Below are 93,042 nucleotides of genomic sequence, written 5' to 3' on the forward strand. Positions count from 1 at the left end.
ACCTCCGCAAGCAGCTGGCCACGACCCGCCGTCAGCTGGCCCGGCTCACCCGGGTCGAGGAGCTGGCCGCCGCGCTCCCCGAGGGCACCACCTTCGACCTGCGGCTCGCGGACGACGGGAAGACCGCCACCCGGCCGGCCGCGGAGCTGACCGAGGCCGTGGGGTCGGTCGGCGCTGCGTACGCACCGGAGTGCCTGGCCGCGTGCGAGCTGGCCTTCCACTGCCGCGCGCGGGCCAGGGAAGCGGGGCTCGTCGAGTCGCTGGGCCGCGGCGTCCGGGGCGAGCTGGGCGGCCTGCGCACGGTCGGCGACGTCCTGGCGGCCGCCTCGGGACCGGCGGCGGACGACGGGGCGACGGACGACCGGGCGGCGGACGGCGCGGAGGACCCCGCGGCCGTGGCACTGCGCCGCGCCGCCGCCCTGCGCGCCGAGGCGCTGGCTGCGGCCCCGCAGGTGCCCGCGGTGCCCGGTCCGGCCGCGCCCCCGGGTGCCGAACTCACCGGGCGGCAACAGGAGGAGGCGGAGTGTCGCTGATCGACGTGCTGGCCCGGCTGGAGGCCGTGGCGGCCGGCCGGGCCACGCCGCTGGCGACCGTGCGGCACCGCCATCTCGCCGCCCGGCCCCTGGTGTTCGTGCCCCTGACGACCGCCGGTGAGACCGGTGCGCCGCTGGGCGCGCTGGTCGGGACGGACCGCGAGCGGCCGCGGCTGCTGACGGTTCCTCAGCCGCGCGACCGCGACCTGCGGTTCGCCTTCTTCGCCGAACTGGCCGACGCGGTCCTGCCGTACGTGGACTCCTTCGCCGACGACGTCGAGCCCGCCGAGCGCAAGGAGACCGATCCGCAGACCGGCAAGCGCGTCACGGTCGAGGCCGAGCTGTGCGCGGACGCGCCGCAGCTGCTCGTGCCGAGCGCGGCGGGCGTGGAGTTCGTCCGGCTGCTGGGCCGGTCCATGCGCTTCCGGCGGACCGCCGAGCAGGACCCGGACACCCCGCATCCCGCGCCGCCCCGCGTGCCGCTGCTCGGCCGCTGGCTCACCCACTTCGGCGAGCGCGCCCGGGTGCCCGGCGCCAGTCTGCTGCTGCCGATGACGGGCCTGCTCGCCCGGCACTGGGCGACCGGCCAGAGCGCGGCCGAGGACCAGCACCTGGGTGCGCTGCTCGCCTGGATCGATCCGCCGGAGGGCGAGTCGGGCGCCGCCGCGGCGCTCCGTGCCGAGACGGCCAGGGACGCGGACGGGCAGCTGCTGTGCCCGCCGGCGGGCCCCGCGACCGATCCGGCGTTCGACAACGGCCCGCTGGCCCCGGCCATCGCGCGGTACGACGCCGGACTGCCCGGCGCGCGCGAGGAGTTCGACGCACTCCTGGCGGGGGTGCTGCGGCCGACGTGGGACGCGGTGTGGCGCGGCGTCGACCTGCTGCGCACGCTGCCCGAGGGGACCAGGGTGGCCGACCGCTGGCGGCGGGACCGCTGGTCCTACACCGCGCACCGGGACCGGGTGCGGGCCGGTGAGCCGCCGCAGCCCCGGCTGGACGACGCGGTCACGGCCGCGCAGAAGCTCGCCTCGCGGGAGACCGCGCAGGCCCAGCTGGACGCGCACGAGGCGCTGGACGACCCGCTGGTGATGGCGGGCCGGCGGCTGACCGGCGAGGCCTTCGCCGGCGAGGTGACCGAGGTCGAGATGGCGATGTCCGAGGGGAAGCGGCCGATGCCGCGGCCCCTGGTCACGCTGCGCACGGGCGACCGCCCCCAGCTGGAGGAGCGGGCGAAGCTCTACCGCCCGCTGGACGGCGGGAAGACGCAGACGGCGGAGTTCGTGGCGTACGTACCGGACCAGCCGGGCACGCTGGTGGTGCGGCTGACCGGCGGCATGGGGCGCGGCAAGACGCCGGAGCCCGGCTCCGTGCCGGAGAAGGGCGACCGGGTGTGCTGGACGCTCTTCGAGCACGCGCCGCGCGGCGGCCCTGAGCTGCCGGAGCCGGAGGACACGCCGTGGACGCACGGCGGGCCGCCGCCCGGCAGCGGTGCCGGCGTCCCGGCCCAGGGCGCCCCGCCCGTACCGCTCCCCGACCCCGACCCCGTGACCGCGGAGGACTTCCTGTGAGCCGCGGAATTCCCGCGCCGGACCGTACGGACTTCGACCCCGGCGCCGCGGCAGCCGCCGCGACCGAGGCGATCCTGCACGACACGCTGCACGGCGACCGGCGCGGCGTCGTCGTGGACTCGCCGCCGGGCGCGGGCAAGTCGACGCTGGTGGTGCGCGCGGCGCGCGAACTGGCCGCGGCCGGCCGTCCGCTGATGATCGTCGCGCAGACCAACGCGCAGGTCGACGACCTCGTGCTGCGGCTGGCCGAGAAGGACCCAGAGCTGCCCGTCGGCCGGCTGCACAGCAGCGAGCCCGGTGCGTACGACCCGGTGCTGGACGAGGTCGACTCGGTCCGTACGGCCGCGAAGGCCGCCGACCTCAAGGGCCTGCCGATCGTCGTGGCGACGGCCGCCAAGTGGGCCTACACGAAGGTGGACGAGCCCTGGCCGCACGCGATCGTGGACGAGGCGTACCAGATGCGGTCCGACGCGCTGCTGACCGTGGCGGGCCTGTTCGAGCGGGCGCTGTTCGTCGGCGACCCCGGGCAGCTGGACCCGTTCAGCGTGGTGGGCGCCGACCAGTGGGCCGGCCTGTCGTACGACCCGTCGGCCAGCGCCGTCTCCACGCTGCTGGCGCACAACCCCGACCTGCCGCAGCACCGCCTCCCGGTGTCCTGGCGGCTGCCCGCCTCGGCCGCGCCGCTGGTGTCGCACGCCTTCTATCCGTACACGCCGTTCCGCAGCGGGACCGGCCACGGCGACCGGCGGCTGACGCTGGGCGTGCCGTCGGACGGCTCGGCGGTGGACCGGGTGGTGGACGAGGCGGCGGAGACGGGCTGGGGCCTGCTCGAACTGCCCGCGCGCCACACGCCCCGCACGGACCCCGAGGCGGTGCGCGGCGTGGCCCTGGTGGTGCGGCGGCTGCTGGACCGCGGCGGCGCGACGGTCAGCGAGCGGGGGCCCGACCCGGCGCCGCTGACGGCCGACCGGATCGCGGTCGGCACGGCCCACCGCGACCAGGCCGCGGCGGTGCGGGCCGCGCTCGCCGACCTGGGCGTCACGGGCGTCACGGTGGACACGGCCAACCGGCTGCAGGGACGGGAGTACGACGTCACGGTCGTGCTGCACCCGCTGTCCGGCCGCCCGGACGCGACCGCCTTCCACCTGGAGACCGGCCGGCTGTGCGTGCTGGCCTCGCGCCACCGCCATGCGTGCATCGTGGTGTGCCGGGAGGGCGTGGCGCAGCTGCTGGACGAGCATCCGTCCACGGAGCCGGTGCAGCTGGGGGTGACGGTGAAGTTCCCGGACGGCTGGGAGGCGAACCACGCGGTGCTGGCCCATCTGGCGGAGCACCGGGTGCCCTGGCGGCCGTAGCCGGGGCCTCGCGGGCGTACGCACGCTGCCGGGGCGTACTTGCGGAGCGCGGGACAATGGGACGCGGCACACGATCCTGGAGGTAGGTACATGTCCGAGCCGCAGCCGGCTCCCGACGGGCGCGGCGCAGCGCCCCGGCGTCTGAAACCGGCGCCGCTGCTCTTCGAGCCGCCCGAGGCGACGGCCGACCCGGAGCACTTCTTCGACCTGGAGTCGATCGAGGACCCGCGCGAGCTGCTGACCCGTTCCACGGAGCTGGCGCTCGCCTTCCGCGCGGCGGCGGACCGGGCGACGGAGTACCAGGCGATGGCGGCGGCGCAGCTCGCCGACCCGCGGCGGTTCGACCGGCTGGCGCTGGCGGTGCTCGCCGAGCGGGCCGACTGGACCGAGGACTACGCCCGCAAGATGGTGGAGTTCGGCCGGTCCCTGCTGCGGGAGGGCGGCAACCGCCCGGACGAGGCCGGCTAGGCCGCCCACCGCGGCCGCCGCGCGGCCCGGCTCGCACACCGGCACCGGCGCACCCGCACCCACGGCGTGCACCGCGGCTCATGGTCGCCCTCGCGTTGATCATGAGCCGTTGGCATATGCGGTCAGAAGATACTCCGGGTCACTCCCCCGTGTCCCGAATTCCGCCGAACCGCAGAAACGGAACCACGTGTACCGGTAAACCTGTCGGCATGAGTGACTGGCCCCAGCCCCCGGCCCCCGATCTGCACCCCGCCTCGTACGTCACGCTCGCCGGCGCCGACTGGCTCGCGTCCGCGAGCCCGCACCCGCGCCGGGTCCACCACCTCTGGGCCACCCATCCCACGGAGCCCAGCGTGCTGCCCTGCGGCACCGTCTTCGACGTGATCAACGCGCCCGCCCTCTTCGGCCGCCGGGTGGCGGACTGTTTATGGGCGGCGGGGCCCGGCTCCGGGCCCGTGGCGATGCACCGCGGCCGGCTGCTGCTGTTCGCCGCGCGCGGCACCGCCCAGCGGCTGCCCTCGCTCCTCTCGTGGGAGGAGTGGGGGCGCGCGGTACCGCCGCTGCTGTGCCACGGCGCCGGCGACGCGGTGAGCATCCCGCCGCTGCACCCCGGCCCGGCCACGCCGGACGCGCCGCTGCCGCCGTCCCGCTGGCTGGTCGCGCCCGACGTGCGGAACCCCTGGCTGCCCGGCCCCGACGTGCTGCTGTGGGCGTGCGTACGGGCCGCGCGCACGGCACCCGCCGAGAGCCCGGCGGCCCCGGACGCCGTACGCGCGGCCCCGTCCGGCGCGGCCGCCCGCCCGTGAGCCGGGCCACGGCGGGGAATCGATTTTTGCCCACCCCGATCAGGGTGCTAAGGTTTTCCACGTCAGCAGGCGCCGCTAGCTCAGTTGGTTAGAGCAGCTGACTCTTAATCAGCGGGTCCGGGGTTCGAGTCCCTGGCGGCGCACAGACAGCGAAGGCCCTCACTCCGGTGAGGGCCTTCGTCGTTGTCCACGGGCCGGCCGGGCCCGCCGGTCACTGCCGGGTGATCCGGACCGTCCAGTCGCCCGCCGCCGTCCGGCCGGTCACCGCGACCCGTACGCCGTCCCCCGCGTCCATGCTCTCGCCGACGCCCAGCGGCGCGTCCGCGAGCGGCGGGTGGACCGAGGCGCCCCAGCAGGCCGAGGTGCCCGGGTGCCCGTCGAGCACCCGCACCGGTCCAGCGCCGGACGCCGTGGCGCCGTCGATCCGGTAGACGAGCACGCCCTCGCGGCACAGGCCCCGGTCGTTGCCCGCCGCGGTCCGCACCTCCACCGCGACCGCGCTGTTCTCCCCGGTACGGGCCACCAGCAGCCGGGGCCGCTGGGCGCTGCCGGGGCGCATCGGAGCGGCCAGCGGGCGCAGGCTGCGTACCGTGCTGCCGGTCGCCGGGGCGCAGTCGACCTGGCGGTCGGTGAGCCAGCCGAGCTTCCACTTGTGCCAGCCGAAGGGCTCGGGGGCCATCCCGAACTGGCTGCCCATGAGGTCCCAGTCCCCCACATAGGTGTCCCAGTCCCCCATGACGTCGGCCGGCCGGTGGTAGAGGTCCGGCAGGTCGAAGACGTGGCCCGTCTCGTGGGCGAGGACGTTGCGGTCCGGCGGGTTGCTCTCGAAGACGGTGACGAAGCGGTGCAGCGGGGCCCCGTCCGCCATCAGCGGCCGGTCGAGGTTGACGACCTTGGTCGCGTCGGAGTCGACGCCGGGCGCCTCCGGGTCGGCGACCAGGTAGACGACGTCGTACCGGCCGAAGTCCACCTGCGCGTCGGCCGCCGCCACCGCGTCGTCGAGATAGGCGCTGCGCCCCGCGGCGTCCCAGTCGCGCTGTATCCCGTACGCGGCGGACGAGCGCGGCATCTTCACCCACTCCCGGTGCACGTGGGCGCGCAGCCGGAACTTGCCGTACGAGGCGGTGCGGAAGAAACGGCTGGTCGCGGGGAAGTAATCGGTGGAGAGCCGGCGCGGGGCCGCGCGCGGCCGGGCGTCCGGGAAGGACAGGAAGATCATGACCGCGTCGAGGGTGTGGGCGGGGCGTGCGTAGGTGCCGTTCCAGGAGTTCAGGCCCTCGGAGTGGTGGACGTCCGTGCGCGGCAGGGCACAGGAGAGGGTCGCCTCGGACGCGGTGGCGGGCGCGGCGACGATGGAGGTGGCGATGAGTGCGATCAGCGACGTGGCGATGGCGGCGAACCGCCGGAACGGTCCGTGGTCCACCCCGTCGGGTGTCGGGGAGTGCTCCACATCGACCTCCCGGAACGCAGTCGGAACATCCCATCCACCCTGTGGGGGTTCGTGGTGCTTCGTCCTGTTCCATGGGGCCAGTTGAGTGACAACAACGCCCCGCTGCGTCATCACACACCGTCACGATCGATCGACCAGCGACAGCTGCCGAACAGAGGTGCACAGAAACCGTCAAACTTCTGCCAACGATGCCGATCGTCACGGTTGTGTTGCTGGCTAGGCCGTCCGGGAAACCTCTATGATCGCCACACTTACACCGCGAATTCCCCTACCCCGAGATCGACCGACCGGACCAGCGCCATGCGGGAGCGAGCAGTGAGCGGACACTCCGACGGCACGAGCCGCGCCTCCGGAGCCACACTGCCCGCGGTCACCCACAGTGACGATCCGGCCAACGAAATCGAAGGGGAGGGCTGCGTGGGCAGCGAGCGCACCGCCACGGACGGCGCCTCCGGCGGCGTCCCCGCGCCCGGTTCCGGTTCCCCCGCCTCCGCCGGCGGCTACCGCGCCGCCTTCGAGGCCGCCCGGCTGCCGATGGCGGTCCTCGGCCGGGACGGACTGGTGACCGCCGCCAACCCCGCCTTCGGCGAGCTGCTGGGCCGGGACCCGCGCACGCTGGCGGCGGCCTCCGCCGCCGACCTCACCGACCTCGGCGGCGACCCGCACATCTGGACCGCGTACCGCGACGTCCTGGCCGGCCGCAGCGACCGGCTGCGCTGCACCCGCCGGCTGAAGCACTCCGGGGGCCACTCGCTCTGGGCCGAGGTGAGCGTCGAGCCACTGCCCGGCGGGGACCGGGTCCTGCTCTCCGTCGCGGACGTCAGCGACCGGCACGACCTCCAGGCCCGGCTGCGCCACCTCCAGATGCACGACCCGGTGACCCGGCTGCCCAACCGGGCCCTCTTCTTCGAGCGGCTGGCCGCCGCGCTGGAGTCGGCGACGTACGACCGGAACGGCACGGGCCGGATCGGCCTCTGCTACCTCGACCTGGACGGCTTCAAGGCGGTCAACGACACCCTCGGGCACCGCGTCGGCGACCGGCTGCTGGGCGCGGTTGCGGAGCGGCTGGCCCGCTGCGGCGAGCGCCCAGCGGGCCGGGCCGGGCGCGGCGGGCAGCTGGTGGCCCGGCTGGGCGGTGACGAGTTCGCGCTGCTGGTCGAGGACTCCACCGGCACCGAGCAGCTGGCCGAGCTCGCGCAGTCCGTGCTGGACGCGCTGCAGCGGCCCTTCGACCTGGCGGGCCAGCGGCTGTCGGTCTCGGCGAGCATCGGTGTGGTGGAGCGGGCCGCGGCCGGTACGACGGCGACGGGCCTGATGCAGGCCGCCGACACCACGCTGTACTGGGCCAAGGCGGACGGCAAGGCCCGCTGGACGCTCTTCGACCCCGAGCGCAACGCGCACCGCATGACCCGGCAGGCGCTCTCCAGCACGCTGCGCCCTGCCGTGGACCGCGGCGAGTTCACGCTGGAGTACCAGCCGCTGGTCGGGCTCGGCGACGGCCGGGCCGAGGGCGTGGAGGCGCTGGTCCGCTGGCGGCACCCGCAGTTCGGCATGCTGCCGCCGAATCGGTTCATCGGATTGGCGGAGGAGAACGGCGCGATCGTCGAGCTGGGCCGCTGGGTCCTGGAGCGCGCCTGCCACCAGGCGCGGGCCTGGCAGCTGGCCCGCCCCGACGAGCCCCCGCTCTTCGTCAGCGTCAACGTGGCGGTCCGTCAGGTCTGGGACTCCGACCTGGTCGCCGACGTGGCCGGCATCCTGGACGAGACCGGCCTCGCACCCGAACTGCTCCAGCTGGAGCTGACCGAGTCGGCCGTGATGGGCTCGGCGGGCCGGCCGCTCCAGGCCCTCCAGGCGCTCAGCGACATGGGCGTCCGCATCGCCATCGACGACTTCGGCACCGGCTACTCCAACCTGGCCTATCTCAGCCGGCTGCCGGTCTCCGTGCTGAAGCTGGACGGCTCCTTCGTCCGCGGCTTCCGCTCGGCGGAGCATCCGAACCCGGCCGACGAGACGATCGTCGAGGCGCTCGTGGCGCTGGCCCACCGGCTGGGGCTGACCGTCACGGCGGAGTGCGTGGAGAACGCCGAGCAGGCCGAACGGCTGCGCCGCATCGGCTGCGACACCGGCCAGGGCTGGCTGTACTCCCGGCCGCTGCCGGCCGACCGGGTGCCCGCACTGCTCACCGGAGCACCGGAGGAACAAGGGGAGCGGGGCTGACGGGGCCCGTCACCGCCCCGGCAGCCCCGTCCCCCGTCAGGCGCCCCCGCCCGGCAGCCCGTACGCGTCCGCGATCAGCTCGTAGGAGCGGAGGCGGGCCGCGCCGCCGTGGGCGTTGGCGGTGATCATCAGCTCGTTCGCGCCGGTGCGCTTGGCGAGGTCGTCCAGTCCCTGGCGGACCGCGTCGGGCGTGCCGTAGATGACGTTGCCGAGCCAGCTCTCGACGAAGTCCTCCTCGACCATGCTGTACGGGTGGCTCTCCGCCTCCTCCGGCGTGGGCACCAGCCCCGGCCGGCCGGTGCGCAGCCGGATCATGGAGAGCGCCCCGGCGAGCACCTGGCGGCGGGCCTCGGCCTCGGTCTCGCTCGCCAGCGCGCCGACGCCGATCAGCGCGTACGGCTCGTCCAGTACGGCCGAGGGGCGGAAGGTCTCGCGGTACAGGTCCAGCGCCGGGATGGTGTTCTGCGCGGAGAAGTGGTGCGCGAAGGCGAACGGCAGGCCGAGCTGGGCCGCCAGCCGGGCGCTGAAGCCGGACGAGCCGAGCAGCCAGACCGGCGGGCGGTGCGCGGACTGGACGCCGCCGGGCGAGGTGGCCTGCACCGGGCCCGGCACGGCGTGGATGCGCGCGTAGGGGTGCCCGTCGGGGAAGTCGTCGTCCAGGAAGCGGATCAGCTCGGCGAGCTGCTGCGGGAACTCGTCCGTGCCCTCGTGCAGCCGGTCGGTGCGGCGCAGCGCGGCGGCGGTGGCGCCGTCGGTGCCGGGCGCACGGCCGAGGCCGAGGTCGACGCGGCCCGGGGCCATCGCTTCCAGGGTGCCGAACTGCTCGGCGATCACCAGCGGCGCGTGGTTGGGCAGCATCACACCGCCGGAGCCGAGCCGGATGGACTCGGTCTGCGCGGCCAGATGGGCGAGGATCACGGCCGGCGAGGACGAGGCGACGCCGGGCATGGAGTGGTGCTCGGCCACCCAGTAGCGGTGGTAGCCGCGCCGCTCGGCGGTCTTGGCGATGTCGGCGGCGGTGCGGACCGCGTCGGTGGAGGTCGCCCCGGCGCCGACGGTCAGCAGGTCCAGGACGGACAGCGGTACGGGCGCTGTGCCGTGCGCCGTGCCCCGGATCTCGTCGTCGGCGCCGGGCGTGCCGGCGGCCCGGTCGGTGGCCGGGGCCGGGCCCCGGCTTGCGTCGTGGTGGCCGCTCACGGTGCGGGTCCTCCTAGGTAGCGGGTCTTCCCCGCGACCAACCGGAGCAGTACTCCGTTTATTCCCGGCGGCCCGTTCCCGGGCCCCCGGTCACTCCTCCCGCCGCGGTCCCGCGAAGAGGGTGCCCAGCTCGGGCCGGAGGATCTCCCGGTCCAGCAGCCGCAGCCCCTCCCACACGGTGACCTGGTTGGCGGTGAGCACCGGCTTGCGCAGCGCCTCCTCCACGGCGGGGAGGTACGCCGCGGTGTGCAGCGCGGTGTCGGGCAGCAGGACCACCTCGGCGTCGGGGTGGTCCCCCGTCCGGGCGAGGTGCAGCACCTCGTCCAGGCCCCATGTGCCCACCTCGGCGGCGGTGATGATGCCGCTGCCGCGGGTCTGGACGACCTCCGTGCCCGCCGACTTCAGGAAGGCGTGGAAGTGCTCGGCGACGTCCTCCGGGTAGGTCGCCGCGATGGCGACCCGCTCGGCCCCCAGCGCCCGCACGGCCCGTGCGAAGGCGAAGGAGGTACTGGACGCCGGCAGCCCCGCGGTGGCCGACAGCTCCCGCACCTGCTCCTGCGCGCCCTCCCAGCCGAAGACGAAGCTGGCGCTGGTGCAGGCCCACACGACGGCCTCCGCACCCTGGTCCTTGAGGTCGGCGACCCCGGCGGCCAGCCGTGCGGCCGACCCCATTTCGAGCAGGGCGTCCACCCGGTGCGCGTCCTCACCGATGTCGGTGTGGACCAGCGGCAGCCGGACGCCGCCGCCCAGGAGGGACTCGATACGGGGATAGTCGTCCTCGGCGGAGTAGCCGGGGTAGAGGAAGCCGACCGTGGCCATGCAGAACTCCCATGCGTGCGTGCGGATGCGGGTGTACGGACCGACGTGCGCTGCTGTTCAGGTGGCGTACGGGCCTCAGGGCTCGTACGGGTCGTCCGGGTAGGGCGGTGCTTCGAGCCCCTCGGACTGCTCGGCCTCCGGTGCCGCGGGCGGACCGGCGAAGGCCGCCTCCGGCTCCTGGCGGTGCCGCGGCACTTCCGGGGAACCGGACAGCGCCGCGGGGCCGCGTCTCGCGACGGGGTCGAGCAGCGCCTGATAGGGGCCTACCGCGTGGCTGCCGATGGCTCGCAGCGCGCCCCACATGGTGACCTGGTTGGCGGACAGGACGGGCATCCGCAACTCGGCTTCCAGCTGCGGGATCACGTCGTACGTGGGGAGGTTCGTACAGCTGATGAAGAGCGCGTCGGCCGCGCCCACCACCGCCTGCCGCGCCATGTCCACCACGTCCCGGTACGGCACCTTCCAGATGTGCCGGGTCAGGCCGAGGTAGGCGCGGCCCGTGACCGTGATGCCGCCTTCCGCCAGATAGTCCTCCAGGGAGTCGGTGACGGACTTGGTGTACGGCGTGACCACGGCGATCCGCCGCGCGCCGATCTCGCACAGCGCTTCCAGCAGCGCCCCCGAGGTGGTCATCGCCGGCACCTCACCGGCCTGCCGCATGGCGGCGCACATGGCGCGCTCGCCCGCCACGCCGCCGACGAAACTGCCCGAGGTGCAGGCGTAGGACACCACCCGCGGCGAGACCGCGGAGAGCGCCTGTACCGCCTCCCGGAGCGTTTCGTGCTCACTGACCAGCCGGGCGAGGTCGAGGGAGACCTCGACCGGCACGAAGGGAGTGCGGGTGAGGTGCAGGGACACGTCGTCGGGGACCCAGCGCCACAGCTCGCGGTCGAGTGCGAAGTCGAACGGTGCAACGACGCCCACGCCGCACTGCGGCTGCGGGCCCCCCAGGAAAGAGACGTCCATGAATGGCCCCTAGAAGAAGAAAAGGGCTAGGCCATTGGCCAGGGATTTCGATACAACCGGCACAAGCCGGGACGTCGGGACAGAGCCGTTGTTGACACGGTAGTTACGGCTTCCTAGCGTGGTCAATCCTCGCATCTCAGGCATCTGTCGGCGCCCCTTTTCATTTAACGGGGCACACGTTTCAGAACGGTTTCTGGCCCATGACCGAAAACACCGTCCTCGTCCTCGGTTCCGAGCCGCCCCCGAAGCTCGACAGATTGTCCGGGCGGGCCCAGGTGATCTTCGCGGACGAGAAGACACTCGCCGACCGCCTTCCCACCGCCGATGTGCTCTTGGCCTGGGATTTCACCTCCGACGCCATCCGTGACGCCTGGGCCGCCGGCGGCCCGCGGCCCGGCTGGGTGCACACCGCGAGCGCCGGCGTCGACCGGCTGCTGTGCCCCGGGCTGATCGAGGACGAGACCGTTGTGACCAATGCCCGCGGAGTTTTCGAGCAGCCCATCGCGGAGTACGTCGCCGGTCTCGTGATCGCCATGGCCAAGGATTTTTATGGCAGTTGGGAGCTCCAACGGCAGCGGCGGTGGCAGCACAGGGAAACTCTCCGGGTGGCCGGTTCCCGTGCGGTTGTAGTCGGTTCGGGGCCGATCGGACGGGCCATCGGGCAGACCCTGAAAGGCCTCGGCGTCAAAGTCGAACTGGTCGGACGGCGGGAGCGGCCGGGTGATCCGCAGTTCGGAACGGTGCACGCGAGCACTGCGCTGGACGGGTTGCTGCCCACCGCCGACTGGGTGGTGTGCGCCGCCCCGCTGACCGAGGAGACCCGCGGGCTCTTCGGCCGGGAAGCATTCGGCCGGATGAAGGAATCGGCCCGCTTCATCAACGTCGGGCGCGGCCCGATGGTGAGCGAGCGGGACCTCGTCGAGGCGCTGCGCGGCCGGCGGCTCGCGGCCGCGGCACTGGACGTCTTCGAGGAGGAGCCGCTGCCGGCGGAGAGCCCGCTGTGGGACGTGCCGGGCCTGATCGTCTCCCCGCACATGAGCGGGGACACCCTCGGCTGGCGGGACGCGCTCGCCGAGCAGTTCGCGGACAACTACGACCGCTGGGAGGCCGGCGAGCCGCTGCTGAACGTCGTCGACAAGCGGCTGGGGTACGTGCCGGTGCAGTAGCCCCCGCCGTACGCAGCCCGCCGCGCCGCCGCGCCCGGCCACCGGCCGGAGCCGGAAATTCCGCACACTCCACTCCCCCGATGGAGGGCTTGATGACCCAACTGGCGGACCTCACAGCACTGCGGCTCACGGCCGGCTACGCGGCCGGCGAGTTCTCCCCGGTCGACGCGGCGCGGGCCGCGCTGGAACGGGCGGAGCGGGTGCAGCCGCACGTCAACGCCTTCACCCGGCTGGAGGCCGACGAGGCGCTGTCCGCCGCGAAGGAGTCGGCGGAACGCTGGCGCGCCGGCACACCGGCCGGGCCGCTGGACGGCGTGCCGGTCACCGTGAAGGACATCTTCCTGATGCGCGGCGGGCCGACGCTGCGCGGCTCGCGGACCGTCCGGGCGCAGCAGGCGTGGGACGAGGACGCGCCCGCCGTGGCCCGGCTGCGCGAGCAGGGCGTGGTCTTCATCGGGAAGACGACGACGCCGGAGTTCGCCTGGAAAGGGGTCACCGACAGCCCGCTCCAAGGGGTGACCGGCAATCCGTACGACCCGTCGCGCACGTGCGGCGGCTCCAGCGGGGGCAGCGCGGTGGCCGTGGCGCTGGGTGCCGGGCCGCTGAGCCTGGGCACGGACGGCGGCGGCTCGGTCCGCATCCCCGCCTCCTTCTGCGGGATCTTCGCGCTCAAGCCGACGTACGGGCGGGTCCCGATGTACCCGTCGAGCCCGTTCGGGACGCTGGCGCACGCGGGTCCGATGACGAAGGACGCGGCGGACGCCGCGCTGATGATGGACGCGATCTCCCGGCCGGACGCGCGGGACTGGTCGCAGCTGGCCCCGGTGTCCGGCTCCTTCGTGGAGCAGCTGTCGGGTCCGGTGGCCGGGCTGCGGGTGGCGTACAGCCCCACGCTGGGCTGGGACGTACCGGTACGGCCGGAGGTCGCGGCGGCGGTCCGCCGGGCCGTGGAGAAACTGGCGGAGCTGGGCGCGCACGTGGAGGAGGCCGACCCGGGGGTCGAGGACCCGGTGGAGGCGTTCCACACGCTGTGGTTCAGCGGTGCGGCACGCGTGGTGCAGCCGCTGGGCGAGGAGGCGCGCGAGCTGCTGGAGCCGGCGCTGCGCGAGGTGTGCGAGCAGGGCGCGCGCTACAGCGCGCTGGACTACCTCGCCGCTGTGGACGTGCGGATGGCGCTCGGCCGGCGGCTGGCCCTGTTCCACGAGCGGTACGACCTGCTGGTCACGCCGACCATGCCGATCACGGCGTTCGAGGCCGGCGTGGAGGTGCCCAAGGGGTCGGGGCAGGAACGCTGGACGAGCTGGACGCCGTTCACCTACCCGTTCAACATGACGCAGCAGCCCGCCGCGTCCCTGCCCTGCGGGGTGGACGGCGACGGGCTGCCGATCGGGGTGCAGCTCGTCGGAGCACGGCACGCGGACGCACTCGTGCTGCGCGCCGCGCACGCCCTGTACGGGGCCGGGGTCGCGGACGTCCCGGCCCCGGCCCTCCTCGCTACGCCCGGCGGAAGCTGAGGGTCTCGCCGAGCGCGCCGGCCCGCCAGAGGTCCTGGCAGGCGTCGGCCATCCGGTCCAGGCCGTCCACGACCGAGCCCCAGACGATGCCGGGGACCCAGCCCGCGTCGCCGTTGATCAGCAGGTTGTTGCGCTCGTAGAAGAGCGCGAGGTCGACGACGGTGGCGCGGCCGGCGTGCGCCGCCTTGCCGCCCTGCCGCTCGGCCGCCGCCTCGTACCCGTACGAGGAGGTGGCCAGCTGGGTGTCGGTGAAGGTGAAGTAGCACAGGTCACCGGGGATGGGGGTGATCGTGGGGTTCTCCAGCGGCGGCTCCTCGGGGGCGAAGGGCGGCACCAGGGCGTAGATCTCGTTGCGGGCGTACTTGGCGTGGTAGACGTCGCCGCCGAGCGGCAGCGCGTCCCAGACCGCGGCGCATGTGACGGGCGCGCGGTCGTCGAGCAGCTTGGCCGTGCAGCGCACGCCGCGCTTGTCCAGGGAGACCTCGATGAAACGGTCGGCCATGATGACCCCTCTTGGTTGATTACCATGCTTACCGGTCACTGCCGGTCATTGGTGATGTATCACCCGGCATTCCGAGCGTAGGGCGTCCACGGACACTTCCCACGGGACTCGGGGGAAGTCATTCCCCTTCCGCCCCAAACGCCCCGCGCACAGCGGTGGTTACTCGGACTTTCCCCCGCAACACGGTGTAGGACCCCTTCGATACCGGAAGCATCAAGGGCCGGAAACGATCGGCATAGGTTCACCCGCTTCGGGTAGTCGCGCGCCCATGGCTCCATCAATGGGGAACACCAAACAAAACGGACGAAGTTCGGGAAGCGGCCTCCGTCGCCGCACGCTGCTCGCGGGGGTGGCGGCGCTCGGCGCGGCGGGTGCGATGGGCGCGACGAGCGCCTGCAGCCGGGTGTCGACGGCCGACACCGGCGACGGCGGACATCTGCTGGAACAGCTGCGTGCCAAGGGCACCGTACGGCTGGGACTGGCGGGCGAGCAGCCCTACGGCTACATCGGGAAGGACGGGAAGATGACCGGCTCGGCGCCGGCCATCGCCGAGCGCATCTTCAAGCGGCTGGGCGTGCCGAACGTCCAGCCGTTCGCCACGGAATTCAGCTCGCTCATCACCGGCCTGAATTCGCTGCAGTTCGACGTCGTGGCGGCCGGAATGTACATCAATCCGGAGCGTTGCGAGCAGGTAATTTTCGCCGATCCCGAATACCAGATGCTCGATGCCTTCATCGTGCCGAAGGGGAATCCGAAGAACCTGCACACCTACAAGGACATAGCCAGGGCCGGCGCCCACATGGCCACGGGCGTCGGTTACGCCGAGATCGGCTACGCCAAGGAGGCCGGGGTCAAGCACATCACGACCCTGCCCGACCAGCTGGCCGGGCTGCTCGCGGTGGAGCAGGGCCGGGTCGACGTGTTCGTGGGCACCGCGGTGACCGTGCGCAACGTCGTCCGGGAGACCGATACGAAGAAGGCCGAGGCCACCCAGGAAGTCACGCCGTACGTGGGCGGGAAGCCGGTCATCGACGTCGGCGGCTTCGCCTTCCGCTCCCCGGAGACCAACCTCCGGGACGCCTTCAACCGCGAGCTGCACAAGATGAAGAAGAGCGGCGAACTCCTGGACGTCATGCGGCCCTTCGGCTTCACCAAGGACCAGATGACGACCATCACCGCTAAGGAGAAGTGCAAGCCATGAGCGAAATCAGCTGGGGTTTGTGGAAACTCCTCCTCCAAGGCGTCTGGCTCACCGTCCAGCTGACGGTCTTCAGCGCCGCACTCGCCGCCGTGGTCGCCTTCGTCATCGGTCTGGCGCGTACCCACCGGCTGTGGATCGTACGCTTCCTCTCCGGCGCGTACTTCGAGATCTTCCGCGGCACCTCCGCGCTGATCCTGATGTTCTGGATCTTCTTCGTGCTGCCCATCGCCTTCGGCTGGCAGCTGGTCCCCCTGTGGGCCGCCGTACTGGCCCTGGGCCTCAGCTACGGCGCGTACGGGTCGGAAGTCGTACGCGGCGCGGTCAACGCCGTCGCCCCCGCCCAGCGCGAGGCCGGTATCGCACTCAGCTTCAGCCCCGCCCAGCAGCTGCGGAAGATCATCCTCCCGCAGGCCTGGCCGGAAATGGTCCCGCCGTTCAACAACCTGCTGATCGAGCTGCTGAAGGGCACCGCGCTGGTCTCGATCATGGGGGTGGCGGACATCGCCTTCGGCGCCTCGCTGGTGCGCAACGCCACCGGCCAGAGCGCGCCCGTCTACACGATCATCCTCGTCATGTACTTCGTCCTCGCCTTCCTGCTCACCCGCGGGATGCGGGTCGTGGAACGGCACGCCAAGGCGGGGATCGGCAAGGCTCCGGAGAAGCGCGTGGGCCTGCGCAGCAGGCTCAGCCCCGACCAGGTCGGTGACGTGGCCCGCTCCGGCGCGGCCCCGGCAGGAGGTGCGGGCCAGTGAAGTGGGACTGGAGTTCCGTCGGCGACTTCATGCCGATGTTCTGGCACGGCCTGCTGGTCACCCTGGAGGCCCTGGCGCTCGGCTCGCTGATCGCCTTCGTCCTCGGACTGGTCTGGGCGATGGCCCAGCGCTCCGAGCACGCCGTGGTGCGCTGGCCGGTGGTGGGAGTCACCGAGTTCATCCGCAACACGCCCCTCCTCGTCCAGCTGTTCTTCCTCTACTACGTACTGCCCGAGTGGGGAATCACGCTCTCGGCGCTGACCACCGGCGTGATCGGCCTCGGCCTGCACTACTCGACGTACACCGCCGAGGTCTACCGCGCCGGCATCGACGGCGTCCCGGTGGGCCAGTGGGAGGCGGCGACCGCGCTCAGCCTGCCGCGCACCCGGACCTGGGGCGCGGTGATCCTGCCGCAGGCGATCCGGCGCGTCGTGCCGGCGCTGGGCAACTACGTCGTCGCGATGCTGAAGGACACCCCGATGATCTTCGTGATCGGGGTGCTGGAGATGCTCGGCGAGGCCCGCCAGTTCTCCTCGCAGACCTTCCACACCCTCGAGCCCTACACGATCGTCGGCGTCGCCTTCATCGTCATCGCCTACCCGGCTTCCCTTCTCCTGCGAGCCCTGGAGCGTCGTCTTGTCCGCTGACAGCAACCTCTCGAAAGCAACGGTCAACCCGGCGGTGGACGGCAGCGAGCTGATCCGCTTCGACCGCGTCACCAAGCGGTTCGGCACCAACACGGTCCTGGACTCGCTGGACTTCACGGTCTCCTCCGGCAAGCACGTCACCCTGATCGGCCCGTCCGGGTCCGGCAAGACCACGATCCTGCGGCTGCTGATGACGCTGCTCAAGCCGGACGAGGGCACGATCAAGGTGGGCGGGGAGTACCTCACCCACGAGAAGAAGGGCGACAGGCTCGTCCCGGCCGGCGAGAAGCACACCCGCGAGGTGCGCAAGCACATCGGCATGGTCTTCCAGCAGTTCAACCTCTTCCCCAACATGAAGGTGCTGCGCAACGTCACCGAGGCGCCGGTGCACGTCCTGGGGATGTCCAAGGAGGCGGCCGAGGAGCGCGCCCACGAACTGCTGGACCTGGTGGGCCTGACCGAGCACATCGACAAGTACCCCACCCAGCTCTCCGGCGGCCAGCAGCAGCGGGTCGCCATCGCGCGCGCCCTGGCCATGCGGCCGCAGGTGCTGCTCCTGGACGAGGTCACCTCGGCGCTCGACCCGGAGCTGGTGGCCGGTGTGCTGGACGTGCTGCGGGACATCGCGCACACCACGGACATCACGATGCTCTGCGTCACGCACGAGATGAACTTCGCCCGGGACATCTCGGACGACGTGCTGATGTTCGACGCGGGCCGGGTGATCGAGTCCGGACCGCCGGAGAAGATCTTCACGGAGCCCGAGCACGAGCGGACCCGGGAGTTCCTCAGCGCGGTGCTCTGACTCCGCGCGCACGGCCCGCCGCCCCGGGAGCGGGGCGGCGGGCCGTTCTCCGGCCCAAGGCTATGACCTCGGCATATGCCGCAGTGGTGAAGCGCTGAACAGACAGGGTACCGAACGCCGATTTTCACTCAAGACCCCCTTCTGTCCGCCAGGTTGGCCGCTATCGTGGTACGAGCCCCGCCACCCGGGAAGGCCGCAGCGACGCGTGCCGTCCGTGACGGGCGGCGACGGTGACGATGCAAACGGTCACAACCTGCTAGGGGGACACCGTGGCGCCGACGCACGAGCCCACCGCGCCTTACCACTCGGTGCGCTACGCACTCCGTGTGCTCGAAACGGTTTCCCGGCACGCCACCGGCACGACCGACACCCAGATCGCCCGCGAGACCGGACTGCCCACGGCCCACCTCACCCACATGCTGGCGATGCTGCGCCGCGAGGGCTATCTGGAGCAGCTGTCCGACGGCGCGTACGTGGTCGGGGAGTCGCTGTCCGTACTGGGCGGCGGCGCCGGAAAGGCCCAGGCACTCAACGACAAGCTGCAGAGTTCACTGGACGAGCTGCGCGACTCCGTCGGCGCGGCGGTCTACATCAGCCGCTACATCGACGGCGAGGTGCGCATCCTGCACTACGCCGACGGCCCGCAGGCCCCCAAGGTCAACGAATGGGCGGAGTTCCACCGCACGGCGCACGCGAGCGCGATGGGCAAGTGCCTGCTCGCCCAGCTCGACCACGACGGCCGGCGGGACCACCTCTCCCGGCACAAGACGGCCCGGCTCACCTCCCGGACGATCACCAACGAGAAGGTCCTCTTCCACAAGCTCGACAGCCAGCCGGCCTCCGTCCCCGTCCTGGACCTCCAGGAGTACGCCGTGGGCACGGTCTGCGCCGCCGTCCCGATCACGGCCGGCGCGACGGTGGGCTGCCTCGCCCTGTCCATGCCGCTGGAGAACGCCCACCGGCTGCGCAAGGCGGCCGACACCCTCAACCGCAGGGCGGCGCCGGTCCTGCTCTCGCTGGCGCTCTGACCCGCGCGGCCGGGGCGTGCGGCCCGCCGGGCGGGGTGCCCTGTGTGGCCGGGGCCACATGGTCAGGAGCACCCCTGAGGACCAGGTAGTATTTACGTCGTCAGCAGGCGCCGCTAGCTCAGTTGGTTAGAGCAGCTGACTCTTAATCAGCGGGTCCGGGGTTCGAGTCCCTGGCGGCGCACAGACAAGGCGAAGGCCCTCACTCCGGTGAGGGCCTTCGTCGTATGTCCGCGGGAGCCGCACCTCACGCGCGCCGGACGGTCCGCTACGACAGGTTGACGTCGGCGCAGGAGTAGAAGGCGTTCCCGGTGTCGGCGATGTTCCAGACGCCGAGGATCATGTGCCGGCCCGTGTGGCCGGTCGGTACGGTGCCCTGCTGGCTCCAGACCTCCGGCGGCTGCTTGCCGCCCATCGGCACGGTCATGAAGGGCTGCGACTCCAGGGCGGCCCGGGTGAGCGGCTTGCTCGGGTCCCAGCCCTGCTTGGTGATGTAGTACCGGAAGTCCGTGGTGGCGTGCCGGGCGGTCATCTTCCAGGTGAAGGTGAAGCCCTGGCCCGCCTTGAGGTTCGTGGCGGGCCACTTCCCGCCGCGCGGGTCGTCGAGCTCGGCGAACCCGGAGTTGCCGCCGGCACAGATCTTGCCGTCGGCGGGGCCCGCTGCCGGGAAGCCCTTGGGGCCCTCGACGCTCTGCGGTTCGTACTGGATGGCGCCGCAGTCCTTGACGGTGCCGGCGGCGCACAGCGACTGCCGGCTCGGGGGCTGGGTGCCGTACCCATGACTGGCGGCGCTGCCGGTGGCGAGCAGGGAGGCGCCGGCTATGCCGAGGGCGACGACGGTGACGCTGACCTTCTTGCGCATGCTTCGCTCCTGAACGTGGGGGAGGGTTCGACGAGCCGTGCAATGGTGGTCTAGACCAAGCCGCAGCGTAATGACGGCAGTTGCACTTGTCCAGACCAATTGCCGATCCGCTCGTCACCCCTCCCCGCCCCCCGTTCAGCCGGACGTCTCAGTTCCGTTCCGCGAACAGCCGCGCCAGATGGGCGTCCAGGTCCAGGTGGCGGCCCTCCTGCCCGGGCGGCACCACCTCCGACGTCGCCCGCACCCACGCCGCCAGGTCCGTGGCCTCGGCCGTCAGCGCGCACTCGCTGCCCGGGGCCCGCAGCTCGATGTGGACCCGGCGCAGCCCGACCGAGTCCCGGAAGGGCCGCATCCGTACGTTCCCCTCGCCCGCCGGGCCGCGCAGCCCGGCGAGCAGCAGCTCCCGCGCAAACACCCAGGTCGCGACCGTCCGGCCCTGGCTGACGAAGGCGACCCTGACCTCGAACGGACGGTCACTGCGGTAGCTGAACCGGCCCGCCACCGGGACGACGGTGTCCGGTCCGAGCAGCAGCTGCAGTTCGAGGGTGCGGGTCGTGGCGGCCACCACGGCGCCTCACTCCTGCGCCGCCGCGCTGCCGCGGGCGGTGTAGAACGCCACGGTCAGGTCCTTGACCAGCGCCTTGCGCTCGTAGTCGTCCAGCTCCACCAGGCCCCGGCTGGTCAGCCGCCGTACGGTGTCGTCCACCGCGTCCACCACCGAGGTGAGCACGGCGTCGCGGTGCCGGGCGTCCAGCGCGGCGACCTGCCGGCGGTGCATCGCGGCCGCCACCTCCGGCGCGTACTCGATCCGGGTGGGCTGCGCGGAGAACACCTCGATGCCCACCGGGCGGCAGTCGGCGGCCAGCTGCGCGGTCAGCGCGTCGCCCACCGCCTCCGCGTCCCAGATGCTCGGCCCGTCGTCCTTCTGGAGCACAGGTCCGCCGGCCCGGGCCGGCGGGGCGTCGGCAGGCAGCCGGCCGAGCACCCGCGCGGTCGCGGCCTCCACCTGTTCCCGCAGGTAGGTGAGGTGGTCGTCGACTTCGTAGCGGGCCCGTGCGGCGTCCACGACCCGCCACACCACCAGCACGACGGCCCGCAGCCGCACCCCGGACGCGTCCACCGCCGGGATCGGCTCGCTCCGCCAGTGGCGCAGCCGTACGTCGATCCGGCGGCGGCGCAGCACCGGGCTGATCCACACCAGCCCGGTCCGCCGGACGGTGCCGCGGTAGCGCCCGAAGCGGCTGAGCACCCAGGCGCTGCCGACCCGGCCGCGGGCCAGCCCGCCGAGGGCGAAGAGCGTGGCCGCGCACCCCAATGCCAGCAGCGCGGCGTCACGGAGCGGCAGCGCCGTACGGTCCCGCGCGGGCAGGTGCAGCAGGCGCCCGGCCTGCGCGGGCAGCATCCCGTGCCACCACAGCAGCGCCCCGCAGCAGGCGGCAGCGGCCAGTCCGGCCACCAGCGCCAGGCCGCCGGGGAGCGAGGGGCCGCGCCGTTCGGCCAGGTACGGGTCCTCGGCGGGCGCGCGGCGGGCGCCGGACGCCACGGGAGCGGCGGGGCGCGCCGCCGGGTCCCCGGTGCTCAGTTCCGGCCAGGTCGGCGTCCCGGCGGGGGCGGCCGGCGAGGCCACCCGGCTGCCGGCGTCGACCACACCGAGGGCATCGCTGAGGACGGCGCGTTCGGCGGTGTCGAGCAGCTCGTCGGCGGCCTCGATGCCGGCCGTGGGCGGCAGGTCGTCGGGCCCGGGGTCCGGCGCCGGCTCCGGGGTGGGATCGGGCTCGGGCCGCGGGACGGGCGCCGGGTCGGGCATCGGCTCCGCCGCACCCGCCGCCCAGCCCGGGACCGGCGGCCGGGCGTCCTCGGGCGCCGGGTGCCGCACCTCCGCGCCGGCCGCGTCCGCCGCCCGCACCCCGTCCGGGCCCGGTGCCGGGGGCGCGCCGCCCGACGGCACCCCGAATTCGTCCACGAAGGGCAGCCCGGTGTCCGGGTCCATCAGGGGGACCATCCGCGGCGCAGCCCCGAACCCCCGTGCCGCGCCGCCCGCCGGCTCCGCCGGGAAGGCGGCCTCCGGCTGTCCGCTGTCCGTCGTTCTGCCTGCCATGAAGTGCTCCGTCATTGGAAGAGTCGCCGCCAGGTCTCGGGGCCCGGGTAGCCGTCGGCCTCCCGGCCGCGCCAGCCCTGCGCGCGCTGGAACGCCTCGACGTTCCGCCGGTCCGCCTCCGTCCAGCGCGGTCCGGGGCCCGAGTGGTAGTGCTTGCCGTAGCCCTTCTTCACGAGCTGCCGGCCGAGCTGGGTGACGTACGTGCTGGAGTGGCCGGGCCGGAAGTGCCGGACGCCGGGGAACCCGCCGCCCCGCGCGCCCCGGTCGCCGACGTCCCGGCCCTTGCCGCCGGTCAGGTACGCCCAGGTGTCGGGCCCGGGGATGCCGTCGGCCTCGCTTCCGCGCCAGCCCTGCGCGAGCTGGAAGGCCCGGGTGGCGTCCCGGTCCGCCGAGGTCCAGCGCGGGCCGGGGCCCGCGTGGTAGAACGCGCCGGCACCCCGGGCGACCAGCAGCTTCCCGAGCCGGGTGACCCAGGAGTTGTCGGCCCCCGGCCCGAAGTGCCCCAGCCCCGGGAAGGAGTCCGGCATACCGTCCGGGAGGTCGATGTCCGGCATCCCGGTGTCGGGCACCCCGCCGTCGGCCAGGTTCCGGTAGCGGTAGGGCACGTATTTGTCGGCGTTGCTCCAGTAGGCGTACGGCGTGACCCGCTTGCGTGCCTGCTTCGGCGCCAGCTCGTACGCCACGTACTTCTTGTGCGCGCCGTCCGCCCAGCCGCCGAAGATCGTCACGTGCGAGCCGGCCGAGGGGTTCGCCCGGTTGTGGTACAGCAGGATGTCGCCGGGCTTCAGGTCGTCCTTCGTTATGCGTACCGCGTACCGGCTGAGCGATCCGGTCCACTGGTTGCTGCCCAGGCCCCAGGCCATCGAGACGAAGCCCGAGCAGTCCTCGCGGTAGCCGTCGGACCAGAAACCGTTCATGTTGTACGGCACCCGCGCCGCGATCCAGCTCTTGGCCCGCGCGATGATCTGCGCGCGAGTGGTGCTGCGCGGCTCGCCCGCGGGCCGGGCCCGGCCACCGCCCGCCCCGCCGTACAACCCGCTGACCTGGCCCTGCGGCACCTGCGCCGGCTCCGCGTCGGCGGCCGGGCGGGGCGCAGGACCGGTGGGGTGCAGCCCCTCGGCGGCCGGGGAGGCGAGGACCGTGCCGGCGGCCGCGGCCAGCACCAGCGCGCGGCGGGCGCCGTGCGCGGCGGGGTGGCCGCCGTCCCTGAGCCCCGCGCGTGCGAGGGTGCGCCGCCGCTCGGCGCAGCCCGCGCACGGGCAGTCGTCAGCGGGCTCGAATTCGACGAACACCGGCACCGTCATTCCCGTTCCCCTTCCGGCCGTTTCTTCCTCATAGGCCCCACACCGGCACAGCTTCTCAACTACCGGCACATAACGCATGCTGACGGTGCAACTGATGACCACGCATACGGAAACACCCTTCCCCGGCGCAAAACCGGCGAACCGCCGGTCCGAAATGCGGCGGGACCCCGGGGCAGGGGAAGCGACACGCGGAAGAAAAGCCGGGCCGCCCGGATACCGGCAGGAGTGTCACACCTCACACGTTCGGCGGGGTGCGGGGCGGTCGTCCGTGGTCCGGAGCACCCCTGGAGTTCGTGTAGAGTTTTCCAGGTCAGCGCGCGCCGCTAGCTCAGTTGGTTAGAGCAGCTGACTCTTAATCAGCGGGTCCGGGGTTCGAGTCCCTGGCGGCGCACGTAAGGGCAAGGCCCCCTCGTCACGGCGAGGGGGCCTTGGTCGTTTCTTGACGGCTTCTCCTGGCGGGACCGCTGGTCAAAAGGGTGTGCCGGGGTGCAGAGTCACGGAATGGCGAGGGACATCCAGGAGCGGATCAAGAGGCTGATCATCGACCGGCGGCTGCCCTCCGGCGCGCCTCTGCCCACCGAGCCGGAGCTGATGGAGCTGCTCGGGGTCAGCCGGAACTCCGTGCGCGAGGCGCTGAAGGCGCTCCAGGCGATGGGCATCGTGGAGATCCGCCACGGCTTCGGCACCTACGTGGGGCCGATGTCGATGGCGCCGATGATCGAGGGCCTGACCTTCCGTACGGTGGCCGGCCACTACCGGGGCGAGGACAGCCTGCTGCAGCTGCTGGAGCTGCGCGAGGCGGTGGAGACCGGACTGATCGCACGGCTGGCGGGCCGGGTGCCGGCGGCGGACCTGGCCGAGCTGGACGCGATCGTGGCGCGGATGCGGACGGAGGCGGCGGCCGGGGGCGTCCGTGCCGAGACCGACCGCGCGTTTCACGCCACTCTTCATCGCGGTCTGGACAACCTTCTGCTGAGCGAGGTGCTGGAGGCGTTCTGGGACGCCTTCCACCGGGTGCGCACCGATCTCGTCCCGGCCCATGCCGATCCGGACACCACGGTGCGTCAGCACGAGGAGATCGTGGCGGCGGTGCGGGAGGGCGACGGGCCCCGTGCGGAGCGGGCCGTCCGCGATCACTTCGACAACATCCGTCACCGGCTGCGCAGTTCGGGCGACCGGTAACACCCGCATCCGGCCGAGGGGACGCCCCGCCCCAAGGAGAGGGCGCACGGACCACCGCACACTACTTCGAGTCCGCCCATACGCCCGAACCTTCCGCAAGTACCTCATTCCGCCCTTGCGATCATGAAGGCCGGTTAGGGACCCTGACGTGGCGGATGGGTCGAAGATGGCCTTGACGCGCATGTGGGGGAAGCATCAGCGGCTGCGCCGGACGAGGGGTCGGGGAACCCCGCGCGCCGCCATGACGACGGGGGCGACCGGACGGCGGGCGGCGCACATCTGTGTGCGTGGGCGGCCGAGACCACAGCGCCCGGGCCGGTCAGGGGGACCGGAGGCCCGGGACGAGAACAGACGGACACGCAGCCAGTTCTGCGTGCGGGGGGATGGAGTCATGACGTCGACGCCTACCGGCGCCCGGCAGGAACACCAGTACGACCCGTCCGCGACGACGCGGTTACGCCTGCCGCGCCAGTACCGCAGGCGACCGCAGCAGCCCGCGCCGCTGCCGCGCTACGACTACGAGCACTACAGCCGGCTGGCCGGCCCGCTGACCCGGCCCGAGCCGGGCAAGCCGTACAAGGTCAGGTACCGCAGCCTCCTCGCCGACGAGCCGCACCGATTGCGCGCGGCCCTGCTGCTCGGCGCCGCGCCCCTGGTCTCCTTCGGGCTCCTGGTCTGGCTGCTGCAGCCGGCCCACTGGACCGAGCGGGACTACCCGCAGTTCGCCTTCCTCCCCGCCCTCGACGTGGTCATGCTCGTCTCGATCGGCCTGATCGAGTTCTTCCGCTGCATGAACGTCCTCTCCAACGCCCACGCCACCCTCGTCGCGCGCGATCCGATACCGGTCGAGCCCGAGAGCGGCACCCGCGTCGCCTTCCTCACCTCCTTCGTGCCCGGCAAGGAGCCGCTGGAGATGGTCACGAAGACGCTGGAGGCCGCGGTCCGGGTGCGGCACCGCGGCGTCGTGCACGTCTGGCTGCTGGACGAGGGCGACGACCCCGCGGTCAGAGAGGTCTGCGCGAGACTCGGGGTGCACCACTTCACCCGGCACGGCATACCGGAGTGGAACCGCGCGAAGGGCCCGCACCGTGCGAGAACGAAGCACGGCAACTACAACGCCTGGCTCCAGGCACACGGCGACGACTACGACTTCTTCGCCTCCGTCGACACCGACCACGTCCCCCTGCCGAACTACCTCGAGCGGATGCTCGGCTACTTCCGCGACCCCGACGTCGGCTTCGTCATCGGCCCGCAGGTGTACGGCAATTACGACACCTTCGTCACCAAGGCCGCCGAGTCGCAGCAGTTCCTCTTCCACGCGCTGATCCAGCGGGCCGGCAACCGCTACGGCGCCCCCATGTTCGTCGGCACCTCCAACGCGGTGCGCATCAAGGCCCTGAAGCAGATCGGCGGGCTGTACGACTCGATCACCGAGGACATGGCCACCGGCTTCGAGATGCACCGCCACCGCAACCCCGCCACGGGCAAGAAGTGGGCTTCCGTCTACACCCCCGACGTGCTCGCCGTCGGCGAGGGCCCGACCGCCTGGACGGACTTCTTCACCCAGCAGCTGCGCTGGTCGCGCGGGACGTACGAGACGCTGCTCAAGCAGTTCTGGAAGGCGCCCTTCACGCTGTCACCGGGCCGCCTCTTCAACTACACCATGATGGTCATCTTCTACCCGATGTCCGCGCTGAACTGGATACTCGCCGCCCTCAGCTGCACGCTCTTCCTCGGGCTCGGCGCCTCCGGCGTCCAGATCGACCCGGCCGTGTGGATGATGCTCTACGGCAACGCCTCGGCGCTCCAGATCGGCCTCTACGTGTGGAACCGCCGGCACAACGTCTCCCCGCACGAGCCGGAGGGCTCCGGCGGCGTGGCCGGCATGCTGATGTCCGCGCTCTCCGCGCCGATCTACGCCCGCTCCCTCTTCGACGCCGCGCTGCGCCGCAAGAGCCGGTTCGTGGTGACCCCCAAGGGCGACTCCTCCAGTCCCGACACCCTCTTCGGGACCTTCCGGGTGCACCTCTTCTTCCTCCTGGTCTTCGGCGGCTCGCTGACCGCCTCCTTCTTCTTCGGCCATGCCCACCCGGCGATGATCACCTGGGCCGTGCTGGCGCTGCTGGTCTGCTGCACGCCGATCGCCGTGTGGCGCTGGTCCCTGCGCCGGGACGCGGGCCGGCACCGGGCCGGACCGCCCGCACCGCCGCAGCCCGCCGGGACCGCCGGGGTCACCGGGACCGCCGAGGCGGCGGGGGCCGCCCGGAGCGCCGGGGGCGGGGCCGCCGAGGACCGCACAGCGCAGACCATGCAGATTCCCGTGGGGGGAACCAACCGATGAGATACCGACCGAGCCGCCGCACACGCCGTCTGGGGATCGGCGCGGTGGCGGTGACCGCCCTGGCCGCGATGAACGGCCCGGCGGTGTACGGCTTCGCCTCGGAGCAGTACCACTCGTACAAGATCAACCGGCCGGAGTACAAACAGCGGAACGGGCACTGGGACGTGCTGGACGTCCCGTCCGAGTACAAGATCAACACCATTCACGCGGCCCTGCTGCACACCGGCAAGGTGCTGCTGGTCGCCGGCTCCGGCAACAACGCGGCGCACTTCCGGGCGAAGTCCTTCCGCACGGTCCTGTGGGACCCGGCGAAGAACACCTTCAAGAACATCCCCACGCCCACCGACCTCTTCTGCTCCGGCCACACCCAGCTCCCGGACGGCAAGCTCCTGGTCGCGGGCGGCACCCAGCGCTACGAGACGCTCAAGGGCGATGTGAAGAAGGCCGGCGGCCTGATGATCATCTACAACGAGGACCCGGACGGCCCGAAGACCTTCCCCGCCGGCACCCTCTTCACCGGCAAGGAGAACGGCAAGACCTTCGTCTCCAAGGACCCGGTCGTGGTGCCGCGGGCCAAGAAGATCAAGGACAGGGCCACCGGGAAGGTCCGGGTCGAGCACAGCGAGGCCCGGGTCTACGTCGAGGCGCGCAAGGACGGCCGCGCGTACGCCACCGGCGCCCAGGACAACTACCGCATCCACGGCCTGACCGGCGCGGACGCGCGGAACTTCTACGGCATCGCGCAGAAGCTCTCCTTCGACAAGAAGGACTTCCAGGGGATCAAGGACTCCTTCGAGTTCGACCCGGTCGCCGAGCGGTACCTCCGCGTCGACCCGATGAACGAGGCCCGCTGGTACCCGACGCTGACCTCACTGGACGACGGCAAGGTCCTCGCGGTCTCCGGGCTGGACGAGATCGGCCAGGTCGTCCCCGGCAAGAACGAGCTGTACGACCCGAAGACCAAGAAGTGGACCTACCTGCCGAAGCAGCGGTTCTTCCCGACCTACCCGGCGCTCTTCCTCTCCGGCAAGGGCCAGGTCTTCTACACCGGCTCCAACGCCGGCTACGGCCCGGACAACAAGGGCCGCACGCCCGGCATCTGGGACCTGAAGAGCAATAAGTTCCGGGTGGTGCCCGGCATGAGCGATCCGGACATCCTGGAGACCTCCATGTCCGTGCTGCTGCCGCCCGCACAGGACCAGCGGTACATGGTCCTCGGCGGCGGCGGGGTCGGCGAGGACCCGCGTGCGACGGCCAAGACCCGGATCGTGGACCTCACCGACCCGAAGCCGCGCTTCCACGACGGTCCGGACCTGTACGCGAAGGCCCGCTATCCGAGCAGCGTGATCATGCCGGACGACACCGTGCTGACCACCAACGGCTCCGGCGACTACCGCGGCCGCAGCGACTCCAACATCCTCAGGGCCGAGCTGTACGACCCGGCGGCGAACGCCACGCGCCGCGTCGCCGACCCGCTGGTCGGCCGGAACTACCATTCCGGCGCGCTGCTGCTGCCCGACGGCCGGGTGATGACCTTCGGCTCCGACTCGCTCTTCGCGGACAAGGACAACACCCGACCGGGCGTCTTCCAGCAGCAGATCGACCTCTACACCCCGCCCTACCTCTTCCACGGCGCCCGCCCCGACCTCAAGGCCGCGGGTTCCACGACCGTACGGCTCGGCGGGCAGGTCTCCTTCCGGTCGGCGCACAGCGCATCGCTGAAGAAGCTGCGGCTGATCAGGCCCGGCTCGTTCACCCATGTCACCAACGTCGAACAGCGCTCGGTGGCGCTGGACTTCACGACCGAGGGCGACACGGTGACCACGACGCTGCCCAAGGACCCGTCGCTGGTACCGCCCGGCTGGTACATGGTCATCGCCGTCGACGCCGAGGGCACCCCGTCGAAGGCGGTGTGGGTGCACGTGCCCACCACCCGGCTGACCGGCTGACAGGCTGACCGGCTGACCGGGACGTGAGAGAGGGGGCGCCCGGGGCGCCCCCTCTCTCGTGTCCGGTGCCGGAACTACTTCGCGTTGCGGGCCAGGCCCAGCGCGTACGACGGCCACCACTTGCCGGCCTGCGGGCCGCCCTTGCAGGTGCCGTCCGACTCCCCCGGACGCTTGATCCAGAGGTACGCGTCCACCAGGCCGTCACCGGTCTTGACGGTGGGCGGCTCGCCCAGCGCCCGGCCGCGCGGGTTGCACCAGTTCTCCGGGTCGTCGCCGCCCGGCGCCGGGCCGTTGCCGTTCCGGCTGGTGTCGATGACGAAGTGCTTGCCGCCCACCATCGCGGAGAGCTTGCGGCCGTACTTCACGTTCTCCGCTGTGGTCTGGTAGTTGGAGATGTTGAGCGCGAAGCCGTCGGCGCGGTCGATGCCGGCCCGCTTCAGGGGCTCCACCATCCGCCCCGGGTCCTTGATCCAGTGCGGGTTCCCCGCGTCCAGGTAGACCTTGGTGTGCGGCAGCGCCTTGAGCTTGCCGACGGCCTCGGTCAGCAGTGCGTACCGCTCCTCGTGGAACTGCTCAGGGGTGCACTGGTCCTCGATGTGCGGCAGCGCGTCCGGCTCCAGGATCACCGTCGTCGCGCGGTCGCCGATCCCCTTGATGACCCCGTCCAGCCAGGCCCGGTAGGCGTTGCCGTCGGCGGCGCCGCCCTTGGAGTAGCTGCCGCAGTCGCGGTGCGGGATGTTGTAGAGCACCAGCAGCGCGTCGCGCTTCGCCTTCGCCGCTGCCTCGGTGAAGCCGCGGGCCTCGCCCTGCGGGTCGTCGACGCCGATCCACTCGGCGACGGGCTGGGTCGCGATGCGGTCGATCAGCTTCGCGTCGTCCTGCTTGCCGTCCTTGCGGTACGCGGCGGCCTGCTGCGCGGCCTTGCCGTCCGGGTTCACCCAGTACGGCACGGTGGCCCTGGGCCGCTGGCCCGGCGGTCCCGTACTCTCGCCGGACCCGCCGGACGAGGAGCATCCGGCCAGCGCGCCGGCCGTCAGCAGCAGGGCCGCCACCACCGGTACGGACAAGCCTCGTCTGCCGCGGTCACCGCACCGTCCGCTCGGAGTCCCCCCGGGTCCGGGTACAACGCCGTACATCCACCACTCCCCCCTCGGAGCACGGAACTTGGCCGGTCGCAGCAATCCTGGCACACCCGTGTGCACCGGCGACGGCGAGTGGGCAACCTGTTACGGCCCGCTTCCGACGCCCCCTGTACGGGGGCCGCGCGGGCGTTCTAGAGTGTGGTTCTGGCCCCGGCCCCCGGCCTGGAACGCGCGCTTGATGGCGCCTCCCGCCGGCGGCAGGGCAACTCCCGCAGTCCTGAATCGCGGCGGTCGAGGACCGGTCGGCCGGTGGTTCAGGGGGGAGCGAACCGCCGGCCGGGCCGGGCGCTCCTCTCCCGCGTTCCGTCTCCCGCACGCGTGCTGCCTCCTCAGGGTCCGCTGACGCCGGTCAGATAGGCGGAGACCACGGTGCGCGGCCCGTCCCCGGTGACGAGGCGGAGTTCGGCACGGCCGCGCGCGTGCGCCTCCCGGACCTGCCGCTCGCCCAGCCGTCCGGCCGGGCGCACCCGCACGTCCTCCACGGTGAACTCCGCGATGCTGCCGTCCGACCGGGCCACCCGTACGGTCTCTCCCGCGCGGACGTCGGCCAGTCCGGCGAAGGCGGCGCGGCGCGGTCCGTCGCCGCGGCCGGTCAGCACCGCCACGCCCGGCCGGCCGGGCTGCGGTCCCGACGCGTCCCAGACCACGTCGCCCGACTCGCGGGCGGGCGGCGGCAGCGCACCGGCCCTGGGGCCAGGGCGGCTCGGGACCACGTCGGCGTGTGCCATGCCCAGCGCGCCGACGGCGACCGCGGTGGGCCGGGCGGCGGGCAGCGGGCCGATCGCCCCGGGCAGTTCCTGGAACGCCGGCCGGCCCACCGCGGCGACGTCCCCGGTGGTGGCCGCCGGCAGCTGTCCGTCGGCGGGGCCGCGCCCCCACACCCACAGCCCGAGCAGCAGTACCGCCCAGGCGACGCCGGTCAGCAGCCGGCCGTACCCGCCGGTGGTGGCGAGGCGCTCATTCGGCATCACCGCCACCCCGCTTCCGCAGCACGTGCACGATGCGGCCGATCACGACGAGGGCCACCCCGCCGGCCACCACCAGGCCGGCCGAGCGGCCCGAGTTCATGCCGCCCTGGGACCGGTGCTCAGCGGCCGTCGGGACGTGTGCCGCTGCCACCGGTGCGGCGGGCAGCACAGGGCGCGCCGCCACCCCCGCGGTGGCGGCGGCCGGCCCGGGCCGCGCTTCCTGGCGGCCCGCCGGCTGCGCGCTGCCGGCCAGCACCACGCATGCGGTGAAGACCGTGCACGTGCAGACGGTGAATCGTGGTGGACTCATAAGAACCTCCGGATACCTCCGAAGGTTCCCCCCTCCCGCCCGCCCCGCATCCGGAGCGGCCCCACCCTGCGCCGACGGGGTGAGAGGGGTCTTCCGTACGGGTCACGCGGGGCGGTCCGCTAGACGAGCTGGACCAGGTCGGCGATGGAGTCCACGACGTGCGACGGCTTGAAGGGGTGCTTGTCGATGTCGCCGGGCCCGGTGAGGCCGGTGAGCACGAGGAAGGTCTCCATCCCGGCCTCCAGGCCGGCCAGCACGTCGGTGTCCATCCGGTCGCCGATCATGGCGGAGGTCTCGGAGTGCGCACCGATGGCGTTCAGGCCGTGCCGCATCATCAGCGGGTTGGGCTTGCCGACGAAGTACGGCGCGCGGCCGGTCGCCTTGGTGATCAGCGCGGCCACCGAGCCGGTCGCGGGCAGCGGGCCCTCGTTGGACGGGCCGGTCTCGTCGGGGTTGGTGGCGATGAAGGCCGCGCCGTTGTTGATCAGCCGGATGGCCTTGGTGATGGCCTCGAAGCTGTAGGTACGGGTCTCGCCGAGGACGACGTAGTCCGGGGAGTGGTCGGTGAGGATGTACCCGATGTCGTGCAGCGCGGTGGTGAGCCCGGCCTCGCCGATCACGTAGGCGGTGCCGTTCGGCCGCTGGCTGTCCATGAACTTCGCGGTGGCCAGCGCCGAGGTCCAGATCGACTCGTAGGGCACTTCGAGGCCGATGCGGGCGAGCCTGGCCTGGAGGTCGCGCGGGGTGTAGATGGAGTTGTTGGTGAGCACCAGGAACGGCTTGCCCGATTCCCGCAGCCGCTTGATGAAGGCGTCGGCGCCGGGAACCGGCACACCCTCGTGCATCAGCACACCGTCCATGTCGGTGAGCCATGACTCGATCGGCTTGCGCTCTGCCACTGCCGGACTCCTGCCGTACGGGGACTGCTGCCTGACTGCCAAGGGCACCGGCCGTTGCCGCGCGTCTCCTGCGAAACGCACGTACGGCCGACGCCCACAGCCTAAGTCAGCCGGGGGCGGGCACCACCCCCGGCGCCGACGGGTTCAGTTGCCGGGCCAGGCCAGCATCGCCAGGTCGGCGATCTTCTCCAGGTCCTGGCGACTGGCGCCGTCCCTGGCCTGTTGCGACATCCCCTGGAAGACGGCGGCCGTGAAGCGCGCCAGCGCCTGGTGGTCGGTGTCCCGGGGAACGTCGCCGTCCTCGATTCCGCGGGCGATCCTCGCTTCGAAGGCCCGCTGGAAGGACTGACGGTGCCGCAGCAGCTCGCTCTCCACCCCTGAAGAGTGCGCCGTGACGTTGTTCGCTCCGAAGACGACCAGACAGCCGCGCGGGCGGTCGTCCGACGTCAGTTCCCCGGCCGCCTCCCGCAGTGCGCGCTGCACACCGCGGTACGCGGTCGGCTCCTTGTCCAGGGCCTCCCCCAGGTATGCCCCGTAGGTCCGGACGTAGAAGTCCACGGCCTCCTTGAAAAGGGCTTCCTTGTCCCCGAAGGCCGCGTACAGGCTCGGCGGCCCGATGCCCAGCGCCCGCGTCAGATCGGCGATGGACGTCGCTTCGTAACCACGCTCCCAGAAGGCCCGCATCGCCTTGTCCAGCGCGGCGGTCCGGTCGAAGGAGCGCGGGCGGCCCCGCTGTTTCGTAGCCACACCTGAATTCTATAGCCAACGCTTCAGAAAATGCGCTAGCTTCCTTTCTGTAGCGACCAATACGGAACTAAGGGGGCGGAGCCATGGGCTCGCTCAAGGGCAGGACGGCACTGGTCACGGGTGGCAGCAGAGGCATCGGCCGGGCCATCTCCGAGCGGCTGGGCCGGGAGGGCGCGCTCGTCGCGGTGCACTACAACACCAACGAGCAGGCGGCCAAGGAGACGGTCGCGGCCATCGAGGCGGCCGGCGGGCGGGCGTTCGCGGTCCAGGCCGAGCTGGGCAGGCCGGGCGACGCCGAGGCGCTGTGGGCGGCCTTCGACGCGGCCGTCACCGCGCACGACTCCCGCGGCGGTCTCGACATCCTGGCCAACAACGCCGGCACCGCGGTGATGGCGGGCATCAAGGACACCGACGAGGCCGCCTTCGACCAGGTCTTCGACGTGAACATCAAGGCCCCGTTCTTCATCATCAAGCTCGGCCTCGACCGGCTGCGCGACGGCGGCCGCATCATCAACACCACCTCCGGCTTCACCCGGGTGGCGTTCCCGACCATCGCCGCGACGGCCGCGTCCAAGGGTGCGCTGGTGACCCTCACCCGCACCCTCGCGCTGGAGCTGGCGCCCCGCGGCATCACCGTGAACTCGGTCGCCCCGGGCATCACGGAGACCGACGCGAACGCCTGGCTCGCCGACCCGGCGGCCCGCGCCCACGGCGAGTCCTACTCCGCCTTCAAGCGCATCGGCAGCGCCTCGGACGTCGGTGACGTCGTCGCGCTCCTCGCCTCGGACGACGCGCGCTGGATCACCGGCCAGGACATCGACGCCACGGGCGGCTCGCTGCTCGGTCTGTGACCTGCGCCGGGAGGAGTCCCGCGTACGTCATGCAGAAGAGGCCCTCCCGTGGCGACGGGAGGGCCTCTTCGCCGGTCCGGCCGGAAGAGGCGTCAGCTGCCGGTGGCCGTCTTCCAGGCGTCGATGTAGGTGTCGAGGTTCTTGTCGATGTCCTGCCAGTCCGGCTCGAAGACCTCGACGCCCTTCATGAGGGCGGCGAGCTTCCTGGCGTTCTCGTCGGTGGCGTGCACGTCCTTGCGGGCCGCGAAGCCGCCGCCGACCGCGGAGACCTCCCGCTGCACCTCCGGGCTGAGCAGGTAGTCCAGGAACTTCTTGGCGTTCTCGGTGTGCGGCGCGTTCTTGACCAGCCCCGCCGCGTACGGCAGCGCGAAGGTGGAGGGCCTGCCGCCCTTCTCGGCCGCCGGGAAGAAGATGCCCTGGTCCGGCATGGACTTCATGGTGGCGTAGTTCATCTGGACGTCGCCGTTGGCGACCAGCAGCTCGCCCTTGGCGGTCTTCGGGGCGAGCTGGCCGGTGGAGGAGGACGGGCCGACGTTGTTGGCCTGGAGCTTCTTGAAGTACGCCATGGCCGGGTCGGTGCCGCCCAGGTCGTGCATGGCCTTGATGACGACGGCGGTGCCGTCCCCGGCGACGCCCGGCGTGGAGTACTGGAGCTTGTTCCGGTACGTGGGGTCCAGCAGGTCCTGCCAGTTCTGCGGGGGCCGCTTCAGCTGCTTCTTGTTGTAGATGAAGCAGAAGTAGTTGTTGACGACGGAGGTCCACTTGCCGTTCGGGTCCCGGTCGGCGGCGGCGACCCGGTCGTACCCCTCGGGCTCGTACTTCTGCAGCAGGCCCTTGCCGTCGGCCTGCTGGATGAACGGGGGCAGCGTGACGACCACGTCGGCCTGGGTGTTCATCCGCTCGCGGGCGAGCCGCTGCACGGTCGCGCCGGAGCCGGCCTCCACGTAGTTGACCTTGATGCCGGTCTTCTTCTCGAAGTCCTTGAAGACCTTGTCGTAGAAACCGTCGCCCTTCTCGCCCTTCAGGCCGTCGGCGCTGTAGACGGTGACTTCCCTGGCGTCCGGGTCGGCGGCGGCTCCGCCGCAGGCGGCGAGGGCGGACCCGAGGACGAGTGCGGTGCAGAGGGCGGTGATCGGCTTGAGGTGGCTGCGCATGAGTGTCCGGCTCCTTCGGAGGGCGCGTCAGCGGTAGGAGGCTCTGGTGCGGATGCGGGAGACGCCGAGGAGGACGATCAGCGTCGCGGCCATCAGGGCCACCGCGAGGGCGGCGCCGGTGAAGAGGGCGCCCCGGTCGGTGGTGGCGAAGATCTGGACCGGCAGCGGCAGCCAGTCGGGCGGATAGATCATCATCGTGGCGCTCAGCTCGCCCATGGAGAGCGCGAAGCACAGGCCGGCGGCCGCCGTCAGCGAGGGCAGCAGGAGGGGCAGCTTCACCCGCCACAGGACGTACGCCGGACGGGCCCCGAGAGCCGCCGCGCTCTGCTCGTACGCGGGGTCCAGCCGGTCCAGCGCCGCGCTCACCGACTGGTGGGCGAACGCGGTGACCAGCACCGTATGGCCGATGATCACGATCTGCCGGGTGCCGTTGAGCAGCAGCGGCGGCTGCGAGAAGGCGACCAGCAGGGAGAGGCCGACGGCGACGGAGGGCACCGCGACCGGCAGCATGAAGAGGGTGTCGATGACCTTCTTGCCGCGGCCGCCCAGCCGCTGCGCGGCCAGCGCCGCCCAGGTCCCGGCGGCCAGCGCCAGCAGGCTCGCGGCCAGCGCGGTCAGCAGGCTGGTGACCAGCGCGTCCAGCGAGTCGCCCCGGGTGATGTCCTGATAGTGCGTCAGCGTCGGGCCCGAGGGCAGCGCGCCGCTCCAGGTGGTGGCGAAGGACGCGGCCAGGACGACGGCGAACGGCAGCGCGAAGAGCGGGAGGAAGAGGAGCAGGAAGCCCGCCCACACGGCTGCCTTCGCCTTATTGCTGTGCACGAGCACGGCGGGCACCTCCCTCGCGGCCGGTGCGCGCCACGAGCGCGCGGTAGCCGGCGTACAGCGCAACGGACAGCGCGATGTTGACGACCGCGACGACGCACGCGCCGGTGTAGTCGCCGTCGAGGATGGCCTTCGTGTAGACGAGGACCGGCAGCGTGACCACGTCCTTGGCGCCGGTGAAGAGCACGATCCCGAACTCGTTCAGGCACATGACCAGGACGAGCGCGCCGCCCGCCGCGAGCGAGGGCAGCGCCTCGGGCAGGATCACCGTGCGGACGATCCGCGCCGGGCGGGCGCCGAGCGACGCGGCGGCCTCCAGCTGCCCGGTCTCCACCTGCGAGAACGCGGCCAGCAGCGGGCGCATCACGAACGGCGTGAAGTACGTGATCTCCGCCAGCAGCACGCCCCAGGGCGTGTGCAGGAAGTCGAACGGGCCGCTCGCCGCGCCGGTCGCCGCGGTCCACACCCCGTTGGCCACGCCCGTCGTGCCGTAGACGAACAGCAGCGCCAGGGTGATCAGGAAGGACGGGAACGCCAGGAAGATATCGACGAACCGGCCGAGCGCCCGCGCGCCGGGGAACGGCACGAAGGCGATGACCAGCGCGAGGACGAAGCCGAGCAGCAGGCAGCCGAGCGTCGAACCGGCGGCGATCAGCACGGTGTTGACCAGCGCTTCCTGGAAGGCGGCCGTGCCCAGCACCTCGCCGTACGCGGCCGTCGCCGCCCCGCCCTCGTCCGGGGTGAACGACTGCCGCACCAGCAGGACAAGCGGGTAGAGGAAGACCAGTGCGAGCCCGGCGACGGGCGGCAGCGCCCACAGGACGCGCGGGAGGGCGCGGGCACGCGGCCGGCGCGTGGCGCCGAGGCGCGCCCGCTGGGTGACGCTAACCATCGGCACCCGCCCCCGCGGGGAGCAGGACCGCGTCCTCGGCCGCGAAGTGCAGCGTCACCTCGTCGCCCACCGCGGGCGCGGTGCGCAGCTCGCGCACGTCGGCCATCACCCGGTGCCCGGCGACCTCGGCGTACAGCCGGTGGGTGGCGCCGCGCCACTGGAGCTCGGTGAGCCGGCCGCGCAGGGCGTTCGGCCCCTCCCCCAGCCCGACCAGGTGCGGCCGCACGCACAGGGTGGCCGCCGCGCCGCGCGCCACGCCCGCCGTGCCGCGCACCGTCAGCTCCGTGCCGGCGAAGGTCACGGTGGAGCCGCCCGGACCGGCCGTCACCGGCAGCAGGTTGGCGTTGCCCACGAAGGACGCGGTGAACTCGGTGCGCGGCGCCCGGTACAGCTCGCGGGGCGTGCCGCAGTCCCGCAGCCGCGCCCGGTCCATGACCGCGATCCGGTCCGCGAGCGTGAGCGCTTCGACCTGGTCGTGGGTGACGTACAGGATCGACACGTCGGGCAGTTCGCGGTGGAGCCGGGCCAGTTCGGCGAGCATGCCGGAGCGCAGCTGCGCGTCCAGCGCGGACAGCGGCTCGTCCAGGAGGAGCACGCCGGGGCGGATGGCCAGCGCGCGGGCGATGGCGACGCGCTGTTGCTGGCCGCCGGAGAGTTCGCGCGGGTAGCGGCGCGCGTACCCGGCCATGCCGGTCAGCTCCAGCGCCTCGGCGACCCGCGCGGCGATCTCCGCGCGCGGCGCCTTCCGCGCCTTCAGCCCGAACGCCACGTTGTCGGCGACGCGCATGTGCGGGAAGAGCGCGTAGCTCTGTACGACCATGCCGATGCCGCGCTTGTACGGCGGGAGTCCGGTGACGTCCCGGCCGCCGATCAGCACCCGCCCGGAGACGGGCGTCACGAATCCGGCGACGGCCCGCAGCGCGGTGGTCTTGCCGGACCCGGAGGGTCCGAGCAGGGCCATCACCTCGCCCGGCTCGACGGTCAGGTCCAGGCCGTCCAGCACGGTGTGCGTGCCGTACGCGACGGAGACGCCCTCGAAGCGGATGCCGGAGGCGGCGGTCGCGGTACCCGGGGCCGCGTCAAGCAGGGCGGTCATCGCGTACCCCTCCGAGCAGGGCGGGCAGTTCGGCGACCGAGCCGAGGACGTGGGTGGCGCCCGCGGCCAGCAGCTGGTCCTTGTCGTGGGCCCCGGTGAGCACCCCGGCGACGACGGAGGCACCGGCGCGGCGGCCGGAGAGCATGTCGTACGAGGTGTCGCCGGCCACCGCGATCCGCTGCACGGCGTCGGTGGCGCCGGTGCGCAGCAGCGCCGCGAGCACCATGTCGGGGTACGGGCGGCCGCGTCCGCCGGCGTCGGCCGGGCAGAGGGTGAGCGGCACCAGGTCCTGCCAGCCGAGCGCGGCGAGGATCGCGTCCTGGGTGACCCGCGCGAAGCCGGTGCTCAGGACCACGGTGAGGCCCGCGTCCCGCATCGCCTCGATGGCCTCGCGGGCACCGGGCACGGGTGCGATCAGCCCGCCGTCGACCAGCTCGCCGTACGCCTGCTCGAAGGCGGCGTTGGCGCGCCGGGCCGCTGCCTCGTCGCCGAAGAGGTGCCGGAAGACGGAGATCTTCGATTCGCCCATGGTGGCGCGTACGTACGCCAGCTTCTCGGCGTGCCCGTGGGTGCCCGGCTCGACGCCCATGTGCCGCGCGGCCGCGTCGAAGGCCCGCTCGACCAGGCCGCCGTCGGCGACGGTGGTGCCGGCCATGTCGAGGACGACCAGCTGAATGTCTGCTCCGGTGGTCAACTCGCTCACCATCCCAGTGCGTTCGCGGTCTTCTCGGCGATCGCCGGGGAGCAGGTCATGCCGCGCCCCCCGGTCCCGGTGACCAGCCACACGCCGTCGCGCGCCTGCTGCCGGTGCACGACCCGGCGCGGGTCGGTGCACTGCGCGTACACCCCGGCCCAGCGGTGCCGGACGCGCGGCAGCGGGCGGCCGAGGAGCGCTTCGACGACGCCGGCCAGGTGCTCGTACGGCTCCTCGACGGTGTCGAAGGCGAACGGCGTCTCGTACTCGTGCGTGTCACCGATGGTCAGCCCGCCGTCCGCGCGCTGGACCATCAGGAGCTGCATCTTGTGCGCGGCGGCGGTGGGCGTCTGCGCCTGCGTGGCGTTGAGCGCGTCCAGCGCCTCGCCGCCGTACGCCGGGTAGTAGCGGAAGCTGTCCGCGTCGGCGACGGAGGTGGTCAGCGGCTCGCCGAGCGGGTCGGTCTGCATCATCTGCAGCCGTACGCGGCGGACGGGGAGGCCCGGCACCAGCTCGCGGACCAGGCCGCTGAGCCAGGCGCCGGTGCACAGCACGACGGCGTCGCCGCGGTGCGTCCCGCCGTGGTCGTCGCGTACGCCGATGCCGTCGTCGAGGACGTCGCGGACCTCGTGTCCGCCGAGGTAGGTGTACCGGCCGGAGGCCAGCAGCGCCTGCTTCAGCTCGCGCTGCGCGACGCGGGGTTCGACGGCGGCGTCCCGCTCGCACCACAGGGCGCCGAGGAAGTCGCCGCGCAGCGCGGGGTTGAGCTGCCGCGCCTCCTCGGCGTCCAGCAGCTTGTAGCCGCGGGCCGCGGCGTCGGGCCGCTGCGTGGCCGCGTACGCGACCGCCCGCTCGGCCTCGTTCCTGACGACGGTCAACGAGCCGATGGCGCGGAAGCCGAGGCCCGGCACCCGGGCGCCGATCTCCTCCCACATCTCGCGGGCCCGCAGCGCGGTGTCCAGCTCCTCGCCGCCCGCGCGGCCGCTGACCCAGATCTGCCCGAAGTTCCGTACGGAGGCGCCGCGGGCCTCGGCCTCCCGCTCGATGTGGACGACCTCGTGGCCGCGTTCGACCGCCTGCCAGGCGTGCATGGTCCCCAGCACGCCGGCTCCGACAACTATGACTCGCATGGCGAGGACGCTCGTCGCGCCGAGTGGCCGACCGCGGGCCGGGCGGCAACGGGACGGTGAACAGGCCATCACGCTTGGCCTAGACCCGTTATCTTTTAGTTATGCAAGGGGCTGGCGAAACAGCGCCCCGTCAGGGGCGCGGGGAACTGCGCGACCAGCCACGACGTGGCGGCACTCGGCGGCCGGGCCGCAGCCCTACGGCGCGTCGCCGAGCTTCGCCGTGAACGAGAACCGGTCCCCCCGGAACAACGTCCGCACCCGCTCCAACGGCACCCCCGCCGTATCGCGGCTGATCCGGTGGATCAACAGCATCGGCAGCGCCCCCGGCGTGCCGATCAGCAGCGCCTCGCGCGGCGTGGCCAGCACCGTCTCCAGCCGTTCGTCGGCGTCGCCGAAGCCGATGCCGAGCCGGTCGTGCAGGTAGGCGTAGAAGGAGGAGTCGGGCGTGAAGTCCGTGTCCAGCCGGGGTGCCCGCTCGACCGCGACGTACGTGCTCTCCAGTCCGACCCGCTCGTCGTCGGCGAGCAGCACCCGCTCCATGTGCCACACCGGCTCGCCGGCCGGCAGGCCGAGTTCCGCGGCGAGCGCCGCGTTGCACGGGAAGCGGTCGAGGCCGATCAGATGGCGCCCGGGCCGGCGCCCCTGCTTGCGCACCCCCTCCGTGTAACTCGCCAGCGCCAGCGGCTGTTCGAGCTTGGGCCCCGCCACCACCGTGCCGCGGCCCAGGCGGCGGATGCGGCCTTCGAGGAGCAGGTCGCGCAGCGCCTGGCGCAGGGTCTCCCGGGACACCTCGAACCGCACGGCGAGTTCGCGCTCGGTCGGCAGCGTCTCGCCCTCCCCCAGTTCGGCGAGGAGTTCGCCGATCCGCACCTTGGCCGCGTAGTACTTGGGGATGCGCCCGTGCTCGGGGATGCCGGCTCTGATCGGCGCGCCGGGCGCCTGGTCCTTCGGGTAGTCCACCGGCCGATCCTCGCACGCCCGTCCGGCGTGCTGCTCAGACCGCCGGACGCGCCGCGGTGAACGGCCCGTGCGGCGCCGCGAAGAGGGTGCCGAGGACCAGGTGGGCGGCGCCGAGCGCCACCGTGTGCGGGCCGCCGGGCGCGGCCTCGACCGGGACGGTGCGCGCGCCGCCCGCGCCGTGCGCGCGCAGCTGGCCGTCGAGCGAGGCGGCGACCCCGCGTACGTACGTGTCCGGGTCGGCCAGCACCGTGCGCCCGCCCAGCAGGACGCGGTCGACGTCCAGCAGCTCGACGAGGTTGGCGGCGCCGACGCCGAGCACGCGGGCCGCCTCCGCCGGGTCGCCCGCCGCGGCCGCTGCGAGGCACAGTGCCTCGATGCAGCCGCGCTTGCCGCAGCCGCACGGCGGCCCGTCGAGCTGCACCACCTGGTGCCCGAACTCGCCCGCTCCGGTTCGTGTCCCGCGGTGCACGGCGCCGCCGAGCACCAGCCCGGCGCCCAGCCCCGTGCCCAGGTGCAGATAGCCGAACGAGCCCGCGCCGCGTGCCCGCTGCGCCAGGCCGTGCGCCGCCGCGTTGGTGTCCTTGTCCAGCACGACCGGCAGCCCGAGCCGTTCGGCGAGCGCGGCGCGCAGCGGGTAACCGTCCCACTGCGGGAGCCCGGTCACCCGGTGCAGTACGCCCGTACGGTGGTCCAGCGGACCGGGGCAGGCCACGCCCGCGCCGATCACCCGGGCCTCCGGCGCGGCGGCGCGCACCTCGGCGACCCGGTCCGCGGCCGCCGCCAGTACCTCCTCGGCGCCCGCACCCAGGTCCAGCGGCGCGCGGCGGACCGCGACCGGCTCGCCCGCCAGGTCGGCGAGGACCGCGACGCTCTCGTCCCGGTCCAGGTGCAGGCCGATCGCGTGCCGGGCGCCGGGCACCAGCCGCAGGACCGTACGGGGCTTGCCGCCCGTGGAGGCGCGCCGGCCCGCCTCGGCGGCGAGGCCCTCCTCGCGCAGCCGTGCGGTGATCTTGCTGACCGCCTGCGGGGTGAGCCCGCTGCGCTCCGCCAGCTCCAGCCGGCTGACGCCGCCCTCGCCCGCGGCACGCAGCAGCCCGAGCAGCACGGCCGCGTTGTGCCCGCGCAACAGGGGGAGATTGGCGCCGGAAGCGCGTCGGGCCGGGTCCGAAACGGGGAGTCCGGAAGGGGGCGGGTGCGCGCTGCTCAGCGCATGTTCGCTGCTCAGCGGGGGTGCACTGGTCGGCGGGTGTTCGCTGCTCACCTCTCCATTGTGGGGACCGCTTGCACTTTGGCAACAGCGTTGCTTAAGTGGGAGCCATGAGCAGCCCGAGCGACTCCACCGGTACCGCACTCCCCGGCAGCCCCCTGCGCGTCGGCCTGATCGGTTACGGCCTGGCCGGCTCCGTCTTCCACGCCCCGATGATCGCCGCGACCGAGGGCCTGGTCCTCGACACGGTCTCCACCTCCAGCCCCGACCGGCAGGCGCAGGCACGTGCCGAGCACCCGCAGGTGCGCACGGTGGCCACGCCCGACGAGGTGCTGGCCCGCGCGGACGAGCTGGACCTGATCGTCCTCGCCTCCCCGAACAAGACGCACGTCCCGCTGGCCACGGCCGCACTGGAGGCCGGCCTCCCGGTCGTCGTGGACAAGCCGCTCGCCGCCACCGCCGCCGAGGCCGAGCGGCTGGCCACCCTGGCGAAGGACCGCGGGCTGCTCCTCTCCGTCTTCCAGAACCGCCGCTGGGACAACGACTTCCTCACTCTGCGCAAGCTGGTCGAGGAGGGCGCGCTCGGCGAGGTGTGGCGCTTCGAGTCGCGGTTCGAGCGGTGGCGGCCCAAGCCCAAGGGCGGCTGGCGCGAGTCCGGCGACCCGGCCGAGATCGGCGGGCTGCTGTACGACCTGGGCAGCCACGTCGCCGACCAGGCGCTCACCCTCTTCGGCCCGGCCGTCTCGGTGTACGCGGAGTCCGACGTGCGCCGCCCCGGCGCCGAGGCCGACGACGACACCTTCATTGCGCTCACGCACGCGAGCGGCGTCCGCTCCCACCTGTGGGTCAGCGCCACCACCGCCCAGCTCGGACCGCGCTTCCGGGTGCTCGGCAGCGAGGCCGGGTACGTGAAGTACGGCCTGGATCCGCAGGAGGCGGCGCTGCGCGAGGGCCTGCGGCCCGGCGGCGACGGCGAGTGGGGCGTGGAGCCCGAGTCCGCCTGGGGCCGGATCGGCGCCGGTGAGTCCCCGCAGACCGGCGGCGGCGAGCCCGTCCCCACCCTGCCGGGCGACTACCCCGCGTACTACGCCGCCGTCGCCGAGGCGCTGCGCACGGGCGGCGAGCCGCCGGTCACCGCGCTGGAGGCGGCAGCGGCGCTGCGCGTCCTGGAGGCCGCCAAGGTCTCGGCCGCCGAGGGCCGCACGGTACGGATCGAGGAGGCCGCCCGATGACCGCCGCCGACGACATCGCCACCCTCGAAGAGCACGAACGCCGCCTGGTCTTCGACCGCTTCGGCAACGAGGACGCCTGGGAGCTGGGCACCCTCCTCGTCGAGCTGGCACGCGAGCGGAACGCCGCGGTGACGATCAGCATCCGGCGCGGCGCCCAGCGCCTCTTCCACTGCGCGCTGCCCGGCACCAGCGCCGACAACGACGCCTGGCTGGACCGCAAGTGCCGGGTCGTGGAGCGATACGGCGAGGCGTCCTTCCTGGTCGGCGCCCGCTTCCGGGCCAAGGGCCGGACCTTCGAGGAGTCCTCCCGGCTGGACCCCGACCGGTACGCGGCACACGGCGGAGCCTTCCCCGTCCGCCTCCGCGGCACCGGCGTCGTCGGTGCCGTGGCCGTCTCGGGGCTCGCCCAGGCCGACGACCACGCCCTCGTCGTCGAGGCGTTGGAGCGATTCCTGCGCCCCGCCTGACGCGAATCGTGCGCCCCGCCCGTCATTGCGGGAAAGCTGTGGGGGAACCGGCGACGAAGGGCGGTACCCCCATGGCGTGGACGAGTGGCACGGGCTGGACCGGATCGCGGCGGGCCGTGCTGGCGGCGGGGCTCGCCGCGGGGCTGTCGCCGCTGGTGGCGGGGTGTCAGGCGGGCGACGGGGACGGGCGGTCGCCGTTCACCGGCGAGCGGGGCGCGGGCGACAAGGTGCTCGCCGTCAAGATCGACAACGTCTCCGCAGCGCGCCCGCAGACCGGTCTGGAGGACGCCGACATCCTCTACACCGAGCAGGTCGAGGCGGGCCTGTCCCGCATACTGGCCGTCTTCGCAGCCCATCTCCCCGACCGGGTGGGTCCGGTGCGCAGCGCCCGCGAGTCCGACCTCGAACTCCTCCGCCAGTTCGGCCACCCGGCGCTCGCCTACTCCGGCGCCCAGGCCAAGCTCCGCCCCACGCTGGAGTCGGCGCCGATCGACGCGCTGCCGCCCGGCAAGGCGCCCGGCGCGTACGTCCGCAGCACCGACCGGGCCGCGCCGCACAACCTCTACCTGCGCCCGGCCCGCGCCCTGGACGCCGCCTCCGGCGCCGCGGCCCCCGCAGACATCGGCTTCCGCTTCGGCTCGGCGCCTTCCGGCGGCACCCCGGCCACCCAGCAGGAGGTCCGCTATCCCGCCGCCCGCTTCTCCTTCAGCTGGTCAGGGGAGCGCAAGCGCTGGCTGGTCTCGATGGACGGCACGCCGTTCCGCACGACCGGTGCCGGACAGCTGGGCGTGGCGACCGTCGTGATCCAGTACGTGACCGTCCGCTCCTCCCGCCTGCACGACAAGTGGGGCAGCGTCACCCCGTACACCGAGACCGTCGGCTCGGGCGACGCGCTGGTCCTCCGCGACGGCAAGAAGTACCAGGCCCAGTGGTCCCGTCCGGCAGCGGACGGCGGCACCACCTTCACCACACCCGAGGGCCACCGCATGCCCTTCGCACGGGGCCCGCTCTGGGTGGCCCTGACCCCGAAGGGCTGAGGGCGGGCCACCCGCCGCGGCGTCAGGCGTCCTTGAGCTCCTGGCGCTGGCGGCCCAGGCCGTCGATCTCCAGCTCGACGACGTCGCCGGCGCGCAGGTACGGCTTGGGCTCGGGGTGGCCCATGGCGACGCCGGCCGGGGTGCCGGTGTTGATGACGTCGCCCGGGTAGAGGGTCATGAAGCGGCTGAGGTAGCGGACGACCTCGGCGACCGGGAAGATCTGCTCGGCCGTCGTGCCGTCCTGCTTCAGCTCGCCGTTGACCCACAGCCGGACGCCGAGCGCCTGCGGGTCGGGGACCTCGTCGGCGGTGACCAGCCAGGGGCCCAGCGGGTTGAACGTCTCGCAGTTCTTGCCCTTGTCCCACTGGCCGCCGCGCTCGATCTGGAACTCCCGTTCCGACACGTCGTGCGCGATGGTGTAGCCGGCCACGGCGGCGAGCGCCTGCTCGTCGGTCTCCAGGTAGCGGGCCGTGCGGCCGATGACGACGGCCAGCTCGACCTCCCAGTCGGTCTTCCGGCTGCCGCGCGGGACGAGCACGGTGTCGTCCGGGCCGACCACGGTGTCGGCGGCCTTCATGAAGACGATCGGCTCCTCCGGGATCGGCGCGCCGGTCTCGCGGGCGTGGTCGTGGTAGTTCAGCCCGATGCACACGACCTTGCCGATGCCCGCGAGCGGTGCGCCCCTGCGCAGCCCGGCCCGGTCCAGCGCGGGCAGCGTGCCGGCCGCGGCCGCCTCCCGTACCCGGGTGAGCGCCGCCTCGTCGGAGAGCAGCGCCCCGTCGATGTCCGGCACCAGTTCCGACAGGTCACGCAGGGTTCCCGACTCGTCGAGCAGCGCCGGGCGTTCCGCCCCCACCGGTCCGACACGCAGCAGCTTCATCGATACAACTCCCGTGGTCGTGTGCGAAGGGTCGGTCCGGAAGGGCCTCCCGGACCGGCCGATGGGTGCGGCCATCGAGCGATTCGGACGATCGTCCAAGAACGGGGTCCCGCCCGCAAGACCCCGTTCACGTACTGGACCTTTACTTGGCAGTAGCAGCGGCTGCCTTGCCGCCGCTGTCCGGCCGCTCCGTCCCGGCCGCGGGACCGCGGTCGCGCAGCAGCAGCGCCCGCTCGCAGGCCGTCCACGCCGTCGACGTCACGACGTACAGCCCGGCCGCCAGCGGCACGACGGCCACGGTGAGCAGCGTGCCGAAGGAGAGCAGCGGCGCCAGCCGGCCGACGGCGGCCATGCCCGGCACCTCGGCCCCCGTGGCGGGCGCCGCCACCGCGGTCCTGCGCGCCCGCCGGTAGGTGCTCGTCGCCACCACCGCGACCAGCGCGAAGAGCCCCGCGTACACCAGGCCGTGCGGGCCGAACGGGCCGCCGTCGGCAAGCGCGTCGAACCACCGGCCGCCGAGCGGCGCGCCCAGCAGCCGCTCCCCCAGCAGCCCGGAGCGGGGCGAGGTGAAGAGGTGGTACATCAGGAAGAAGACCGGCAGCTGCAGCAGCATCGGCAGGCAGCCGGCCAGCGGCGAGGCACCCGCCTCCCGGTAGAGGCCGGCCAGCTCGCGCTGCATCCGCTCGGGGTCCTTCGCGTGCTTGCGGCGTATTTCGGCCAGTTGCGGGGCGAGCGCGGCACGGGACTTCTCACCGCGGACGGCGGCCCGCGCGAGGGGGTGCAGGGCGGCGCGCACGGCAAGCGTGCAGACGACGATGGCGGCGGCGGTCGCCGAGGCGCCGAAGACCGGGGCGAGGACGTCGGCGAGGCGGCCGAGCGCGGCGCCGAGCGTGGCGAAGACGGACATGGGTGAGCCCTCCGTGGGTCTCGTCAGTACCAAAAGGAGCGAAGGAACTTCGGCGTGACGGACCACGCGGGCATGCCCGGTGCGCGCAGGGGAGCGCGGACGGGCCCCGTGCGGGGCGGAGCGGAGCAGCGGCGCCGTACGAGGAGCGCCTACGCGGCCGTCGGGAGACGACGGCCCGGCGCCCTCGGCCGCGGCCGGCCGGCCGCGTCGGGATCGCGCTGCGGCAGGAAGGCCGTACGGCGTTCCCGGTCGCGGATGGCGGTGCGCACCCGGCCCGGCGGATCGGGGCGTGCCAGCGTCGCGACGAGCACGGCGCGGCAGAGGAGGAGGACGGCGGCGGTGGTCGCGGCCGCGGTCAGCGCCGTGGCCAGCCCGCTCTGCGCGAGGGCCACGCCGGCCAGCAGGAACAGGAGCGCGCCGGCGTACAGCCGCCAGGCATCGGCGATGCGGTACACGAGTGCTCCCCTCTTCTGCTCGGTTTCCGCTCGGTTTTGTCCTCTTCTGCTCAAGACTAACCAGAGAGCTGTGCAGTCGGGGTCACCAGCGGGTAACTTGCCCGCTGCACCGGCCATTCGGCCGGGGTGGAACAGGGAGGTGTGGTGCAGGAGACCAGCACGCCCGCCCTGGTGACGGCCGCCCCCACGGGCGGCCTCGCCGATTCCGTCCACGAACTCGCCGACCGGGTGCCCGCGCTCCCCCAGCTCGCCCGCCGCGACCCCGCAGAGCCGGGCCGCTGGCAGCACGTGACCGCCGCCGCCTTCCGCGCCGAGGTGCTGGCCCTGGCCAAGGGGCTGCTGGCGGACGGCGTACGGGCCGGCGACCGGGTCGCGGTGATGTCCCGCACCCGCTACGAGTGGACGCTCTTCAGCTACGCGGTCTGGTCGGTCGGCGCGCACCTCGTCCCCGTCTACCCCACCTCCTCCGTCGAGCAGGTGCACGCGGCGCTGGCCACGAGCCGGGTCGATGCCATCGTCATCGAGCACGAGCAGCACGCCATGACGGTGGCGGCGGCCTGTGACGCCGAGGTCCGGCTGCGCCGCGTCTGGCAGCTGGACCAGGACTGCGTCGGACGGCTCAGCGGGCTCGGCGGGCGGCTGGCCGACGAGGAGGTGCACCGGCTCCGGCGCGCCGTCACGCCCCAGGACACCGCGGCCGTCGTGCAGACCTCCGGCACCACCGGCCGGCCACGCGGCTGCGTGCTCACCCACGCCAACCTCGCCGCCGAGGCCGACACCCTGCTCGCGGGCTGGGGCCGGCTCACCGCGCCGCCCGGCGTGCAGCCCGCGATCCTGGCGTTCCTGCCGCTGGCCCACAGTTACGGGCTGATGGTGCAGGTCGCCTGCCTGCGCGGCGGCATCCTGCTCGGCCACGAGCCGGAGCTGACCCCGCAGGCGCTGCTGCCCGCGCTCGCCTCCTTCCGGCCCACCTTCCTCTTCGGGGTGCCGTACGTCTTCGAGAAGATCTACGACACCGCGCGCCGGGCCGCCGAGGACGCGGGCCGGTTGCGGATGTTCGAGGCCGCGACGGCCACCGCGCTGGCGTACTCGCGCGCCGTCGAACGCCACCAGCGGGGCCGCGGACACGGCCCGGGTCCCGCCCTCCGCGCCCGGCACGCGCTGTACGAACGCCTGGTGTACGGGCGGATCCGCGGGGTGCTGGGCGGCCGGGTGCGCACCGCCGTCTCGGGCGGCTCACCGCTCCGCGCGGACCTGGGGCGGATCTTCGCCGGCGCCGGGCTGACCGTCTACGACGGGTACGGGCTCACCGAGACCAGCGGCGCGGTGACGGCGCACCCGCCGGGCCGGGTGCGGTTCGGCACGGTCGGGCGGCCACTGCCCGGGTGTGCGGTGCGGATCGCCGAGGACGGCGAGGTCTGGGTGCGCGGGGACGTGGTGTTCGCCGGGTACGTGGACGAGCGGGGCAGCGCGCCGCACGACGGCTGGTTCGCCACCGGCGACCTCGGGCTGCTGGACTCGGACGGCTACCTGGTGATCACCGGCCGCAAGAAGGACATCATCATCACCAGCGGCGGCAAGAGCGTGGCGCCGCTGGCCCTGGAGGAGCGCATCCGCTCCCACCCGCTGATCTCGCAGTGCCTGGTCGTCGGCGACAACCGGCCCTACGTCGCGGCGCTGATCACCCTCGACCCCGACGCGCTGGAGCACTGGCGGCGCTACCGCGGCGGATACCGGCACGCCGGGCCCGGCGAACCGCCCGAGGAGGGCGTGCGGGCCACGGTGCAGCGGGCGGTGGCAGTCGCCAACGCCTCGGTCTCGCGCGCCGAGTCGATCCGTGCCTTCCGCATCCTGCCCGGCGAGTTCAGCGTCGCCGACGGACTGCTGACGCCGTCCCTGAAGCTGCGCCGCAAGGCGATCGAGACGGCGTACGCCAAGGAGATCGACGCGCTGTACGCGCGCTGAGCCCCGCGCACAAGGGCAACGCCCGCGCAGGACCGGCGTTTTCCTGCCCCGGCATGAGCCCCGTGCCCCGGAGCATGCGGCCTCGGCGCGCTCGTCCGGGCACAGGGCCGCAACACGGTGGTGCGGCGACCGGCCACCCGTACGAATGCGGTCGCGCTGGACCACTTCACGGTCCTGGAAGGTACCGGCCTGGTCGACTTCGGCAACCTGGCGGCGGCCCGGACCCGGCCGCCGTACGTTTCCCCGAACACGCGGCCGTACCCCCACCCCACTTTCCCCACCACTTCCCACCCCTCCCCACGAAGCGAAGTGATCGCATGACTCCACAGGCCCACAAACGCTCGCGTCTGACCAAGCGGCTGGTGGCCGCGGCCGCCGCGCTGCTGCTCGGCGGCGGCGGGACCGCGCTGATCGCGGCCGGCGCCTCGGCCGACGGGTCGGGCACGGACGGCCCGGGGCAGCGCGCCGCCCGGTCGGTCGCGGCCGCCACCGTGTCCTGCCCGGACGTCGGCGACCGGCTGCGCCAGGTGCCGCGCGGCGCGCAACTCCCGGTGTCCCGCGGGCTCGCGGCGCTGGACCGCCAGGTGGCGGCGGCGTACGAGCAGATGACGGCGGGCGGGCAGAGCCCCGCGCAGGCGGGCGCCGCCTCGACGGACGCGGCCCTGGAAACGCTGCGGCAGCAGCGGGCGAAGACGATCGGGGCGATGGCCGACGCCATCGGCCGGTCGGCGCCCCGGCCGGACGGCCTGCTGAGGATGAGCGCCTGCCGGATGAAGCCCACGGGGCAGGAGATATCCGTCGGCGACCCGGCGGCCGGCGGGAACCAGGCGGTCGGCGGGGACCAGGCCGGGGGAAACCAGGACGCCACCGGCCAGGGCAGCGGCGGCCAGGACGCCAACGGCGGGAACGGCAACGGCCAGGACGCCAACGGCGGGAACGCCAACGGCCAGGACGGCAACGGCAACGGCGCGGACAACGGCGGTCAGCAAGCCGTCGGCGGCCAGCAGGCCAACGGCGGCCAGAACGGCGGACAGCAGGCGCCCGTCGGCGGCCCGTCCCCCGACGACTTCGCCGACATCCGGTCCCAGCAGCCCAACGCGCAGCAGCCGCCGCGCGGCAACGGCGCCTCCACCGGCACCTTCCAGTCGAAGTGCGGCACCAACAAGGAGGGCCACTTCAACTCCGACAACGTCATCGTCACGCCCGGCGTCAGTAATGGCGCGCACCACACCCACGACTACGTCGGCAACAAGACCACCGACGCCTTCTCCACCGACCAGAGCCTGGCCGCCTCCGGCACGACGTGCAGCAACGGCGACCAGTCCACGTACTACTGGCCGGTGCTGCGGGTGCTGGACGGCACCTCGGAGCACAAGCCGGGCGCGGGCCACGACGGCAACGTCGGCTCGGTCCTCACCCCCGCCTCGGCGAAGCTCACCTTCAGCGGCAGCCAGGCCGGTGACGTGACCGCCATGCCGCGCTTCCTGCGGATCATCACCGGTGACGCCAAGGCGTTCACCAACGGCCCGGCCAACGCCAACGCCTCCTGGAGCTGCACCGGCTTCGAGGACCGCCAGCTGAAGGACAAGTACCCGATCTGCCCGAAGGGCTCCGACGTGGTGCGCACCTTCAACTTCCAGAGCTGCTGGGACGGGCAGAACACCGACAGCGCCAACCACCGCACGCACGTGGCGTTCGCGCAGCAGGACGGCTCCTGCCCGGCCGGCTTCCGCGCCATCCCGCAGCTGCAGGAGAAGATCACGTACAAGGTGCCGGCCGGCAAGCAGTTCGCCGTCGACAGCTTCCCCGAACAGCTGCACAAGCCGGTCACCGACCACGGCGACTTCATCAACGTGATGTCCGACCGGCTGATGGCCAAGGCCGTCGCCTGCATCAACAGCGGCCGCACCTGCCGCTGAACCGCCGCCGTGGTCCCGGGCCCCCACGGGTCCGGGACCACGGGCCCTGCGCCGGTCCCGCGCCCGGTACGGACCGCGCACGGACCGCGCACGGACGTACCCCGGTCCCGCACCGTCCTCCTACTGCTCGGCCTGCAACAGCTTTTGACGTGTTGTGACAACTTCCGCGGGCGTTGAACGGCGGCCGTGCCGCCCCCCGTATCCCAGCCCGTATCCCCGTCCCGACGGCACCTCCGCCGCCCCCACCGAAGGAGATCCCCATGAGCAACCGAGCCACCCAGGTCAACCGACGGCAGGCAGGTATCGCGGCCGCCGCGCTCGCCGTGCTGGCCCTGACCGCCGGCTGCGGCGGCAAGGACTACGCCGCCTCCACCGACCGGGTCCAACCCGCCGGCCAGGGCGCCTCGAGCAACGGCTACGGTGCGGGCGGAGCGGCCGGCAAGGACGGCGGGTACGGCGGCGGCGCCGCGGCCGGCGCGATGGGCTCGGCCGCCAAGACGCTCGCCCTGAAGGACGCGCCAGGGCTGGGCAAGGTCGTCACCGACAGCGGCGGCATGACCCTCTACCGCTTCGACAAGGACACCGCGAAGCCGCCGAAGTCCGCCTGCGACGGCGACTGCGCCTCGACCTGGCCGCCGGTCCCCGCCGACGACGCCAAGGCCGCCACCGGCATCAACGCCGCCGACCTGGGCTCGGTGACCCGCTCCGACGGCAGCAAGCAGCTCACCCTCGGCGGCTGGCCGGTGTACCGGTACGCCAAGGACGCCGCGCCCGGCGACACCAAGGGCCAGGGCGTCGGCGGCGTCTGGCACGCGCTGGCCGCGGACGGCGGCAAGGCGGGCGAGGCGGCGAAGAAGCCGCCGCAGGCCGCGCCGAAGGCGGACGTCTCGGTCACCGACACCGCGCAGCTCGGCAAGGTCATCGTGGACGGCAAGGGCCGCACGCTCTACCGCTTCACCAAGGACAACCCCTGGCCGATGAAGTTCGCCTGCACCGGCGCCTGCCTGGACACCTGGAAACCGGCGAAACCCGCCGACAAGAGCAAGCTCGAAGGGGTCCCGGCCAAGCTGATCAGCACCGTCAAGCGCCCCGACGGCACGAAACAGCTGGCCGTGAAGTGCTGGCCGATGTACTGGTACACCGGTGACAAGAAGCCGGGCGACGTCAACGGCCAGGGCGTCAAGGGCACCTGGTTCGCGGTCGGCCCGGACGGCAAGAAGATCACCAAGTCCGGCGCTGCCGCGGGCGGCTCGTCCTCGTACTCGTCCTCATCGTCATCCTCGTACGCGTACTAGCGCGGTTCCGCCGCCGTCAGCCGCGCCCAGACCACCAGCCGGTACGTCGAGGTGTACTCCGGCGTGCAGGTCGTGAGCGTCAGGTAGTACCCGGGCGCGGCATAGCGGTGACCGGGGTGGACGGAGCTGTACGGCACCTCCGCCAGCACCGTCCCGTCCCCGGGCGTGGTCTGCGGCAGGGTGCGGTCCACGACGTAGGTGTAGCGGGCGCCGGCGGTGTCGATGCGTACGGTGTCGCCGGCCCGCAGCAGGTCGAGCCGGCGGAACGGCTCCCCGTGGGTGTTCCGGTGGCCGGCCAGCCCGACGTTCCCGGCCCGGCCGGGCTGCGCGGTCCCCGGGTAGTGGCCCACGTACCCCTTGTCGAGCACGCCCGCCTTGCTGACCCCCTCCGCCACGGGCGCGGTGACGCCGAGGCGGGGAATGCGCAGCACGGCGTACGCCAGGTCCCGGCGCGGGCCGCGCGGCGGTGCCGGGGACGGCGACTCCTCGATCTCCGACCGGTACTCGGTGCCCATCCGCGGCGTGGGCAGCGGGTCGTAGGACGGCCGCTGGGCCGTGCCGCGCCACTGCCGCTCCAGCTCCGTCACCTGCTGCCGGGCGCTCGCCCGCGCCTCCCGGTTGGTCCACCACAGCTGGTGGACGACGAGCAGCAGGACGACGAGACCGCAGGTCACCGCCAGCTCGGCGGCGGTCCACACCAGCCGTGCGGCGGGCCCCCGCCGGTCCCGCCGTGCCCGCACCACCACCGGTATCCGCTCCGTCACGCGGGGCACCGTACGGCGTGCGTCCCGCAATCACCAGGGCGACGGACCGGCGATCAGCGGCGGCGGGGCGGGGTCAGCCGCCGAGCGCGCGGGACACCGCGTAGATGCACAGGCCCGCCAGGGCGCCGACGACCGTGCCGTTGATCCGGATGAACTGCAGGTCGCGGCCGATGTGCGCCTCGATCTTCTTCGAGGTGTGCTCGGCGTCCCAGCTCGCGACGGTGTCCGTGATGAGCAGGGTGATCTCGTCGCGGTACGTCGTGACGACGTACACCGCAGCGCCCTCCAGCCAGCCGTCGACCTTGCCCTGGAGCCGGTCGTCGGCGGCCAGCCGCTTGCCCAGCGACAGCAGCGCGCTACGCACCCGCTGCCGCAGCTCGCTCTGCTCGTCCTCGGCGGCGGCGACCATCATGGCGCGCACCGAGCCCCACGCCGAGGCGATCAGGTCCTGCACCTCGCCCCGGCCCAGCACCTCCGACTTCAGCCGCTCCACCCGCGCCCGGGTGTCCGTGTCGGACCGCAGGTCGTCGGCGAAGTCGGTGAGGAAGCGGTCCAGCGCGCCGCGGGCCGGGTGCTCGGGCATGTCCCGCATCTCGGTCACGAAGCGCAGCAGCTCCTTGTAGACCCGGTCGCCGACCTTGCGGTCCACGAAGCGCGGGGTCCAGCCGGGCGCGCCGCCGGCCACCGCCGCCATGACCGAGTCGGAGTGCGTGACCAGCCAGTCGTGCGCCCGGGCGCAGACCAGGTCGACCAGCCGGGTGTGGCCGCCGTCCGCGACGACCTTCTCCAGCATCGCGCCGAGCCCGGGGGCGATCTCCTGGGCGTCGGCGCGGCGGGTGATCGCCTCGCCGACCACGGCCTGCACGTCGGAGTCGCGGAGCACGGTGAGCGCGCCGCGCAGCGCCGTGGACAGCTCGGCGGTGACCCGGTCGGCGTGCTCGGGCTCGGCCAGCCAGCGGCCGACCCGGCTGCCGATGCCGACCTTGCGCAGCCGCTGTCTGACCACCTCGCCGGAGAGGAAGTTCTCCCCCACGAAGTCGCCGAGGCTCTGGCCGAGCTGGTCCTTCTTCGTCGGGATGATCGCGGTGTGCGGGATGGGCAGCCCGAGCGGCCGCCGGAACAGCGCGGTGACCGCGAACCAGTCGGCGAGCGCGCCGACCATGCCGGCCTCGGCGGCGGCCGCCACGTAGCCGGTCCAGCCGCCGGCCCCGGCCGCGCCCCCCCACTTCGCCAGCGCGTAGACCAGGGCGACGGCCAGCAGCAGGCTGGTGGCGAAGGTCTTCATGCGGCGCACCCCGCGCCGCTTCTCCTCATCGGCCTCGTTGAATGTGAAACCGGCCACAGGGTCCGCCGCGGTACGGGCCGCCGGCCCGTCCGCCGGACCGGCGACCAGGCCCGTCTTCGTGCGTTCCATCCGCTCCATCCGTTCGACCGCCCCGCTGTATGTCCAACTGTGACCTAGTCCTGGTTCCCTTACTGGAACGAACAACGAGTTCCCGTCGTCCCACAGGTCGAGCGCACCGCCTTTCCGCCCTCCCGGCGGGGAGGGAGCCGCCGGGCAGCCGTACCGTCCGCCATGGGATCATGGAGGATCGATCGGACTGCGACGGCGCTGCTGATCAGACGCTGCCCTTGCCCATCCGGAGCCAGCGGCTCCGCCTGCCCCAGGAGAACGCCCCCGCATGAACAAAAGTGTGGGTTACGCCCTGCTCGCCGGCCTGGCGGCAGTGGTGGTCCTCGTATCGACCGCGATCTTCGTCGGGGTCGGCGGCAACGGTGGCGGCACCGGAAGCGACCCGCACAACCCCCGTAACTCCGCGGCACCCGCCGTCTCCGGCCAGTGGGTGGGCACCTGGTCGGCATCGGCGGCGGCGGCCGAGCCGGGCACCCTCGACGGGTACGCGGGCATGTCGATACGGAACGTGATCCACACCAGCGTCGGCGGCAGCAGCGCCCGCATCCAGCTCTCCAACCTCTACGGCACCCGCCCGCTGGCCCTCACCCACGCCACCATCGCGGTGGCCGCGGCCCCGAACAACCCCACGGCGGCGGCCGGCACGATGCGCCGCCTCACCTTCGGCGACCGCACCTCCGTCGTCATCCCGGCCGGCGGGGCCGTCTCCAGCGACCCGGTGCGGCTGGACGTGCCGCACGACACGGACCTGCTGATCACCACGTACTCCCCGGCGCCCTCGGGCCCGGTCACCTACCACCCGTACGCGCGGCAGACCTCCTACCTGGCGCGCGGCGACCGGGCCGCGGACGACGCGGGCACCGCCTACACCGAGCAGAGCCCGTACTGGCGCTACCTCACCGGCGTCGACGTCTTCAGCCGCGAGGCCGAGGGCTCGGTCGTGGTCATCGGCGACTCCATCACCGACGGCATCACCTCCACGATGGGCGCCAACCACCGCTGGACCGACTTCCTGGCCGAGCGGCTGCGCGAGGAGCCCGGCGCGCCCCGCCTGGGCGTCCTCAACCAGGGCATCAGCGGCAACCGCCTGCTGATCGACGGCAGCCGCTACTCCCCCAACAACGGGCCCAGCGTGCTCACCCGGCTGGACCGCGACGCGCTGTCCCGCACCGGTGTGCAGGCCGTCATCGTCGAGATCGGCCTGAACGACATGTTCAAGACCCCGCGCCAGTGGGACGCCAGGAAGCTGGTCGCCGGCATGCGGAAGGTCGTCAAGCAGGCGCACGCGCGCGGCCTGCGGGTCACCGGCTCCACCCTGACGCCGTTCTACGGCCACCGCGGCTACAACGTCCGCATGGACCAGGTGCGCCAGCAGGTCAACGCGCAGATCCGGGCCGGGAACGTGTACGACAACGTGGTCGACTTCGACAAGGCCCTGCGCGACCCGGCCCAGCCCAACCGGCTGCTGCCGCGCTACGACTCGGGCGACCACCTGCACCCCAGCGACGACGGTTACAAGGCGATGGCCCGCGCGGTGGACCTCAAGCACCTCAAGGGCGCGACGCCGGCCTCGCTCTGACCGGCCGGGCGGCGGGCGGGGTCACCGCTCCTTGCGCCGCCGCTCCTCGTCCTTCTCCAGGGCCCTGCGCTCCCGCCGCTCGGCCTTCAGCCGCTGCTTCTCGGCCCTGGTGACCTTCCGCTCGACGCCCACGCCGCCCCAGAACGCCAGGCCCGTCACGATCACGCGGGGCGCGCCGGGGTCGCCCGGTACACCCGCCTCCCGGTGGTCGAAGCCGCCCATGATCTCCACCCCGCGCACGTCGACCTCGACGCCCGGCGGCACGACGATATTGATCCCGCCCATGACCGCGAAGCAGTTGATCACCACCTCGTGGTCCGTGAACCGGGCCTCGCGCAGGTCGATCTCGCCGCCGCCCCAGAACGCGACCGCGGTGAAGCGCCGCCCGACGGTCCACCGCCCGGTCCGCCGGAAGCCGCCCAGGACCGCGATCCCGGCCGACGAGCCGCCCTCGCCGCCGACGAACCGCTCCGCCCAACCGCCGGCGGCCCCCGCGGCCGGCGCGGCACCGGGCAGCGCCGCCCCGGCCGGCCCCGCGCCCGCCGGCAGGTCCGCCGTCAGCGGCGCCAACTCGCCGTACGTGCGCGCCCGGTACGCCGCCTCCAGCCGCTCGTCGAATTCCGCCATCCGCAGCCGCCCCTCGGCCAGCGCGTCCCGCAGCACCTCCGCCACCCGGTCCCGGTCGGCGTCCGAGGCGCGCATGTCGGGGAGTTCGTCAGTCATGGTCAAAGGGTAGGCAGCGAACCGGCCGTCCGGCCCGGCTTCGCGGCGCTTCAGGAGCACCGCGCTTCAAGGGCGCCGCGCATCAGGCGCACCCCGCTCCGGGGCCCGCGTCGTGGGCACCTCGCTCCCGGGCTCGCTTCGGGCGCGCCTCACTTCGGGGCGCCCCGGGTGTACATCCGCGCGATCACGTCCTCGATGTCGGGCTCGCGCACCGACAGGTCCACCAGCGGCCACCGCTCGGCGACCGCCGCCACCACCGGCGCCGCGCTGTGCGACGCGGGGAACGCCAGCCACTGCCGCGGCCCCTCCACCCGGACCGTCCGCGCCCCCGGCACGCCCTCGATCGGCGGCAGCTCCCGCGCCAGGTCCACCACCAGCGTCCGCTCGCCGTCCCCGGCCTCGTGCAGCCCGTCCAGGCCGCCGTCGTACACCAGCCGCCCGTGGTCGATGACCATCACCCGGCGGCACAGCTGCTCGATGTCGGTCAGGTCGTGCGTGGTCAGCAGGACCGTCGTGCCGAGCGTGGCGTTCACCTCGCGCAGGAACTCCCGCACCCGCGCCTTGCTGATCACGTCGAGCCCGATCGTCGGCTCGTCCAGGTACAGCACCTCCGGGTCGTGCAGCAGGGCCGCCGCGATGTCCCCGCGCATCCGCTGCCCGAGCGAGAGCTGCCGCACCGGCGACGCCAGCAGCGGGCCGAGGTCGAGCAGCTCCACGCACCGGTCGAGGTTCTTGCGGTAGGTGTCGTACGGCACCCGGTACAGCCGCCGTACCAGCTCGTAGGAGTCCCGCAGCGGCAGGTCCCACCACAGCGTCGTGCGCTGCCCGAAGACCACGCCCATCCGGCGGGCCAGCCGCGCGCGCTCCCGGCTGGGCTCGATGCCCGCGACCCGGATGCGGCCCGCGCTGGGCACGAGGATGCCCGTCAGCATCTTGACCGTGGTCGACTTGCCCGCGCCGTTCGGCCCGATGTACCCCACCATCTCGCCGCGTCCGACCCGGAAGCCGATGCCGTCCACGGCCCGCACCTCCCGCGTCACCCGGCGCAGCCGCCCGGCCTTCCGGCGCACCCGGAAGACCTTCTCCACCCCCTCCAGCACGATGAAGTCCGCACCTTCCGCGTCGGCCTGGCCCGTCGTCATGTCTCAGCTCCCCGTGCTCCGGTATCCGCGCAGCCCCGCCCGCCACGCCAGCGCCGCGCCCCCGCACATCACCGCAGCCACCACGGGCCCCAGGAAGTCCACCCAGCCCGGCAGTCCCAGCGGGTCGTCCCGGCCGAGGAGGCGGAGCGCGGGCAGCCAGTTCACGAAGGCGAGCGGAATGATGTACGTGACGCCGCGCACCAGGTCCTTGGCGAAGACGGTGGGCGGGTACTGCAGCAGTGCGTTTCCGCCATATGTGAAGGAGTTCTGCACCTCGGCCGCGTCCTGGGCCCAGAACTGGAAGGCGGCGCCGAACGTGAAGACAGCGCCGTAGATCGCGGCCCCGCTCACCAGCATCGCCGCGGCCAGCGCCACCCGGCCCGGCGTCCACTCCCCCGGCACCCGGGCCAGCGCCCAGCCCAGGACCACCAGGGCCTGCGTCAGCCGCCCGATCCTGCGCAGCGCGAACCGGTCGGCGGCCACCTGGACGTAGACCGGCGCGGGGCGTACCAGCAGGACGTCCAGCGTGCCGTCGCGGACTCGCGAGCCCAGCCGCTCGACGTTGCCCAGCAGCAGGTCCGCGAGGCCCAGCGCGGTGGCCGACGAGCCGTAGAGCAGTGCCACTTCGGGCAGCCCGAAGCCGCCGAGCGTGTCGATGTGCGAGAACATCAGAAGGATCGTCACGAACTCCAGGCCGCTGCCAGCGGCATTGCCGACGGCCATGATCACGAACGACGCCCGGTAGGTGAGTGTGGACCGCACCCACATCGCTACGATCAGCAGGTATGCCCGCACGCCGTGCCGTACCGGCGCGGCCCGCCCGAAGGACTCAGCCACCCTGCACCACCACCTTCCGGGTGGCCGCCGACTGCACCAGCCGGCCCACCGCCAGCAGCACGGCCGCCCAGCCGGCCTGGAAGCCCAGCGCACCCAGTACGGCGGCCCCTTCGTACCGGCCCAGCAGGACGTCGGCCGGCACCTGGAGCAGCGAGGCCCAGGGCAGCAGCCGTACGGCCTCGCCGAAGCCCTCCGGGAAGGCCCGCAGCGGCAGCAGCAGCCCGGAGAAGAACGTCGCGGCCAGGCCGCCGAGCACCGCCATCCCGGCGCTGTCCAGCAGCCAGAACGCGGTGAGCGCGACCAGGTAGCGCAGCGCGAAGCCGACCGTCACCGCGAGCACGACGGAGACCAGGAACGCGGCCCACGGGCCGGGCGCTGCGGGCAGCGCGAGGTCGAAGGCGAACGCCCCGGCCACCATGGGCAGCACCCCGCGGCCGAGCAGCTGGCAGCCGGCCCGGCCCAGGTCGGTGGCGAGCCACCACAGTTGGAGGTCGGCCGGGCGGTACAGGTCGACCGCGACGTCCCCGGTGCGGATGCGCTCCTGCAGTTCGTCCAGGCCGCCGTTGACGCCCAGCGAGACCGTCGCCAGCAGCGCCTGGCCGATCCACACGAAGGTCAGCGCCTGGGCCTCGCCGTACCCGCCCAGGTGGGGCCGCTCGTCCCACAGGGCCTGGTAGGTGTAGGCGAGGATGAAGCCGAAGACGGTGTTGGTGAACACCCCGGCGGCGGTGGCCGTGCGGTAGGTCGCGTAGCGCCGGAAGCCCTTGCGGGCCACGGCCGCGTACAGCCCGGGGCCGCCGCCGCGCTGGAGAAGTGCTCCGCCGCTCACGCTGTCGCCCCCCGTGGTGTGGCCAAAGCAACGGAGCCTAGCCCTGCCGGGCGGGCGGGCACCACGCGTTTATCACCCGAACCGGTGAGGCAGAGAACCCATTCGGCCGGTCACAGACCGGTCACATGTGCGTGCCACCCTCTTGGGCCGGCCCGCAGGATGCGAGAGTTTCGTATCGGGCGACACTTGCTTTTCGGAAGTTACGACCTTTTTCCGGCTTAGGGCGCGAATCGCCCGTTACGACACCGATCCGCCGCGGCACAACCATCGGCGGCGGCCGAGGAGTCACTACAGACATGAACGACGATCCGCAGCAGGACGGTCAGGGAAGTAACGGTTCCCCGCAGGGCGAACCGGGTGCCGGCGCATCCCCCGGCAAGAAGGGCCGTCCCCGCCGCACCGGCTGGCGCCGCTTCCTGCCGACCTGGCGCATGACCCTCGGCGGCATCCTGGTGATCCTGCTGGTCGTCGTCGGCGGCTTCATCGCCGGATACCTCCTCGTCGGCATCCCGCCGGCCAACCAGGCCGCCAAGGCCCAGAGCAACGTCTTCCTCTTCTCCGACGGCACCCAGCTCGCCCGCGACGGCGAAGTGAACCGCGAGAACGTCAAGCTCAGCCAGGTGCCCAAGAGCGTCCAGCACGCCGTGCTCGCCGCCGAGGACCGCAACTTCTACAACGAGTCGGCGGTCAACCCCATCGCCATGGTCCGCGCCGCCTGGAACACCGTCATCGGCCGGGGCAAGCAGTCCGGCTCCACCATCACCCAGCAGTACGTCAAGAACTACTACCTCGGCCAGGAACAGACCATCACCCGCAAGGCCAAGGAGTTCTTCATCGCCATCAAGCTGGACCGCGAGGTGAGCAAGGACGAGATCCTGGAGGGCTACCTCAACACCAGCTACTACGGCCGCAACGCCTACGGCATCCAGGCCGCGGCCCAGGCGTACTACAACAAGGACGTCGAGGACCTCAACGCCGCCCAGGGCGCCTACCTCGCCACCCTCCTCAACGCCCCCAGCCAGTACGACATCGTCGTCCACCCCGAGAACCGGCAGCGCGCCGAGGCCCGCTGGAACTACGTCATGGACGGCATGGTCAAGAAGGGCTGGCTCAGCGGCTCGAAGCGCGCCGCCACCAAGTTCGACCCGCCCGGCGAGGCCAAGACCCCCAGCGGCCTCTCCGGCCGCCGCGGCTACTTCGTCAACGCCATCAAGGACTACCTCCGCAACAACGACATCCTCGACGAGGACGATCTGAAGGGCGGCGGCTACCGCATCACCACCACCATCGACAAGAAGAAGCAGCTGGCCCTCGAAAAGGCCGTCGACGACCAGGTGATGAAGCAGCTCGACAAGAAGAACCGCGACGCCGACAAGAACGTCCGGGCCGGCGGCGCCTCCATCGACCCCGCCACCGGCAAGGTCGTCGCCATGTACGGCGGCATCGACTACGCCAAGCAGTTCGTCAACGGCGCCACCCGCGCCGACTACCAGGTCGGCTCCACCTTCAAGCCCTTCGTCTTCGCCTCCGCCGTCGCCAACCACGCCACCACCCAGGACGGCCGCACCATCACCCCGCAGACCGTCTACGACGGCACCAACAAGCGGATGACCATCAGCGACGGACAGCCCACCGGCTTCGCGCCCGCCAACGAGGACGACCGCTCCTACGGCCAGATCACCGTCAGCGAGGCCACCGACAAGTCCGTCAACGCCGTGTACGCCCAGATGGGCATCGACGTCGGCCCCGACAAGGTCCGCGAGACCGCCGTCGACCTCGGCATCCCGCGCAAGACCCCCGGCCTCACCGAGTCCCAGGGCGCCATCTCGCTCGGCACCGCCACCCCCAGCGTCCTGGAGATGACCGGCGCCTACGCCACCATCGCCAACCACGGCAAGCGCGTCCCGTACACCTTCCTGGCGAAGATCACCAAGAACGGCGAGACGGTCAGCCTCCCCGACCGCCCCGAACAGACCGCGATGCCCCGCGAGGCCGCCGACACCACCACCTCCATCCTCCGCAGCGTCGTCGAGAGCCCCGGCGGCACCGGCGCCGCGGCACAGGCCGCAGGGCGTCCCGCCGCCGGCAAGACCGGCACCGCCGAGGAGGACAAGGCCGCCTGGTTCGCCGGGTACACCCCCGATCTGGCCACCGTCATCGCCGTACTCGGCCAGGACCCCAAGACCGCCGCCCAGGAACCGCTCTACGGCGCCGGCGGCCTCGCCCGCATCAACGGCGGCGGCTGGCCCGCCCAGATCTGGGCCGACTACACCGCCGCCGCGCTGGACGGCAAGCCCGTCAAGGACTTCGACCTGGAGCTGGAGAGCGGCGCCGGCGACACCCAGCCCCCGGCCAGCGCCACCCCGACGGCTCCGGGCGGCGACACCGGAGCGCCCAGCGCCCCGTCGCAGACCACGCCCCCCGGCACGCCCCCGACGGCCACGACACCGCCGACCACCGTCGAACCGCCCGAGCCCACCTTCCCGAGCGAGCCGCCGCCCACCACGGCCCCCACCGAGGACTTCCCCACGGTGGAGCCGGGCGACGGCGGACCGGGCGGCGGCCCCGGCGGCGCACCGGAGACCCCGCCCGGCAGGCAGTGACCGACAGGGCAGGCGGCGGCCTCCGGAGCACGGCACTCAGTGCCCGGAGGTCGCCTTCAGGCCCACCACGGCCACCAGCAGCAGACAGATGAAGAAGATCCGGGCCGCGGTCGCCGGCTCACCCAGCACCACCATGCCCACGACGGCCGCGCCCGCGGCGCCTATGCCCACCCACACGCCGTACGCCGTACCGATCGGCAGCGTCTTCGCCGCGTAGGACAGCAGCGCCATGCTCGCGACGATGCCCGCGCCCGTGAACAGGCTGGGCCACAGCCGGGTGAACCCCTCGGTGAACTTCATCCCGATCGACCAGCCGACCTCCAGCAGACCGGCGACCAGCAGCAGAATCCATGCCATGACGGCACCTCCGTGACAAGCGCGCACATGCGCGCATCTACAGGGGTGCGTCGTCTTGTCGTGACCCGGTACGGCGCGTCTCGTCGGGATGCCACCGACCATAGCAAGGCATGGCGAAACGGGCGGTGACACCGGTCACCGCCCGCGGAACAAGCTGGTCAGGGCCTTACTGGACGGACAGGGGAACGCACCGGTACGGCGCGCGAGGAGACGAACCGGGACCGGCTCAGAGGTACAGCCCCGTGGCGTCCTCGGCGCCCTCCAGGCGCTCCGCCGCCACCGCGTGCAGATCGCGCTCCCGCATCAGCACGTACGCGACGCCGCGCACCTCCACCTCGGCACGGTCCTCCGGGTCGTACAGCACCCGGTCCCCCGGCTCGACGGTACGGACGTTCTGCCCCACCGCCACGACCTCGGCCCACGCGAGGCGACGGCCGACGGCGGCCGTCGCCGGAATGACGATGCCACCGGTCGAGCGCCGCTCGCCCTCGGTCGTATCGGTACGGACGAGCACCCGGTCGTGCAGCATCCGGATCGGCAGCTTGTCGTGGGTGTCCTGAGTGTTGTTCGGGCTCACGCCAAGACCGTACCTGCACCGGGCCGACCGGCGGACCCCGGCCCGGTGCTGCACGCGCGCGGAGCGCCTACGAACGGCGCTTGCGTGCGCCCATCGCCAGCAGCCCCACCAGCCCGACCGCGACCAGCGCCACCGGAACGATTCGCTCCATGCGCGGCGCACCGTCCTCCGACACCAGCTGCGAGCGGACGTCGGAGACCGCACGATTGGCGACCACGTACGCCCGTCCGGCCGTACGGTCCACGGCCGCGGCCGCCTTCGCCTTCGCGTCGCCGACGATCGTCTTGGGGTGCAGCCGCACGCCGATCTCGTCGAGCGTCACGGCGAGCTCCTGCCGCCGGCGGAGAATGTCCGCCTCGATCTGCGCAGGGGTCCTGGCATCCGACACCGCGCTGCCTCCGTCGTTTCGGCCGGTGAATACGGGTTCTCACGGGTTCCTGATGGACAGTCTGTCAGCTCGCCCCCCGTCCCGCTCCACGGCACCCCCGATCAGCGCGCCCACGCGGCGTACAAAGAGCCGAACCGGCCGCCGCCGGAAGGGGCTGTCGGCGCGGCTCAGTAACCTCGGACGGAACACGCGACCACCGCGGCCGGCACCCCCGCCGGCCCACCCCTGAGGAGAGCCATGAGCGAGCGACTGCAGCCCGGCGACACCGCCCCCGCCTTCACCCTCCCCGACGCGGACGGCAAGCAGGTCTCGCTCGCCGACCACAAGGGCCGCAAGGTCATCGTCTACTTCTACCCCGCGGCCCTCACCCCCGGCTGCACCAAGCAGGCCTGCGACTTCACCGACAACCTCGACTTCCTGGCCGGCCACGGCTACGACGTCATCGGCATCTCCCCCGACAAGCCCGAGAAGCTCGCGAAGTTCCGCGAGAAGGAGGACCTGAAGGTCACCCTCCTCGGTGACCCCGACAAGTCCGTCCTGGAGGCGTACGGCGCCTTCGGCGAGAAGAAGCTCTACGGCAAGGTCGTCACCGGCGTCATCCGCTCCACCGTCATCATCGACGAGGAGGGCAAGGTCGAGCGCGCCCTCTACAACGTCAAGGCCACCGGCCACGTCGCCAAGATCATCAAGGACCTGGGGCTGTAGGGAACCGCTCCGCCCGGGCTCCACCGGGCCCCACGGCACAGCTGCCGCCCGCCGGACAGATCACGGGACCGGCCGTCCCGGCCACGGGACCGGCCCTCCCGGTCACCGGCGGGCGGCAGCGCCGCGTTCCGGCCCCTCTTCCGCTTCCCAGCCCGTCCGGGTTTCCCCACCACCCCGCCGGCAATCCCCCCGTCCCGCCGCAGGCGCAAACCCGCCACACCCGCCCTAAACGGCCCACACCGAGTGACGAATCTCGCGTTCTGCCGCCAAAGTGGTTTGACCGGCTCCGTAACCGCGCAGACGCCCCTTTCGAAACGAGCCCACCGCGCACGCACGCGCGCGGACCGACCGAGCGAGAGGACCGCACTCGTGACGACCGGCAGCACCGATGCCACGTCCGGGACAGAACTGGACCCCGAGGCGGTCAGGCGCCATCGCACGCTCTTCCGCGCCATCAACCGCCGCAAGAACCCCAAGCTCCGCCGCACGGACATCACCATCACCGACGAGAAGGTCGTCAAGCGCGCCGTGAAGGCCGCCGCCGTCGGTAACGCGATGGAGTGGTTCGACTTCGGCATCTACAGCTATCTCGCGGTCACCATCGGCCAGGTCTTCTTCCCCAGCGGCAGCGACACCGCGAGCCTGCTGTCCTCGTTCGCCACGTTCGCCGTGGCGTTCCTCGTCCGACCCATCGGCGGCGCGTACTTCGGACCCCTCGGCGACCGCATCGGCCGCAAGAAGGTCCTCGCGCTCACCATGATCATGATGGCCGTCGGCACCTTCTGCATCGGCCTGATCCCCTCGTACGCCACCATCGGCTTCTGGGCACCGGTCCTGCTGATCCTCTTCCGCCTGGTCCAGGGCTTCTCCACCGGCGGTGAGTACGGCGGCGCCTCCACCTTCATCGCCGAGTACGCCCCCGACAAGAAGCGCGGATTCTTCGGCAGCTTCCTGGAGATGGGCACCCTCGCCGGCTACACCGGCGCGGCCGGCCTGGTCCTCCTCCTCAACACCGTGCTCGGCTCCGACGTCATGCGCGAATGGGGCTGGCGCCTGCCGTTCCTCGTCGCCGGCCCGCTCGGCCTCGTCGGCCTCTACCTGCGGATGAAGCTCGACGAGACGCCCGCCTTCCAGAAGCTGGAGGCCAGCCAGACGCACAGCGCCTCCGGCTCGGTGGCCGAGGAAGAGGCGGAGTTCTCCCACCTCTCCGAGAACCAGCCGAAGAAGAAGATCGGCGAGATCTTCTCCCAGCAGTGGCCCGCCCTCGTCCTCTGCATCTGCCTGGTCGGCGCGTACAACATCACCGACTACATGCTGCTGTCGTACATGCCGACGTACCTGACCGACACCCTCCACTACAAGGAGTCGCACGGCCTCCTGGTGCTCCTCGGCACCATGGTCGTCCTGATGCTGGTCATCAACTTCGTCGGCCGCCTCAACGACCGCTTCGGCCGCAAGCCGCTGCTGATGGCCGGCATGCTCGGCTTCTTCGTCCTCTCCATCCCCTCCTTTCTGCTGGTGGGGACCGGCGACCTGGTGCTCATCTGCGTCGGCATGCTCCTGATGGGCTTCTCCCTGGTCTGCCTCCTCGGCACGATGTCGGCGGCCCTCCCGGCCCTCTTCCCGACCAACGTCCGCTACGGCTCGCTGTCCATCGGGTACAACCTCTCCACGTCGCTCTTCGGCGGCACGACCCCCCTGGTCATCGAGGCCCTGATGGCCGGCTTCCACGGCAACCAGATGATCCCGGCGTACTACGCCATGGGCGCGGCCCTGGTCGGCGTCATCGCCGTCCTCTGCATGAAGGAAACCGCCCAGCAGCCCCTGGAGGGCTCCCCGCCCTCGGTGGCCACCCACGAGGAAGCAGTGGAGATCGTCACCTCCCAGAGCCCGGACCCGCGCTTCTGACTCCCACCCCGCCGAGAACTGCCCCGGCCACTCCGGCCGGGGCATTTCCTTCTCCCGGCCTGTGCGGGCCGCCCAGTTGGGGGCCGCGAATCCGAGCGGGGTTCGGGCATCAACGCAGCCGTCAGCCGGTAGCATGCTGGCTACTGGCGGCCGTGATGGAATTGGCATACATGCTGGTTTTAGGTACCAGTGGGTTACACCCATGTGGGTTCGAATCCCACCGGCCGCACGTCGTGCACGGCACGCGAAGGCCCGGTCCCCTCTCCGGGGCCGGGCCTTCGGTGTGGGTGGGGTGGCTGCGGGTCAGGCCAGCAGTTCCCTGATCACCGGGGCGAGGGCGCGGAATGCCTTGCCTCGGTGGGAGATGGCGTTCTTTTCGTCGGCGGTGAGTTCGGCGCAGGTGCGGGTGTCGCCCTCCACCTGGAGGATCGGGTCGTAGCCGAAGCCGCCGGTGCCGGCGGGGGCGCGGCGGAGGGTGCCCTCCAGCTTGCCCTCGACGACGCGTTCCGTGCCGTCCGGGAGGGCGAGCGCCGCGGCGCAGGCGAAGTGGGCCGCGCGGTGCTCGTCGCCGATGTCGGAGAGCTGCGCGAGGAGCAGCTCGAGGTTGGCCTGGTCGTCGCCGTGCCGGCCGGCCCAGCGGGCGGAGAAGATGCCGGGCGCGCCGCCCAGGACGTCGACGCAGAGGCCCGAGTCGTCGGCGACGGCGGGGTGGCCGGTGGCCCGGGCGAGGGCGTGGGCCTTGAGGAGGGCGTTCTCGGCGAAGGTGACGCCGGTTTCCTTCACGTCGGGGACGTCCGGGTACGCGTCGGCGCCGACCAGCTCGATGTCCAGGTCGGCTTCGGTGAGGATGGCGCGGAGTTCGGTGACTTTGCCGGCGTTGCGGGTGGCGAGGATCAGGCGCTGGTGCTTCATGGTGAGCGATTATCCCGGTCGGGGCCGGCCCTCACGCGAGAGCCTCGCCTGCCCGCTTCCTCAGCCGGGGGTGCAGATCTTGGTGAGTTCCGAGGCGGCGGAGCTGATGGGGGCGGTGTCGGGGGTCTTGCCCTGGTCCAGGGCCTGCTGGGCGTCCTTGACGCCGCGGGTCAGGTCGTCGACGGCCTTGCCGATGTCGGCGTTGTCGGTCTTGTCGCCGAGCGCGTCGAGGTTCTTGTCGATCTTGTCGAGCGCTTGCTGGGCCTCGGCCGGGTTGTCGGCGCCGCCGGCGAAGGCCTGCTGGAGCTGGTCGACGTTCTGCCCGATGGCGGCGGCGGTCTGGGCGCAGTCCATGGCGGTCTCGACCGCGCCGCAGGCGGAGAGCGCGGGGAGGGCCAGTGCGACCGCCGCCACGGCGGAGGCTGCGGTCAGGGCCGTACGGCGAGCGGGCCGTACGGCGGCGTCCGGTCCGGAGGCGCGGCGGCGGGCGAAGCGGTGCGCGGACATGGGCAGGGCCCTCCCTTTGGCAATGAACAGGTAAAGGGAGGAACGCGTGGCGCGCGGTTTTGGTTGCCGGTCCCGGCAAATTCGCGGCGCGGGGACCGGCACGGGCGTCCGTACGCCGCGGGTCGGCACCTCGGAAGAGGCGGTGACCGGTGTCTCAGAAGAGGCCGGTGAGGAGGCCGGTCTGGGTCAGGAACATGGCCAGGACGACCACGAGGGTCCAGCCGAGGACGTGCTCCATCCAGGGATTGTCGTCCTTGGGGCCCCCGGTGCGGGCGGCGGGCGCGTCGAGGGCGGCGGCAGCGGCTTCAGCAGGCATGACGGTGTGTTCCTCGTCGTGGGGAGCTGGGACGCGCACCCCGTAGCAGTACGGGGAGATACGGGGCGCATGTCCCACCTTGCGCCTGCGTCGCGGCCATTCCTAGAGATGCAGATCCCACGAGGGGAACGTCACAGATCACCGGGGCGGGCCCCGGTGATCCCTGCGCGTCCGGCTGACCTGTCCGTCAGAGCGTCCGGTCCAGCGCCGCCCGCTGCGCCTTGTCCAGCTCAGTGCAGCCGGTGACGGCGAGGTCGAGGAGCGCGTTGAGCTCGTCGCGGGCGAAGGGCTCGGCCTCGGCGGTGCCCTGGACCTCGACGAAGCGGCCGTCGCCGGTGCAGACGACGTTCATGTCGGTCTCGGCGCGCACGTCCTCCTCGTAGCAGAGGTCGAGGAGCGGCGTGCCGTCGACGATGCCGACGGAGACGGCGGAGACGGTGCCGGTCAGCGGCTTGCGGCCGGCCTTGATGAGCTTCTTGCCCTGGGCCCAGGCGACGGCGTCGGCGAGGGCGACGTAGGCGCCGGTGATGGCGGCGGTGCGGGTGCCGCCGTCGGCCTGGAGGACGTCGCAGTCCAGGACGATGGTGTTCTCGCCGAGGGCCTTGTAGTCGATGACGGCACGGAGCGAGCGGCCGATGAGGCGGCTGATCTCGTGCGTACGGCCGCCGATCTTGCCGCGTACGGACTCACGGTCGCCGCGGGTGTTGGTGGAGCGCGGGAGCATGGAGTACTCGGCGGTGACCCAGCCCTCGCCGCTGCCCTTGCGCCAGCGCGGTACGCCCTCGGTGACGGAGGCGGTGCAGAAGACCTTGGTGTCGCCGAAGGAGATGAGGACGGAGCCCTCGGCGTGCTTGCTCCATCCGCGTTCGATGGTGACGGGGCGGAGCTGTTCGGGGGTGCGGCCGTCGATACGAGACATGGAGTCGACCCTATCGGGAATGCCGAAGGCCCCGTTCCGGTGCGTGCGATGCGTACACACGTGCGGACGGGGCCTCGGCGGGAGCCGCGGGCGCGCTGCGGCCGGAGCCGCGCTCACCGCGGCGGGAGCCGGCGGCTCAGCTCACATCATGTCTTCGATGTCGGCGGCGATGGGGTCCGCGTCGGTGCCGATGACGACCTGGATGGCGGTGCCCATCTTCACGACGCCGTGGGCGCCGGCGGCCTTGAGGGCTGCCTCGTCGACGAGGGAGGGGTCGACGACCTCGGTGCGGAGGCGGGTGATGCAGCCTTCGACCTCTTCGATGTTGTCGAGGCCACCGAGCCCGGCGACGATCTTCTCAGCCTTGCTGGCCATGTCCACTCCTGCTTGTCTCGGCCGTCGGCGGTTGTGCCGAAGGATTCCACACGGTAACGCACGTTCAGCCCTGTTGGACGGGCGTTTGTCCGCTGCCTGGCGAATGATGGCGACCACCCGGTGGTGCGTCCGGGGGAGGCCCCGTAGCGCCACTACGAATGGTCTACACCACCAGTATGCGGCAAGCACGAGCCGGCCGTCGCGGGGCCGGCGGCCGGGAGGATGCGATGAGTTCGGACGCGGCGGCGGCGCCGAGGAGGAAGTGGGGCGGCGGGCTGTTCCAGGGCCTGCAGAAGATGGGGCGCAGCCTGCAGCTGCCGATCGCGGTGCTGCCGGCGGCGGGCATCCTGAACCGGCTCGGGCAGCCCGACGTCTTCGGCACGGACGGGCTGGGCTGGGAGGACGTGGCGAAGGTGTTCGCGGGCGCGGGCAGCGCGCTGCTGGACTCCTCGCTGGGCCTGCCGATGCTGTTCTGCGTCGGCGTGGCGATCGGGATGGCCAAGAAGGCGGACGGGTCGACGGCGCTGGCGGCGGTCGCGGGGTTCCTCGTCTACTACTTCGTGCTGCACCAGTTCCCGGAGGACTGCACGGGCGGCGCGACGTTCGTGAGCGGCGGGCCGCTGGGCGGCGCGTGCGTGGCGAAGGACGGTACGGGGACGCCGGCGTCGTACCAGAACCCGGGCGTGTTCGGCGGCATCGTGATCGGGTTGCTGTCGGCCTGGTTCTGGCAGCGGTACCACCGTACGAAGCTGGTGGACTGGCTGGGCTTCTTCAACGGGCGGCGGCTGGTGCCGATCATCATGTCGTTCGTGGCGCTGGCGTTCGCGGTGGTCTGCCTGTTCGTGTGGCCGCCGATCGGTGACGCGCTGACGAGCTTCAGCAAGTGGATGGTGGATCTGGGTTCGGCGGGCTCCGGCATCTTCGGCGTGGCCAACCGTGCGCTGCTGGTGATCGGGATGCACCAGTTCCTGAATACGTTCATGTGGTTCCAGTTCGGTGATTTCACCAAGCCGGACGGGACGGTGGTGCACGGGGACATCAACCGGTTCCTGGCGGGTGATCCGTCGGCGGGCCAGTTCACGTCGGGGTTCTTCCCGATCATGATGTTCGCGCTGCCGGCGGCGGCGCTGGCGATCACGCACTGCGCGAAGAAGCACCGGCGCAAGGAGATCGCGGGCATGATGCTGTCGGTCGGCCTGACGTCGTTCGTCACGGGGATCACGGAGCCGATCGAGTACTCGTTCCTGTTCGTGGCGCCGGTGCTGTACGTGCTGCACGCGGTGCTGACGGGCGTGTCGATGGCGGTGACCTGGGCGCTGGGCGTGCACGACGGATTCAGTTTCTCGGCGGGTCTGATCGACTACGTCATCAACTGGAGCCTGGCGACCAAGCCGTGGCTGATCATTCCGATCGGGCTGTGTTTCGCCGTCGTCTATTACGCGGTCTTCCGCTTCGTGATCACCAGGTTCGACCTGGCGACGCCGGGGCGGGAACCGGAGGAACTGGGCGAGGAGATCGAGCAGCAGAACGTGAAGTAGGCACTGCCCTGCGTGACGCGGACGGCCCGGGAACTCGGCATTCCCGGGCCGTTCGCCATGCGGTGGTCACGGGTGCCGTAACGATCAGGAAGAATGGATTCCTTTATGCCATGACGACATGCTAAGAATGGTCTAAACCACTGAGTGGTGTAGACCAGACTGCGGGCCGCCTTCCCCCCGAGCCCGCCTCACCAGGAGGAATCCGATGAGTACGGCCACCGCCGACAAGGCGGCTCCCGCGAAGAAGCGGGGATCCGGCCTGTTCCAGGGCCTGCAGAAGATCGGTCGCAGCCTCCAGCTGCCGATCGCCGTCCTGCCCGCCGCGGGCATCCTCAACCGTCTCGGCCAGCCCGACGTCTTCGGTGACAAGGGGCTGGGCTGGACCGAGGTGTCGAAGGTCTTCGCCGCCGCCGGCGGTGCGGTCTTCGACAACCTGCCGCTGCTGTTCTGCATAGGCGTGGCCATCGGCTTCGCCAAGAAGGCCGATGGCTCCACGGCGCTGGCCGCGCTGGTCGGCTTCCTGGTCTACGACAACGTCCTCAAGGCCTTCCCCGTCGAGGAGGGCCACGTCGACCACGGCAAGTGGGTCGAGCCGGTGGTGAACAACCCCGGCGTGCTCGGCGGCATCATCATGGGCCTGCTGGCCGCGGTCGTCTGGCAGCGCTACCACCGCACCAAGCTGGTGGACTGGCTCGGCTTCTTCAACGGCCGCCGGCTCGTGCCGATCCTCATGGCCTTCGTGGGCACCGCCATCGGCGTGATCTTCACCCTCATCTGGGAGCCGATCGGCGACGCGATCTCCAGCTTCGGCGAGTGGATGACCGGCCTGGGCGCCGTCGGCGCCGGCCTCTTCGGTCTGATCAACCGTGCGCTGATCCCGATCGGCATGCACCAGTTCGTGAACGCCGTCTCGTGGTTCCAGCTCGGTGACTTCACCGACGCGGCCGGCAAGGTCGCACACGGCGACATCGGCCGCTTCTTCGCGGGCGACCCGACCGCCGGCCAGTTCATGACCGGCTTCTTCCCGATCATGATGTTCGGCCTGCCCGCCGCCGCGCTGGCCATCGCGCACTCCGCACGCCCCGAGCGCCGCAAGGTCGTGATGGGCATGATGGTCTCGCTGGCGCTCACCTCGTTCGTCACCGGCATCACCGAGCCGATCGAGTTCGCGTTCATGTTCATCGCGCCGCTGCTGTACGCGGTGCACGCCGTACTGACCGCCATCTCGATGGCCGTGACCTGGGCGTTCGGCGTGCATGCCGGCTTCACCTTCTCGGCCGGTGCCATCGACTACGTCCTGAACTGGCACCTCGCCACCAAGCCGTGGCTGATCATCCCGATCGGCCTGGTGTTCGCCGCGGTCTACTACGTCGTCTTCCGCTTCGTCATCCAGAAGTTCAACCTCCCGACGCCGGGCCGCGAGCCCGAGGAGGAGGTCGAGGACCTCACGAAGGCGTGAGGCCTCGGCCGTGACGCGACGAGGCCCCCGGAACCGCAGGGTTCCGGGGGCCTTCGGTGTATGCGGGGTCAGATCTCGTACACCGCGCCCGCCTTGGCGACCTCCACCGGGCCGTTGAAGACCTCCTGGGCGTCGCGGAGGTTGACGCCGGGGTCGGTCCACGGCGGGATGTGGGTGAGGACCAGCCGGCCGGCCCGGGCGCGGGCCGCGTGCTCGCCCGCCTCGCGGCCGTTGAGGTGCAGGTCGGGGATGTCCTCCTTGCCGTGCGTGAAGGACGCCTCGCAGAGGAAGAAGTCGGTGTCCTCGGCGAGCGAGTGCAGCGACTCGCAGATGCCGGTGTCGCCGGAGTACGTGAGGGAACGGCCGCCGTGCTCGATGCGGAAGCCGTACGCCTCCACGGGGTGGCTGACCCGCTCCGTACGGATCGTGAACGGGCCCACGGTGAAGGTGCCGGGGGCCAGCGTGCGGAAGTCGAAGACCTCGCTCATGGCGTGGTCGGTGGGCAGATCGGCGTGCGCGGCGGTCAGCCGCCGCTCGGTGCCGGCCGGGCCGTAGACCGGCATCGGGGCGCAGCGGCCGCCGTCGGGGCGGTAGTACCGGACCACGAAGTACCCGCAGAGGTCGATGCAGTGATCGGCGTGCAGGTGGGAGAGGAGTACCGCGTCGAGGTCGTAGAGACCGCAGTGGCGCTGCAGCTCGCCGAGGGCACCGTTGCCCATGTCGATGAGCAGCCTGAAGCCGTCGGCCTCCAGGAGGTAGCTCGAACAGGCCGATTCCGTCGAAGGGAACGACCCCGAGCATCCGACGACAGTGAGCTTCATAGGGGCGTGAACCTCCGGGGGCGGGGCGGTGCGGCGGGTCCATGCGGGGCTTGGGCCGTGCTCGGCCGGTCCGAACCAGTCGTTGCAGTGCCCACGAGGGTAAGGCGCGAAAGGGCCGGTGGCTCCTCCAGCGGGGCGAGCTGTGGGCGGAATCACCAGTCCGGGTGGGCCTTTGTGCCGGGCGGGACGGTGGCCGGTACGGTCGGCTGACGAGGAGATCCACCGCGGCGGCGGGCGGCGACGCACGACGTACGCGGTGACGGGCGAGGAGGCGGGCGTGGACACCTCATGGTGGCCGGCGGTGCTGGCCGTTGTGGTGCTGGCACTGGTGGCGGCGGTCGTCGACGGGCTGGCCCGCTCGGGCCGCCGTCCGAAGCGCGGCGGCCGGGGCCCCGCGCGCCGACCGGGGCGGGGCGGCGGACGCGGTACGGCACCGGAATCGCGCCGCCCGGGCGACCGGCCGGTCCGTACGCGGCCCGGCGGCGGCCGGCGCGGGGTGCCGGAGCCGGGCGAGATCTGGTGGGCCATGGTGCCGTTCGAGGACTCGGCCGGGAAGAAGGACCGGCCGTGCCTGGTGCTGGCCGTACGGGGCGGCTCGGCGCGGGTCGCGAAGATCACCAGCCGGCACCACGCCGAGCGCCCTGGGGTGATCCCGCTGCCGCCCGGCACGGTGGGCGACGCGCGCGGCCGCCCGAGCTTCCTGGAGACGGATGAGCTGCGGGACGTGGCGCTCGCCGACTTCCGCCGCCGCGCGGGCACCGCCGACCCGCGCCTGTGGGACCGGGTCCGCCACCTGGCCGGGTGACCACGGGCCGCACGCAGACCGCCGGGCCGTACGACGACACCGGCCCCCGGACAGCGCGAAGGCGCCCGGCCGCAGGGGGCGGGCGCCTTCGGGAGCGGACTTCAGCGGGGTGCGGTCACGCCCACAGCTGGCCGTGCAGCGTCTCGATGGCCGCCTCGGTGCTCTCGGCGGTGTAGACGCCGGTGGAGAGGTACTTCCAGCCGCCGTCGGCGACGACGAACACCACGTCGGCGTTCTCCCCCGCCTTGACGGCCTTCTTCGCGACGCCGATCGCGGCGTGCAGCGCCGCACCGGTGGAGATGCCCGCGAAGATGCCCTCCTCGGCGAGGAGTTCGCGGGTGCGGCGCACCGCGTCCTCGGAGCCGACGGAGTAACGGGTGGTCAGCACGGACTCGTCGTAGAGCTCGGGGATGAAGCCCTCGTCGAGGTTCCGGAGGCCGTAGACCACGTCGTCGTAGCGCGGCTCGGCGGCCACGATCTGCACGCCGGGTACCTGCTCGCGCAGGTAGCGGCCGACGCCCATGAGGGTGCCGGTGGTGCCCAGGCCCGCCACGAAGTGGGTGACGGAGGGCAGGTCGGCGAGGATCTCGGGGCCGGTGGTGGCGTAGTGCGCGCCCGCGTTGTCGGGGTTGCCGTACTGGTACAGCATCACCCAGTCGGGGTGCTCGGCCGAGAGTTCCTTGGCGACCCGGACGGCGGTGTTGGAGCCGCCGGCCGCCGGGCTGGAGATGATCTCCGCACCCCACATGGCGAGCAGCTCGCGCCGCTCCTGCGAGGTGTTCTCCGGCATGACGCACACGATGCGGTAGCCCTTGAGCTTGGCCGCCATGGCGAGCGAGATGCCGGTGTTGCCGCTGGTCGGCTCCAGGATGGTGCAGCCGGGGGTGAGCCGGCCGTCCTTCTCCGCCTGCTCGATCATGTGCAGCGCGGGGCGGTCCTTGACGGAGCCGGTGGGGTTGCGGTCCTCCAGCTTGGCCCAGATCCGTACGTCGTCGGAGGGCGACAGCCGCGGCAGGCGCACCAGGGGGGTGTTGCCTACCGCGGCGAGCGGGCTGTCGTACCGCATCAGCGGGAGCCGCCGGCGACCGCGGGGAGGATCGTCACGTTGTCGCCGTCGGCGACCTTCGTGGTGATGCCGTCGAGGAACCGGACGTCCTCGTCGTTCAGGTAGACGTTGACGAAGCGGCGCAGCTGCTCGCCCTCGACCAGGCGGTCCTTGATGCCCGCGTGCCGGGTCTCCAGGTCGTCGAAGAGCTCGCCGAGGGTGTCGCCGCTGCCCTCCACGGCCTTCTGGCCGTCCGTGTAGGTACGCAGGATGGTCGGGATTCGGACCTCGATGGCCATGAGGATGCTCCTGATGTCGGCTGGCTGGGCGCTTGCCGGGCGGGCCGGAAGCGAGTCTGGAGTGCGCCGCTGCGGCGCGTCGGGCGAGGGCGTCCTGGGACGCGGGCGGGGCGTACGTTCAGGGCCCGCCGGCCGTCTCGGCCGGAAGCCTGTCCTCCGGACAGACGGAACCGGTCAGCCGGCTGCGCAGCGCGGACAGATCGCGCTGGCGAGGCGGCACAGGTCGACGTGCAGCCGCGCCACGAGCAGCAGGCTCGGGGTCTTCTCGCTCACGTCGTGGTCAACCATGCGGTCATCGTATCGATTCCCGGTCCGGGTTCTGGAACCCGGTCTCGGGATGCGGACGGACCGTGCACACAGTGTGGGACGGGGTCATTCGGGGCGCCCCGGCGGGCCGTGCGCCGCCGGGGCCGTTCCGTGCGGGAGGTGACGGGCGTCACGCGTACGCGTCGACGACCTCGACCTCCTCCTCGGTGATCACTCCGTCCACGATCCGGTAGGACCGGAACTGGAACGGGCCCGCGTCGTCGGTGTCCGCGGTGGAGACCAGGACGTAGTGGGCGTTCGGCTCGTTCGCGTACGAGACGTCCGTGCGGGACGGGTAGGCCTCGGTCGCGGTGTGCGAGTGGTAGATGACGACGGGCTCCTCGTCCCGGTCGTCCAGCTCGCGGTAGAGCTTCAGCAGGTCGGTGGAGTCGAACTCGTAGAACGTGGGCGACCGCGCCGCGTTCAGCATCGGGATGAACCGCTCGGGACGGCCGTCGGCGGGCGCCGGCGTCGGGCCGGCCAGGACCCCGCAGGCCTCGTCGGGGTGGTCCTTGCGGGCGTGCTCGACGATCTGGTCGTAGAGGGCCCGGGTGATGGTCAGCATGGTGACCAGAATAAGCATCGGGCCCGTACGTACCATCAGGTGATACGTACGGGCCCGGATGCTGGACTCAGAGGGTGTCGCCGGGGTGGTGCGGGATGCTGTCGACCGGCCGGTGGCCGCGACCGCCCCCCTTGAAGACGTCGGGGTCCTTGCGCTTGATGATCAGGTAGCCGACGCCCATGATCGCGGCCCACACCGGCGCCGCGTAGAGCGAGATCCGGGTGTCCGGGTCGATGCCCATCATCACGATGACCATGGCGATGAAGGCCAGCGCGAAGATCGAGGTGTACGGCGCGCCGATGGCCTTGAACTCCGACTGCGGCAGCTCGCCGCGGTTGGCCTTGGCCCGGTAGCGCAGCTGCGAGAGCAGGATGACGATCCAGGCCCACATGCCGGAGATGGTGGCGAAGGAGACGACGTAGTTGAAGGCGTCACCCGGCCACTGGTAGTTGATCCACACGCCGACCAGCATCATCGCGACCGAGACGCCGGTGCCGGTGGTGGGCAGGCCGTTCTTGCTGAGCCTGGTGAAGAACTTCGGGCCCTGGCCGTTGCGTGCCAGGTCGCGCAGCATGCGGCCGGTGGAGTACATGCCGGAGTTGGCGGAGGACAGCGCCGCGGTGAGCACGACGAAGTTCACGATGCCGGCGCCGGCCGGCAGGCCGATCTTGGCGAAGGCCGCGACGAAGGGGCTGACGCCCGGCTCGAAGGCGGTCCAGCTGACCACGGACAGGATGATGATCAGCGCGCCGATGTAGAAGAGGCCGATCCGCCACGGCACGGTGTTGATGGCCTGCGGCAGGACCTTCTTCGGGTTGGTGGCCTCGCCCGCGGTGACGCCGACCAGCTCGACGGCGAGGAAGGCGAACATCACGATCTGCAGGGTCATCAGCGTGCCGCCGATGCCCTTGGGGAAGAATCCGCCGTGCGACCACAGGAGGCTGAAGGAGGCGGTGTCACCGGCGTCGGAGAAGCCGAGCAGGATCACGCCGAGGCCGATCAGGATCATGCCGACGATGGCGGTGACCTTGACCATGGAGAACCAGAACTCCAGCTCACCGAAGATCTTCACGGAGATCAGGTTGATGCCGAAGAGTGCGACGGTGAAGACCAGTGCGGACACCCATTGCGGGATGTCGTGGTTCCAGTACTGGATGTACGTCGCGGCCGCCGTGACCTCGGTGATGCCGGTGACGACCCAGAAGAGCCAGTACGTCCAGCCGGTCACGAAGCCCATGAAGGGGCCCAGGAACTCGCGCGCGTACTCCGAGAAGGAGCCGGACACCGGGCGGTACATGAGCAGCTCGCCCAGGGCCCGCATGATGAAGAAGATGACGAGTCCGACGATGGCGTAGGCGAGGATGATGCTCGGCCCGGCCTTCGAGATCGCCTTGCCCGCCCCCAGGAACAGGCCCGTTCCGATGGCGCCACCAATGGCGATCATCTGGATCTGCCGGTTTCCCAGTCCGCGCTGATAGCCCTCTTCGGGGGCAGATCCGTCGGCGTCGGCGACGCCGTGCTGATTTTCGACCTGCGCTGAGGTCATGAGTGGTGCGCCTTTCTCCATTCCGACCCGGTCTGTCCGGATCGGGTCCCGATCCCCCCGGATGGAGTCCTGCACGCCGACGGTCGGCCGGCGAAGCGCTCCCGCGGCGACAGGGGTGGCGTCACCGACGGCAGGTCGAGGATTTTTACCACGCCCACTGGGGATGTACTACCGGGGCACGGCGGGGCACAACGGTGAAAGTAGGACAAAATTCAAAAGGCGCAGGAAGACCGAGTGGCACCGTCATGCGATCGTTATCCGGATTTGAGCATCCGCTGAGCGAACACCTTCCCGTGCGTAGCCGGGCGTGCCGTACCGGTGACGAAACCGCCGGTCAGGGCATCAGCGTCTCGATCAGACTCTCCTGCAGCCCGCCCAGCCAGAGGTACGCCATCGCCATCGGCTTGCGCGGGTCCTCGTCCGGCAGGCCGATCAGCTCGCTGCCGTCGTCCTCGTCCGTGACCTCCAGCCGGGTGCCGATCGCCAGCCGCAGGTCGTTCAGCGCGCCCAGCCACTGCTGGGACTCGTCGGGCTTGAGCCGCAGCACGGCGCCCTCGGCGCTCTTGCCGCCCCCCGTGGACAGCGCGTCCAGGGAGCGGACCACCGCGAGGGCGTCCTCGCGCTTGCGGGCCCGCAGGTCGTTCTCGGTGAAGCGGCGGAACTCCGCCGAGGCGGCGCGCACGTCGTCGTCCGGCACGTGGTCGGGGCCGCCGTAGGCGTCGGGGAAGAGCCGGGCCAGTGCCGGGTCGGACGGCGGCTCGCTGGGGCCCTCGGCGAACAGCGCGTCCAGCGGGTCCCCGCCGTCAGCGGGCTCGTCACCGGGGCCCACCAGCTCCATCAGCTGGACGGCCAAGCTGCGCAGGATGGAGATCTCGACCTCGTCGAAGGCGGCCGCCGCTCCCCCGCCGGGCAGGGCTTCGAAGTGGCCGGCCATCAGCGGTCCTGCGTGAGGGTCGCCCAGAGGCCGTAGCCGTGCATCGCCTGCACGTCGCGCTCCATTTCTTCGCGGGTACCGCTGGACACGATCGCGCGGCCCTTCCGGTGGACGTCGAGCATGAGCTTGCGCGCCTTCTCCTTGGAGTACCCGAAGTACGCCTGGAACACGTAGGTCACATAACTCATGAGGTTGACGGGGTCATTGTGAACGACGGTCACCCAGGGCACATCGGGCTCCGGCGCCTCGAAGGGCGCCTCCGTCGTTTCCGGGCGTTCGATCTCCGTCGGTGCGACACTCACGGGTTCCATGCTGCCACCCGGAGGGGACGCGCGCACAAATGACCCGGGGAAATCGTCAATGTGACGAGTAAGGGAGGTAGCATCTCCTCCTATGAACACAGCAGACCTGGGGCTGCCGGTGGCCGTGCCGTCGACTGCGCTCTTCACCGACCAGTACGAACTCACCATGCTGCAGGCCGCGCTGCGGTCCGGCACCGCCGACCGCCGTTCGGTCTTCGAGGTCTTCACCCGGCGGCTGCCCGAGGGCCGCCGGTACGGCGTCGTGGCCGGCACCGGACGCCTGCTCGACGCGGTGGAGAACTTCCGCTTCGACGACACGATCCTGGACTTCCTCACCGGCCGGGGCATCCTCGACGACGAGACCCGCCAGTGGCTCGCCGACTACCGCTTCCGCGGTGACATCTGGGGCTATCCGGAGGGCGAGGTCTACTTCCCCGGCTCGCCGATCCTCCGCGTCGAGGGCACCTTCGCCGAGGCGGTGCTCCTGGAGACGGTGGTCCTCTCGATCCTCAACCACGACTCGGCGGTGGCCGCCGCCGCGTCCCGGATGTCGGCCGCGGCCGGCGAGCGCCCGCTGATCGAGATGGGTGCCCGGCGCACCCACGAGCTGGCCGCCGTGGCCGCGGCGCGCGCCGCGTACGTGGGCGGCTTCCACACCACCTCCGACCTCGCGGCCGGCTTCCGGTACAACATCCCGACGGCCGGCACGAGTGCGCACTCCTTCACCCTGCTGCACGACAACGAGCGGGACGCGTTCACCGCGCAGATCGACAGCCTCGGCGCAGGAACGACTCTGCTGGTGGACACCTACGACGTCACCGAGGCGGTGCGTACCGCCGTCGAGGTGGCCGGGCCGGGTCTCGGCGCCGTCCGCATCGACTCCGGCGACCTGCTGCTCCTCGCCCACCGGGTGCGCCAGCAGCTGGACGAGCTGGGCGCGACGGACACCAAGATCGTGGTGACCAGCGACCTGGACGAGTACGCCATCGCCTCGCTGGCCGCGGCCCCCGTGGACGCGTACGGCGTCGGCACCCAGCTGGTCACCGGCAGCGGCCACCCGACCGCCTCGATGGTCTACAAGCTGGTCGCGCGGGCCGACAGCGACGGCCCCGACGCGCCGCTGCGGCCGGTCGCGAAGAAGTCCATGGGCGGCAAGGCGTCCCAGGGCGGCCGCAAGTGGGCGGCGCGGCGTCTGGACGAGCACGGCGTGGCGGAGGCCGAGGTCGTCGGCACGGGCCCGGTGCCCGAGGAGCTGGCGGACCGGCAGCTCCAGGTGCCGCTGGTGCGCGGCGGCGAGGTGGTCGCCCGCGAGCCGCTGGACGCCGCGCGCGACCGGCACATCGCGGCCCGCGCCGGGCTGCCGATGTCGGCGATGCAGCTGTCGCGCGGCGAGGCCGTGCTGCCGACGGAGCACGTCTGAGGAGGCGGCCGGGGCACGGGACGCCTCATGGGTACCTCGGTACCTCTCTGCTGCCGACCGGGGCAGGGGCGCGGCGGGGCGCATCACCACCCCGTCTTGCGCCTCTGGCCTGGCGATGTGTCGCTGACCGCCGTGCAGCGCCCACTCCCGCACCGGCGGGTGAGTGGCTACCCTCGGTCACATCGGCGCGTGCCGTAGCCCCCCACTGGTTCCACAGCCGCCACAGATTCCCCCCATTTCCCATCCGGAAGGCCGCACCATGCACCGGGCATTGATCGTCGTGGACGTACAGAACGACTTCTGTGAGGGCGGCAGCCTCGCGGTGGCGGGCGGCTCGGACATCGCCGCAGCCATCACCGACCTGGTGGGCGAGGCCGCGGGCAGCGGGTACCAGTACGTGGTCGCCACCCGTGACCACCACATCGACCCCGGTGACCACTTCTCCAGCCGCCCCGACTACGAGCACAGCTGGCCGGCGCACTGCGTCGCCGGGACCGAGGGCAGCGGCTTCCATCCGAACTTCGCGCCGGCCATCGTCTCCGGCGCGATCGACGCGGTCTTCTCCAAGGGCGAGTACGCCGCGGCGTACAGCGGCTTCGAGGGGGTGGACGAGAACGGCACCTCGACGGCGGACTGGCTGCGGGCACACGACGTGACCGAGGTGGACGTCGTCGGGCTCGCCACGGACCACTGCGTGCGGGCCACGGCCCTGGACGCGCTGCGCGAGGGCTTCCGCACCCGGGTCCTGCTGGACCTGACGGCGGGCGTGGCCCCGCACACGACCGAGGCGGCGGTCGCGGAGCTGCGCGAGGCCGGGGCCGAGCTGACCGGCAAGCCGGTGGTCAGCGGGGGCTGAGCCACCGGCGACGGCCCGCCGCGGCGCTCCTAGAGCGTCTCCGGGACGGCCGGGCGGAGCAGTGCCCGTATCGGGTGCCAGGACTCCGTGTCGTCGTCCGGGGCGCCGCGCCAGACGAGTCCGTCGGGGTGGTGGAGTACCGCGGTGACCTCGTCCGGCGTGGGCGGCTCGGTGTTGCCGCGCAGGTAGACGGCGCGCAGCCCGAGGTTGCGCAGCCTGGTCAGGGCGCGCGGGCGGTTCTGCGCGTGAACGAGGACGCGTACGCGGTGGCCGTTGCCGCCCGGTCTGGGCAGCGAGAGGGCCACCACCACGCTTCCGCCCGGAAGCCTGATGAAGCCGGAGCCGGTCAAGGTCATGTTTCCCCCGTGCATGGTCGGTGCAGCGGTCGGTGCCTGGTCGTGCGGCCCGCGCACGCCGGGTCAGGGCATGCGGCGTCATCCCCTCGTGAGACTGCGTGTCAGCAAGAAGGCCGCAGGAGGCATCTAAACGCGATCGGCCGCCGCCCGCTAGGGGGTGACGGCCGATACGTCTCTGACCTGCGACTTTACTTACTTCTTCGTCGCGGGTCCGACCTGGAGGACCACGGTGGAGCCGTCGTGGGCCTCCTTCTCGATCTTGATCCGGGTGTTGGTGTCAGGAACGATCACGCCACCGGTCGGGTTCGTCTTGTCGTAGTACGTCCCGTTGCGGTCGTCGAAGACGGTCACGCCCTTCTGCGCCGGGATGCGGACGGCCTTGCCGTCCTTGTGCAGGGTGATCGCGTCGGTGCGGGCGCGGGTGAAGGTCGAGTCGTAGGTCTGGAAGCGGTTGCGCATGAGCTTGCCGTCCGCCCACTTCGTGGCCTTCGGGTGCGCGTCGACCGGGAGGATCTGGCCGGCGCCCGGGTGCTCGCCGACGTTGTTGTCGGTCTGCGAGGTGTCCCACAGCCAGATCAGCACGCCGTTCTGGAAGGGGAAGTGCTCGACCCAGTTCGGCCGGGTGGAGGCGAAGCCGAAGTTGTACGGGCCGGTCTGCAGGGTCTTGTCGTACGAGACGTACTGGCGGTTCTCGGCGAGGTAGTACTGCGGGTAGTCCTTGGTGAAGGACTCGCCGATGCGCGAGAAGCCCTTGGCGGTCCAGCCCGCGTCGTCGCCTTCGGCGCCGTCGGTGAAGAGCGGCTTGCCGTCGGCCGTGATGCTCAGCGCGTCGGCAGCGAAGCCCTTCTGCGCCACGCCGCCGTCGGTCTGGTAGCGGAACCGCAGGTCGATCTTCTTGCCCGCGTACGCGTCCAGCGGGTAGACGAGGTCCTGGTAGGCGTCGACGGTGCCGGTCAGCGCGGGCTTGTCACCGGCGTCGCGCGGGATCGCCCGGCCGTTCGCGGTGCCGTCCACCGGCGTCCAGTTGGCGCCGCCGTCCGTGGAGACCTCGGCGTACAGGTAGTCGTACTCCGCCTCGATGTCCCACCAGCCCTTGAGGCTCAGCGACGCCTTGGTCTTGCCGGTGAGGTCGACGGACCGGGTGAGGGTGTTCTTCAGGTCGTCGCCCATGCCGCTCCACCACTGCTTCGAGCCCTCGGCGGGCTTCACGACCGAGGTGGTGACGGCCTTGTCCGGCAGCTCGACGACGAGCGCCTGCTTGTGCTTGGTGTTGTACTCCGCGACGCCCAGCTTGTGCGAGGACTTCGTCGCCGCCTTCGCGGTGCCGTAGTTGAGCCAGCCCAGCTGGAGCTTGTCCCAGGCGCTCATGTCGCCGGGCAGGTCGCCGATGGCGTCCTTGCCGCGGCCGAGCCAGGAACCGGAGGACATCAGCGACCAGAAGTCGACGGAGGACTCGCCGGTGCCGCCGGTGTCGTACTCGTCCGGCAGGCCCAGGTCGTGGCCGTACTCGTGGGCGAAGACGCCGAGGCCGCCGTTCTCCGGCTGCATGGTGTAGTCGCCGACCCAGATGCCGGTGTCACCGATCTGCGCGCCGCCGGCCTTGTTCTCCCCCGGGCCGGTCTTGCCGGCGTCCGTGCCGTACGCGTACCAGCGGTGCGCCCAGATGGCGTTGGTGCCCTGGACACCGCCGCCCGCGGACTCGTCCTCGCCGGCGTGCACGATCTGGAAGTGGTCGATGTAGCCGTCCGGCTCGTTGAAGTTGCCGTCGCCGTCGTAGTCGTAGCGGTCCCACTGGTCGTACTGCGCCAGGTCCGCCTTGATCTGCGCGTCGGTGCGGCCCTTGGCCTTCTGGTCCTTCGCCCACTGGTTCACGCCGTCGCGGATCAGGTCCCAGGCGTTGGAGCAGTTGGTCTGGCCGCAGTAGTTGGAGCCGTAACGGGCCTCGTTCCAGTCGACCTTGACCCAGTCGGATACCTCGCCCTCGACCGAGTAGCGGCCCGAGGACTGCTTCTCGTAGTACTTCGCCAGGGACTCCTTCTTCTTGTCGTGCGAGAAGTAGAGGTCCTGGTAGTGCTGCTGGTTGAAGTCGGGCTGCCAGTCCGTGCTGTTGTCCGTCGCACGGTCCGGCTCGGCTATCTCGTTGTGCGCGGGGCCCGCCTCGCCGCCGTACTTCTTCACCGGCGGCTTGGGGCCGTCGCCGTCCGGGTCGTACATCGTGGTGTTGTCGACCTTGCCGCCGAACTCCACCAGGATGGTGAAGATCTTGTCGGTCTTCTCCCGGGCCAGTTCGACGTACTTGTCCTTGCCCAGCTTCACGACCTGCGAGCCGCCCCGCTTCGTGGCCTTGGCGTCGCCGGATATGACCTGGCGGAGCGCCTCCTCGCGCTGGGCCTCCTGCCGGTCGCTGAACGGCCCCTTGAGGTCGTGGTCGACCGTCCGCCCGGCGGCGGCCGGGTCGTTCGGCGGGCTCGCGGCCGTGGTACGGCCCTCGGCCTGCGCCGCCCCGGACGCAAAAACGGCCGCCCCGATCGCGGCGGTTGCCGTGGCCAGGGCGGCCGATCTGAACAGCAATCTCTGGGATCTCACGTTGCGCTGTCCTCCCCTAGAACGAACGGTCGTTGGAGGAATTTGACCGGAACGCCGGGGGAAAAGACAGACCTTGATTTGCACACGTCAGCGAAGTACGTTACTCGGCTCGCCGCGTGCGAGTATCGGACGGCCGCGCCTCACGGGCGGCCCAACGGGCGCGCCATAAGGGGCCGTTGCCCGGACGCATGAACCGGTGCGCCCCCTGTGCTTCGGGACCGTGGGTCAACTCACGCTTACCGGACGTTCCGCTCGGGCAGTAAGGACCGTAGAGTCTTTTGACGGCGCGCCATGTCGACTCCCACCCCTGATGCTTCCGAGGACGGACCCGCCATGCCTCGACCGACTGCCGCACAGATCGCCTACGGTACGGCCACCGTCGTGCTCTCCACCCTCGCCATGCTGCTGCTCTCGCAGACCAGGGCGGGCATCGGTGTCGCGGTCATCGCCCTCGCCGGGCTGGGACTCGGCCTCCTCGTCGCGGTCACGGCGCCGCTGCCCCGCTCGGTGCGGGCCCGCCGGACGCGCGCCGCCGCCCCACAGGTGCGGCCCGAAGGCTTCGTGGGACGGCGTACGTCGCCGACCCGGCCTGCCGAGGCCCGGGTCGGCGAACACTCCCGGTAGGACGCGCGGCGGTCAGGCGGTGGAGACCACCACCGTGCGCCCCGCCTTGTCGTGCAGGCACTGCTGGTACGGCTTGTCCCAGGTGCACCACAGCACGTTGAGCAGCCAGAAGATCGTGCCGCAGCAGGGGATGACCTCGGGCAGCGTGTAGACGGCGGCCCGCACCCAGCCCGCCTGGGCTGTGGGGATCGCCCCGTTCTCCAGCATCGCCACCCTGATCTTCATGGCCATCTTCCCGACGGTCTGGCCGCGGGTGGTCAGCATGATGCCTTCGTAGAGCAGATAGGCCAGCATCGTGACGCCGGAGACCACGCTCTGCTTGCCGCTCTCGTTCGTCGCGGTGTAGTCCACGCCGCCGACGATGAACCACATGATCAGGCCGACCGGCACGCCGATGAGGATGCCGTCGATGATCCGCGCGACCAGCCGCCGGCCGCGACCCGCGAGGGGCGGCATTCCGGCGAGCGGATCGGGCGCACCGTAGGGATCGCCACCGCCGTAGGGCCCGCCGCCGTACGGACCACCGCCGTACGGACCGCCGGGCGGCGGAGGGCCGCCGTAGGGACCGCCACCGCCGGGCGGCGGGCCGCCACCGTAGGGGCCGCCACCGTAGGGGCCGCCACCGCCGTACGGACCGCCGGCCCCGGGCGGGGGGCCGCCGGGCGCGCCGCCGTACGGGTCGCCGCTGTTCGCGGGCGGCTCCTGCGGATGCTGCGGCTTCTTGAGGAACGGGTCGTCTTCCGGCGGCTCGCCGGATCCGGGCCTCGGCTGGTCGGTACTCATGGCCCGAGTCGACCGCGTACCACCGGTCGCCGCATCCGGCGTGCGCCGTTCGGGGGAAGTGCGGCGCGCCGGACAGTGGTGCGCGCCGTGCGCGGGCGCGTCCCGGTGCTCCCGGGCGCACCCGTACGCGCCGGGGCAACGGGCCGGGCCGCCTCCAGCAGCCCGGCCCCGGGACTCAGCCCTCGGCCACGAACGTCCGGGCCGCCTTGTCGTGCCAGCACTGCCGCCAGGGCCGGTCGACCAGGCACCACAGGACGTTCACCACGCCGACGACCAGCACCCCGAGCACGCCGTAGACCAGCCAGCGCTTGAGCGCGGCGGCGAACTCCGGGGTGTCGTGGCCCTCGATGTCCAGCACCCGCACGCCGCAGACCTTCTTGCCGAGCGTGAAGCCCCACTTGGCCATGGGCAGCGCCTCGTAGAGCAGCCCGACGACCAGCAGGACGGCGATCACGATGGCCAGGTAGCCGCCGGTGGTGCCGTCGAGGAGATACACGGTGGTCTGCACGCCGGACTGCTTCGCCGCCTCGACCTTGGCGTCGATGTGGTCGGCGGCCGCGTTCCACAGCGGCACGGCGACGCCGGCGAGCAGCCCGCCCAGCACAACGGTGTCGATCAGCCGCGCGGCGATCCGGCGGCCGAGCGGGGCGGGCCGCCCCTGGGCCTGCGCGGCCTGGAGGAAGGGGTTGTCGGCCGGCGGCTTCCACGGGATGACGCTCTCGGGGGCGCCGCCCTGCTGCGGGGCGGCCGGGCCGGGCTGCGGTGCCGACGGGCCGGACTGCTGGGGGTAGCCGTACCCGCCCTGCTGCGGGGCCGACGGACCGGGCTGCGGATAGCCGTAGCCGCTCTGCTGCGGGGCCCCGGCGGCGGACCCGGCCTGCTGCGGATAGCCGTAACCGCCCTGGTTCGGGACGGACGGGGCGCTCTGCTGCGGGTAGCCGTAACCGTCCTGGCGGGGCTGGGCCGGCGGCTGCTGCGGGGCCGGGTGCTGCGCGGCCGGGGCGCCGGCCGCCGGTCCGTCCTGCCGGGCGCCGCCGCGGTCCAGCCGGATCGCCATCGTGCCGTCGGCCGGGGGCGTGCCCTGCGCCGCCGCGCCCTTCTTGTCCCCCGCGGCGCCGGGGCGTACGGCGCGGATCGCCACGGTGCCGTCGGCGGGCGTGCCGGGGCCGACCGCGCGGATGGCCATGGTGCCCTCCGGGACACCGGCCGCGGGCTGCGCGGCGTCCTCGGTCTGCGGCGCGCCGGCGGTGTCCCCGGCGTCCGCGCGCTCGGCGTCCTTGCCGGCGGGCGCCGCACCGGAACCTTCCTGCTCGCCGCCCCCCGCGCCGTCCGCCGCCGGGTCGCCCCATGCCTGGCCCCCGGCGGGCGCGCCGGCGTCGTCGCGCTGCGCGGGAACCGCGCCCCAGGAGACCCGGCGGTCCTGCTCGCCGCCGAAACCGGCCTGCTGGGAGGCGTCGGCCTGCCACGACGCCGCGGCCCCGGGGCTGTTGCCGTGCAGCCGGCGCGGGTCGTCCCAGTCGGCGGCGGGCGGCGTGTCCACCTCGCCGCGCTCGCGCACCGCGAGCGCGTCCCCCTCGGCCGCCGGGCCGTCGACCTGCCCGGAGTCCTCCTCCTCGTCGAAGAAGACCGGGCCGGTCTCCTCGGCGGCGGCCGGCTGCGCGGCGGCCGGCTGCGCTGCCGCGGGCGGCGCGACGGCGGCGCCCGGCGGCGGGGCCGGCATCGCCTCGCCCTCGGCGGGCGCCGGGCGGCTGGTGCCGGGCACCCAGGCGGCGCCGTTCCAGTACCGGATGTAGCCGGGGATGGACGGATCCGGGTAGTAGCCGGGTGTGGGGCTGCCGCCGGCGGATCCTGACGAAGGCGCGCTCATGTCCAAAGGTCCCGTATCTGTGTTCGGCCTGCTGGGGGGCGGGTGGGGCTAGTGCAGTCTGCCGCAACGCAGCGTCCACATCTATCAGACGGGGGGTGGTCGCCGGGTATGTCCCGGCTCCTGACCCCTCGGAAGAGGGGCGCGAAAAAAGTTGTACGAAGTCGCGTAATGGTCCGGGAGTCACGGCCTCTATCCCTGTGCGGGCGGTTGCTCACGGGGTGCCCGCACAGAAACGTAGAGAGGCGTGACACATGCACACCGTGGTGGAACGAGAGCTGGAACTGGGCCTGGTGCTGTCGCCGGAGCGCAGCGTTGCGGTGCCTGCCCGGCTGACGTACCGGACCGATGATCCCTACGCCGTACACGTCGCCTTCCACATCGGCTCCGACTCCCCCGTCAACTGGACGTTCGCGCGCGAGCTGCTGGTGGAGGGGGTGTTCCGGCCGTGCGGCCACGGCGACGTGCGGGTGTGGCCGACCAAGGCCGAGGGGCGCAGCCTGGTCTGCATGGCGCTGAGCTCGCCGGACGGGGACGCGCTCCTGGAGGCCCCGGCGACCGCGGTGTCGGCGTGGCTGGAGCGCACGCTGCGGGTGGTGCCGCCGGGCACCGAGGAGGAGCACCTCGGGATCGACAAAGGGCTGAGCGAGCTGCTGGCGCTGGCCCCGCGGGACGAGCTGTGGCTGCGCGACCCGTGGCCGTCGGACGAGTCCCCTGAGGGCGGCGCGTAACCCGTCGCATGTCCGGCCGGTACGTACGCCGGTCCCCCGAGAGCTGGTGGAATGTTCAACCATCTCGGGGTGTTGGCGAGACCATGACCGAGACGTACTACACGCACGGCACGCCCGCCGAGCGCTGGGACCGTGCGGGCCTCTTCTTCGAGGCCAAGGACTACACGACCGCGGCGCGGATCCTGGAGGGCCTCGTCGACGAGGTCCCCGAGCTCGTCGCGCCGCGGCTGCTGCTGGCCCGCGCCTACTACCACTCCGCGCAGCTGTGGCGCGCGGAGGCGGAGCTGCGCGCGGTCCTGGAACGGGACCCGGTCGAGAGCTACGCCCAGCTGATGCTGGGCCGCACCCTCCAGCGTCAGGGCCGCCCCGCGGAGGCGGCCCCCTATCTCCGGATCGCCGCCGCCATGACGGGCGACCCGGACCTGGACTGAGCCGCGGGGGCCGCCCGGCCCCCGTACGGCCGCTGCCCCGGCCGGCGCCGGTCAGGCGTGCCGGGCCGCGCCTCAGCCCCGGTAGCTCTCCAGCAGCCGCAGCCACACCTCGCTGATCGTCGGATACGCCGGCACCGCGTGCCACAGCCGGGACAGCGGCACCTCGCCGGCCACCGCGACCGTCGCGGAGTGCAGCAGCTCGCCGACGCCCGGGCCGACGAAGGTGACGCCGAGCACCACCTCGCGGTCCAGATCGACGACCATGCGCGCGCGGCCGCAATACCCGTCGGCGTACAGGCTCGCGCCCGCCACGCCGCCCAGGTCCACGTCGACGCTGCGGACCCGGTACCCCGCGCGCTCGGCCTCCGCGACGGTCAGCCCGGCCGAGGCCGCCTCCGGGTCGGTGAAGACGACCTGCGGCACGGCGGCGGTGTCGGCGGTCGCGGCGTACGCGCTCCAGCGGCCGGTGTCCGGCTCGTCGCCCCGGGCGCGGGCCGCGATGGCGGCACCCGCGATCCGGGCCTGGTACTTGCCCTGGTGGGTGAGGAGGGCCCGGTGGTTGACGTCGCCGACCGCGTACAGCCAGCCGCCCTCCACCGCCGTCACCCGGCAGCTGTCGTCCACCTCCAGCCAGCTGCCCGGCGTGAGGCCCACCGTCTCCAGGCCGAGGTCGTCGGTGCGCGGGGCGCGGCCGGTGGCGAACAGCACCTCGTCGGCCTCCAGCCGCTCGCCGCCGCTCAGGGTGAGGGTCACGGGGCCGTCCGGATCGGCGCGGTGCACCTCCTCGACGGAGGTGTCCCAGCGGAGGTCGGCGCCGGCCTCCTTCAGCGCCTCGGCCACCAGCTCGCCGGCGAACGGCTCCATGCGGGCCAGCAGCCCTGAGCCGCGGACCAGCATCGTGACCTCGGAGCCCAGCGCCTGGAAGGCGGTCGCCATCTCCACCGCGACCACGCCGCCGCCGACCACCACGAGCCGTCCCGGCACCGTCTGCGCGCTGGTCGCCTCGCGGCTGGTCCAGGGCCGCGCCGTGGCCAGTCCCGGCAGGTCAGGGAGCGCCGCGCTGCTGCCCGTGCAGACCGCGACGGCGTGCCGGGCGGTCAGCTCGGTGCCGTCGTCGACGGTCACCCGCTTGGGCCCGGTCAGCCGGCCCCGGCCGCGTACGAGGTCGATGCCGGCCGAGTCCAGCCACTCGACCTGGCCGTCGTCCTTCCAGTGCGAGGTGAAGGCGTCGCGGCGGGCGAACACGGCGCGGGCGTCCAGCGGCCCGCCCGCCGCTTCCGGCAGTCCGGGAATCCGGCGCGCGTCGGCGCGCACGGTGACCGGGCGCAGCAGCGCCTTGGACGGCATGCACGCCCAGTACGAGCACTCGCCGCCGACCAGTTCGCTCTCCACGATCACGGCGCTCAGGCCGAGGGCGTGCGCGCGGTCGGCGACGTTCTCGCCGACCGGGCCGGCGCCCAGCACCACGACGTCGTACTCCCTGGTGTGCCCTGCGGGTTCTGCGGTCTGTGCCATCGGCGAATCTCGCTCCCTGCGTGCGGGGGTCCGGCGGTGAACGGGTCTGGCGACCATCCTCCGCCCGCGGGCCCGCCGGGGCCACAGGACAACCGGCCGGTCGGCGGAGGCCGGCCGGTCAGCGTATGCGTGCCTCGACCGCCGCCTTGGCCTCGGCCAGGCCGGCGCCCGTCAGCTGCCGGTACCGCTTGATCGCCTCGATCTTGCGGTCGCGGCGGAGCAGGTCGTCGATCTCGGCCAGCTCGGGGCGGTCGTCGGTGATGCCGTGGTGCGCCAGGAGGAGGTCCAGCCGGTGCTCCGTCTCGCGCAGCCGCCGCTCCAGCCGCTTGGTGCGGCTGTCGGAGAAGCTGTTGAGCAGCAGGAGCACGACGAGGACCAGCGTCGCCGCGAGCAGTGCGTTGTCCATGGCAGGACTGTACGGGCCGGCACTGACAACGCCCCTCGCGGCTCGGCGGGTTCAGCGGGCCGGGCCCGCGTCAGAAGACCTTGCCCGGGTTAAGCAGGCCGTGCGGGTCGAAGACCTGCTTGATGCCGCGGTGCAACTCCAGGGAGACCGGGCCCAGTTCGCGGGCCAGCCACTCCTTCTTCAGTATGCCGACGCCGTGTTCGCCGGTGATCGTGCCGCCCAGCTCCAGGCCGAGTCCCATGATCTCGTCGAAGGACTCGCGGGCCCGCCGGGACTCGTCGGGGTCGGCCGCGTCGAAGCAGACGGTGGGGTGAGTGTTGCCGTCGCCGGCGTGCGCGCAGACGCCGATGGTGAGGTCGTACTTCTCGGCGATGGCGGCGCAGCCGTTGAGCAGGTCGGCGAGCTTGGAGCGGGGCACGCAGACGTCGTCGATCATGGTGGCCGTCTTCACCGCTTCGAGCGCGGTGAGGGTGAGCCGGCGGGCCTGCAGCAGCATGTCGGACTCGGCGGCGTTCTCGGCGGGGACGACCTGGGTGGCGCCCGCCTCCTCGCAGAGCGCGCCGACGGCGGCCAGGTCGGCGGCCGGGTCCGGGCTGTCGAAGGCGGCCAGGAGCAGCGCCTCGGTGGAGTCCGGCAGACCCATGTTGGCCATGGCGTTGACCGCGCGGATGCTCGTACGGTCCATCAGCTCCAGCAGCGAGGGGGCGTGGCCGCGGGCCATGATCTCGCAGACCGCGGCGCAGGCGGCGTCCGTGGAGGGGAACTCCGCGGCCAGCGCGAGCTGTTGCGGCGGCTCGGGCTTGAGCGCGAGGACGGCCCGTACGACGATGCCGAGGCTGCCCTCGGAGCCGACGAAGAGCCGGGTGAGGTCGTAGCCGGCGACGCCCTTGGCGGTACGGCGGCCGGTCTGCAGCAGCCGGCCGTCGGCGAGGACGACGTCCAGGCCGAGCACGTACTCGGCGGTGACGCCGTACTTCACGCAGCACAGGCCGCCCGACGCGGTGCCGATGTTGCCGCCGATGGAGCACATCTCCCAGCTGGAGGGGTCCGGCGGGTAGTACAGGCCGTGCTCGTTCACCGCGCGGGAGAGGGTGGCGTTGATGACGCCGGGCTCGACGACCGCGATCCGGTCGACGGGGTTGATCTCCAGGATGCGGTCCATCTTGGTCAGCGAGAGCACGATGCAGCCGTCGGAGGCGTTGGCGGCGCCGGACAGGCCGGTGCGGGCGCCCTGCGGGACGACGGGGACGCGCAGTTCGGTGGCGGTGCGCATGACGTGCTGGACCTGCTCGACGGTGCGCGGCAGGACGACGGCCGCGGGAATGCCGGCTTCGCAGAAGCTGGCCATGTCGTGGGCGTAGGAACCGGTGACATCGGGGTCGGTGAGGACCGCCCCTTCGGGGAGTCCGCTGCGCAGCTGTGCGATGAGGTCCATGGCGACACCTTGGCATCCGTGCGGCCTACACGGAAGATTCCGGAAGCCGGTTTCCATGCCCGTTCAGTTGCCCGTTTCGGGCGCCCGTCCCGGCCCCCGTTCCGGGCCCGGGCGGCGTGCCCGGGCCCGGCGGGCGGTCACAGATTGCCGCGCTTGGCCTGCTCGCGCTCGATCGCCTCGAAGAGGGCCTTGAAGTTGCCCTTGCCGAAGCCCAGCGAGCCGTGCCGCTCGATCATCTCGAAGAAGACGGTCGGGCGGTCCTGGACCGGCTTGGTGAAGATCTGCAGCAGGTAGCCGTCCTCGTCCCGGTCGACCAGGATCTTCAGCTCGCGCAGCGTCTCCACCGGCACCCGGGTCTCGCCCGCCCAGTCGCCGAGCGTGTCGTAGTACGAGTCGGGCGTGTCCAGGAACTCCACGCCGGCCGCGCGCATCGAGCGCACCGTGGCGACGATGTCGTTGGTGGCGAGCGCGATGTGCTGGACGCCGGCGCCGCCGTAGAACTCCAGGTACTCGTCGATCTGCGACTTCTTCTTCGCGATCGCGGGCTCGTTGATCGGGAACTTCACCTTGCGGGTGCCGTCCGCGACGACCTTGGACATCAGCGCGGAGTACTCGGTGGCGATGTCGTCACCGACGAACTCCTTCATGTTCGTGAAGCCCATGACCTTGTGGTAGAAGGCCACCCACTCGTTCATCTTCCCGAGTTCGACGTTGCCGACGCAGTGGTCGATGGCCTGGAAGAACCGTTTCGCCGGGGGCTCGACGATCGGGTCTGCGGCAACGAAGCCCGGCAGGTACGGGCCGTCGTACCCGGACCGCTCGACCAGGGTGTGCCGGGTCTCGCCGTACGTCGCGATGACCGCGCGCACGACCGTGCCGTGCTCGTCCTTGGTCTCGTACGGCTCCTCGAGCCCGCGGGCGCCGTGCTCGACCGCGTAGGCGTACGCGGCGCGGGCGTCGGGGACCTCGATGGCCAGGTCGATCACGCCGTCACCGTGCGCGGCGACGTGGTCGGCGAGGAAGCGGCCCCACTCGGTCGACGGCTTGATGACGGAGGTGAAGACGAAGCGGGCGCCGCCGGACGTGAGGACGTAGGAGGCGGTCTCGCGGCTGCCGTTCTCCGGCCCCGAGTAGGCGACCCGCTTCATGCCGAAGGCGGTGGCGTAGTAGTGCGCGGCCTGCTTGGCGTTGCCGACGGCGAAGACGACGGCGTCCATCCCCTTCACCGGGAAGGGGTCCGCCTGCGCTGCCGTACCAGGTGAATGATCGATGGTCTCAGTCATGGCCGCAGGCTCTCTCTGATCCACAAGGTGCGCAATAGTTTGCGTTTCGACTGGACAACATGCTCAGCGACCCACGGGTATCGTCGGGCGATCTGTACATCCTGACCACCGTCAGGCCCATCGAGAGGCGGCACATGGCGATCGACCGACTGGACGGGCGGCTCATCGAACTGCTCGCGGAGGAGCCGCGCATCGGAGTGCTGGAGGCGTCCCGCCGGCTGGGGGTGGCGCGCGGCACGGTGCAGGCGCGGCTGGACCGCCTTCAGTCGAATGGCGTCATCCGGGGATTCGGCCCCGATGTGGATCCGGCCGCACTGGGATATCCGGTGACCGCTTTCGCCACGCTGGAGATCAAACAGGGCCAAGGCGCCGACGTTCGTAATCATTTGGCAACCGTCCCCGAGGTGCTTGAGCTGCATACAACGACGGGACATGGGGACATGCTCTGCAGATTGGTTGCACGTTCCAACGCCGATCTGCAACGTGTCATCGACCGCGTTGTCGGCTTTGATGGCATCATG

General features: G+C 72.3%; 90 protein-coding genes, 4 tRNA genes, 1 pseudogene and 1 riboswitch. Of the genes and pseudogenes, 40 read left to right on the forward strand and 55 right to left on the reverse strand.

Annotated features, from left to right (window positions below; translation table 11 throughout):
• From C3486_RS12040 to C3486_RS12065, 6 genes and pseudogenes are all read left to right on the forward strand, one after another.
• Nucleotides 1-533, forward strand: a pseudogene (locus C3486_RS12040) (hypothetical protein); the annotation flags it as partial.
• Nucleotides 524-2,101, forward strand: a complete 1,578-nt coding sequence (locus C3486_RS12045) for a hypothetical protein (RefSeq protein WP_103832632.1) — start codon at nucleotides 524-526, stop codon at nucleotides 2,099-2,101. The pseudogene C3486_RS12040 and the gene C3486_RS12045, both read left to right, overlap by 10 nt.
• Nucleotides 2,098-3,456, forward strand: coding sequence for an AAA domain-containing protein (locus C3486_RS12050; protein WP_258052728.1), 1,359 nt, complete (start codon nucleotides 2,098-2,100; stop codon nucleotides 3,454-3,456). The genes C3486_RS12045 and C3486_RS12050 overlap by 4 nt, the downstream gene beginning before the upstream one ends.
• Nucleotides 3,457-3,546: 90 nt before the next feature.
• Complete coding sequence (locus C3486_RS12055; protein ID WP_103832633.1) at nucleotides 3,547-3,924, forward strand: hypothetical protein; 378 nt, start codon at nucleotides 3,547-3,549, stop codon at nucleotides 3,922-3,924.
• Between the two features lie 209 nt (nucleotides 3,925-4,133).
• Complete coding sequence (locus C3486_RS12060; RefSeq protein WP_103832634.1) at nucleotides 4,134-4,730, forward strand: bifunctional DNA primase/polymerase; 597 nt, start codon at nucleotides 4,134-4,136, stop codon at nucleotides 4,728-4,730.
• Nucleotides 4,731-4,799: 69 nt separating this feature from the next.
• A tRNA-Lys gene (locus tag C3486_RS12065) sits at nucleotides 4,800-4,873 on the forward strand.
• Nucleotides 4,874-4,941: 68 nt separating this feature from the next.
• Here the strand turns inward: C3486_RS12065 and C3486_RS12070 are convergent.
• Nucleotides 4,942-6,180, reverse strand: a complete 1,239-nt coding sequence (locus tag C3486_RS12070; RefSeq protein ID WP_258052729.1) for a M6 family metalloprotease domain-containing protein — start codon at nucleotides 6,178-6,180, stop codon at nucleotides 4,942-4,944.
• 300 nt (nucleotides 6,181-6,480) lie between these two features.
• On the opposite strand from C3486_RS12070, the gene C3486_RS12075 reads away from it, so the two are divergent.
• Complete coding sequence (locus tag C3486_RS12075) at nucleotides 6,481-8,397, forward strand: bifunctional diguanylate cyclase/phosphodiesterase (RefSeq protein ID WP_103832636.1); 1,917 nt, start codon at nucleotides 6,481-6,483, stop codon at nucleotides 8,395-8,397.
• A gap of 36 nt (nucleotides 8,398-8,433) precedes the next feature.
• On the opposite strand, the gene C3486_RS12080 is transcribed toward C3486_RS12075, so the two are convergent.
• The 3 genes from C3486_RS12080 to C3486_RS12090 form a co-directional block, all read right to left on the reverse strand.
• The gene (locus C3486_RS12080) at nucleotides 8,434-9,513 is read right to left on the reverse strand and encodes an LLM class flavin-dependent oxidoreductase (protein WP_258052737.1); all 1,080 of its coding nucleotides are present in this window, start codon (nucleotides 9,511-9,513) and stop codon (nucleotides 8,434-8,436) included.
• A 171-nt stretch (nucleotides 9,514-9,684) separates the two neighbouring features.
• Entirely contained in the window at nucleotides 9,685-10,413 is a 729-nt protein-coding gene (locus tag C3486_RS12085; protein WP_103832638.1) for a decarboxylase, read from the reverse strand.
• Between the two features lie 75 nt (nucleotides 10,414-10,488).
• Nucleotides 10,489-11,379, reverse strand: coding sequence for a decarboxylase (locus C3486_RS12090; RefSeq protein WP_103832639.1), 891 nt, complete (start codon nucleotides 11,377-11,379; stop codon nucleotides 10,489-10,491).
• Nucleotides 11,380-11,579: 200 nt separating this feature from the next.
• Here C3486_RS12090 and C3486_RS12095 point away from each other — a divergent pair, with 200 nt between their 5' ends.
• Both C3486_RS12095 and C3486_RS12100 read left to right on the forward strand, forming a co-directional pair.
• Entirely contained in the window at nucleotides 11,580-12,545 is a 966-nt protein-coding gene (locus C3486_RS12095) for a D-2-hydroxyacid dehydrogenase (protein ID WP_103832640.1), read from the forward strand.
• A 92-nt stretch (nucleotides 12,546-12,637) separates the two neighbouring features.
• Nucleotides 12,638-14,059: an amidase gene (locus C3486_RS12100; RefSeq protein ID WP_103832641.1), complete on the forward strand. Its 1,422-nt coding sequence runs from the start codon at nucleotides 12,638-12,640 to the stop codon at nucleotides 14,057-14,059.
• Here C3486_RS12100 and C3486_RS12105 read toward each other — a convergent pair.
• A complete protein-coding gene (locus C3486_RS12105; protein WP_103832642.1) occupies nucleotides 14,040-14,561 on the reverse strand; it encodes a DUF3830 family protein in 522 nt (173 codons plus the stop codon). The two genes, C3486_RS12100 and C3486_RS12105, sit on opposite strands and share 20 nt — an antisense overlap.
• 268 nt (nucleotides 14,562-14,829) lie before the next feature.
• Here C3486_RS12105 and ehuB point away from each other — a divergent pair, with 268 nt between their 5' ends.
• The 6 genes from ehuB (at nucleotide 14,830) to C3486_RS12135 (ending at nucleotide 19,175) form a co-directional block, all read left to right on the forward strand.
• The gene (gene ehuB, locus C3486_RS12110; protein ID WP_103832643.1) at nucleotides 14,830-15,762 is read left to right on the forward strand and encodes an ectoine/hydroxyectoine ABC transporter substrate-binding protein EhuB; all 933 of its coding nucleotides are present in this window, start codon (nucleotides 14,830-14,832) and stop codon (nucleotides 15,760-15,762) included.
• A complete protein-coding gene (ehuC, locus tag C3486_RS12115; protein ID WP_103832644.1) occupies nucleotides 15,759-16,514 on the forward strand; it encodes an ectoine/hydroxyectoine ABC transporter permease subunit EhuC in 756 nt (251 codons plus the stop codon). The genes ehuB and ehuC overlap by 4 nt, the downstream gene beginning before the upstream one ends.
• Complete coding sequence (ehuD, locus tag C3486_RS12120) at nucleotides 16,511-17,161, forward strand: ectoine/hydroxyectoine ABC transporter permease subunit EhuD (RefSeq protein ID WP_103832645.1); 651 nt, start codon at nucleotides 16,511-16,513, stop codon at nucleotides 17,159-17,161. The genes ehuC and ehuD overlap by 4 nt, the downstream gene beginning before the upstream one ends.
• A 34-nt stretch (nucleotides 17,162-17,195) precedes the next feature.
• Complete coding sequence (ehuA, locus tag C3486_RS12125; RefSeq protein ID WP_103832702.1) at nucleotides 17,196-17,966, forward strand: ectoine/hydroxyectoine ABC transporter ATP-binding protein EhuA; 771 nt, start codon at nucleotides 17,196-17,198, stop codon at nucleotides 17,964-17,966.
• A gap of 269 nt (nucleotides 17,967-18,235) precedes the next feature.
• Nucleotides 18,236-18,994 carry an IclR family transcriptional regulator gene (locus C3486_RS12130; RefSeq protein WP_103832646.1) on the forward strand — a complete coding sequence of 253 codons (759 nt, stop codon included), beginning with the start codon at nucleotides 18,236-18,238 and terminating at the stop codon, nucleotides 18,992-18,994.
• Between the two features lie 107 nt (nucleotides 18,995-19,101).
• Nucleotides 19,102-19,175: transfer RNA gene (locus C3486_RS12135), tRNA-Lys, on the forward strand.
• Between the two features lie 84 nt (nucleotides 19,176-19,259).
• Here C3486_RS12135 and C3486_RS12140 read toward each other — a convergent pair.
• The 4 genes from C3486_RS12140 to C3486_RS12155 all read right to left on the reverse strand — a co-directional run bounded on the left by C3486_RS12140 (nucleotide 19,260) and on the right by C3486_RS12155 (nucleotide 23,255).
• A complete protein-coding gene (locus tag C3486_RS12140; RefSeq protein ID WP_103832647.1) occupies nucleotides 19,260-19,853 on the reverse strand; it encodes a lytic polysaccharide monooxygenase in 594 nt (197 codons plus the stop codon).
• 148 nt (nucleotides 19,854-20,001) lie between these two features.
• Complete coding sequence (locus C3486_RS12145; RefSeq protein ID WP_258052731.1) at nucleotides 20,002-20,418, reverse strand: SsgA family sporulation/cell division regulator; 417 nt, start codon at nucleotides 20,416-20,418, stop codon at nucleotides 20,002-20,004.
• Between the two features lie 9 nt (nucleotides 20,419-20,427).
• The gene (locus tag C3486_RS12150; protein ID WP_258052732.1) at nucleotides 20,428-21,951 is read right to left on the reverse strand and encodes an SPFH domain-containing protein; all 1,524 of its coding nucleotides are present in this window, start codon (nucleotides 21,949-21,951) and stop codon (nucleotides 20,428-20,430) included.
• 11 nt (nucleotides 21,952-21,962) lie between these two features.
• Nucleotides 21,963-23,255 carry a peptidoglycan-binding protein gene (locus C3486_RS12155; RefSeq protein WP_103832649.1) on the reverse strand — a complete coding sequence of 431 codons (1,293 nt, stop codon included), beginning with the start codon at nucleotides 23,253-23,255 and terminating at the stop codon, nucleotides 21,963-21,965.
• Nucleotides 23,256-23,572: 317 nt separating this feature from the next.
• Here C3486_RS12155 and C3486_RS12160 point away from each other — a divergent pair.
• The 4 genes from C3486_RS12160 to C3486_RS12175 all read left to right on the forward strand — a co-directional run bounded on the left by C3486_RS12160 (nucleotide 23,573) and on the right by C3486_RS12175 (nucleotide 28,727).
• Nucleotides 23,573-23,646: transfer RNA gene (locus tag C3486_RS12160), tRNA-Lys, on the forward strand.
• A 110-nt stretch (nucleotides 23,647-23,756) separates the two neighbouring features.
• Complete coding sequence (locus tag C3486_RS12165; RefSeq protein WP_103832650.1) at nucleotides 23,757-24,437, forward strand: FadR/GntR family transcriptional regulator; 681 nt, start codon at nucleotides 23,757-23,759, stop codon at nucleotides 24,435-24,437.
• 391 nt (nucleotides 24,438-24,828) lie between these two features.
• On the forward strand, nucleotides 24,829-26,778 hold the full coding sequence (locus C3486_RS12170) for a glycosyltransferase family 2 protein (protein ID WP_103832651.1): 1,950 nt from the start codon (nucleotides 24,829-24,831) through the stop codon (nucleotides 26,776-26,778).
• Entirely contained in the window at nucleotides 26,775-28,727 is a 1,953-nt protein-coding gene (locus C3486_RS12175) for a kelch motif-containing protein (protein ID WP_103832652.1), read from the forward strand. Before C3486_RS12170 ends, C3486_RS12175 begins: the two co-directional genes overlap by 4 nt.
• Before the next feature lie 74 nt (nucleotides 28,728-28,801).
• Here the strand turns inward: C3486_RS12175 and C3486_RS12180 are convergent, their stop codons facing one another.
• From C3486_RS12180 to C3486_RS12200, 5 genes are all read right to left on the reverse strand, one after another.
• Entirely contained in the window at nucleotides 28,802-29,863 is a 1,062-nt protein-coding gene (locus tag C3486_RS12180) for a glycoside hydrolase family 6 protein (RefSeq protein WP_103832653.1), read from the reverse strand.
• Between the two features lie 335 nt (nucleotides 29,864-30,198).
• Nucleotides 30,199-30,837, reverse strand: a complete 639-nt coding sequence (locus tag C3486_RS12185) for a class F sortase (RefSeq protein ID WP_103832704.1) — start codon at nucleotides 30,835-30,837, stop codon at nucleotides 30,199-30,201.
• Nucleotides 30,827-31,147, reverse strand: a complete 321-nt coding sequence (locus tag C3486_RS12190; RefSeq protein ID WP_103832654.1) for a hypothetical protein — start codon at nucleotides 31,145-31,147, stop codon at nucleotides 30,827-30,829. The genes C3486_RS12185 and C3486_RS12190 overlap by 11 nt, the downstream gene beginning before the upstream one ends.
• Before the next feature lie 119 nt (nucleotides 31,148-31,266).
• The gene (locus C3486_RS12195) at nucleotides 31,267-32,046 is read right to left on the reverse strand and encodes an HAD-IIA family hydrolase (protein ID WP_052867035.1); all 780 of its coding nucleotides are present in this window, start codon (nucleotides 32,044-32,046) and stop codon (nucleotides 31,267-31,269) included.
• A 144-nt stretch (nucleotides 32,047-32,190) separates the two neighbouring features.
• Nucleotides 32,191-32,793, reverse strand: coding sequence for a TetR/AcrR family transcriptional regulator (locus C3486_RS12200; protein WP_181138522.1), 603 nt, complete (start codon nucleotides 32,791-32,793; stop codon nucleotides 32,191-32,193).
• An 83-nt stretch (nucleotides 32,794-32,876) separates the two neighbouring features.
• Here C3486_RS12200 and C3486_RS12205 point away from each other — a divergent pair, with 83 nt between their 5' ends.
• The gene (locus C3486_RS12205) at nucleotides 32,877-33,644 is read left to right on the forward strand and encodes an SDR family oxidoreductase (protein ID WP_103832655.1); all 768 of its coding nucleotides are present in this window, start codon (nucleotides 32,877-32,879) and stop codon (nucleotides 33,642-33,644) included.
• Between the two features lie 92 nt (nucleotides 33,645-33,736).
• Here C3486_RS12205 and C3486_RS12210 read toward each other — a convergent pair whose 3' ends face one another.
• From C3486_RS12210 to C3486_RS12245, 8 genes are all read right to left on the reverse strand, one after another.
• Nucleotides 33,737-34,798 carry a 2-aminoethylphosphonate ABC transporter substrate-binding protein gene (locus C3486_RS12210; protein WP_103832656.1) on the reverse strand — a complete coding sequence of 354 codons (1,062 nt, stop codon included), beginning with the start codon at nucleotides 34,796-34,798 and terminating at the stop codon, nucleotides 33,737-33,739.
• A gap of 27 nt (nucleotides 34,799-34,825) precedes the next feature.
• Nucleotides 34,826-35,623: an ABC transporter permease gene (locus C3486_RS12215; RefSeq protein WP_103832706.1), complete on the reverse strand. Its 798-nt coding sequence runs from the start codon at nucleotides 35,621-35,623 to the stop codon at nucleotides 34,826-34,828.
• On the reverse strand, nucleotides 35,604-36,512 hold the full coding sequence (locus tag C3486_RS12220) for a 2-aminoethylphosphonate ABC transporter permease subunit (protein ID WP_103832657.1): 909 nt from the start codon (nucleotides 36,510-36,512) through the stop codon (nucleotides 35,604-35,606). The genes C3486_RS12215 and C3486_RS12220 overlap by 20 nt, the downstream gene beginning before the upstream one ends.
• Nucleotides 36,505-37,608 (reverse strand): ABC transporter ATP-binding protein, encoded by a 1,104-nt coding sequence (locus C3486_RS12225; RefSeq protein ID WP_103832658.1) that lies wholly within the window; start codon nucleotides 37,606-37,608, stop codon nucleotides 36,505-36,507. The genes C3486_RS12220 and C3486_RS12225 overlap by 8 nt, the downstream gene beginning before the upstream one ends.
• A complete protein-coding gene (locus tag C3486_RS12230) occupies nucleotides 37,592-38,302 on the reverse strand; it encodes a phosphonatase-like hydrolase (RefSeq protein WP_374936854.1) in 711 nt (236 codons plus the stop codon). Before C3486_RS12230 ends, C3486_RS12225 begins: the two co-directional genes overlap by 17 nt.
• 5 nt (nucleotides 38,303-38,307) lie before the next feature.
• Nucleotides 38,308-39,432: a TIGR03364 family FAD-dependent oxidoreductase gene (locus C3486_RS12235; protein ID WP_103832660.1), complete on the reverse strand. Its 1,125-nt coding sequence runs from the start codon at nucleotides 39,430-39,432 to the stop codon at nucleotides 38,308-38,310.
• A gap of 195 nt (nucleotides 39,433-39,627) precedes the next feature.
• Nucleotides 39,628-40,392, reverse strand: a complete 765-nt coding sequence (locus C3486_RS12240) for a GntR family transcriptional regulator (RefSeq protein WP_103832661.1) — start codon at nucleotides 40,390-40,392, stop codon at nucleotides 39,628-39,630.
• A gap of 34 nt (nucleotides 40,393-40,426) precedes the next feature.
• Nucleotides 40,427-41,518 carry an ROK family protein gene (locus C3486_RS12245; RefSeq protein WP_374936855.1) on the reverse strand — a complete coding sequence of 364 codons (1,092 nt, stop codon included), beginning with the start codon at nucleotides 41,516-41,518 and terminating at the stop codon, nucleotides 40,427-40,429.
• 191 nt (nucleotides 41,519-41,709) lie between these two features.
• Here C3486_RS12245 and C3486_RS12250 point away from each other — a divergent pair, with 191 nt between their 5' ends.
• The 3 genes from C3486_RS12250 (at nucleotide 41,710) to C3486_RS12260 (ending at nucleotide 44,335) form a co-directional block, all read left to right on the forward strand.
• Nucleotides 41,710-42,831 carry a Gfo/Idh/MocA family oxidoreductase gene (locus C3486_RS12250; RefSeq protein WP_103832662.1) on the forward strand — a complete coding sequence of 374 codons (1,122 nt, stop codon included), beginning with the start codon at nucleotides 41,710-41,712 and terminating at the stop codon, nucleotides 42,829-42,831.
• Nucleotides 42,828-43,298, forward strand: a complete 471-nt coding sequence (locus tag C3486_RS12255; RefSeq protein ID WP_103832663.1) for a heme-degrading domain-containing protein — start codon at nucleotides 42,828-42,830, stop codon at nucleotides 43,296-43,298. The genes C3486_RS12250 and C3486_RS12255 overlap by 4 nt, the downstream gene beginning before the upstream one ends.
• A gap of 71 nt (nucleotides 43,299-43,369) precedes the next feature.
• Nucleotides 43,370-44,335, forward strand: coding sequence for a DUF3048 domain-containing protein (locus C3486_RS12260; RefSeq protein ID WP_103832664.1), 966 nt, complete (start codon nucleotides 43,370-43,372; stop codon nucleotides 44,333-44,335).
• A gap of 22 nt (nucleotides 44,336-44,357) precedes the next feature.
• On the opposite strand, the gene C3486_RS12265 is transcribed toward C3486_RS12260, so the two are convergent.
• The 3 genes from C3486_RS12265 to C3486_RS12275 form a co-directional block, all read right to left on the reverse strand.
• The gene (locus C3486_RS12265; RefSeq protein ID WP_103832665.1) at nucleotides 44,358-45,215 is read right to left on the reverse strand and encodes a fumarylacetoacetate hydrolase family protein; all 858 of its coding nucleotides are present in this window, start codon (nucleotides 45,213-45,215) and stop codon (nucleotides 44,358-44,360) included.
• Nucleotides 45,216-45,357: 142 nt separating this feature from the next.
• Nucleotides 45,358-46,122 (reverse strand): YidC/Oxa1 family membrane protein insertase, encoded by a 765-nt coding sequence (locus C3486_RS12270; protein WP_103832666.1) that lies wholly within the window; start codon nucleotides 46,120-46,122, stop codon nucleotides 45,358-45,360.
• A gap of 149 nt (nucleotides 46,123-46,271) precedes the next feature.
• Complete coding sequence (locus C3486_RS12275) at nucleotides 46,272-46,577, reverse strand: DUF6412 domain-containing protein (protein ID WP_103832667.1); 306 nt, start codon at nucleotides 46,575-46,577, stop codon at nucleotides 46,272-46,274.
• 144 nt (nucleotides 46,578-46,721) lie between these two features.
• On the opposite strand from C3486_RS12275, the gene C3486_RS12280 reads away from it, so the two are divergent.
• The 3 genes from C3486_RS12280 to C3486_RS12295 all read left to right on the forward strand — a co-directional run bounded on the left by C3486_RS12280 (nucleotide 46,722) and on the right by C3486_RS12295 (nucleotide 51,756).
• The gene (locus C3486_RS12280; RefSeq protein ID WP_103832708.1) at nucleotides 46,722-48,542 is read left to right on the forward strand and encodes a long-chain fatty acid--CoA ligase; all 1,821 of its coding nucleotides are present in this window, start codon (nucleotides 46,722-46,724) and stop codon (nucleotides 48,540-48,542) included.
• 317 nt (nucleotides 48,543-48,859) lie between these two features.
• Complete coding sequence (locus C3486_RS12290) at nucleotides 48,860-50,461, forward strand: DUF1996 domain-containing protein (RefSeq protein ID WP_103832669.1); 1,602 nt, start codon at nucleotides 48,860-48,862, stop codon at nucleotides 50,459-50,461.
• A gap of 260 nt (nucleotides 50,462-50,721) precedes the next feature.
• A complete protein-coding gene (locus tag C3486_RS12295) occupies nucleotides 50,722-51,756 on the forward strand; it encodes an SCO0930 family lipoprotein (RefSeq protein ID WP_103832670.1) in 1,035 nt (344 codons plus the stop codon).
• On the opposite strand, the gene C3486_RS12300 is transcribed toward C3486_RS12295, so the two are convergent.
• A complete protein-coding gene (locus C3486_RS12300) occupies nucleotides 51,753-52,520 on the reverse strand; it encodes a class E sortase (RefSeq protein ID WP_258052733.1) in 768 nt (255 codons plus the stop codon). The genes C3486_RS12295 and C3486_RS12300 overlap by 4 nt on opposite strands.
• A 73-nt stretch (nucleotides 52,521-52,593) precedes the next feature.
• Nucleotides 52,594-53,943 (reverse strand): DUF445 domain-containing protein, encoded by a 1,350-nt coding sequence (locus C3486_RS12305; RefSeq protein ID WP_103832671.1) that lies wholly within the window; start codon nucleotides 53,941-53,943, stop codon nucleotides 52,594-52,596.
• A 259-nt stretch (nucleotides 53,944-54,202) separates the two neighbouring features.
• Between C3486_RS12305 and C3486_RS12310 the strand changes: the two genes are divergently transcribed.
• Nucleotides 54,203-55,513 carry an SGNH/GDSL hydrolase family protein gene (locus C3486_RS12310; protein WP_103832672.1) on the forward strand — a complete coding sequence of 437 codons (1,311 nt, stop codon included), beginning with the start codon at nucleotides 54,203-54,205 and terminating at the stop codon, nucleotides 55,511-55,513.
• 21 nt (nucleotides 55,514-55,534) lie between these two features.
• Here the strand turns inward: C3486_RS12310 and C3486_RS12315 are convergent, their stop codons facing one another.
• From C3486_RS12315 to C3486_RS12330, 4 genes are all read right to left on the reverse strand, one after another.
• Nucleotides 55,535-56,236 carry a DUF1707 domain-containing protein gene (locus C3486_RS12315; protein WP_103832710.1) on the reverse strand — a complete coding sequence of 234 codons (702 nt, stop codon included), beginning with the start codon at nucleotides 56,234-56,236 and terminating at the stop codon, nucleotides 55,535-55,537.
• Between the two features lie 149 nt (nucleotides 56,237-56,385).
• On the reverse strand, nucleotides 56,386-57,378 hold the full coding sequence (locus C3486_RS12320) for an ATP-binding cassette domain-containing protein (protein WP_103832673.1): 993 nt from the start codon (nucleotides 57,376-57,378) through the stop codon (nucleotides 56,386-56,388).
• Between the two features lie 3 nt (nucleotides 57,379-57,381).
• The gene (locus C3486_RS12325) at nucleotides 57,382-58,146 is read right to left on the reverse strand and encodes an ABC transporter permease (RefSeq protein ID WP_103832711.1); all 765 of its coding nucleotides are present in this window, start codon (nucleotides 58,144-58,146) and stop codon (nucleotides 57,382-57,384) included.
• A gap of 61 nt (nucleotides 58,147-58,207) precedes the next feature.
• Nucleotides 58,208-59,044 carry an ABC-2 family transporter protein gene (locus C3486_RS12330; RefSeq protein WP_258052734.1) on the reverse strand — a complete coding sequence of 279 codons (837 nt, stop codon included), beginning with the start codon at nucleotides 59,042-59,044 and terminating at the stop codon, nucleotides 58,208-58,210.
• A 296-nt stretch (nucleotides 59,045-59,340) separates the two neighbouring features.
• On the opposite strand from C3486_RS12330, the gene C3486_RS12335 reads away from it, so the two are divergent.
• Entirely contained in the window at nucleotides 59,341-61,647 is a 2,307-nt protein-coding gene (locus C3486_RS12335) for a transglycosylase domain-containing protein (protein WP_103832674.1), read from the forward strand.
• Nucleotides 61,648-61,683: 36 nt separating this feature from the next.
• On the opposite strand, the gene C3486_RS12340 is transcribed toward C3486_RS12335, so the two are convergent.
• The 3 genes from C3486_RS12340 to C3486_RS12350 form a co-directional block, all read right to left on the reverse strand.
• Nucleotides 61,684-62,004, reverse strand: coding sequence for a multidrug efflux SMR transporter (locus C3486_RS12340; protein WP_030614313.1), 321 nt, complete (start codon nucleotides 62,002-62,004; stop codon nucleotides 61,684-61,686).
• Between the two features lie 44 nt (nucleotides 62,005-62,048).
• A riboswitch (guanidine-III (ykkC-III) riboswitch) is annotated at nucleotides 62,049-62,114 on the reverse strand.
• A 116-nt stretch (nucleotides 62,115-62,230) separates the two neighbouring features.
• Nucleotides 62,231-62,533, reverse strand: coding sequence for a co-chaperone GroES (locus C3486_RS12345; RefSeq protein ID WP_103832713.1), 303 nt, complete (start codon nucleotides 62,531-62,533; stop codon nucleotides 62,231-62,233).
• Between the two features lie 115 nt (nucleotides 62,534-62,648).
• On the reverse strand, nucleotides 62,649-62,969 hold the full coding sequence (locus tag C3486_RS12350) for a DUF3618 domain-containing protein (RefSeq protein ID WP_103832675.1): 321 nt from the start codon (nucleotides 62,967-62,969) through the stop codon (nucleotides 62,649-62,651).
• A gap of 237 nt (nucleotides 62,970-63,206) precedes the next feature.
• Here C3486_RS12350 and bcp point away from each other — a divergent pair, with 237 nt between their 5' ends.
• The 3 genes from bcp (at nucleotide 63,207) to C3486_RS12365 (ending at nucleotide 65,811) form a co-directional block, all read left to right on the forward strand.
• The gene (bcp, locus tag C3486_RS12355; protein WP_103832676.1) at nucleotides 63,207-63,674 is read left to right on the forward strand and encodes a thioredoxin-dependent thiol peroxidase; all 468 of its coding nucleotides are present in this window, start codon (nucleotides 63,207-63,209) and stop codon (nucleotides 63,672-63,674) included.
• Nucleotides 63,675-64,043: 369 nt separating this feature from the next.
• Nucleotides 64,044-65,582: a glycine betaine/L-proline transporter ProP gene (proP, locus tag C3486_RS12360; protein WP_103832677.1), complete on the forward strand. Its 1,539-nt coding sequence runs from the start codon at nucleotides 64,044-64,046 to the stop codon at nucleotides 65,580-65,582.
• Nucleotides 65,583-65,728: 146 nt separating this feature from the next.
• A tRNA-Leu gene (locus C3486_RS12365) sits at nucleotides 65,729-65,811 on the forward strand.
• Between the two features lie 74 nt (nucleotides 65,812-65,885).
• Here C3486_RS12365 and C3486_RS12370 read toward each other — a convergent pair.
• The 5 genes from C3486_RS12370 to C3486_RS12390 all read right to left on the reverse strand — a co-directional run bounded on the left by C3486_RS12370 (nucleotide 65,886) and on the right by C3486_RS12390 (nucleotide 68,611).
• A complete protein-coding gene (locus tag C3486_RS12370) occupies nucleotides 65,886-66,494 on the reverse strand; it encodes an XTP/dITP diphosphatase (protein ID WP_103832678.1) in 609 nt (202 codons plus the stop codon).
• Nucleotides 66,495-66,554: 60 nt separating this feature from the next.
• Complete coding sequence (locus C3486_RS12375; protein ID WP_258052735.1) at nucleotides 66,555-67,001, reverse strand: hypothetical protein; 447 nt, start codon at nucleotides 66,999-67,001, stop codon at nucleotides 66,555-66,557.
• Nucleotides 67,002-67,155: 154 nt separating this feature from the next.
• Entirely contained in the window at nucleotides 67,156-67,317 is a 162-nt protein-coding gene (locus tag C3486_RS12380; RefSeq protein ID WP_103832679.1) for an SCO1431 family membrane protein, read from the reverse strand.
• A 187-nt stretch (nucleotides 67,318-67,504) separates the two neighbouring features.
• Nucleotides 67,505-68,236: a ribonuclease PH gene (gene rph / locus C3486_RS12385; protein ID WP_103832680.1), complete on the reverse strand. Its 732-nt coding sequence runs from the start codon at nucleotides 68,234-68,236 to the stop codon at nucleotides 67,505-67,507.
• 141 nt (nucleotides 68,237-68,377) lie between these two features.
• Nucleotides 68,378-68,611, reverse strand: a complete 234-nt coding sequence (locus tag C3486_RS12390; RefSeq protein ID WP_030250235.1) for a glucose PTS transporter subunit EIIB — start codon at nucleotides 68,609-68,611, stop codon at nucleotides 68,378-68,380.
• Nucleotides 68,612-68,838: 227 nt separating this feature from the next.
• Between C3486_RS12390 and C3486_RS12395 the strand changes: the two genes are divergently transcribed.
• Complete coding sequence (locus tag C3486_RS12395) at nucleotides 68,839-70,149, forward strand: PTS transporter subunit EIIC (RefSeq protein WP_103832681.1); 1,311 nt, start codon at nucleotides 68,839-68,841, stop codon at nucleotides 70,147-70,149.
• A 205-nt stretch (nucleotides 70,150-70,354) separates the two neighbouring features.
• A complete protein-coding gene (locus tag C3486_RS12400; RefSeq protein WP_103832682.1) occupies nucleotides 70,355-71,608 on the forward strand; it encodes a PTS transporter subunit EIIC in 1,254 nt (417 codons plus the stop codon).
• Between the two features lie 68 nt (nucleotides 71,609-71,676).
• On the opposite strand, the gene C3486_RS12405 is transcribed toward C3486_RS12400, so the two are convergent.
• Complete coding sequence (locus C3486_RS12405; RefSeq protein WP_103832683.1) at nucleotides 71,677-72,429, reverse strand: MBL fold metallo-hydrolase; 753 nt, start codon at nucleotides 72,427-72,429, stop codon at nucleotides 71,677-71,679.
• Nucleotides 72,430-72,706: 277 nt separating this feature from the next.
• On the opposite strand from C3486_RS12405, the gene C3486_RS12410 reads away from it, so the two are divergent.
• Nucleotides 72,707-73,234 carry a type II toxin-antitoxin system PemK/MazF family toxin gene (locus tag C3486_RS12410; RefSeq protein ID WP_103832715.1) on the forward strand — a complete coding sequence of 176 codons (528 nt, stop codon included), beginning with the start codon at nucleotides 72,707-72,709 and terminating at the stop codon, nucleotides 73,232-73,234.
• Nucleotides 73,235-73,349: 115 nt separating this feature from the next.
• On the opposite strand, the gene C3486_RS12415 is transcribed toward C3486_RS12410, so the two are convergent.
• From C3486_RS12415 to clpS, 7 genes are all read right to left on the reverse strand, one after another.
• Nucleotides 73,350-74,300, reverse strand: a complete 951-nt coding sequence (locus C3486_RS12415; RefSeq protein ID WP_103832684.1) for a PLP-dependent cysteine synthase family protein — start codon at nucleotides 74,298-74,300, stop codon at nucleotides 73,350-73,352.
• Nucleotides 74,300-74,578, reverse strand: coding sequence for a MoaD/ThiS family protein (locus C3486_RS12420; RefSeq protein WP_103832685.1), 279 nt, complete (start codon nucleotides 74,576-74,578; stop codon nucleotides 74,300-74,302). Before C3486_RS12420 ends, C3486_RS12415 begins: the two co-directional genes overlap by 1 nt.
• A gap of 174 nt (nucleotides 74,579-74,752) precedes the next feature.
• Nucleotides 74,753-74,866, reverse strand: coding sequence for a putative leader peptide (locus C3486_RS38760; protein WP_374936856.1), 114 nt, complete (start codon nucleotides 74,864-74,866; stop codon nucleotides 74,753-74,755).
• 148 nt (nucleotides 74,867-75,014) lie between these two features.
• The gene (locus tag C3486_RS12425) at nucleotides 75,015-75,449 is read right to left on the reverse strand and encodes a Mov34/MPN/PAD-1 family protein (protein WP_030250248.1); all 435 of its coding nucleotides are present in this window, start codon (nucleotides 75,447-75,449) and stop codon (nucleotides 75,015-75,017) included.
• 67 nt (nucleotides 75,450-75,516) lie between these two features.
• Nucleotides 75,517-76,995 (reverse strand): amino acid permease, encoded by a 1,479-nt coding sequence (locus tag C3486_RS12430; RefSeq protein ID WP_258052736.1) that lies wholly within the window; start codon nucleotides 76,993-76,995, stop codon nucleotides 75,517-75,519.
• Nucleotides 76,996-77,329: 334 nt separating this feature from the next.
• Nucleotides 77,330-77,929 carry a DUF2017 domain-containing protein gene (locus C3486_RS12435; RefSeq protein ID WP_103832686.1) on the reverse strand — a complete coding sequence of 200 codons (600 nt, stop codon included), beginning with the start codon at nucleotides 77,927-77,929 and terminating at the stop codon, nucleotides 77,330-77,332.
• Nucleotides 77,929-78,240, reverse strand: coding sequence for an ATP-dependent Clp protease adapter ClpS (clpS, locus tag C3486_RS12440; protein WP_103832687.1), 312 nt, complete (start codon nucleotides 78,238-78,240; stop codon nucleotides 77,929-77,931). Before clpS ends, C3486_RS12435 begins: the two co-directional genes overlap by 1 nt.
• An 82-nt stretch (nucleotides 78,241-78,322) precedes the next feature.
• Here clpS and C3486_RS12445 point away from each other — a divergent pair, with 82 nt between their 5' ends.
• Both C3486_RS12445 and C3486_RS12450 read left to right on the forward strand, forming a co-directional pair.
• Entirely contained in the window at nucleotides 78,323-79,651 is a 1,329-nt protein-coding gene (locus C3486_RS12445) for a nicotinate phosphoribosyltransferase (RefSeq protein WP_103832688.1), read from the forward strand.
• 259 nt (nucleotides 79,652-79,910) lie between these two features.
• Entirely contained in the window at nucleotides 79,911-80,507 is a 597-nt protein-coding gene (locus C3486_RS12450) for an isochorismatase family protein (protein WP_103832689.1), read from the forward strand.
• A gap of 29 nt (nucleotides 80,508-80,536) precedes the next feature.
• Here C3486_RS12450 and C3486_RS12455 read toward each other — a convergent pair whose 3' ends face one another.
• Both C3486_RS12455 and C3486_RS12460 read right to left on the reverse strand, forming a co-directional pair.
• A complete protein-coding gene (locus C3486_RS12455; RefSeq protein WP_103832690.1) occupies nucleotides 80,537-80,863 on the reverse strand; it encodes a hypothetical protein in 327 nt (108 codons plus the stop codon).
• Nucleotides 80,864-81,055: 192 nt separating this feature from the next.
• Nucleotides 81,056-83,449, reverse strand: a complete 2,394-nt coding sequence (locus C3486_RS12460) for an immune inhibitor A domain-containing protein (protein WP_103832691.1) — start codon at nucleotides 83,447-83,449, stop codon at nucleotides 81,056-81,058.
• Between the two features lie 333 nt (nucleotides 83,450-83,782).
• Here C3486_RS12460 and C3486_RS12465 point away from each other — a divergent pair, with 333 nt between their 5' ends.
• Nucleotides 83,783-84,073, forward strand: a complete 291-nt coding sequence (locus C3486_RS12465) for a hypothetical protein (RefSeq protein WP_103832692.1) — start codon at nucleotides 83,783-83,785, stop codon at nucleotides 84,071-84,073.
• 12 nt (nucleotides 84,074-84,085) lie between these two features.
• Here C3486_RS12465 and C3486_RS12470 read toward each other — a convergent pair whose 3' ends face one another.
• Entirely contained in the window at nucleotides 84,086-84,856 is a 771-nt protein-coding gene (locus C3486_RS12470; protein WP_103832693.1) for an RDD family protein, read from the reverse strand.
• Nucleotides 84,857-85,031: 175 nt separating this feature from the next.
• Nucleotides 85,032-86,723 carry an RDD family protein gene (locus C3486_RS12475; RefSeq protein WP_103832694.1) on the reverse strand — a complete coding sequence of 564 codons (1,692 nt, stop codon included), beginning with the start codon at nucleotides 86,721-86,723 and terminating at the stop codon, nucleotides 85,032-85,034.
• Nucleotides 86,724-86,974: 251 nt separating this feature from the next.
• On the opposite strand from C3486_RS12475, the gene C3486_RS12480 reads away from it, so the two are divergent.
• Both C3486_RS12480 and C3486_RS12485 read left to right on the forward strand, forming a co-directional pair.
• Nucleotides 86,975-87,451, forward strand: coding sequence for an SsgA family sporulation/cell division regulator (locus tag C3486_RS12480; RefSeq protein WP_103832695.1), 477 nt, complete (start codon nucleotides 86,975-86,977; stop codon nucleotides 87,449-87,451).
• An 83-nt stretch (nucleotides 87,452-87,534) separates the two neighbouring features.
• Complete coding sequence (locus C3486_RS12485) at nucleotides 87,535-87,882, forward strand: tetratricopeptide repeat protein (protein WP_103832696.1); 348 nt, start codon at nucleotides 87,535-87,537, stop codon at nucleotides 87,880-87,882.
• Between the two features lie 72 nt (nucleotides 87,883-87,954).
• On the opposite strand, the gene C3486_RS12490 is transcribed toward C3486_RS12485, so the two are convergent.
• The 4 genes from C3486_RS12490 to hppD form a co-directional block, all read right to left on the reverse strand.
• On the reverse strand, nucleotides 87,955-89,397 hold the full coding sequence (locus tag C3486_RS12490) for an NAD(P)/FAD-dependent oxidoreductase (RefSeq protein ID WP_103832697.1): 1,443 nt from the start codon (nucleotides 89,395-89,397) through the stop codon (nucleotides 87,955-87,957).
• 118 nt (nucleotides 89,398-89,515) lie between these two features.
• Complete coding sequence (locus C3486_RS12495) at nucleotides 89,516-89,803, reverse strand: hypothetical protein (protein WP_103832698.1); 288 nt, start codon at nucleotides 89,801-89,803, stop codon at nucleotides 89,516-89,518.
• 70 nt (nucleotides 89,804-89,873) lie between these two features.
• Entirely contained in the window at nucleotides 89,874-91,238 is a 1,365-nt protein-coding gene (locus tag C3486_RS12500; RefSeq protein ID WP_103832699.1) for an FAD-binding oxidoreductase, read from the reverse strand.
• A 137-nt stretch (nucleotides 91,239-91,375) separates the two neighbouring features.
• Complete coding sequence (gene hppD, locus C3486_RS12505; protein ID WP_103832700.1) at nucleotides 91,376-92,521, reverse strand: 4-hydroxyphenylpyruvate dioxygenase; 1,146 nt, start codon at nucleotides 92,519-92,521, stop codon at nucleotides 91,376-91,378.
• A gap of 134 nt (nucleotides 92,522-92,655) precedes the next feature.
• On the opposite strand from hppD, the gene C3486_RS12510 reads away from it, so the two are divergent.
• On the forward strand, nucleotides 92,656-93,042 hold a 387-nt coding region (locus tag C3486_RS12510; protein ID WP_103832716.1), incomplete at its 3' end, for an Lrp/AsnC family transcriptional regulator.

This window comes from Streptomyces sp. Ru73, assembly GCF_002920575.1.
Taxonomy (GTDB): Bacteria; Actinomycetota; Actinomycetes; order Streptomycetales; family Streptomycetaceae; genus Streptomyces.

Excerpts from the sequence above, each read along its gene's own strand:
- C3486_RS12055 (WP_103832633.1), top strand. The coding sequence starts at position 3,547 with ATGTCCGAGCCGCAGCCGGCTCCCGACGGGCGCGGCGCAGCGCCCCGG.
- C3486_RS12060 (WP_103832634.1), top strand. The coding sequence starts at position 4,134 with ATGAGTGACTGGCCCCAGCCCCCGGCCCCCGATCTGCACCCCGCCTCG.
- C3486_RS12075 (WP_103832636.1), top strand. The coding sequence starts at position 6,481 with ATGCGGGAGCGAGCAGTGAGCGGACACTCCGACGGCACGAGCCGCGCC.
- C3486_RS12085 (WP_103832638.1), bottom strand. The coding sequence starts at position 10,413 with ATGGCCACGGTCGGCTTCCTCTACCCCGGCTACTCCGCCGAGGACGAC.
- C3486_RS12090 (WP_103832639.1), bottom strand. The coding sequence starts at position 11,379 with ATGGACGTCTCTTTCCTGGGGGGCCCGCAGCCGCAGTGCGGCGTGGGC.
- C3486_RS12095 (WP_103832640.1), top strand. The coding sequence starts at position 11,580 with ATGACCGAAAACACCGTCCTCGTCCTCGGTTCCGAGCCGCCCCCGAAG.
- C3486_RS12100 (WP_103832641.1), top strand. The coding sequence starts at position 12,638 with ATGACCCAACTGGCGGACCTCACAGCACTGCGGCTCACGGCCGGCTAC.
- C3486_RS12105 (WP_103832642.1), bottom strand. The coding sequence starts at position 14,561 with ATGGCCGACCGTTTCATCGAGGTCTCCCTGGACAAGCGCGGCGTGCGC.
- ehuB (WP_103832643.1), top strand. The coding sequence starts at position 14,830 with ATGGCTCCATCAATGGGGAACACCAAACAAAACGGACGAAGTTCGGGA.
- ehuC (WP_103832644.1), top strand. The coding sequence starts at position 15,759 with ATGAGCGAAATCAGCTGGGGTTTGTGGAAACTCCTCCTCCAAGGCGTC.
- C3486_RS12140 (WP_103832647.1), bottom strand. The coding sequence starts at position 19,853 with ATGCGCAAGAAGGTCAGCGTCACCGTCGTCGCCCTCGGCATAGCCGGC.
- C3486_RS12150 (WP_258052732.1), bottom strand. The coding sequence starts at position 21,951 with ATGGCAGGCAGAACGACGGACAGCGGACAGCCGGAGGCCGCCTTCCCG.
- C3486_RS12155 (WP_103832649.1), bottom strand. The coding sequence starts at position 23,255 with ATGACGGTGCCGGTGTTCGTCGAATTCGAGCCCGCTGACGACTGCCCG.
- C3486_RS12165 (WP_103832650.1), top strand. The coding sequence starts at position 23,757 with ATGGCGAGGGACATCCAGGAGCGGATCAAGAGGCTGATCATCGACCGG.
- C3486_RS12170 (WP_103832651.1), top strand. The coding sequence starts at position 24,829 with ATGACGTCGACGCCTACCGGCGCCCGGCAGGAACACCAGTACGACCCG.
- C3486_RS12175 (WP_103832652.1), top strand. The coding sequence starts at position 26,775 with ATGAGATACCGACCGAGCCGCCGCACACGCCGTCTGGGGATCGGCGCG.
- C3486_RS12180 (WP_103832653.1), bottom strand. The coding sequence starts at position 29,863 with ATGTACGGCGTTGTACCCGGACCCGGGGGGACTCCGAGCGGACGGTGC.
- C3486_RS12185 (WP_103832704.1), bottom strand. The coding sequence starts at position 30,837 with ATGCCGAATGAGCGCCTCGCCACCACCGGCGGGTACGGCCGGCTGCTG.
- C3486_RS12190 (WP_103832654.1), bottom strand. The coding sequence starts at position 31,147 with ATGAGTCCACCACGATTCACCGTCTGCACGTGCACGGTCTTCACCGCA.
- C3486_RS12205 (WP_103832655.1), top strand. The coding sequence starts at position 32,877 with ATGGGCTCGCTCAAGGGCAGGACGGCACTGGTCACGGGTGGCAGCAGA.
- C3486_RS12210 (WP_103832656.1), bottom strand. The coding sequence starts at position 34,798 with ATGCGCAGCCACCTCAAGCCGATCACCGCCCTCTGCACCGCACTCGTC.
- C3486_RS12220 (WP_103832657.1), bottom strand. The coding sequence starts at position 36,512 with ATGGTTAGCGTCACCCAGCGGGCGCGCCTCGGCGCCACGCGCCGGCCG.
- C3486_RS12225 (WP_103832658.1), bottom strand. The coding sequence starts at position 37,608 with ATGACCGCCCTGCTTGACGCGGCCCCGGGTACCGCGACCGCCGCCTCC.
- C3486_RS12235 (WP_103832660.1), bottom strand. The coding sequence starts at position 39,432 with ATGCGAGTCATAGTTGTCGGAGCCGGCGTGCTGGGGACCATGCACGCC.
- C3486_RS12250 (WP_103832662.1), top strand. The coding sequence starts at position 41,710 with ATGAGCAGCCCGAGCGACTCCACCGGTACCGCACTCCCCGGCAGCCCC.
- C3486_RS12255 (WP_103832663.1), top strand. The coding sequence starts at position 42,828 with ATGACCGCCGCCGACGACATCGCCACCCTCGAAGAGCACGAACGCCGC.
- C3486_RS12260 (WP_103832664.1), top strand. The coding sequence starts at position 43,370 with ATGGCGTGGACGAGTGGCACGGGCTGGACCGGATCGCGGCGGGCCGTG.
- C3486_RS12265 (WP_103832665.1), bottom strand. The coding sequence starts at position 45,215 with ATGAAGCTGCTGCGTGTCGGACCGGTGGGGGCGGAACGCCCGGCGCTG.
- C3486_RS12270 (WP_103832666.1), bottom strand. The coding sequence starts at position 46,122 with ATGTCCGTCTTCGCCACGCTCGGCGCCGCGCTCGGCCGCCTCGCCGAC.
- C3486_RS12290 (WP_103832669.1), top strand. The coding sequence starts at position 48,860 with ATGACTCCACAGGCCCACAAACGCTCGCGTCTGACCAAGCGGCTGGTG.
- C3486_RS12295 (WP_103832670.1), top strand. The coding sequence starts at position 50,722 with ATGAGCAACCGAGCCACCCAGGTCAACCGACGGCAGGCAGGTATCGCG.
- C3486_RS12305 (WP_103832671.1), bottom strand. The coding sequence starts at position 53,943 with ATGGAGCGGATGGAACGCACGAAGACGGGCCTGGTCGCCGGTCCGGCG.
- C3486_RS12310 (WP_103832672.1), top strand. The coding sequence starts at position 54,203 with ATGAACAAAAGTGTGGGTTACGCCCTGCTCGCCGGCCTGGCGGCAGTG.
- C3486_RS12315 (WP_103832710.1), bottom strand. The coding sequence starts at position 56,236 with ATGACTGACGAACTCCCCGACATGCGCGCCTCGGACGCCGACCGGGAC.
- C3486_RS12320 (WP_103832673.1), bottom strand. The coding sequence starts at position 57,378 with ATGACGACGGGCCAGGCCGACGCGGAAGGTGCGGACTTCATCGTGCTG.
- C3486_RS12325 (WP_103832711.1), bottom strand. The coding sequence starts at position 58,146 with ATGTGGGTGCGGTCCACACTCACCTACCGGGCGTCGTTCGTGATCATG.
- C3486_RS12335 (WP_103832674.1), top strand. The coding sequence starts at position 59,341 with ATGAACGACGATCCGCAGCAGGACGGTCAGGGAAGTAACGGTTCCCCG.
- C3486_RS12340 (WP_030614313.1), bottom strand. The coding sequence starts at position 62,004 with ATGGCATGGATTCTGCTGCTGGTCGCCGGTCTGCTGGAGGTCGGCTGG.
- C3486_RS12345 (WP_103832713.1), bottom strand. The coding sequence starts at position 62,533 with ATGCTGCACGACCGGGTGCTCGTCCGTACCGATACGACCGAGGGCGAG.
- bcp (WP_103832676.1), top strand. The coding sequence starts at position 63,207 with ATGAGCGAGCGACTGCAGCCCGGCGACACCGCCCCCGCCTTCACCCTC.
- C3486_RS12370 (WP_103832678.1), bottom strand. The coding sequence starts at position 66,494 with ATGAAGCACCAGCGCCTGATCCTCGCCACCCGCAACGCCGGCAAAGTC.
- C3486_RS12375 (WP_258052735.1), bottom strand. The coding sequence starts at position 67,001 with ATGTCCGCGCACCGCTTCGCCCGCCGCCGCGCCTCCGGACCGGACGCC.
- C3486_RS12380 (WP_103832679.1), bottom strand. The coding sequence starts at position 67,317 with ATGCCTGCTGAAGCCGCTGCCGCCGCCCTCGACGCGCCCGCCGCCCGC.
- rph (WP_103832680.1), bottom strand. The coding sequence starts at position 68,236 with ATGTCTCGTATCGACGGCCGCACCCCCGAACAGCTCCGCCCCGTCACC.
- C3486_RS12390 (WP_030250235.1), bottom strand. The coding sequence starts at position 68,611 with ATGGCCAGCAAGGCTGAGAAGATCGTCGCCGGGCTCGGTGGCCTCGAC.
- C3486_RS12395 (WP_103832681.1), top strand. The coding sequence starts at position 68,839 with ATGAGTTCGGACGCGGCGGCGGCGCCGAGGAGGAAGTGGGGCGGCGGG.
- C3486_RS12400 (WP_103832682.1), top strand. The coding sequence starts at position 70,355 with ATGAGTACGGCCACCGCCGACAAGGCGGCTCCCGCGAAGAAGCGGGGA.
- C3486_RS12405 (WP_103832683.1), bottom strand. The coding sequence starts at position 72,429 with ATGAAGCTCACTGTCGTCGGATGCTCGGGGTCGTTCCCTTCGACGGAA.
- C3486_RS12415 (WP_103832684.1), bottom strand. The coding sequence starts at position 74,300 with ATGCGGTACGACAGCCCGCTCGCCGCGGTAGGCAACACCCCCCTGGTG.
- C3486_RS12420 (WP_103832685.1), bottom strand. The coding sequence starts at position 74,578 with ATGGCCATCGAGGTCCGAATCCCGACCATCCTGCGTACCTACACGGAC.
- C3486_RS38760 (WP_374936856.1), bottom strand. The coding sequence starts at position 74,866 with ATGGTTGACCACGACGTGAGCGAGAAGACCCCGAGCCTGCTGCTCGTG.
- C3486_RS12425 (WP_030250248.1), bottom strand. The coding sequence starts at position 75,449 with ATGCTGACCATCACCCGGGCCCTCTACGACCAGATCGTCGAGCACGCC.
- C3486_RS12430 (WP_258052736.1), bottom strand. The coding sequence starts at position 76,995 with ATGACCTCAGCGCAGGTCGAAAATCAGCACGGCGTCGCCGACGCCGAC.
- C3486_RS12435 (WP_103832686.1), bottom strand. The coding sequence starts at position 77,929 with ATGGCCGGCCACTTCGAAGCCCTGCCCGGCGGGGGAGCGGCGGCCGCC.
- clpS (WP_103832687.1), bottom strand. The coding sequence starts at position 78,240 with ATGGAACCCGTGAGTGTCGCACCGACGGAGATCGAACGCCCGGAAACG.
- C3486_RS12445 (WP_103832688.1), top strand. The coding sequence starts at position 78,323 with ATGAACACAGCAGACCTGGGGCTGCCGGTGGCCGTGCCGTCGACTGCG.
- C3486_RS12450 (WP_103832689.1), top strand. The coding sequence starts at position 79,911 with ATGCACCGGGCATTGATCGTCGTGGACGTACAGAACGACTTCTGTGAG.
- C3486_RS12455 (WP_103832690.1), bottom strand. The coding sequence starts at position 80,863 with ATGACCTTGACCGGCTCCGGCTTCATCAGGCTTCCGGGCGGAAGCGTG.
- C3486_RS12465 (WP_103832692.1), top strand. The coding sequence starts at position 83,783 with ATGCCTCGACCGACTGCCGCACAGATCGCCTACGGTACGGCCACCGTC.
- C3486_RS12470 (WP_103832693.1), bottom strand. The coding sequence starts at position 84,856 with ATGAGTACCGACCAGCCGAGGCCCGGATCCGGCGAGCCGCCGGAAGAC.
- C3486_RS12475 (WP_103832694.1), bottom strand. The coding sequence starts at position 86,723 with ATGAGCGCGCCTTCGTCAGGATCCGCCGGCGGCAGCCCCACACCCGGC.
- C3486_RS12480 (WP_103832695.1), top strand. The coding sequence starts at position 86,975 with ATGCACACCGTGGTGGAACGAGAGCTGGAACTGGGCCTGGTGCTGTCG.
- C3486_RS12485 (WP_103832696.1), top strand. The coding sequence starts at position 87,535 with ATGACCGAGACGTACTACACGCACGGCACGCCCGCCGAGCGCTGGGAC.
- C3486_RS12490 (WP_103832697.1), bottom strand. The coding sequence starts at position 89,397 with ATGGCACAGACCGCAGAACCCGCAGGGCACACCAGGGAGTACGACGTC.
- C3486_RS12495 (WP_103832698.1), bottom strand. The coding sequence starts at position 89,803 with ATGGACAACGCACTGCTCGCGGCGACGCTGGTCCTCGTCGTGCTCCTG.
- C3486_RS12500 (WP_103832699.1), bottom strand. The coding sequence starts at position 91,238 with ATGGACCTCATCGCACAGCTGCGCAGCGGACTCCCCGAAGGGGCGGTC.
- hppD (WP_103832700.1), bottom strand. The coding sequence starts at position 92,521 with ATGACTGAGACCATCGATCATTCACCTGGTACGGCAGCGCAGGCGGAC.